The sequence below is a fragment of the Aquitalea sp. LB_tupeE genome (assembly GCF_013391415.1).
In the GTDB taxonomy this organism is placed as follows: Bacteria; Pseudomonadota; Gammaproteobacteria; order Burkholderiales; family Chromobacteriaceae; genus Aquitalea.
This window is the reverse complement of sequence record NZ_JACAXB010000016.1, coordinates 55,626-168,088: the sequence shown is the minus strand read 5'-3', so window position 1 is coordinate 168,088 and position 112,463 is coordinate 55,626. Positions and strand designations below refer to the sequence as shown.

The window sequence follows — 112,463 nt, the reverse complement described above, 5'->3', positions numbered from 1 at the left end:
TGTAACTCTAGCCTTACACCCCGCGCTTAACATTCGCTGACACAATCCTCCGGCATGGCATGCGGCATGCCTCAGGCAAACAGCCGCGCCAGCCAGCCGGGCTGAGCAAGCGGCTGCAAGCAGGCAGCGGCTTCCTGCACCAGTTCGGCCACCAGTTCGTGATCCACCGCGGGCCGCTGTACCTGCAAGGCATCACGCTGGCCGGTAGGGGCGAGCCCCAGTCCCGACCCTTGCCGACCAAGACGGTAAGCACCGCCGCAGGAAGGACAATGTACGGTGTCACCATCCTGCATGCGCCGCGGGATGGCGATGATGGGACCGCAGGCCTGGCATTGCTGTAATGGAATACCTGCTTCACTGTGGCCGACGATGTGTTCCAGCTTGCCGGCTTCGCCCAGCGCGATGAAATGCTCGCCACAAGCATGGTCGAACTGGCTGCCCAGATTTTCGCGAATGATGTCCAGCGCCCGCGCAATGGGCATGCCTGCCCGGTAAGGACGGTGGCTGGTCATGGCGTCAAAGGCATCGGCAATGCCGACAATGCGCGCCACCATGGGAATGGCCTCGCCCTTGAGACCTGCCGGATAGCCACGGCCATCCGGGGTTTCGTGATGCATCAGCACTGCGTCCATGGCCAGAGCGGCCAGGGGATGCTCACGCAGCAAATCCGCCCCTTGCTGCGGATGGGTCTTGATCACCGCATACTCGTCATCAGTCAGACGGTCGCGCTTGTTGAGAATCGCATCGGGTACGCCAATCTTGCCAAGATCATGCAGAAAGCCGCCCAGCATGATACGCAGCACCTCGCCGCGCGCCAGCCCCATTTCCTGCGCCAGCAGGCCGGAGAAACGTGACACCCGCCACAAATGGCCTCCGGTGTAGGCATCACGGGTTTCCACCATCATGGCCATGGTGTAGAGGGTTTTGAGTAATTCCTGCGCTGCCTGCATGTTTTGCTCCGCAAAATGGCCACCTGCTGGCCGTAATCTGGCTGTCTGTCATGGGTCGAGCCAGCCAATGAATTCTTACAGCTTAGTGCTAATTTTGAGGCATGCCGCTCAAGGGCTTACAATTGCCCTCATTCCAGAAAGAAAGCCCCTCATGTCCCACACCCTGAGCACCCTGCTGCAAGCCGCCGCCGACCGCCGCAGCGAGCTTGTCAGCCGCCTGCTGGCAGAAGATACCAATAGCTACCGCCTGTTTCATGGCAGTGTGGAAGGGGTATCCGGCCTGACCATAGACCGCTATGGCGATTTGCTGCTGGTGCAAAGCTTCCACCAGTCGCTGAGCGATGAAGAGCTGGCAGAAATCCGCCAGTTCTACGCCGCCAGCCTGCCGGCGCTGCAACTGGTCTACAACGACCGCAGCAATGCCAACTCGCGCATCAGCAATACCCTGAGCCTGGCGGAACAGGCCGTGGCGGAAGAAAACCGCGTAGCACACGAGCTGGGCATCCGCTACCACATCCGCGCCCGCCACAGCGGCCAGGACCCGTGGCTGTTCCTCGACCTGCGCGCCGGTCGCCGCCGTGTGATGCAACTGGCCGAGGGCAAAAGCGTGCTCAACCTGTTTGCCTATACCTGCGGCGTGGGCCTGGCCGCTGCCAAAGGCGGTGCCAGCTTCGTGATGAATGTGGACTTTGCCGAATCCAGCCTGGCGGTGGGCCGGGCCAATGCCAAGCTCAACAGCCTGACCACCCGTCCGCGCTGCGTGCAAAGCGATGCCTTTGCCGCCCTGCGCCAGCTGTCCGGCATCGGCCAGCCCAAGATGGTACGTGGCAAGAAAATGCCACCCTTCCCCACGCTGGAAGCGCGCCAGTTCGACGTGGTTTTCCTCGACCCGCCGCGCTACGCCAAGAGCCCCTTCGGCGTGGTGGACCTGATCAACGACTACCAGGCACTGTTCAAACCCGCCCTGCTGTGCACCGCGCCGGGCGGGGTGCTGATCTGCTGCAATAACGTGGCCCAGGTGGATGGCGCAGCTTGGCTCGACGCACTCAAGCGCAGTGCGGAAAAAGCCGGCCGGCCGATTCAGGCAGTGGAATGGCTCACCCCCGAAGCAGACTTCCCCAGCCTGGATGGCCAGCACCCGCTCAAGATCGTGCAGCTGCACGTCTGATCGCGCTGATAGCACGCTGCCCGGTCTGCTTGGCCGGGCAGTTTTGTTTTTGCCTGCGTCCTTTTCTGCCACCACCCAAAGCGGACAGTGGCACTACGCCAGGAACTGCCAGCAACAAAACTCCACTAAGCTGGCTGCCGTGCTGACAATCGGCCCGTGCCGAGCCATGCAAAAAAAGCATTGCTGACTGCTTCACTTCAAGCTATCGTCATAGCCCCATACAACCTCAACGGACCCCATGTCCGGACAAGGACGATCTTTATGTTTTCCTGGTTTGAAAAACGGGTGGAAGTCTACCCGGATACCCCTCCTGTCCAGCCTCCCAAGGGCTTCTTTCCTTTTGTTTGGTCCGCCACCAGCGGCATGCGCCCCTACATCCTGTGCATGACCCTGCTGACCGCGACCATTGGTGCTTTTGAAGCCTTGCTGTTTTCCATGCTGGGCTCGGTGGTGGACTGGCTCAGCCATGTGGCGCCCTCCCACCTGTGGACGCAGGAACGCGAACATTTGCTGCTGCTGGGCGGCATCTTGCTGGCCAGTCCGGTACTGATTGCGCTGCAGGCCATGTTCAAATACCAAAGCCTGTTCGGCAATTTCCCCATGCGGCTGCGCTGGCAGTTCCACCGCCATCTGCTGGGGCAAAGCATGAGCTTTTATCAGGACGAATTTGCCGGGCGGGTGGCGGCCAAGGTGATGCAGACCGCGCTGGCGGTACGCGACACCGTGCTGATCATCACCGACATCCTGGTATTCGTGGTGATCTACTTCATCACCATGGTGGCCGTGGTAGGCAGCTTCGATCGCGTCCTGCTACTGCCCTTTGTCGGCTGGCTGCTGCTGTATGTCGCCACCCTGGCCTTTTTTGTACCACGGCTGGGCAAGGCATCCACCCGGCAGGCCGATGCACGTTCGCTGATGACCGGCCGGGTGACCGATGCCTACACCAATATCGCCACGGTGAAGCTGTTTTCCCAGGGCCAGCGTGAAGCCGCCTTCACCAAAAGCGCCATGCAGGAATTCATGCAGACAGCCTATGGCCAGATGCGCCTGGTGAGCGGCTTTGAAATCGTCAACCACATCCTGAGCATGGGGCTGATTGCCAGCACCGCTGGTGCCACCCTGTGGCTGTGGACCCAGGGCGAGGTGGGCATTGGTGCGGTGGCAGCCGCCACTGCCATGGCCCTGCGTCTAAACGGGGTGTCGCACTGGATCATGTGGGAAATGTCCAGCCTGTTCGAAAACATCGGCACGGTACATGACGGCATCAGCACCCTGTCGCGCCCGGTGGCCATTGTGGACAAGCCTGATGCCAGCGCCTTGCAGGTAACACGCGGTGAAGTCCGTTTCGAGCAGGTACGCTTTTCCTATGGCGGCGAACGTACCATCGTGGACGGGCTGAACCTTACCATCCGCCCAGGCGAAAAAATCGGCCTGGTGGGGCGCAGCGGCGCGGGCAAATCCACCATCGTCAATCTGATGTTGCGGTTTTACGATGTGGAGCAAGGCCGTATCCTGATTGACGGCCAGGACATTGCCGCAGTCACGCAGGACAGCCTGCGCGCGCAAATCGGCATGGTGACGCAAGACACCTCGCTGTTGCACCGCTCGGTACGCGACAACCTGCTGTATGGCCGGCCGGATGCCAGCGACGCAGACATGATCCATGCTGCGCGCCAGGCCGAAGCGCATGACTTCATCCTGTTGCTGACCGACCCCAAGGGTAGGCGTGGCTACGATGCCCATGTCGGTGAGCGCGGCGTAAAACTGTCCGGTGGCCAGCGCCAGCGCGTCGCCATTGCGCGGGTGATGCTGAAGGACGCGCCCATCCTGCTGCTGGACGAAGCCACCAGCGCGCTGGATTCGGAAGTGGAAGCCGCCATCCAGGGCAGCCTGTACCGGCTGATGGAAGGCAAGACGGTGATTGCCATTGCCCACCGCCTGTCCACCATTGCCGCCATGGACCGCCTGATCGTGCTGGATCAGGGCCGGGTAGTGGAAGAAGGCGACCACGCCAGCCTGCTGGCCAAGGGCGGACTGTATGCCCGGTTGTGGGCGCACCAGAGTGGCGGTTTTCTGGGAGAAGAAACCGACGAGGAGATTCGCCCTGGAGAACTGGACCCAGCCTGATGTCCCACATCATTTACTTTGCTGCAATAAAAAACCCGCCAACTGGCGGGTTTTTGGCTTCTTGCCTATGTGGTGATCAGGCGATCAGGCATCGGCCTTTTTCAGAATCACATACAGCTCGTCCTTGAGCTTGAGCTTTTCCTTCTTCAGCACTTCCACATCGAACTGGCTGCCTTTTTCTATGCCGGCTTCAATGTTCTTGATGGTCTGGTCCAATTCATTGTGCTTGTTGAACAGGCGGCTGAAGTGGTCGTCTTCGGTTTTCAGTTTGCTGATCAGTTCACGGAATTCTGGAAACATCGGCTTCTCCTGGTGGGTGTCCTGAGTGGCGTCATGCCACCTGATTACGATTTCATGCTAGACCCGGTGCCAGCCGGCTTTCTTGATCTAGAGCATATGCGCGGCAGACATCTGTATTGTGCCCGCCCATGCCGGCAACGCAAGTCGGCGCGGTGTGACTTCCTGCACTTATGTCCAGTCGACCACCTCTGTGCAAGCCGCCACGATGCTGCGATGCCCTCATAACAACAATTTATGCAGTTCAACATCGCAAGGAGACAGCATGAGGCGCCTTCTGGCTCGGGATGCCGACTTCCAGCATCAATCCTTCCTTGAATTACGGCCAATTGCCGTATATCTGCAGATATTAGGCATATTGGCCTGGCTGGCTTCACTGCTATTCAGTCATCGTTACCGTCAGATAGACAACCTGAATGCCGTACTGGTTTGTCTGATCATGCTCATTGGCGTGCTGTTGTCCCACCACGCCAGCCATCACCGCACCTTGTTATTGGGCATGTTGCTGTATCTGGGAGGGCTGGCGCTGGGTTTTCGGCTGAACATGCTGATTGTCACCGATCCCTCCCCCTGGGCCATTTCCATTGCGGTATGCATCTCACTGACCATGGCCCCGGTCTTTCATCACACACCGGCCTTCCTGTTGGCCAGCACCGGTATCTGGGCGGTGCTGTTGCAGGGCACACAGGGCGACCCGCGCCTGTGGGCGCAGGACTCATGGGTGATCTTGCTGATCGTGACCAGTACCACGTCAGGCCTGATGCTGAATATCCTGTTTCGCCGCTTGCGACTACGCGACTTTACCGTGCGCTGCGAACTGGAAGCCCTGGCCTTCCAGGATGTCCTCACCGGCATCGACAACCGGCGCAGCCTGCTGGAAAAAATGCAGGCCTGGTACCCGGCCCAGCTTGGTTACTTTCTGATGGTGGATATCGACGATTTCAAAAGCGTGAACGACGATTTCGGCCACGATGCCGGCGATAAGGTATTGCAAGACATCGCCGCCCTGCTGAGCCGCCATCCGGAGGTGTCACTGTGCGGACGGCTGGGCGGGGAGGAGTTCGGCCTGTTCACCCGTCTGAGCGACCATGGTCAGGTACAGCGACTTGCCTGCCAGCTGATTCAGCAGGTCAATCAGTGTCGTATCCAGCATCGTCAGCTCTCCATCAGCATCGGTATTGTCAGCATGGACGGACGCATCGGGCTGAGTGCGGCACTGCGTGAAGCAGACCGTGCCTTGTATCAGGCCAAACGCAATGGCAAGAACCGCCATGTCTTTGCAACAAGCAGCGACGATGCCGTAACACCACTCACGCTACAGCCCAAAGCGGACGTGGCAATGAAAAAGCCGCCCGAAGGCGGCTTGTCGGTGACTCATTCGAAAACTCAGGCATCGTAGCCCAGGTTGGGTGCCAGATCGCGCTCGGCCTGTTCCAGCGTCACACCACGGCGCTGGGCGTAGCTTTGCACCTGGTCCTTTTCCACCTTGCCCACACCGAAGTAACGCGACTCCGGGTGACTGAAGTAGAAGCCGGACACGGCGGCGGTGGGCAGCATGGCGTAGCCCTCGGTCAGCGTCATGCCGATGCCCGGTGCGTCGAGCAGGGCAAACAGTTCCTTCTTCACCGTATGGTCCGGGCAGGCCGGGTAGCCGGGTGCCGGGCGGATGCCGCGGTATTTCTCGTCGATCAAGGCTTCGTTGTCCAGCGCCTCGTCGGCGGCATAGCCCCAGAACTCGCGCCGCACGCGCTGGTGCATCAGCTCGGCAAAGGCTTCGGCCAGCCGGTCGGCCAGGGCTTTGAGCAGGATGGCCGAGTAATCGTCGTTGGCCTCTTCAAAACGCTTCACATGCGGCTCAATGCCGATGCCGGCGGTGACGGCAAAGGCGCCGATATAGTCTTCTACGCCGCTGCCAGCCGGGGCGATGTAGTCGGCCAACGCCCAGTTGGCTTTGCCATCCGTCTTGGGCAGCTGCTGACGCAGGCCCACCCAGGTCATCTGGCTGGCGCTGCCGTCCACGCTGCGGATGTCGATATCGTCATCGTTCACCGTGGCGGCCGGGAACAGGCCGATCACCGCATTGGCGGCGAGCCAGTTTTCGCTGATGATTTGCGCGAGCATGGTTTGCGCGTCGGCATACAGGCTGCGGGCGGATTCGCCGACGATCTCGTCATCCAGAATGCGCGGAAAACGCCCAGCCAGCTCCCAGCTCTGGAAGAAGGGCGTCCAGTCGATGAAGGCGGCAATCTCGGCCAGCGGATAATTTTCGAAGCGGCGCACACCCAGCCACTGCGGCTTGGGCGGGGTGTAGCTGGCCCAGTCGGTGGCCTGCTTGTTGGCGCGGGCGGCCTCCAGGCTGACCACCTTGCGCTGGGCCTTATTGGCATGGCCTTCGCGCGCGCGCTGGTACTCGGCCGCCACTTCGGCCACAAAGCCATCACGCAGGGTGTCGGACAGCAGGTTGGAGCACACCCCCACCGCACGGCTGGCATCCGGCACATAAATAACCGGGTGCTGGTAGTGCGGGGCAATCTTCACCGCCGTGTGCACCTTGGAAGTGGTGGCACCGCCAATCAGCAGCGGAATATCAAAGCCCTGACGCTGCATTTCCTTGGCCACATGGCTCATCTCTTCCAGGCTTGGGGTAATCAGGCCGGACAGGCCGATGATGTCGGCCTTGTGTTCGCGTGCGGCATCCAGAATGGTCTGGCACGGCACCATCACGCCTAGGTCTATCACCTTGTAGTTGTTACAGCGCAGCACCACGCCGACGATGTTCTTGCCGATGTCGTGCACATCGCCCTTGACCGTGGCCATGATGATGACGCCCTTGGCCGGGGCGTCGGCCAGGCCCATGCGGATTTTTTCTTCTTCGATGAAGGGCTCCAGATGCGCCACGGCGGCCTTCATCACGCGGGCGGATTTCACCACCTGCGGCAGGAACATCTTGCCGGCACCAAACAGGTCGCCCACCACGTTCATGCCGTCCATCAACGGGCCTTCGATCACGTGGATCGGACGTTCGCTCTTGAGGCGGACTTCCTCGGTGTCTTCGACGATATAAGTGGTGATGCCCTTGACCAGCGCGTGCTCCAGCCGCTTTTCCACCGGCCACTCACGCCAGGCCAGGTCTTCGGCCTTCTTCTCGCCTGCCGCCTCGCCCTTGAAGCGTTCGGCCAGCGCGATCAGGTGCTCGGTGGCATCGCCGCCATCCCTGGGCGTGCGCATCAGCACCACGTCTTCGATGCGCTCGCGCAGTTCCTTGTCCACCTCGTCATACACTTCCAGCGCCCCGGCATTGACGATGCCCATGGTCATGCCGCGCTGGATGGCGTGGTAGAGGAAGACGGCGTGAATGGCCTCGCGCACCTTGTTGTTGCCACGGAAGGAGAAGGACACATTGGACACGCCGCCGGATACCTTGGCGTGCGGCAGATTCTGGTGAATCCAGCCGGTGGCTTCGATAAAGTCCAGGCCGTAACGGGCGTGTTCTTCAATACCGGTGGCGACGGCAAAGATATTGGGGTCGAAGATGATGTCTTCCGGCGGGAAGCCGACTTCATCCACCAGAATGCGGTAGCTCTTTTCGCAGATTTCCACCTTGCGGGCGTAGGTGTCGGCCTGGCCTTTTTCGTCGAAGGCCATCACGATCACCGCCGCGCCATAGCGGCGCAGCAGGCGGGCTTGTTGCTTGAACTTGTCCACCCCCTCCTTCATGGAGATGGAGTTGACGATGCCCTTGCCCTGAATGCACTTGAGGCCGGCCTCGATCACCTCCCACTTGGAGGAGTCGATCATGATGGGCACGCGGGCGATGTCCGGCTCGGCGGCAATCAGCTTGAGGAAGCGATCCATCGCCGCCAGCGCATCCAGCATGCCCTCGTCCATATTGATGTCGATGATCTGCGCGCCGTTTTCCACCTGCTGCCGCGCCACATCCAGCGCGGTGGCGTAGTCGCCGTTCAGAATCAGCTTGGCAAAGGCGCGGCTGCCGGTGACGTTGGTGCGCTCGCCCACATTGACGAACAGATCGTTGTCGCCAATATTGAACGGCTCCAGCCCGGACAGGCGGCACTTGGCTTCAATCTGCGGCAGCGCGCGCGGCGCCATGCCGTCCACTGCATTGGCGATGGCGGCGATATGCTCCGGCGTGGTGCCGCAACAGCCACCGACGATATTGATCAGGCCGGACTCGGCCCATTCGCGCACATACTCGCCCATGGCCGCCGGTTCCAGGTCGTAACCACCAAAGGCATTGGGCAGACCGGCATTGGCATGTACCGACACATAGGTGGCCGACACGCGCGACAGTTCTTCCACATAGGGACGCAGCAGGTCCGGCCCCAGCGCGCAGTTGAGTCCGAAGGACATGGCATCGGCGTGCGACAGGCTGTTGTAGAAGGCCTCGGTGGTCTGGCCGGTCAGCGTGCGGCCGGACTGGTCGGTAATGGTTCCCGACACCATGATGGGCAGACGGGCCAGCTCCGGGTGATCATCAAAATACTGGTGGATGGCGAACACCGCCGCCTTGGCGTTCAGTGTGTCGAAAATGGTCTCCACCAGCAGGAAATCCGCTCCGCCCGTCACCAGGCCGTCGATGGCCTCGGTATAGCTGGTGACCAGTTCGTCAAAGCTGACATTGCGATAACCGGGGTCGTTCACGTCCGGGCTGATGCTGGCGGTACGGTTGGTCGGCCCCAGCACCCCGGCACAGAAACGCGGCTTGGCCGGATTTTTTGCGGTTTGCGCAACACACAGTTCCTTCACCAGCCGGGCTGCTGCGTGGTTGATCTCCCACACCAGGCTTTCCATCCGGTAGTCGGCCATGGCAATCGAGGTGGCATTGAAGGTATTGGTTTCAATGATGTCGGCCCCGGCATCCAGATAAGCCTGATGAATGCCGCCAATGACATCCGGCCGGGTCAGCACCAGCAGGTCGTTATTGCCTTTGACGTCACAGGACCAGTCGGCAAACCGCTCGCCACGGTAATCCGCTTCTTGCAGCGCATGGCGCTGGATCATGGTGCCCATGCCGCCATCCAGGATCAGGATGCGCTGGGACAGCTGGGAAAATACCGGATGCGTGGGTTTTTTGGTCATGGCAAACAGGCTGTATGGTGAAGAACGAATAGGTGGCACACTCATGGTGCGGCCGAACAGTTTACCATTGCACTTGGAACTGTCAGACAACTAACTAAGAAGAAGAGAGTACAAGCTTATGGTTGCTTTGAATAAGACTTGGCCGTTACTGCTTGCGGGAGCAGTACTCAGCCTGCCAATCCATGCATCGGGCATATTAAGGATTGGGGTTTCCGATTCTGACGCACCGCCCATTGTGGTGCTGACACCAGACAACCAGAACCTGGCCAGTGGGCTGATCAAGGAACTGGGGGATGCCCTGGCCGGCGAGCTGGGCTTGAAAGCCCGTTATGTGGTGATTGCCCGCAAACGGGTGGAAAGCACCATCGAAACCGGCAAGGTCAATATCGTGTGCAATGCCAACCCGGAATGGTATGGCAATGCCACCCGGCTGGGCTGGACACGCGAATTCTACCCGCAGATCGAGCGGGTGCTGTCGCTCAAGGGCCTGCCTGACATCCATCAGGCCGACGAAATGGTAGGCAAGCGCATTGGCACCATCCGTGGTTACAGTTATCCCACGCTGGAGCACCTGTGGGCAGTGGGGCGCACCACACGTGTGGATGAACCGCGGCTGGACCTGCTGGTGAAGTCCTTGCAGAAAAAGCTGACCGACCTTGCCATTTCCTCGGAACTGGAAATTGCCTGGTGGGCCAAAACCAATCCGGATGAAGCCCGTCAGTTCAAGCAACATCCGCTGACCGTCACCTACATGCCCACCATGTGCGCTGTCGCGCCGCAATCGGCCATCAGCACCGACCGACTGAACCAGGGCATTGAAGCCATGCGACGCAGTGGCAAACTGAAAGCCATTCTGAAATCTTATTCCTGGCAGGCTGAATAGCCCGATACCCCCGGCAAGCTTGTGTTGCATCAAATTTGTTTCACGTGAAACAGACAATGCTTGCCAAGCCAGACAAAAACGGCAAACCTCTGGGCTTGCCGTTTTTTGATGATGATTTCAGCACATGAATATCGTTTACCTGCACGGATTCAATTCCGGCCCCCAATCGCTCAAAGCCGAGGAAACCCGGCGCTTCTTGCAGCAATACGCGCCGCAGGTGCAACTGCACTGCCCGCGCCTGTCTTCCCATCCGGCCAGCGCCATTGCCGAGGCCGAAACACTGCTGCTGTCGCTGCCCGCCGATACCTGCCTGATCGGCAGTTCGCTGGGCGGCTTCTATGCGACGGTACTGGCTGAAAAACACGGCAGGAAAGCCGCCCTGATCAACCCGGCCATTACCCCGCATCTGGATTTGCAACGCTATCTGGGCCCGCAAACCAACCCGTACACCGGTGAACAATACGTACTGGGGGATGCCGACATGCATGCCCTGCGCAACATGCAGCCGCAAGGTATTACCAAGGGGTGCTACTGGTTGTGGCTGGGTAGCGCCGACGCCGTACTGCCGTGGCAGCAGGCTGCGCGCTGCTATAGCGGTCAGCGGCAAACCGTGTTCAACGGCGATGATCACCGGCTGGCGCGCTGGCCAGAGTGTCTTCCGGCTACGCTTGCGTGGATGCAGCAGGCAGATTGAGTCGCCCCAGTCCACGCTGCATGGCGGCAGACAAACGCTCCAGGCTGACCGGTTTGGACAGGAAGTCATCCATGCCGGCCTGCTGGCAGCGCTCACGGTCTTCATCAAAGGCATTCGCCGTCAGGGCAATGATGTGAGGTTGCTGCGCCAGTGCGGTCTGGCGAATGGCGCGGGTGGCATCCAGGCCATCCATCTCCGGCATTTGCATGTCCATCAACACCAGCTCTATCCCGCCCTGACAGACTTGCTCCAGCGCCTGACGACCATTGGCAGCCAGTTGCACATCGCGGTAGCCCAGCTTGTCCAGCAGCTTCAGGATCAGTTTCTGGTTGACCGTATTGTCCTCGGCCACCAGCACTGATACCGGCTGGTTTGCTACCGCCACAGGCGCAACTGCCGGCTGTGGCTCGCTATTGTCCTGCACCGGGGCAGCCACCGCCGTGGCCACCCAGTAGACACTGAAACAACTCCCTTCGCCCGGCCCACTGCTGACATCAATGCGCCCACCCATGGCTTCGGCCAGACGGCGGCAAATGGCCAGGCCTAAACCGGTACCGCCATAGCGGCGGGTGGTGGTGGAGTCGGCCTGTTCAAATGCGGTGAATACCTTGCTCATCTGCTCCGGGGTCATACCGATGCCGGTATCGCGTACATCCAGCTGCAAACGCAGCATGTCAAAAGTGTCTTCCAGCGGTGCCATCGACACCGTGACAGTAATACCGCCCTGATGGGTAAACTTGATGGCATTGCTCAAGAGATTACTGGTGATCTGGCGCAGGCGCGTGGCGTCCCCCAGCAGCCAGGCATTGCCTGACGGACGCTGCCAGGCAACAGTCAGCCCCGCTTCGGTTGCCTTGGGCTCAAACAGGTTCACCACACTGTCCACCAAACTGAACAGATTGTACGGACGCTGTTCCAGCGTGAGTTTGCCGGCATCAATCTTGGAGAGGTCAAGAATGTCATTGATCAGGGCCAGCAGCGAACTGCCGCATTCTTTCAGGGTAGCCACCTGATCACCCTGCTCGGCCGTCAACTGGCTATGGGATAACAACTCGGCCATGCCCAGCACGCCATTGAGCGGGGTGCGGATTTCGTGGCTCATCACCGCCAGGAACTCGGACTTGGCCTTGGCCGCCATTTCGGCCTTGAGCAAGGCCTCGGACAGCTGAGCCATCCGCCATTCCACAATCTTTTCCAGCTGCGCCGCCACGGTGGACAGCTCGAAATTGGCGTCATACAAGGCGCGGCTACGCTGTTCCAGCAGGCTTTCCGCCTCTTTACGGGCTGTTTTCTCACGCAGATAGCGCTTTTGATAACGTTGCAACTGGTCCTGCAAGTGCGCCAGCTCACTGTCAGTCATAGCAACTCCACGACAAAACGCACTTCACTACCCTCTGCATTCAATGGCTCGGTAGTGATACGGCCTTGTTCGGAAAAATGATCCAGCGCCCCCTGGATCAGTCCGGAGGCAAGCGGGGCCAGACAACGTGGCGAGCGGTACAGCAGGGTCATCTGCTTTTCGTCAGACTGCACAACCTGAATGTCAGGAAGCTGGGCGTCGGGATACAGTTTTTGCACCTCCAGGTGGATATGTTTTTCGATACTTTCCAGCACCATGAAACTACTGGTGCAGGCCTGGATGCTGTATGGATAAAGCGTGGCAAAGCGTCCAAACAGATAATGCCCGAAGTGAAAAACCAGCTCTGGCACACGCATGCCACTGCGCTGCGACAAGGCAGAAACCATGGCCACCAGCTCGGCAAACGGATAGTTGCCCACCGCGGTATAGGCACCGCCAGATTTGATCTGCGCATCCTCGATGATGTCGTCCACCATATCAGCGGAAAAACGCGCCTCCACCATTTCCATGAATTCGGTAAACACCACGCCTTTCATGCGCTACCCTTTCCTGTTTCCCGCCCGTCGCCCCTTGCCCCTGTATCGCACAGCACAATGTCAGGGATTGATTCAATGTAGAAACAAATACAGGTAAATACCAAGCAGTAATCCTTGAAAAACATACTGTTCAGCACAAGGCGCTTGCCGGTGCAAAGCAGCCAGGTGCAGACTCGACACTTCTTCAATCGGCCAGGCAAGGGAGGCAAGATGAGCCAGGCAATCCGTTTTCATCAGCATGGCGGCCCGGAAGTACTGCAACTGGAGCACATGGATGTGGGCCAGCCCGGGCCGGGTGAAGTCCTGCTGCGCCACAACGCCATCGGCATCAACTTCATTGATACCTACCAGCGTGGCGGTTTGTATCCGGTCAGCCTGCCCAGTGGCCTGGGTAGTGAAGCTGCCGGAACCGTGCTGGCGGTTGGCGAAGGGGTCAGTCATGTGGCGGTGGGCGACCGGGTGGCTTACGCAGGCGGCCCGCTGGGTGCCTACAGCAGCGAACGGCTGATTCCGGCCGCCGTACTGGTGAAGCTGCCGGACAACATCAGCGACGAGGTGGCCGCCTGCATCATGCTGCAAGGCATGACGGTGGAGTACCTGATTCGCCGTACCTTTGCCGTACAGCCCGGCATGACTGTGCTGTGGCATGCCGCAGCCGGTGGCGTGGGCCAGATTGCCGTGCAATGGCTGCATGCGCTGGGCGTCAACGTAATCGGTACCGTCGGCTCCACTGCCAAAGGGGAGCTGGCGCGACAACTGGGTTGCCAGCATGTCATCAATTACAACCAGGAAGATGTGGCGGCACGCGTGCGCGAGATTACCGGCGGACAAGGCGTGCCGGTGGTCTATGACTCGGTGGGGAAAAGCACCTTCGAGATGTCGCTGAACAGCCTGGCACCGCGCGGCACCTTTGTCAGCTTTGGCAATGCCTCTGGTGCCGTACCGGCGTTCGAGCCACTGCTGCTGTCGCAAAAGGGTTCATTGTTTTTCACCCGTCCCAAACTGGGTGACTACGTGGCCAGCCGCAGCGAACTGGAAGCCTCGGCCCAGGCCCTGTTTGCCCGCATTGGCGACGGCAGCATCAAAGTGACGCCTTCGGCGCGCTATGCCCTGGCGGACGCAGCACAGGCGCACCGCGACCTGGAAAGCCGCCGCACCACCGGCTCGCTGATCCTGTTGCCCTGAAACCGCGCCATCCAGGCTGCTGACAAAGTAATCGGTTCGATTACACAGGACCCGGCAAAGCCGGGCCTTACGACCAAGCACCTGATTCCGCAGCCTTCCCGTCTAATCCCAATCCCCCCGCCCTTTCCCTGAAAGGGAGCCTCGCTTTCTTTTCAGAAAGCGAGAGGGGGTTTGTCAACAAGTTGAAAAGACCCGGCGCTGCCGGGTCTTTTCGGATAAATAACACCAAAGTTAGCGGCGCGGCGCCGGAGGGCTGGCCGCAGCCGGAGCAGGAATCAGTGCCTTGCGCACACATTCACGGCCCTGCTGGCCAGCGGTTTCGGCACATTGCCATTCGGCAGTGGCACGTTGTTCGCAACGCGCCTTGTTACTGGCATGGCTGCAATCCGCCTCCGGCATGCGTTCCCGTATGCAAGCGCGACGTGCCGGCCCTTCACTGCCATCACACGCTTGTTGCGCCGCCTGCAAGGCCTCGCATTGCCGCGCGTTGCGACTGCGCTTGCAACTGAGCGCCGGCGTATATTGTTCGATACAAGCACGTGCAGGCCCGTCTTTCATATCGTTACAGCTCAGCCAGGCCTGCCGGTGACTGGCACAACGCTGTGGTGCCATGGCCTTGTCACAATCGGGCGCAGCTGCCAGCACCAGCGCCGACGGCAAAAGCAGCAGGCCGATCATGCAGCACACGCTGCGCATATGAATCCATTTTCCCCAAGCTGTGTTCAAAGCCGCGTCCTTGCCAATGGCAATCCCCGGCGCACCATGCAACCGGGTCAATCGTTCTGGTATTGCTCCTGCGCCTTTTGCCGTTTGTCGCGCCAGAAATTACGCTGCACCGGCGAAGGTGGGGGCGGACGAGAGAAGCCATCCGGGCCATATCGCTCCACGCCGTTTCCGGGAACCGGTGACATTGGCGGTCCAGGATGCTTGCGCTGCAAACGGCGCGCATCTTCCGGTGACAAATCACCGGCTTGCACCGCTTCTTTCAGGCGCAAATTACGCAAACGGCGCTCTTCACCGGACGGTGGCCGGCCCTGATGCGGGAACTCCGTCGCGCCGTCCTGCATGCCATCCGGGCCCTGTGCAGCCACCGGCAAGGCAAATGCCGTCACCGAAGCAAACAGCAAGACATATATGGCATGGTACTTCATGGCGGTATTTTAACCTGACATCAGGCCTCCTGCCACGACGATGCTTGGGAATCGAGGCAGAAGGCGGGTGGGACACACGGCGGCTGCCGCGGGATTCATTTCTCGTCTGTCGGACGGCGCATGCTGTAAGGCGGGTTGGCTGCCGGCTCGCCCATGGCGGTGGCTGGTGGCATCGCCAGGCTGGCCTGGGCTTGGGCTTGCTGGCGGGCTTCGCGGATATCCGCACCATTGCCACCGCGTTCATCGGCACGGGCCAGCGCAGGCAGCAGCAGCGCAGACGCGATCACTGTGATGCAAATCAGGGATTTGTTACTCATGATGTACTCCGGCGTGCAGGACACAATGGCAGTGTAGAAGCCGCTCTTTGCCCAACCGTGTGCCCTATGTTACCAAATGTTAACTAATGTGAATGGCCATCAGGGTTTAACAGAAATTCATGAACGCCCATCGCCGCCAGGCCCGCAGCACGTTAAGCTTTGCCATTAGCATGACGGCTGTCACACTCCGCCGCGCCATCAAGGAAAATATCATGGAACACAACAAGATTCTGATCGTCGATGACGACGCCAAGCTGCGCGAACTGCTTACCCGCTATCTGGGCCAGCAAGGCTATGTCGTGGACACCCTGCCGGACGCGCGCGAACTGGACCGCAAACTGGCACGCAACCGCCCGGACCTGATGGTGCTGGACGTGATGATGCCCGGTGACGACGGCCTGGCCGTGGTACGCCGCCTGCGCGCCCAGGGCGAAACCGTGCCGGTGATCATGCTGACCGCGCGCGGGGAAGATGTGGACCGCATCCTCGGCCTGGAAATGGGTGCGGACGACTACCTGCCCAAACCGTTCAACCCGCGCGAACTGACCGCCCGCATCCAGTCGGTTTTGCGTCGCCATCATGCCACTCCGGCGCTGGCGGCCCGTCACGAATCCGACGAAATCATCGAGTTTGGCGACTTCCAGCTCAATCTGGGCCGCCGCGAACTGCAAAAAAACCAGCAGGTGCTGCCGCTGACTACGGCGGAATTTGCCGTACTGACCGTGCTGGCCACCCATCCGCGCCGCCCGCTCACCCGCGAGCAATTGATGGAAATGGCACTGGGCAAGGGCAATGGCGAATCGCTGGACCGCAGCATCGACGTGCACATCTCCCGCCTGCGCAAGGCACTGGAAGCGGGGGACAGCCCGCTGCGCTTCATCCAGACGGTGTGGGGTTATGGCTATGTCTTTGTGCCTGACGGCAGCGAGCGGGAGTAAGCCGTGCTGCGACGCCTTGCCGGTTCCCTGCTGTTTCGCCTGATCGTACTGGTGGTGGTGGTGGTGGTCACCACCCAGGTGGTGACGGTCTACATTGCCGCTGGCGAGCGCCACAAGCTGATGGACAAGCAGCTCTATGCCCAGGTGGTGGATACCTTGGCGTTTCTGGAGGGTTCGATGGACAACATGAACCCGGCCCAGCGCAGCGCTTTTCTGGCCAGCTACAACCGCCCCGGCCTGCCGCGTCTGCTGCCGCAGGAATCGGCCCCCCGCCAACAGTTTGACAAGGAACTGCCCCGCGTGGCCGACAGCCTGGTCAGCCGCCTGAGCAAGGGTCTGGGGGACACCGTGCACGGTTACATGGTGCACCGCGAAGACCGCAACGAGCTGTGGGTGAACGTGCATGTGCTGGACACCCCGTACTGGCTGGTGATTCCGTTTGGCCGCTATAGCGACCGCCCTATTTATTCGCTGATCCAGGCTGCACTGCTGGCTACCGTGCTGGCCATCCTGCTGGCGTCGCTGGTGGCATGGCGCATCACCCGCCCCATCAGCAAGGTAGTGGTGGCCTCGCGTGAGCTGGCAGGTGGCAAGCTGCCCTCACCACTGGCCGAAGACGGCCCGCGCGAGCTGATTGCCCTGGCACGCGGCTTCAACCACATGGCCAGCGCGCTGGACAATGCCGCACGGGAGCGCCGCCTGATGCTGGCCGGCCTGTCACACGACCTGCGCACGCCGCTGACCCGGCTGAAACTGATGCTGGAGCTGCAAGACAGCGGCCCGGACACACCGGACATGCTGGCGGATATCGACGAGCTGTCGCGCATAGTACGCCAGTTCATCGACTTTGCCCGCGCCGAGGAATCCGCCCGGCTGGAGCCGGTAGCCCTGGCGGAACTGGCCGACAGCGTGGTGGCCCGCTTTGGCCGCAGCGGGCTGGATGTCCACCTTGATCGCCTGGCAGAACCGGAGCTGCAGGCTGATGCGCTGGCGCTGGAAAGGCTGTTGTCCAACCTGCTGGAAAATGCCCGGCGTTACGGCAAACCGCCACTGCGGGTGGAGGTGGCATGCCAGGACAATATGGCCATGCTCAGCGTGATCGACCATGGTGCCGGCATTCCGGCGGCACTGCGTGAGTCGGCCCTGGCACCGTTCGAGCGTCTGGCCGAACACCGCGGTACCGATGGCGGCAGCGGCCTGGGGCTGGCCATCGTCTCGCGGGTGGTCAAGCAGCACCACGGCCAACTACGCTTTGTTGACGAGGCCGACGGTGGCTTCCGGGTATGCATCCTGCTGCCGCTCAACGCAGCAGCTGCCGCCTGAAACTGGCTGGCGACTCAGGAACGGGGTCGCCAGCCCAGCAACAACACCCCGCCCAGAATCAGCACCCCGCCCAGCAGCATCGGCCAACTGACCGCCTCTTGCAGAAACAAGGCCCCCCACAGCACACCAAACACCGGCACCAGATAAGTCACCGTGCTGGCACGCGTGGCCCCCAGCCGGTCTATCAGCCGGTAGTAGATGAGGTAGGCCAGCGAGGTGCAACCCACAGCCAGGGCCAGCACGGCGCCCCACACCATGGACGTGGGCGCATGTGGCGGCAGCGAGAACAAGGCCAGTGGCGCCACCAGCACCGCTCCGCTGAACAGGCTGCCGGTGGCAGTCACCAGCGGCGGCAGGCCGGGTAACCAGCGCCGGGCCATATGGCCGGACCAACCATAACAAGCAGTTGCCCCCAGCATGGCCAGTACCGGCAGCAGCGACTGCACGTCGAATGCCGCGCCACGCCCCAGCATCAACACCAGCACCCCGGCCAGTCCCAGCAGCAGCCCTGCAGCACGCGCCAGGCGCATGCGTTCACCCGCCAGCGGAATGGCCCACAAGGCGGTCATCAAGGGCGTGGTGGCATTCAATACCGAGGCCACGCCAGCCGGCAGGCTATGACTGGCCCAGGCAATCAGACAAAACGGCAGGGCCGACAGAAACACGCCCACCACGGCAATGCGGAACCAGTGCTGCCGCCACAGGGGCAGACCACCACGCAGCAACAAGACCGGTAACAGCACCATGGAGGCCAGCGCCAGACGCAAGGCAATCAGGGGTACTGCACCCAGCTCGGGCACGGCCACCCGCATGAACAGAAACGAGCCACCCCATAAGGCCGCCAGCACCACCAGTCCCATCATGTCGCGATTCATCGTCGCGTCTCCCTTGTTGTCATGCCTGCCAGCATAAAGGGGCAGACCAGACGCTGCACCCGCTTTATTGCGGTCTAATTCCACTGCGCTGCCAGACTAGTTCCTGCGGAGAATAGCCAGCAGCCACACCAGCAGCCACACTGCCTGAGCCCCCTTGTCGAGTGCCTGACCATGGATATCCACGATTTCAACACCCTGCTGGCTGCCGCCCGTCAGCAGCCAGCCCCGCAACAGTTGCTGCTGGTATTTGCCAAGGCCGTGCTGCATGACGACCACCAGCCGCAAGAAGCAGAACGCTTTGCTCGCGGCGAAGGCGGCATCCTGCTGCCCAGCATGTGCCTGGACCGCGCAGCCGGAGAGCTGGTGGATTTTGCCAGCCTGCAAGCCGAATCCGCCCGCATGGGCGAGCCGTGGCACATCATGTTTGTCGCCTGTCTGGATGGCAGCGCCGGTGGCCCGCCACCGGCAGCCGACATCGACGCCGTGCTCAAGCGCATGATCCAGACCATCCAGACCGGTGGCGACATCTCCCGCTATCTGGCTTTCGATCGCAACGGCGACATCGTGCGTTTTCATTAACACCATCACTGCGCTGCCATCAGCCATGGCACAGCCCCGGCCTGGGCGCTAAGCTGAACCCGATCAGGCAGGACAAGTCTCAAGCCTTGTCCTGTTCCACATCGCATTCAGCCCGCGCCTGCCGGAGCCCGCATGAACCTGTCCCTGCTCAGCCGCTATGCCTTTTTTATTGCCTGCATCCTGCTCAGCCTGATCGGCCTGGCACTACACCAGATCGAATGGCTGTGGCCCTTCACCCTCACCGCCATCGCGCTCAGCCTGCTGGGCGTGCTGGACCTCACCCAAACCCGCCACGCGGTGCGGCGCAATTACCCGGTGCTGGGCAATATCCGCTATCTGGTGGAGGCCATCCGCCCGGAAATCCGCCAATACCTGCTGGAAGCCGATGGCGAACAGCTGCCCTTCTCGCGTGACCAGCGCTCGCTGGTTTACGCCCGCGCCAAAAATACCCAGGCCGACAAGCCCTTTGGCACCCTGCTGGATGTCTACGGCAGCGGCTTCGAATTCATCAGCCATTCCATCCGCCCGGCCCCGCGCAGCGACCCGGCCGGTTTTCGCATTGACATCGGCGGCCCGCAATGCCAGCAGCCCTACTCCGCCTCGGTTTTCAATATCTCGGCCATGAGTTTTGGTGCGCTCAGCGCCAATGCCATCCGCGCACTCAATCAGGGAGCCAGCCGGGGCGGTTTCTACCACGATACCGGCGAGGGCAGCATCAGCCCCTATCATCTGGAACACGGCGGCGACTTGGTGTGGGAACTGGGTAGCGGTTACTTTGGCTGCCGCGACGATGAGGGCCGTTTCGACCCGGAACGCTTTGCCCGGCAGGCGCACAACCCGCAGGTGAAGATGATTGAGATCAAGCTCAGCCAGGGTGCCAAGCCGGGTCACGGCGGCATTCTGCCCAAGCACAAGGTGACGCCGGAAATCGCCGCCACCCGTGGCGTGCCGCTGGGGCAGGATTGCGTGTCACCCTCCGGCCACAGCGCGTTTTCCACGCCGCTGGAAATGATGGCCTTCATTGTCCGGCTGCGTGAGCTGTCCGGCGGCAAGCCGGTGGGTTTCAAGTTTTGCCTGGGCCACCCGTGGGAATTCATGGCCATTGCCAAGGCCATGCTGGAGAGCGGCATCCTGCCGGACTTCATTGTGGTGGACGGCAAGGAAGGCGGCACCGGCGCGGCACCGCTGGAGTTTACCGACCACATTGGCGTGCCGCTGCGCGAGGGCCTGCTGTTCGTGCACAACACCCTGGTGGGCCTGAACCTGCGCGACAAGATCAAGCTGGGTGCCAGCGGCAAGATCATCAGCGCTTTCGACATTGCCAGCGTGCTGGCCATCGGGGCGGACTGGGCCAACTCCGCACGCGGCTTCATGTTTGCCGTCGGCTGCATCCAGAGCCAAAGCTGCCACACCAACCGCTGCCCCACCGGCGTGGCCACCCAGGACCCGTTACGCCAGCGCGCACTGGTGGTGCCGGACAAGGCTGAGCGGGTGTATCACTTCCACCGCAACACCCTGCATGCACTGTCCGAGATGCTGGCCGCCGCCGGCCTCACCCACCCGTCGCAGCTGGAGGCGCACCACCTGGTACGGCGGGTGAGCGATACCGAAATCCGCCTGTTCTCCCAGCTGCATGTGTTTTTGCAGCCGGGCGAGCTGCTGGGCGGCGACATCAAGGCCGAGTTCTATGGCCGCATGTGGCGCATGGCGCAGGCGGGCAGCTTTGCGCCGGCCCATGCCTGAAGCCAGTGATGGGGAGGCCACCCGGCCTCCCCGCCATCCTCAGCCTGCCACGCTTTCAAAGCCGGACAACACGTTCACCGCATTCACCCCGATGTCTTCCACCGCATAGCCGCCTTCCATCACGAACAAGGTGGGCAGGCCCAGCCCGGCAATGGCTTCGCCCATGCGCAGGTAGTCGGCATTTTTCAGCTTGAATCGGGAGATCGGGTCCTGCTCGAAGGTATCCACCCCCAGCGACACCACCAGCGCATCCGGTGCGTAGGCGGCTATCTTGCTGCAGGCATCGGCCAGCGCCGGGCCGTAGTGCGACCAGTCGGTGCCATGGGGCAGTGGGTAGTTGTGATTGAAGCCCAGCCCAGCCCCTTCGCCCGGCTCGTCGGCATGGCCCAGAAAATAGGGATATTCCACCATGGGGTCGCCATGCAGTGACAGGAACTGCACATCACTACGCTGGTAGAAGATGCTCTGTGTGCCGTTACCGTGGTGGTAATCCACATCCAGGATGGCCACCCGCTTGGCTCCCTTGTCCAGCATGGCCTGGGCGGCAATGGCAGCGTTGTTCAGATAGCAATAGCCGCCCATGTAATCCGCCGCGGCATGGTGGCCGGGCGGGCGGCACAGCGCAAAGGTGCTGCGCCCGGTGGCCAGCATGGTATCCAGCCCGGTCAGCGCCACATTGGCCGAGGAACGGATGGCCTGCCAGGTACCGGCGGTGATGGGCACCCCGGCATCGAACGAGTAGTAGCCCATCAGGCCGTCGATATCCTGCGGAATGCGGTCGGTACGCAGGCCGCGCACCGGCCACACCAGCGGCAGGGCATCATGGCTGCGGCCCTCGGCCTGCCACAGGCTCCAGGCCTGCTCCAGAAAATGCAGATAACCGGCGTCATGCACGCGCAACAGCGGCTCCAGCCCGTGTTCGGTGGGAGAGATGATGTCGCCCAACCCGGTCTGGCGCACGCGCTGCAACACCATGTCAGCGCGGCTGGGCATTTCAAAGCAAGGCTTGAGGGTGCCGTCGATCAGCTCGGCATTGCCGTGGTGCAAGTGGTGGTCGTCACTGTAAGTCGTCAGCATGCAGGTCTCCTTGCCGCTGGCGGTGAGCCAGCGGCATTGTGTTGTGTTTGCAAGGGAAAGCCGGCCTCAGCCAGCAAGTGTCATTTCTTCAGCTTGGTCCACACCCGGTCGCGCAGCGCATTGGCCTTGGCCGAACAGTTCTTGTTGGGCACAAACAGCGCACGCATGGCGGCAGTGGGGTTGATGGCCGGGTCGGCCTTGAGGTCGGCGACAAAATAGGCCGCACTGCCCTTGATGGCATTGTTGTAGCCGGTGAAGTTGGAGGCCTCGGCGATATTCTTCGGCTCCATCATCCAGTTGATGAACTTGAGCGCGTTATCGCGATTCTTGGCCCCTTTGGGGATCACCAGATTGTCATTCCAGAACGGGATGCCTTCTTTCGGATAGACAAACACGGCGGATTTGAGCTTCTGCCGGGTACGGTAGGCGGCACCGTTCCATTGCTGGTGCATGATGACTTCCTGCGCCTGCATGCGCTCGATGGTGCCGTCGGAGTTATACATGGCCAGCATGGGCTTTTGCGCTTCCAGCAGGTCCTGGATGCGCTTGGCCTGTTTCGGGTCCTCGGTACACTGGTCCACTTTCAGGTAGATGGCAGCGGCCTTGTACAACTCGGCCACGTCATTGAGCGCCACCACCTTGCCCTTGAGCGCGGCCGGCGGGGTGAAGAAGCTCTTCCAGCTATTGTCCAGCTTGCCGCCCGGCACCCGGCTGGCGTCATAGGTAAAGCCGGTCACCCCCCACATGTATGGCGCGGAATATTCGCGCTGCGGGTCGAAATCCGGCTTGTTGAGCGGCGCTTCCACCAGCTTGAAATTGGGCATTTTGCTGGCATCGATTTTTTCCAGCAGGCCTTCGTCGCGCATGATTTTCACCATGTAGTCGGACGGCACCACCACGTCATAGCCCTTGGCCCCGGCCTTGAGCTTGGCCAGCAGCGATTCATTGGAATCAAACACATCCAGGTTCACCTTGATGCCGGTTTCCTTCTCGAAGCGCTTGAGCAAATCCTGCGGGATGTAGTCAGACCAGTTGTACAGGTTCAGCTCCCCTGCGGCCATGGCCGAGGCGGATACCAGCAGGCCAGCCGCCAGGGCCAGCGAATGCAGTTTGCAGACTTTCATGGCATTTCTCCTTCGTATGTTGTGCAACAAGCGAAACATGAGGGGCAGCACAGCCGCCGACCCGGTTCAGGATTTGCGCTGGCCCATCCAGTAGGACAGCGCGACAAAAGCAATCGACACCAACAGCATCAGCGCCGACACCGCATTTACTTCCGGGGTAATGCCCATGCGGATCAGGCCGAAGATGTACACCGGCAGTGTGGTAGCACCGGCACCGGCCACAAAAAAGGTGATGACAAAATCGTCCAGCGACACGATGAAGGCCAGCATGGCCCCGGACAGCACGCCAGGCAGGATCAGGGGCAGGGTCACGCGACGGAAGGTGGCAAACGGCCCGGCGTACAGATCCGCCGCCGCTTCGGCCAGCCGTGGGTCCAGCCCTTCCAGCCGGGCGCGGATGGGCAGGTAAGCAAAGGGAATACAGAACACGGTGTGGGCAATCAGCACCGTCATCAGCCCCAGGTCCAGCCCCAGCGCAAGAAAGAACAGCAAGGACGCCACGGCAGTGACGATTTCCGGCACCAACAGCGGCAGGCCCAGCATGGCATTGATGAAGGCCTGACCACGAAAACGCTTGCCCGCCATGGCCAGCGCCGCCATGGTGGCAAAGCTGGTGGCCAGCACCGTGGCCCCGCAGGCGATGATCAGCGAGTTCTTGGTGGCGCGCAGGATGTTGTCGTTGTCCATCACCTTCAGATACCAGTCGAAGGAAAAACCGGTCCACAGTGTGGCAATGCGGTTGGCGTTGAAGGACAACACCACCAGCACCACGATGGGCAGGTAAAGGTAGACAAAGGCCAGCATGGCGGTGGGGGTGACGCCACGGAAGCGCCACAGGGTATTGGAGGCTTGCATGTCATTCTCCCGGAGGGCGCTGGAAGCGCTTGGTGTAAACCCACATCGCCAGCAGCACCAGCGCCAGCAACATGAAGGACAAGGCAGCCCCAAAAGGCCAGTTACGGGCAGTGCCAAACTGGTTCTGGATCAGGTTGCCTATCATCAGGCTCTTGCCACCGCCCAATAGCTCGGGGATGTAGTAAGAGCCGATAGCCGGAATGAACACCAACAGGCAGCCCGCCACGATGCCGGGCATGGCCAGTGGCAGAATCACCCGCCGCAGCGCCTGCCAGCGGTTGGCCCCCAGGTCGAAGGCGGCTTCCACCAGCCGCCAGTCCATTTTTTCCAGACTGGTGTAGATGGGCAGCACCATAAAGGGCAGGAAGGAATAGACAAAGCCGATGGCCACCGCCGTGGGGGTGTACAGCACATCCAGCGCCCCCTGGCTCAAGCCCAGCGCGGACAGGCTGCTATCGATCAGCCCGCCATTGCGCAGCAGCAGCATCCAGGCGTAGGTCCGCACCAGGAGGTTGGTCCAGAAGGGAATGGAAATCAGCAGAATCAGCCGCTGGCGGGTTTTTTCTTCTTTCAGCGCGATATACAGCGCGGTGGGAAAGCCGATCAGCAGCGTCACCACCGTGGCGAAACCCGCCAGCAAAAACGAGCGGCCAAAGATTTGCAGGTAATCGCTGTTGAGTGTGAGGCTGTCGTCCAGATCGCGCTCGTACAGGAACTGCACATAGGCGTCCAGGCTCCATTCCTTCCAGCGCACGCCGCCGTAGGTGTCCGGGGCCAGCACCGACATCCAGGCCATCAGCAACATGGGCAGCACCATGAACAGCAGCAGGGTGAGCGTAGTGGGCGCCAGCAGCAGGCGGCGGCGCAAGCGCCGTTGTGGGTCAAGCGACATGGTCGGCCTCCTGCAAACGGTGGAAGGCACCCGGCTGCGCCGACAGCTGCACGCGCTCGCCCACCCGGGCTAGCCGCACCGCTCCGCTGTCATTGGTATTGCGCACCCGGCAAGGCTGACCGTCGGCCAGTTGCACGGTGTAAACGGTATCCACGCCGCGATACACCACCTCGGACACCACGCCGTGCAAGCCGCTACCGCTGGTGGACAGTTGCAGGCGCTCCGGTCGCACCGCCAAGGCGGCATGGCCGTCGTGGCTTTGGTCCAGCACGGTGCCGGGCAGGCTGCCTGCTTCGCCAAAGTGCAGCAGGCCATCGGCCACCCGCCCTTGCAGAAAGGAGGTTTCGCCAATGAAATCGGCGACAAAGCGGTTGGCCGGGCGGTCGTAAATGTCCTCCGGGCTGCCCACCTGCTGCAGCTTGCCCGCCGACATCACCGCGATGCGGTCGGACATGGTGAGCGCTTCTTCCTGATCGTGGGTGACAAACACAAAAGTGATGCCGGTTTCACGTTGCAGGCGCTTGAGTTCCACCTGCATTTCCTTGCGCAGTTTCAGGTCCAGTGCGGACAAGGATTCGTCCAGCAGCAATACCTTGGGCGACGGGGCCAGCGCACGGGCCAGCGCCACCCGCTGCTGCTGGCCGCCGGACAGCTGGTGCGGACGACGACGGGCAAAACCGCCCAGCTTCACCAGTTCCAGCTTCTCCGCCACGATGGGCTTGATGTCTGCCGCTTTAACACCGCGCATTTCCAGGCCGAAGGCGATGTTTTCCTCCACCGTGAGGTGCGGAAACAAGGCATAGCTCTGGAAGACGGTATTCACCGGGCGCTGGAAGGGCAGCTTGCCGGACAGCGATTCGCCATACAGGCGGATATCGCCGCTACTGACGTCCTCGAAACCGGCAATCATGCGCAGCAAGGTGGTCTTGCCACAGCCGGACGGGCCTAACAGGGTGAAAAATTCGTTCTCGCGGATGCTCAGCGCAATATGGTCCAGCGCCAATACCGCATGTTCATCATGGCCAAAACGCTTGCAGACATGGTCGACGTCAATTGCCACACGATTGCCGGTCATGGCAGTCCTCCGGTGCAAATGCAGTGAAAACACGCCCCCGCACCACGCCGCACGGCGATGGTGTTGGGTTGCTGTCAGGATGGGAAAAAGCCTGGCGCTACACGCCGGGCGGGCGGGCATGACCGCACGGGCTCAGCCGTGCAGCCGGGTCATCGCACAAGAAGGAAGTGCCGTGGCAGATTGGGGAAAAGTCACCCTCCGGCCGTGTGCCGCTTGGTCGCAGGTACTGGCGCATGGCCGGGTGTCGCACCGCCAGAATGGCGGCATCGCTTGGCTTGCTCATGGTTTCTCCTCCGTTTTGTGTGATCGGACGTGACATTGCCTACAGGCCGGGGAGCCGCGTGGCACGCTCCTGGCGAGGGAGAAATGGCCTGGGCAATGACATTGAGTGGTCCGTCTTTTTTTTATTCATTCTGCCAACAAGCGCGGTCGCGAAAAGATACATAGCGGTCAACTATGGGATAAATCCGGCCAAAAATACGGTGCAAACCGCGTACCGGACAGCGCCTGCCGGTTCAGCCAGGTCGTTCCGGACAGGCAGACTTACGCTCAGACAGCCGCATTGGCAGGGACAGAAACGAAGGGAAACGCAGCAGCGTCAGCGACGCAAATCGGAGGGTCGCTTGCCGGTCCAGCGGGCAAAGGCGTGGCGGAAACTGGCGGATTCGGCAAAGCCCAGCCGCTCGGCAATCATGCCGATAGACAGGCTGCTTTCCTGCAGCAGATGCAGCGCTTGCTGGTGCCGTGCCTGATCCAGCAAGGCCTGGAAGGAGGTTCCCAGTGCGGACAGCTTGCGCCGCAGCGTGCGTTCGGACATGTGCAAGGTGGCGGTCAGCTCGTCCAGTCGGGCAAACCGCACCGGGTCGGACTGCATCAGGCGCAGCACCCGCGCCACCAAGGCCGAGCCATGACTGCTGGCCCATTGCTGCTGCTGACGCTGGCATTGCTCCAGCGCCATGTGGAAGCTGACCGCATCGGCCAGCGGTTGTGGCCGATCCAGCCATTTGGCCGGAAACAGCAATGCGTTTTCCGCCATGTCAAAACTGCCCGCCTGACCAAAAATGGCCGGATAAAGCCCGGCATGCGCGGGTGGAGCAAAACTCATGTGCACGGCCTTGGGCGACCAGCGCACACCCATGCAGTCGCGGGCGATGGTCCACATCGAAGACAGGCACATTTCGGCATTGAAGCAGAGCAAATCCTCGCGGTAGCGATAGTGCTCGGCCAGCAGGCAGGCATCCTTGCCCCGCTCTTCCAGCCGCAGGGTGAAATAGCTGGCCAGCAACAAGGGAAAGCGGATGGCGGTTTCCAGCGCCACGCGCAAGGTGGGACTCACCAGCATGGTGTAACCCAGAATGCCGTAGTTGGAGGTGTGCATGGCATGGCCCAGCCGCAGGCCAAGGGCATCGTCCTGCGACAGGCGACGCGCGGTGTCGAAGACGGTGAGTTCCTGATGGTGGTTGATCAGCCGGGCCGGCTCCAGCAGGCGTTCCGGTGGAAGGCCGCTGCCCGCCAGCACCTCGGCGGCGGCAATGCCCTGCTCTGCCAGTACGTTCACCGTAGTGACAATCGCATGCAGCGACACCGGCCGACTGGAAGGGTTGTCGTGGCCGGGAGGGTCAACAGCATCAGAACTGGCAGGCCGTGCAATGTGCATTCTGGTCTTCAGCCATGGCTAACAGGCCATGCGCTGTCTCCGACAGGGGACAATCGGCTGATCTTGCCGTCTTGCCAACGGCCTGGCAAGCCAGCCAGGCTCGGGCCCTGCAGGCTGACTGACACATCAAAATTTGTAAAATTGCTTGTCGGTGGCAGGCCACGCCCGGAACAATACGGCTGCGCACGCAGACCAACTGTAGGCCATAAACAGATGGCTGGCGCAGCCTGATCTTGCCACTGCCCCACACCGGCTGGTGGCCTACCCGCACAGGGCCAATGCGGCAGTGCGCTTTCTCTTCGCAAGACTCCGTTCCGGATGGACATAGCCAATATCATGATCACACTGCACAAAACCCTAGCTTCTTCCTGCTGCCTGATGCTGGGCTTGCTATGCACCCAGGCCAACGCTGCCGTCTCCATGCTGTCGGTGTCCGACAGTGTCAGCGCCACGGTGGGCAGCATTTCCACCTCCTTGCAGAACTCCTCCAAGGCTGTCGGCAATATCGCCGAGGGCGACTACAAGGTGGTGGCCGTGGCCCAGGCCGACCAACCGGGCAAAACCCAGCTCACCCTGGTGCCGGTGGCTGCCGCCAACAATACCGAGCCCTTCAATCTGTTCGTGGCCCAGGCTGACGTGAAGCACAGCGGCGTGGAAACCGGCCAGATCGTGCATGCACAAAAACAAGCCTATGGCCTGGTGTTTGCCCGCGCCGACAACCAACAGCCGTTTGCCCTGCTGCTGGATCAGGCCTGGAAGTCTGAAGTGCAGCCCAAGGTGGTGTCCTGATTCTGTTGCACCGTCCCACCGGCCGACGCCTTCAAGCCCTGCTGATGGCAGGGCTGTTTGCCTTGTCAGCCACACTGGCCAAACAGGCGGCTGCAGGTTCGCTGCTGTTTTGCGAACAGTCGTCGCAGCAGAGCGTGGCACGCAAAAGCGACCTGCTGCTATTCAGCCAGCAGGTACGCCAGCTGCTGGATGCATCCGGTCATCAGGCGGCCATCATCTCCCGCTCCGGGCTGGACCTGGAGCGTTTCCATATCCGCCTGTCCCATGCAGGCATCAGCCTGCGCAACAATCCCAACTCGCCATGGTCGGTACGCCAGCTGTACTACGCCTGTGAAGAACAGCGTCCGCATTTGTACGACCAGGGCCTGCCGGGTTTCCTGATCGACCAGCCGCAAGGCAGCAATGTGTACTTGTCCATCCTGCTGTTGCCGGCAAAACAGGAAGAACAACTGGTAGCCGCCGCGCTGGACAACAAGCTGTCGCTGCAACTGCTGGGGGCGGACTACAGCGCCAACGCCTACCCCTTTTCCACCCGCTACCAGAACTGTAACCAGTGGCTGGTGGAGCTGCTGGCGCACGCCTGGGGACAGTTACCGCATGAAGGCGATGGCCGCAGGCAGGCGCAGGACTGGCTGCAACAGCAGGGCTATCGCCCGGATACCGTCGATGTGAAACACCGCTACATGGTGTGGGCGGCCAATGTGGTGCCACTGGTGCACAATGGCGACCACCCGGACAGCGAACTGGCGGCAAACCGCTATCAGGTGAGCCTGCCCGCGGCAATCGAAGGTTTTGTGCGTCAGCAGGCCGCAGGGGCCGAACGGATTCAGGTTTGCCTGCGCGGCAAGACGCTGGTCACTCACCAGGGCTGGGATGACATGGCGGATGATTGCCAACCGGCAGCGGGTGACACGGTACAGCAGCTGGGTTGAGTACCAAGCGCTGCGCTTAACCTTTCTTTACCCGATCTTTACATCCAGCGGCCTCATGCCTGCGCGCTGACATACCGATAATGAAGCATCCGATCATCATTTGTATGCAGCGAGACCATGATGGATATCAGCAAAACCAGCGCGGCAAACAACAGCACCAGCACACTGAGCAGCAGTGGCAAGACTGCGGCCAGAACGGGCAAGGACAGCAACACACTGGACAGTGACGGCAAGGCGGCAAGCGCCTCGCCCTCCACCATCGTGAAACTGCAAAGCAAGGGCAAGGCAGATGAGGCCAGCAGTGACAGCAATGCCGCCAGCACGGATGACAACGCGCCATCCGCCGTCAAATCCTTTACCTATGGCGTGCTGAACCTGCCCGATCCGGCAGCCGACCCCGCCCCGACACCCAGCCAGACGGAAAACAGCTATTTCACTGCCGGACGCTGGGCCGCAGCGGCAGTCACCGTCGGCACGCTGATTTCGCTGGTGGTTTGACACACCGCCACACAGCGCAAAGGCCGCTCATCAGCGGCCTCAGGCTGCTGACAAAGTCATTTGATGCGATTGCACCGGACCCGGCAAAGCCGGGCCTTACGACCAAGCACCTGATTCCGCAGCCTTCCCATCTAATCCCAATCCCCCCGCCCTTTCCCTGAAAGGGAGCCTCGCTTTCATTGCAGAAAGCGAGCGGGGTTTGGCGATAGTCTGGGGCCGCTTTGCAGCGGCGTTCAGCGCCGGGCGATCAGCACAATCCCCACCCCCACCAGCAGCATGCCGGCCAACTCGCGCGCCAGCGGCCACTCCCCCAGCTGCAGTGCCGCCATAGCCACCGCCAGCAGCGGAATCACCAGCGCATTAAAGCTGAGCGTGCTGGCCGGCAAACGCTTGAGCAGCCACAGCCAGGCCAGCCAGCCCACCGCGCTGGACAATACTCCGGCGTACAAGAGGCCCAGCACAAAAGCGCCGGACCAATGGATATGGGCAAAATCCGCCCACGGCCACAAGGCAAGAATTGGCAACAGGCCAATCAAGGCCTGCCAGGCCGAAAAATTCAGGCTGTCGAGCTGGCCACAGCGTGTCGCCCGCTTGCTCAACACCGAACCGAGCGCCCAAAAGAAACCAGCCAGCACCGCCAGCAGCATGGGCAATACCCCGCCATGCAGCTGCCAGGGCGCCACAATCAGCATCAGCCCGACAAAACCGGCGGCCAAGGCCTGGCCGGTACGGCGGCCAAACGGCTCGGCCAGCAACCAGCGTGACAGCAGCGCCACCCAGAACGGCATGGTAAATACCAGTACCGAAGTGCGCCCCGCCGCCCCCGCTACCAGCGCCAGGGTAATGGACAGGCTGTACAGACAGGTGGTACTCAGCCCCACCTGCGCCGCCTGCGACAGGCGCTGCGGCCGGATGGCACGGCCACGCGCCAGCAGCACGCCAAACAGGGTCAGGCTGCCCAGCGTGGTACGCAAAATCAGATGGGTAATGGGTGTGGTGGCCTGCAAGGTCTGCTTCATCACCACATAGTTGTAGGCCCACAGCGTCACCAGCGCAGCAAACAGCAGCATGGGCAGCCAGCGTGCGGATGCCGCGGTGCGGGACAGGAAGGGATTGAGGATGGTACTGGAAGCCGACATGGTGCATCTCCGATGGATGCTGCCAGTGTAAGCAGCGCGCCAGCTTGCACCGCTGCGTTTTACTGCAGCAAAATGCAGCCAAACTGATGTTTGTGAATAAGCAATGCAGGAAAACTGATATGCCGGATGAAAAACAGCTGGATAGCTACGACCGCAAGCTGCTGGCCCTGCTACAGGAAGACGCGCGCCGCACCCACGATGAACTGGCCGAAGCCGTCAGCCTGTCGCCCACTGCCGTTACCCGGCGGCTCAAACGGCTGCGCAGCGAGGGCATCATCCGCCGCGAAGTGGCCTTGGTAGACCCGGCCGTACTGGGACGCCCGCTGCGGCTGGTGGTGAATGTGATTCTGGAGCGCGAGCGCATTGCGCTGGTGGATGCCTTCAAACAGGCCATCCGCGCCGCGCCGGAAGTGGTGGAGTGCTACCACGTGACCGGGCGGCCGGACTTTGTGCTGGTGGTGCTGGTACGCGACATGGGCGATTACGAACGCTTTTGCCGCCAGCACATCATGAGCAATGACAATGTGCGGGAATTTGAATCGCTGGTGGTGATGGAAACCACCAAGTACAGCACCGCCGTGCCACAAGACACGGCGGACGAAGCTTGCTGAAAGCCCGGCCCGCCCAAACGGGCTCAGCCCTCATGCAACAGTGCGTGCTGGATTTCCGACAAGGCCTGCGGCACGCGCATGAAATTGAGCGGCATGCCCAAGCGCCGTGCCATGTGGGAAGACGAGAACATGCCACACAGCTGGTAGTGACCGGTGTTCAGGTCCAGCTCGGCCACCAGCGCATGCTGCCGGCCCTGCTGCTTCAGCGTGGATACCATGTGACCGACGGTGGCGTGCTGCACATCAGCCAAGGACAGCATTTCCAGCTCGCTGCGCGGCGTCATCACGTCGCGCACCAGCACTTCATCGTGACGCTTGCCATGCTCCAGCATGCACTGCACCGGGCGTTCGCCCAGAATGTCCGAAGCGGTGATCAGGCCCACCAGGCGGCTTTCGTCATCCTGTACAAACAACAGGCGGATGCCGCGGCTGATCATCAGATTGTGCGCATGACGCAGGATTTCGTCCTCACCAATACTCACCGGGTCGATGATGCGCAGGTCTGTCATCACCTCCAGCGCCGGGCTTTTGAGATTGATGGGGCGTTGCGGGCGCTGGTCCAGATGAACCAGATCGGTATGTTTAGGCATGGCCATGGATGGCAGCGCTTGGAATGTGGTTTCCATGTGACTCTCCAGCTGATGGATGTTGTTGTCTGGCTAGGCTGTTGCCTGGTCACAGTGGCGCGGCAGGCAGTCTGTCACGTCGCTGACGGGTGGAGCCGGTACTGTCTCCCCTACTCCGGCCCAGATTTCATTCTAGGCAGGATTTTCCAGATGCAAGGCCAACGTTGAACCCAAGCTGCAAATAAGTGTTGCTCGCAAGCGCTCAGATTCAGCAATGGCTCACACAGCCACAAGCCATGCTGAAAAATCAACGCGACCCGCCCAGCCCGCCAGACCTGCTTCTTGTACTGCATCCCTGCCCGACCGACCAGTGATCGCGGTCATGCCCATGCTCCTCGTGCCACGCCAGACATGAAAAAACCGCCGTGAAGGCGGTTTCAGGCTGCTGACAAAGTCATTTGATGCGATTGTACCGGACCCGGCAAAGCCGGGCCTGACGACCGAGCATTTAATTCCGCAGCCTTCCCATCGATCCCCTTTCCCCCCGCCCTTTCCCTGAAAGGGAGCCTCGCTTTCTTTTCAGAAAGGGAGAAGGATTTGCCAATAATCTGAAACCGCCGTGAAGGCGGTTTCTTTGCTGGTGCGATAGCAAAACAGCTCACATCTGCATGATGGCTTCCAGCTCTTCCACGGTTTTGGGAATGGGCTCGCCCAGCACCCGACTGCCGGTTTGCGTCACCAGCACATTGTCTTCAATGCGGATGCCGCCAAAACCGCTCATCTCGGCAAAGCGCGCGTAGTTGATGTACGGGCTGTGACGGCCCTCGGCCTGCCAGGCGGCAATCAGCGCCGGAATGAAGTAAATGCCCGGTTCCACGGTCAGCACCATGCCCGCCTTCAATGCCTTGCCCAGCCGCAGATAGCCCAAGCCGAACAAGGGACTGCGCTGGACGGTGTCGTCATAGCCCACCAAGTCCTCGCCCAGGCCTTCCATATCGTGCACGTCCATGCCGATCTGATGCCCCAGGCCATGCGGGAAGGCAATGGCATAGGCACCGGACTCGACAATCTCCTCCACCGGGCCGTGGAAGAAGCCCAGCTCGCTCATGCCCTGCACCATCACCTGCGCTGCCAGCTTGTGCACGTCCAGATAGCGCACGCCGGGCTTGATGGCGGCGATGGCCTGCAGCTGCATGTCCAGCACGATGTTGTACAGCTCGCGCTGCTGCTGGTTGAAACGCCCGCCCACCGGGAAGGTACGGGTGATGTCGCTGGCGTAGCCGCCACCAGAGGTACAGCCGGTGTCGTTCAGTACCAGGTCGCCCTTTTGCAGCACATTGTCGTGCGCGTGGTTGTGCAGCACCTCGCCACGCCGCGAGAAGATGGACGGATAAGCCAGCTGCCAGTCATGGCGACGCATGATGCCTTCCATGATGCCCACCACCTGATGCTCCACCACGCCGGGGCGCGAAGCCTGCATGGCGGCCACATGCATGGCACCGGTGACGGCCAGCGCAGCTTCCATTTCGGCCACTTCTTCCGCGCTCTTGATTTCACGCAGCGCCACCACCGCGCGGGTGAGTGCAGGTGAAAAACCTGCCGCCACCACGGACGGATGCACCCCCAGCAGGCGGCCCAGTTCCAGCCGGGTCTCGCCACGGTACGGTGCCAGATAATGCACAGCCCGCCCGGCTGCTCGGGCGGTGGCTACCGCCTGCTCCAGCACGGCATACGGCTGGCTGAGGCTGATGCCGGCAGTGGCGGCGCGCTCGGCCAGGCAAGGCTGCGGGCCGGTCCACACGATGTCCGCCACGTCAGGGTCGTTGCCAAACAGCGTGGTGGTGCCAGCGGCAGTGTCCATCAGCGCCGCCATGCCCGGCTGGTTCTGGCCAAAGAAGTAGCGGAAGCTGGAATCCTGCACAAAGGGGAAGATGTTGTCGTGGTAGTTCATCGGCGAATCCACATTGCCAACAAACAACAACAGGCTGTCCGGCATGGACTGCTGCAGCGCGCTGCGGCGCTGCTGATAGACAGCAGCAGAAAAAGTCACGCTCACTTCACTTCCCCCTTTTTTTCCATGTTCACTGCAATACAACTGGCATTTTATGGCAGAAAACCATGGCAACACGCAGATTGTATCCAAACAAAACACTCTACACGGCTCACAGGAACATGGCTACCACAACAAGGGCTGCCGCACAGCACCACAGAAACGCGACCATGCGCATCTGCCGGATGTGGCAGCACACAACGCCATGCGTCTTCCGCAGCGCTTGATGAAGATGGAGTGTCCTAAAACAAATAAGAAACTCTGCCATAAGTTGCAAATATATTCCTACGGCGGTAACAAGGACTCCTCTATATCAGCACCCAGAATTTAAGAAAATTCCATAGGAGCAAAGGAAATTTCCTAGTATTTTTATCCCAGCTGACTGTCTACTATTCCTTAGTCCTATTGCTAACGCCACAGAAATATTATGCCACGGCATGAGGGCTCCACAACCACACTTGATTAATTCATCCATTAGATTATTTATAAAATAATTGCATTATAAAAATACAATCAGACTTTCAATATCGGTGAGATTAAGAAATTTCAAGCAGGAAGCAGGAAATTTTTTATCTTCCTTCATTTGTGCACAATAACCCCGGCATACCTTTACTGCCTACTTAACGGCCAGATATTTCTGATCTGTTTGACCAATCGCCGGCCTGATGAACCCTAACTGCAATTGCATAATAAACACGATGAAGTCAATCAAAAATTCAACCTATCGAGTATTCAAGCTATGAAATCATACAAGCAGGCTTCTCATACATATCTCCATTTTAAAAAAATATTCAAGCTTATTATTTCAATTCTATGCCATCGCAAACTAATTTCTCTTGCCTATGTACTTGCAATATGGGCAGCTTTATCAGCCACCATGGCAATGGCTGAGTGCACCACGAAGAATGCTAATATTACTCTGCCAGACTTAGCGCTCAATCGAGACAATGTACCTATTGACTCTCCTATTGGTAGTGAATTCACATCTCCTGTCACAACAATCTTAACTTGCACAAGCAATCCCAATGGGCGTATCGTAACAGTAATGGGATCATACAACGCGCTAAAAGAAATTAATGGGAGAAACATTTTAAAAACAAGTAATCCCGGCATTGGGTTCGCCTATGGATTTGAACCAACAGCCGACGACTGCCTAAGCGCCGGCCTTAAATGGTCCTCGAAGACTAATGATTCTTCATTCTGTTCCAGCCAATTCTCGGCAGTACCGAAGATGACGCTGACTGGAAAATTTCATTTTCAACTCTACAAAATAGCTAATATCAGTGGCTCCAAAAATACAACGCTTGGTACAGAGACACCGGGGGTAATCGCATCGGAAACTAACAACTACACCTACACTGCAAATATGAATGTAAATACATTCAATGTCACCACAAGTAGCTGTAGCTTGCTTAGCGCAAGTAGCACCAACGTGTCACTACCTACAATTTCCAAGAATGGCTTGTCTATTCAGAGCACCACTGCTGGAAGTACGCCATTCTCCATTACGATAAACTGCCCTTCCCCCACCAATTTGAATATCACATTTACTGATAACAATAATATTGGCCAAACAACAACCATTCTGAAAAACACCTCAACGGCAACAGGGGTTGGCGTTCAGCTATCTTACAAAGGCAATATCATCAGTTTTGGCCCGGATTCTGCAGAACCTGGCACCATCAACCAGATTGTACTGGACAACAACATGACAGGGACGCAAACCTTTCAATTCAATGCAGCGTATATCCGCACAGGAACCATCACACCAGGGGCAGTGGCGGCAAAGGCCACCTTCACCCTGTCCTACCAATAAAAAAAGGCCGCATGCACACGCAAGCGGCCATTTTCATGGCGATTACGATGAATTTAGTTTCATTAGTTATCTGCTGAATGAACAACGCGTTCGCAAATATTCGTGGCCTGCAACACTAGAGAATTTTCCTGGTAATAAATAAGAATTATCTTATGCAAAAACATCTTAAACTTGTTAAACTAACTTATATTTATTTTGCAATAGCAGGCCAAAATGAAACATTCCCTCTCTTCACTGCAGGACATTATATACAGAAAACTTAGAACAACATCTTCCACCACCGCCTTCTCTATTCGTAAATTTTATTTATTGCTAGCGCTATTCGCTTTTTATTCACCTTCGGGGTTTGCTGCATGCACCGCAGGAGACGAAGTTGTGGTTAAGATTCCGGACCTTAATTTCAATTTAAACAATATTCCACTACAAGGGAAAATTGGTAGTGAAATCATTACACCAGAGCAAGCACTAGGCTCGTGCACGGCCACCGGTAATGAACGCCCTAGCCTTTCATATCGAACAATAGCTGATCCCGGGATCGGCTCAAGCGTGATCATGGGGAAGAATATTTATACAACAAGCGTTCCTGGCATTGGCTACGCTGTTGGATTGGAACCTACTAACTTTTGCTTGGGAAATGGAGTTTATTGGGTTCCCTTTACCACCTGCAAAGTACCTGTCAGCGGCACAACCACCGCAACATTCAATGCCAAGCTCCATTTTCAGCTGTATCGAATTGGCACCATCAGCAATGCCAACAGCATAACCATTTTCAGAAATAATTTTGGTATCTATGAATATAATCTCTGGGATGGCAATGTGACAAAAGTCCTTACCTACCAGTCATCATTGCCATTCAATATGACTGTCAACACCTGCAGCTTACAGTCAAACAGCATCAGTAATATCACCCTCCCTCAAATAACCAGCAATGCCTTGCCCAGCATAAATAGTCGTGCCGGTATGACTCAATTCCGTCTAATGGTAAATTGTCCTAATAATACCAATCTGAACATCACCTTTACTGACAACAACAATATTGGTCAAACCACGAATATTCTGACCCCTGCTACAACATCGACCGCCAAAGGCGTAGGCGTTCAATTGCAATACAACGGTACGATCATCAGCTTTGGCCCGGACTCTGCCGAGCCTGGCACCACCAACCAGATTGTGCTGAACTCCAACCTCACTGGCGTGCAAAGCTTCCCTTTCACCGCCTCATATATTCGTACCGGCACGGTGACTCCTGGAACCTTATCCTCCACGGCCACCTTCACCCTGTCCTACCAATAAAAAATGGCCGCTTGCACATGCAGGCGGCCATTGTCTTGTGTGACTCAACCCTCAGTTTTTGCCCTGTATCACCGGCTTGATGGCCGGCGTGCTTTTGGGACGCGCCTTCAGCAGCCAGCTGATGCTGCCACCAGCCAATACCGCCCATAGCGGCGAGCCCAATCCGGCGATAGTGACGCCGGATGCCGCCACCACAAATGTAAGCAAGGCGGCTTCGCGGTGGCCTTCATCCATCAGCGCAGCGGTGAGTGATGAGGCCAGCGTGCCAAACAAGGCCAGCCCGGCGGCGGTTACCACCAGTGCCTTGGGCAATAGCAGCACCAGTCCGGCCAGCGCGCCACCGGCAATCCCCAGCACGATGTACAGCACACCGCATACCAGCCCGGCCATGTAGCGGCGTTGCGGGTCCGGGTGGGCTTCTGGTCCGGTACAAATAGCTGCGATGATGGCGGCCAGCGTCACGCCATGCCCGCCCAGCGGCGCGGTAATGATGGATACCAGACCCAGTACGGTAACGGGCGAGCGAGCCGGTATGTGGTAACCAGACGCCGACAGCACGGCCATGCCGGGCAAGAACTGGCTGGTGAGCGCCAGCAAGGCCAGCGGCAAGGCCAGATTGACAAAGGCCGTCCACGACCACTGCGGCATGGTGAACAAAGGGCCGCTGCTGCCCTGCCAACTGCCTGCCGTGCCATACATGCCTTGCCAGCTGGCGATAACCAGGCCCAGACCAATGGCGGCCAGCAGCGCAAAGCGCGGAAACAGCTTGCGGCCAATGAAGAATAGCACCGTCATTGGCACCACCAGCAAGGCCTGCTGGCTGGCCGCCCCGGCCACGTCGGCAACAAAATGGAACAGGATGCCGCCCAGCATGGCGGCCGCCAGCGAAGCCGGGAAAACTTTCATCAGCTTGTCGAAGGCACCACTCACCCCCACCAGGGTGACAATGACGGCGGCAGCCAGAAACGCCCCCACCGCCTCGCCGTATGGCACACCGGGCAGCGCCGCCAGCAACAGGGCGGCACCGGGGGTGCTCCAGGCGGTAATGACCGGAACACGCCAGCGCAGCGTCAGCCAGATGCCTGCCAAGCCGGAGGCAATGGACACCGCCCATACCCAGGAACCAAGCTGGGCTGCACTGAGTCCGGCTGACTGGGCGGCGTGCACAATAATAAGAAAGGGGCCGGAATAACCCACCAGCAGTGCCAGCACTGCGGCAAGCCCGGCCGAAGGCGAGAAATGGGACCAGCTGAACGGCACACGATCAGCATGCGTCGGGCTGGCAGGAGACTCTCGCGGGGAAAGCGTGGACATGGATGAACTCCGTGATGCGTCAATGCACACAGGGTAAACAATGCCGGCTAGTCTGCCTTCCCACACGCCGGACAAACAGCGTAGACTGGGCTGAATCTGTTATATAGAACAGCGATGACCGACACTCCGCTCTATCTGCATATCGCCCACCAGTTGCAAGCACGGCTGGACAGTGGCGAATGGCCACCGGGCAGCCGCCTGCCTGCCGTCCGTCAGCTGGCAGCCGAACACGGCGTCAATACCCTGACCGCGCTGGCGGCCTACCGCCATCTGGAAGAACAGCAGCGGGTGGTGGCACGACCGCGCAGCGGTTTCTTTGCTGCGCTGCCGCGCCATGTGGCGGATAGCCATGCCACGCTACCCGGCCCTACCGCTGCGGCACTGGTGGATGTGGATAGCCGTATGAGCAATCTGATCCGCCTGTCGGCATCGTCCATCCGCCAGCAGCTGCACATGGCCGAGGCGCACCACGGCCTGTATCCGGCGCAGGAATTGTCACGCCGCATGCAAATGCGGCTGGCCCGCCAGCCCGAGCTGATTGGCGCCTACCTGCCCACCGCCGACCAGCAACAGCTGTACCAGCAAATACGCCGACTGGCGGCCAGCTGGCAGCTGGATATTCCGGCCGACCACATTCTGTTCACCCAGGGCATTACCGAAGCCATCAGCCTGTCGCTGCGCCACCTCACCCGCCCGGGCGATGTAGTGGCGGTGGAAACCCCGGTGTACTTCGGCCTGCTGCAAACCCTGCAATCACTGGGTTTGAAGGCGCTGGAGATTCCGTGCACGCCGGATGCCGGGCTGTCGCTGGAGGCGCTGGATTTTGCCCTGCGCCACGGTGCACCGGTGAAATGCCTGGTGACGGTGACCAACTTCCAGAACCCCACCGGCGCGCTGATGCCGGACGACAACAAAAAGCGCCTGCTACAACTGGCGCGCCGCTACGGCCTCACCATCATCGAGGACGATGTGTTCGGCGAGCTGTATTTCGGCAACCAGCACCCCAGCCCGCTCAAGGCCTGGGACCGTGACGGCGACGTGATTTACTGTTCGTCCTTCACCAAGAGCTTTGCCCCGGCCTTCCGCCTGGGCTGGCTGTCCGGCGGGCGACACCATGCCGCACTGGAGCGGCTGCGCGAAAGCAGCAGCCTGGTCAGCCCGGCCATCCTGCTTGGCGTGTTGTCCGAGATGCTGGCCAGCGGCGACTACGCCCGTATCAGCCAGCGCATCCGCCAGCAACTGAAACAGCAAATGGAACAACTGAGCGATGCCGTGCTGGACGCTTTCCCGCGCGGCACCCGCGTCCGGCGGCCACAAGGCGGCATGCTGCTGTGGGTGGAAGGCCCGGAAGGGCTGGACAGCCAGGCCCTGCTGGAAGCCGCGCTCTCCCGCTCCATCAGCTTTGCCCCCGGTCTGGTATTTTCTGCCGAGCCACGCTTTGGTCATTGCCTGCGTATCAACTGCGGCCAGCCGTGGTCCACCCAGCTGGCCGAAGACATACACCTGCTGGGCTGGCTGGCCGCAGAGCAACTGGCAGGACGGCTGTGATGGAACACGTGGATTGCGTGGTGATAGGCGCGGGCGTGGTGGGCTTGGCCATTGCCCGCCAGCTGGCCATGGCCGGGCGCGAGGTGCTGATTTGCGAGGCCGAAGGCCAGATTGGCCAGCACTGCAGCAGCCGCAACAGTGAGGTGATTCACGCCGGGCTGTACTACCCTGTGGGCAGTCTGAAGGCACGGCTGTGCGTGCAGGGCCGCGCCATGCTGTACCGCTATTGCGCCGAGCGGCGCATCCCGCACCAGCGTATCGGCAAGCTGCTGCTGGCGAACACTGCCGACGATCTGCCACGCTTGCAGGACATTGCCCGCCGCGCCGCTGCCAATGGCGTGGACGACCTGCAATGGCTGGATGCCGCCGAGGTACGTGCGCTGGAGCCGCAACTGCAAGTACATGCCGCCTTGCTGTCCCCCTCCACCGGCATCGTGGACAGCCATGCTTTGCTGCAAGCCCTGCTGGCCGATGCCGAAGCCCACGGCGCCCAACTGGTCTGCCATTCCCCATTCAACAGTGGCCGGGTAGTGGCGGATGGCATGGAACTGGACATTGCCGGCATCACCATCAAGGCCAGATTGGTCATCAACGCAGCCGGGGCGTGGGCACCCGCTGTCGCAGCCAGCATGGTTGGTGTTCCACGTGAAACCATCCCGACCGCCCACTATGCGCGTGGCGTGTATTTCAGCCTGAGCGGGCGTTCGCCGTTCTCGCGGCTGATTTACCCGCTGCCGGAAGCGGGCGGGCTGGGCTGCCACCTGACGCTGGATCTGGCCGGGCAGGCGCGCTTCGGCCCTGATGTGGAATGGATAGACGGCGTGGAGTACCGGCTGGACCCGGCACGCGCCGCTGCGTTTTACCACAGCATCCGTCGCTGGTGGCCGCAGTTGCCGGACAATGCCTTGCAGCCGGGCTATGCCGGGGTGCGCCCCAAATTGGCAGGGCCGGACGAGCCGGATGCCGACTTTGTCATCCAGGGCCCGGCTGCGCATGGCGTGGCGGGGCTGATCAATCTGTACGGCATCGAATCTCCCGGCCTGACCAGTTGCCTGGCGCTGGCAGCGATGGTCGGGGCCATGGCCAATCAACACGCATGAGGCAGACATGACAGACAGCCCCACCCTGCATTCCATCAATCTGGCGGCAGTCAGCCCCATGCTGATCGAAGGCCGCCGCATCATGAGTGGCATCAACAAGCTGCCGGTCAGCACCCTGCAACGGCCCGGGGCCATTGTGGTGGGCAAGCTGGGACTGGCGGGCGACGAGCAGGCCGACCCCACCGTGCACGGCGGGCTGGCCAAGGCCATCTATGCCTATCCGCTAGAGCACTACCCGTTCTGGCAGCAAGCCTGCCAGCAACATGGTTCGCGCCATGCCGGCAGCCCATTGCACCACGGCATGCTGGGGGAAAACCTCACCATCAGCGGCCTGCTGGAACAGCATGCCTACGTGGGCGATGTGCTGGAATTTGCCGATTGTCGGCTGCAGATTACCGAGCCGCGCCAACCCTGCTTCAAGTTTCAGGCCCACATGGACATGCGCCTTGCAGTGAAGCTGATGGCACAAAGCGGCCATTGCGGCTTTTATCTGGCGGTGCTGCAAACCGGCACGCTGCGTGCCGGTGAAAACTTCCGCATCCTGCCCGGCCCGCGCCAACTGAGCATGGCCGACGCCTTCCGCCGCCGCTTGCGCCGACTGGATTGAAGCCACCGCACAAGCCGACAGCATTTGGCGAAATGCGCCGCTCATGTAGAATCAGACAGCCTCCAACACCGCAGCATACTGACAAACGACCCGCCACCATGATCATTCTCAATCAGCGCCAGCAAGAACTGCTGGGCATCGTCCATCGCGAAAGCTATGTCACCGTGGAAAAGCTGGCCGCCCATTTTGGCGTCACCCACCAGACCATACGCCGCGACATTGCGCTGATGGCGGAACACCAGCTGTTGCAGCGCTATCACGGCGGTGCCAGTGTGCTGTCCAGCGTGGAAAACGTGGCCTACAACGCCCGGCAGGTGCTGTGCATCGAGGAAAAGCGCCGTCTGGCCGCGCTGCTGGCCAGGCAGATTCCCGACAATGCGTCCCTGTTCATCAATATCGGCACCACCACCGAGGAAGTGGCCAAGGCGTTGCACCGCCACCGCGGCCTGCGGGTGATCACCAACAACCTGCACGTGGCCGACATGATGGCCGATTACCCGGATTGCGAGGTCATCGTGCTGGGTGGCGTGCTGCGCAAGCGCGACCGTGGTATCACCGGCGAAGCCACGGTGCAGCTGATCCGCCAGTTCAAGGTGGATTACGGCATCATCGGCATTTCCAGCATCGAAAACGATGGCGTGCTGCGCGATTACGACTATCGTGAAGTACGCACTTCGGAAGCCATCATCCAGCAATCGCGCCAGGTGCTGCTGGCGGCAGACCATTCCAAGTTCGGCCGCCCGGCGCTGGTGGAACTGGGCCATCTGTCGCAGGTGCATGCGCTGTTTACCGACAAGCCGGTGCCGCCGGAAATGCAGGCGGTGATTGCCGAAGCGGGCACCCAGCTGTTTGTCGCCGACTGAGACCCGCTAAAAAGCCGCCTTGCCGTACTCGCTGTACTGCCTGACCCGGATTCTCTACGAGATTTTGTTAGCTGCGCTGAGCGAACCTCTGGCGCAGCCGCCTGACAAAACCTGTTACCGCCCGAATGTTGAGGAGCCACCCATGTCTGCATTCACCCGCCACACTCTGTCCATCGGCCTGTCCGCCCTGCTGCTGGCCACAACGGCCCAGGCCGAACTGAGCAAAGGTGCCCCGGCCAGCGACTTCAGCACCGAAGCCTCGCTGGGCGGCAAACGCTTTCAGTACTCGCTGAACGAGGCCCTGAGCCATGGCCCGGTGGTGCTGTACTTCTACCCGGCGGCATTTACCAGCGGCTGCACGGTGGAGGCCCACCTGTTTGCCGAAGCTACCGACAAGTTCAAGGCGCTGGGCGCCACGGTGATTGGCGTGTCCGGCGACGACATCGAAAAGCTGCAACGCTTTTCCGTGTCCGAATGTCGCAGCAAATTCCCGGTGGCGGCGGACAAGGATCGCAAGATCATGAAAGCCTACGACGCGGTGATGATTCCCGGCACCAGCTACGCCAGCCGCGTTTCCTACGTCATCACACCGGACCATAAAGTCTGGTACAGCTATAACGCCATGGACCCCAACCAGCACGTCAGCAATACGCTCAAAGCACTGGAAGCCTGGAAAGCGGCGGGTCACTGAGGGCGAATCTGGTAACGGAGCAGCGATGAGCCACTACCTGTTGTTTTTCCTGGCATTTGCCAGTTCAGCTGCGGTTCCCGGCCCGGAAATTGCCGCGCTGCTGTCGCGTTCGCTCAGCCACGGCATGCGTTCCAGTCTGCCGCTGGCCGCCGGCATCATCAGCGGTAAACTGCTGATGCTGACCACGGCGGTGTTAGGCCTGGCCATGCTGCTGCATGTACTGGGGCCGGCTTTTGTATTGCTGAAATGGGCCGGTGTCGGCTATTTGCTGTGGCTGGGCATCAACAAATGGCGCAAGGCAGGCAAGGTACTGGCCGCCGCAGAAGCCAGCTTGGGCAAACCATCGCTGGAATTCGGCCTAGGCATAGCCATGACCCTGTCCAATCCGCTGGCGCTGGCCTTTTACATGGCCTTGCTGCCGAATGTGATACCGCTGGCCAGTATTGGCCTTGGCAGTTACTTGCTGCTATGCGGCATCATCATTGCCACCATGCTGCTGATCACTCTAGTTTATGGCCTGCTGGCAGAAGCCAGCCGGGCGCTGTTCCGCTCCCCGCGTGCCAAGGCCAATATCGACCGTGGCTCGGGCAGCATCATGCTGGGGGTAGCCGTGCTGCTGGCCTGCCGCTAAGACAAACACTTAGCCAGCCCGTGCAGCCAAGCCCGCCCCGCCGATGATGGCCAGGCAAGCCAGCAACAGGCTCCAGCTGGGCGTGGCCAGGCCTGCGCCCAGCAGCAATAACGTGGAAATCAGCGGTGCAGCGTAGGACAGCCCCCCCAGCAGCGGCAGATTGCCCTGCTTCATGCCGATATCCCAAGTGAAGAAGGCAATGCCCACCGGCCCCAGCCCCAGCGCCAGCACGCCCAGCCAGGCCGTCCACGGAGCAGTCCATACCGTGATCTCCCCGTACAGATGACACAGGCCTGCCAATAAAGCAGTTGAGGCACAGAACCAGCCCACCGCATCGGTCGGCACTTGTGCCACCAGCCGACTGGCCACCGAGTACAGCGACCAGATCAGCGCACACAGCAAGGCCATCAGATAGCCTGGTAAATACTGGCTGGAAAAACCACCCTGCCGGCCGCCCAGCAACAACCAGCAGCCGCCCAGTGCCAGCAAGCCGCCCAACAGATGCCAGCGTGACAGGCGATGACCGGGCAGCAAGGCGGAAAACAGCATAATCAGCAGCGGCCACAAATAGGCCAGCAGGCTGACCTGTACCGCCGGGGCCAGCCGCATGGCCAGAAAATAGCAAAAGTGATATCCGAACAGACCCCCCACTCCCAAGGCCCAGGCCAAGGGCGGCTGGCGTAGAAAGACAAGCGGCGACTGGCCGGCGCGCAGCCATTTTCCCAGCATCAGGCCGAAGGCCAGCGCAAAGGTCATGGCCAATAGCTGAAAGGGCGGAAACACCCCGGCAGTCAGCCGGGTGAGCAGCGCAAGGCTGCCCCATAGCAGGATGGACAGGCTGCCGATCAAGGTAGCCTGGTGACGGGTAAGCATGGGCAATACTTTCAGACAAGCAAAACCGCAGTGTAGGCAAGCTGGCATGCAGCGGCTTTGCCGGGCTGGCGGGCTTATTTGGCCGGATGGCGGAAATGGCTGGGTGCGATGCCGAAATGTCGGCGGAAGCGGTCGCTGAAGGCGGACAGGCTGGCATAGCCGCATTGCTCGGCCACCTGCTGCACCGGCAAGCTGCCCTGCTCCAGCAACAGCCAGCCATGCTGCATGCGCTGCTCCAGCTGGTACTGGCCGGGACTCATGCCCAGTTGACGGCGGAACAGCTCCGACAGCTGGCGCACGCTCAGGTGGGCGGCACTCGCCAGCTGCGCCAGGCTGATGTCTTCGTCAAAGCGCGCATCCAGCACGGCGCGGGCAGCGGCCACGCGTCGGTCAAGCTGTGCGGTTACACCAGCCCGCTCGGCCAGCAACTGGGTGAGCAACAGCAGCATTTGCCGTCGGCTGTGTGCTGCCGCTGCCGGACGGGACAACTCGGCGCGCAGGAATTCCACATAAGCCAGCATGCTGGCATCCAGCGGCAAAAAGGCTGGCAGGCTGGCCAGATGCGGTGCCAGCGTGGCCGGAACATTGGCCACCACGAAGGCATTGTCACCCGGTGCGGCAAAGCCATGGCTGTTACCTGCGGCAATCACCGCCAGTTGCCCGGCCTGCACCAGCCCGCCACGGCCCTCGACATCCAGCTCCAGGCAGCCATGCGCGGGCAACACCAGCTGATGGTAATCATGCTGATGCTGATGGCTTTCCTGCTGGTAACTGCGCAGCTCCAGCAGCAGGTCGTCATGGCGGGACATCCGGCTATGGTAGCGGCACGCAGTGGGGCTGCGTAAAGGGTCACGCAAAAAAATGCCCCACCGGGGTGGGTGGGGCCTACGGGAGGAGATGGGCGCAAGCCCTGATACAACAAGATACGACCACAACAAATCGTGAGGCTTAGCCCGGCTGGGCGCTGTGCACTGCTGTGCTGTCCGGCTGCACGGCACGCTGACCGTAACGGGCCAGCCAGTCAGTCAGCACGGCACTGGCATTGGCCGGCAGATGCAGACGCAGCTTGCTGCGTCGCCACAGGATGTCCTCGGCACTGGTGGCCCATTCCTGATCCACCAGATAACTCAATTCGGCTTCATACACGCCGGGCAGTACTTCCGCGCCCAGGTCGGCCAGGCTGCGGGCACTGCCGATCAGCGTATGCAGCCGCGTGCCGTAGCTTTTAACATAACGCTGCACCAGGGCAGCAGGTAGCCATGGATAGCGCTGCTGGCTGTCCGCCAGGAAAGCCGCCGCATCGGCATTCGGCATGTCGCCACCGGGCAGTGGCACACCGGCTGTCCAGGTAGGTCGGTGATTGCCCAGCAGTGGTGCCAGGCGGTCGACGGCTTCTTCTGCCAGCTTGCGGTAGGTGGTGATCTTGCCACCAAACACCGACAGCATCGGCGCGCCATTGCTGTCCAGCTCCAGCGAATAATCGCGGGTCACGCTGGAGGCATTGCTGGCTTCGTCGTCCAGCAACGGGCGCACGCCAGAGTAAGTGCTCAGCACGTCGTCCGGGCCAATCTGGCTATTGAAGTAGCGATTGCTCATGCGGCACAGGTAGTCCACTTCGTCGGCATCAATCTGCACGCGGCCCGGGTCGCCGTGGTATTCCACATCGGTGGTGCCGATCAGGGTGAAGTCGTTTTCGTAGGGAATGGCAAAGATGATGCGTTTGTCCGGGTTCTGGAAAATATAGGCATAGGGGTGATCAAACAGCTTTTTCACCACAATATGGCTGCCTTTCACCAGACGGATGGACTTGGGCGACGGCAGCTGCAAGGTGTCTTTCAGCAGGCTTTCCACCCAGGGCCCGGCGGCATTCACCACGGCGCGCGCCCTCACCTGCTCCTGACGGCCATCTTCGTGTTGCAAGGTGCACAGCCAGTTTTCGCCTTCGCGCCGCGCCGCCACACAGGCGGTACGGGTGACAATGCGCGCGCCATGTTCGGCTGCCGCCATGGCATTGAGTACCACCAGCCTGGCATCCTGCACCCAGCCATCGGAATAGACAAAACCGCGCTTGAAGGCCGCTTTGAGCGGCGCGCCGGACGGGTGCTTGGCAAAGCTGATGGTTTCCGAGCCGGGCAGTACTTCGCGCCGGGCCAGGTGGTCGTACAGGAACAGCCCGCAGCGAATCATCCATTCCGGACGCTGGGCCTGGTCGTGCGGCATGACAAAACGCAGCGGCCAGATGATATGCGGTGCGGCCTTGAGCAATACTTCGCGCTCTTGCAGCGCCTTGCGCACCAGGCCGAACTCGTAATATTCCAGATAGCGCAGGCCGCCATGAATCAGCTTGGTGCTGGCCGACGAGGTATGCGCGGCCAGATCGTCCTTCTCGCATAGCAGTACCGACAGGCCACGGCCTGCTGCATCACGTGCGATACCGGCACCATTGATACCGCCGCCAATCACCATCAGGTCATAGAGTTTCACAGTGCAATCCTCGGTCTTGTCTGTATCCGGCCTGCGCCTGTTGCTACAGGGCAAGAAGGCGGATTCTGCTTGTTGATGCTGTCTAGCATAGAAGCATACGAAGTTTAATTCAACACAGAATGTTCGTTTATGTTCGTTTTGTGCGCCGCAATGTGCGTATTGGCCACAACAATCTTTGTTTCTCATTCCATTCAGCCTGCTATTGGCAGATGTCTCCCGCAGCCATTCGTAAGGGTCCACCATGCGGCAGACGTAAAAAAAGCCACCCGCAGGTGGCTTGCCGGCCCCACCAGCGGCGGAGCACCAGGAGCAACAGGTTTACAGATGGGTATAGGTCACGGCCGCCAGGGTAGCGCCCAGCAGGGAACCCACTACCGGCACCCAGGCATAGCCCCAGTCACTGGAGCCCTTGCCAGGAATAGGCAGCAGCGCATGCATGATGCGCGGTGCCAGATCGCGCGCCGGGCTCATGGCATAGCCGGTCGTCCCGCCCAGCGATACACCGATCCCCAGCACCAGCAAGGCCACCGGCAGCGCATCCATCGCACCCAACGACATCTTGGGGGCTACCATGCTGAGAATGGCAAATACCAGTACAAAGGTGGCCAGCACCTCAGACAACAGATTGCCCGGCAGGCTGCGAATGGCCGGGCCGGTGCAGAAGGTGGCCAGCTTCAAATCGGCACACTCGGTGGTTTCGTAATGCTTGCGATACATCACCCACACCAGCAGCGCCCCCATCATGCCGCCCAGCATTTGCGACAGCACATAGCCCGGTACGCGGGCCCATTCAAACTTGCCAGCCACCGCCAGCGCCACGGTGACCGCCGGGTTCAGGTGGGCACCGCTGATGGCTGCCACGCTGAACACGCCGACAAACACCGCCATCGCCCAGCCGAAGGCAATGACGATCAGGCCGCTGTTATGGCCCTTGGTGTTGTTGAGCAATACATTGGCCACCACGCCATTGCCCAGCAATACCAACAGGGCTGTTCCGATAAATTCACCAAACAAAGGGTTCATGCAGAGTCTCCGCGTCATGACTCCCGCTACCACCGGCTACTCTGGCTGATGGCTGCTCTTTCATGACATCAGTTACTGGCAGCAGGCCCGGGCGGAACGATCTTGCTGTCGTCCGGCTCCGGCTGCTGCCATTCATCACACAGGGAATTCACACGGCCAGGCTGGCAGCACCAGGCCAGCTGCGCACACCCCGGGCATGGGCGCGGACAGCACGGTCAGCCGCCGTGCGAGGGAAGGTCATCAGGCGTCGGCCCAGGCCTTGGCGGCATTCACAGCGCGTACCCAGCCACGGACATTGGCGTCTACCTGTTCCGCCGCCATGCCTTGCTGGAAGCGGCGGTCCAGCTGCCACTGGCCCTGGATGTCCTCCACCCCGGCCCAATAGCCAACAGCCAGACCGGCCAGATAGGCCGCGCCCAGCGCGGTGGTTTCGGTAATCTTCGGCCGTACCACGTCCACGCCGAGAATGTCGGACTGGAACTGCATCAGCAGTTCGTTGACGGTGGCACCGCCATCCACGCGCAATTCGGCAATAGCCATGCCGGCATCGGCTTCCATGGCCTTGAGCACGTCCATGGTCTGGTAGGCAATGCTGTCCAGCGCTGCACGGGCAATGTGCGCGGCCTTGGTACCCAGCGTGGCTCCGACGATGGTGCCGCGCGCGTCCTGATTCCAGTGCGGCGCACCCAGCCCGGCAAAGGCCGGTACCAGGTACACGCCGTCACTGTCGGCCACTTCCTGTGCCAAGGGGCCGACATCCGCCGAGTGGCGGATGATGCCCAGGCCGTCACGCAGCCATTTCACCACCGCACCACCAATGAAAATGGAACCTTCCAGCGCGTAATGCACCTTGCCGTCCACTTGCCAGGCTATGGTGGTCAGCAGCTTGTTGGTGGATTCAATCGGCTGTTCGCCGGTATTCATCATCATGAAGCAGCCAGTGCCGTAGGTGTTCTTCACCATGCCCGGACGGGTGCACTGCTGGCCGAACAAGGCCGCCTGCTGGTCGCCGGCCACGCCGGCAATCGGGATTTCCACACCCAGATGGGCGGCATGGGTGTGACCGTATACTTCGCTGGAGCTTTTTACTGCCGGCAGCATGCTGGCCGGAATGCCCATGATGTCCAGCAGTTCAGCATCCCACTCCAGCGTGTGGATGTTGTACAGCATGGTGCGCGAGGCATTGGACACATCGGTAACGTGTACCTTGCCGTGGGTGAAGTTCCAGATCAGCCAGCTGTCCACAGTACCAAAAGCCAGCTTGCCAGCCTCGGCACGGGCACGTGCACCCGGCACATTGTCCAGAATCCACTTGATCTTGCTGCCGGAGAAGTAGGCATCCACCAGCAGGCCGGTCTTGTTACGGATGGTGTCGGCCAGGCCGCGCTCTTTCAGCTGATCGCAAAAGGCAGCGGTACGGCGGTCTTGCCAGACGATGGCGTTATACACCGGCAAGCCGGTTTCGCGGTCCCACACAATGGTGGTTTCACGCTGGTTGGTAATGCCGATGGCGGCAATGCTGCGGCCATCGATACCGGCCTTGGCCACGGCTTCGGCAGCCACACCGGCCTGCCCGCCCCAGATTTCCTGCGGGTCGTGTTCCACCCAGCCCGGCTGGGGGTAAATCTGGCGGAATTCCTTTTGCGCCAGCGATACGATGTCGCCGGCCTGGTTGAACAGAATGGCACGCGAACTGGTCGTGCCTTGATCCAGCGCCAGAATGAACTGGTTCTTCATGTGAGGTGTCTCCTTGGCAATCCAAAGGCCGTTGCTGGCCGAGCGTTTTTGCTGACTGGTTTTGACGGCAACGCCACAAGCCCGTTGTGCTGCCGGGGTGGCGGGCAATCTTTGTTATGTTGTTTTTTGTATTTATATTGTTCGTTTTATTTTCGGCTCATTCTAGTTAACACGCTTCAGCTGTCAATCAACACGCATGAAACTTTCGCCACTCGCCAAATTCCGACCAGCGCCTCATGCGGCAATCCCATTTTTGCAGCGCAAGATAGCCGAAATGCAAATGGTCTGTAAGCCTTTTACTACAAGGATTTGGCAATTTCTTGCTTTGCAGCAAACATCGTCATTCGCCTGGAGAGGCAAAATAACAACACCAACGCCAGACAACGCAAGCAAAACGCACATATCACGCGTCCGGAATATTTCGCGACTGACAAGGTGGCAACACCCCGTCCAAGTGCCTGCAAGGTAGCAAAGCCACTACATGCCAGTTGTGGCAGCATGGCAAAAACCAAGAAACCGGCTGCTGGCAACCCGCCAGCAGATCAGGCCCCCGGACAACACCGCGCACGGCCACGCAGGCCGGCATCGACAAGGACAAGTACATGCTCCGCAATACCAAGATTCTCGCCACGCTGGGCCCGGCATCCAGCACCCCGCAGCAAATCCTGGCGCTGGCGCGCGCCGGGGTGAACGTATTCCGCTTGAACATGAGCCATGGCAGCCATGACGACCACCGCGCCCGGCTGGCCGCCATCCGCGCCGCCGAAACCGAAATGGGCCGCCCCATTGGCGTGCTGGTAGACCTGCAAGGCCCCAAGCTGCGCATCGGCACCTTCCCGCAAGGCCCGGTCACCGTGCGCGTGGGCCAGCCCTACCGCTTTGTACTGGACCAGGTGGACGGCGATGCCAGCCAGGTCACCCTGCCCCACCCGGAAGCCTTTGTCGCGCTGGAACACGGCCATCACATCCTGGTGAATGACGGCAAACTGTCGTTCCACGTGGAACGTGTGCAGGACCGGGTGATTGAAACCACCGTGGTGGTGGGGGGTGAGCTGTCCGACCGCAAGGGCTTCAACTTGCCGCAAACCATCCTGCCGCTGTCGGCCATTACCCCGAAAGACCGCAAGGACGCCGAATTTGCCCTGCAGGAAGGGGCCGACTGGATCGCCCTGTCCTTTGTGCAAACGGCTGAAGACGTACGCGAACTGCGCCAGATGATAGGCAGCAGCGTGGGCATAGTAGTGAAGATTGAAAAACCGTCGGCCGTGGACCAGCTGGATGAAATTGCCGAGCTGGCCGACGCGGTGATGGTGGCGCGTGGCGATCTGGGCGTGGAATTACCGCCGGAAGACGTGCCGGTGGTACAGCGCCGTATCGTGCATCAGTGCCGTCACCTGGGCCGTCCGGTCATTGTGGCTACCCAGATGCTGGAATCCATGATTACCGCCCCCACCCCCACCCGTGCCGAAGCCAACGACGTGGCCACCGCCGTGTATGAAGGTGCCGACGCGGTGATGCTGTCGGCGGAAACCGCCGCCGGCTCCTTCCCGGTAGAGGCCGTGCAAATCATGGACCGGGTGATCCGCCGCGTGGAAAGCGCACCGGACTACCGCCGCGTGATGGCACTGGACTACAGCGCCGCCGATGCCCCGGAACAGGCCGATGCCATTGCCGCCTGCGTGCGCAAGGTGGCTGCCATCCTGCCGGTCACCGTCTCCGCCGCCTTCACCACCTCCGGCTCCACCTGCCTGCGCCTGGCGCGCGAACGGCCACACACCCCCATCATGGGCATCTCACCCCGGCTGAGTACCGCGCGCCGCCTGACCCTGGTGTGGGGCGTGGTGGCCTATAACGGGCCGGATGCAGAAAACCTGGAGGACATGGTGGTAAAAACCACCTTCTGCGCCACCAAGCTGGGGCTGGCGGAACAAGGCAAGCCCATGGTGATCATTGCCGGTGTGCCGTTTGGCACACCTGGTGCCACCAACCTGCTGCGCATCGTCTATCCCTGAGCATTGATCGGTAGCATGAAATCCCTAGCATGAAAAAAGCCGCCAGCGATTCATTCACTGGCGGCTTTTTATTGTTTACAGCCAAGCGTGACTGACACCAGACATCAAGGTGAGGTGGCAGGCTCATGCAAGCGCCCGGCCAGCACCGGCAGGCTTTGCAAAAAGTCATCCAGCGTTGCCGCCCACAGTGCGGCGGGGTGGCGGCTCAGGCCGTGGCCATCACCATCTGCCACTGCTGCTGCATGGACAAAGCGGGTCGGGCTGCCGCCGGCGGCGAAAGCCTGATGCCAGGCCACCGGTTCATCCGGCCCCCAGTACTGGTCGTTTTCGGCATACAGCCACAGATTGGGCAATACGGTGTGACGGCCAAAATCGGCATACAGCGCGGTCAATGCCTGAGGCTCGCAGCTTTGCCCGGGCGACTTTTCCGGATTGCCACCGGCACCACCGGCAAAATTGATATAGGCCACCACACCGGGCGGCGAGCTGGCACCCACCGCGACCGTCAGCAAACCTCCTACCGACTGGCCTTCCAGCACAATCGGCTGGCCCGCGCCCCAGGGCTGCTGGCCAATCCAGCGGATAGCCGCTTGCAGCGCCGCGCTACCTGCCTCGGCGGTATGGCGATAATCCGGATGACTGCTGCACTGGCCCGGTGCCAGCATGTGGGCGCTGTGATATTCCGGGTCGCCACCGCCGGTATTGCCATAGCCGGGCCGGATGGGTGCCACGATGATGAACCCCTTGGCCAGCCAGTAGGCAATCTGACTACGACCCAGCGGATATCTCAGCTGGTGCCGCTCCTGGGTACTGCCAGCCCGGCCATGGGAAAACAACAGCACCGGAAACGGGCCATCCCCTGCCGGGCGGTACAGCAAGGCCGGCATGTCCAGCGTGCGGCCAAACAGGCCTGCGCCGGGTAGTGGAATGGTGACCTCCTGCGGGGCAGGCAAACTGGCGGCCCGCACCGGCAACACCAGACTGAGGGCCAGCAACATGGCCCGGCAGTAACAACGACATTCACGCCACATGGTCTTGCTCCAGTATTTCCGCCAGCAAGGCAGCCAGGCCGGCAGGGTTGTCTTCACTCATGGCATGGCCAGCGTCAGCCAGCACATGCACGTTCACGCCGTCTTGTGTCAGGCGGGTCAGTGCGGGTTGCGGCAAGGAACGCTCCCCCACCACCACGCTGCGCGGCATGGACAGCGCCAATAACTGGCTGCGCCAACTGGGTTCCGCACCCGCGACCAGCGATACCGCCGCACGGTGCACGGCAGGCGCATGGCTGGCAGAGAGCGACCCGGCCCACAGCGGGCTGCCTTCGCGGCTGGCCAGCCGGGCCATGCGGCGTTGGCCACGGCTGACGAATTCCTGCTCGCTCATGGCGGCCAGGGCGCGGCTGAACACCCCGCCTTCGGCATCCAGATTCGGCTCCAGTAACACCAGCCGTGCCACCTTGTCCGGGCACAGGCTGCTGGCGGTAATGGCTACCGCCCCACCCATGCTGTGGCCGACGATGTCCAGCTGCGGCAGAGCAAGATGATCGATCAGCCCGGCCACCGTTTGCGCATGCGCGGCAATGGTGTAGGCAAAGTCATCCGGCCGGTCGGAAAAACCGGCACCCAGCAAATCCAGCAGCAGACGCCGGCGTCCGGCCAGCGCCGGATCCGCCCCCACGCGGGGAAAGTCGCTGGAAGCGGCACAACCCAGCCCATGCACAAACAGTAAGGGCACGCCGTCGCCAGGCAGGTCGTGATAACGCAAAGCGCCATGGGGTGTGTGAAATACTTGCATGAGGGTGGGAGAAACAGAGGAATTGAGCGTGGCTCAGTCTACCGCAGCCATGTGACAAGCGGCAGATGCAGACAGAATGGAAATGGAATGCAAAACAGGCCGCATGGTGTGGCCTGTCGTGGTTCATCCTTGCTGGAGAAAATCAGTTCTTGCTGTAGATCTGGTCAAACACACCGCCATCGGCAAAGTGTTTTTTCTGGGCACTGCGCCAGTCGCCAAACACATCCTTGAGGGTGAACAGCTTCACCTTGGGGAACTGGCTGGCGTATTTGGCAGCAATCTTGGGGTCACGCGGGCGGTAGTAGTTTTCTGCGGCAATGGTCTGGCCTTCCGGGGTGTACAGGAATTTCAGATAGGCCTCGGCCTGCTTGCGCGTGCCTTTCTTGTCCACCACCTTGTCCACCACGGCCACCGGCGGCTCGGCCAGAATGGAGATGGACGGGGTGACGATGTCAAACTTGTCCGGGCCCATTTCCTTCACCGCCAGCACGGCTTCGTTTTCCCAGGCCAGCAATACATCGCCCAGACCGCGCTGGGTGAAGGTAAGCGTGGCACCACGTGCGCCGGAGTCCAGTACCGGTACATGCTTGTACAGGTCGGCCACATAGGCACGGGCCTTGGCTTCGTTGCCGCCGTTTTTCTTCAGTGCATAACCCCAGGCAGCCAGATAATTCCAGCGTGCGCCACCGGAAGTTTTCGGGTTCGGAGTGATCACCTGCACGTCGTTGCGTACCAGGTCATTCCAGTCCTTGATGTGCTTCGGGTTGCCCTTCTTCACCAGGAACACGATGGTGGAAGTGTAGGGCGAGCTGTTGTCCGGCAGACGGGTTTGCCAGTTTTTCGGCAGCAGGCCTTCATCGGCCAGCACGTCAATATCGTAAGCCAGGGCCAGCGTGGCCACGTCGGCAGCCAGACCATGCTGGATGGACAGCGACTGCTTGCCCGAACCGCCATGCGATTGCTTGATGGTCAGTTCTTCGCCGGTTTTTTTCTTCCATTGCTCGGCAAAGGCCTTGTTCACATCCTGGTACAGTTCGCGGGTGGGGTCGTAGGACACGTTCAGCAGTTCGGCTGCCTTCAGCGGGGTCACGGCCAGCAGCAGCACGGCTGCCAGCGCTTTCAGATTGGTGCGGATAGTCGTCATGTTTGCGGCTCCTGAGGCGATAGGCGTCGGTTGATGGAGCACACTGTAAACAGGATTTTGTTAGCACCATAAATGATTGTTTTTCATTCTGATATTCTAAATAAATCTAACATCTCCCGCCTTGACATCTCCCGCAAAATTCTATTCAGGAATATAAAAACAATTATTGATTACTTTTTGGACTAAAAATTCTGGCTTATAGTGCAGCCATCTGTTCCGGGAAAACCACCATGACGCACATTGCCGACGATTTCGATTTCATCATCCAGCCAGGCTGGAAAGGCAGTGCTGCCAATCACTGGCAAAGCCACTGGGAGCAAGCCCTCAACGCCATCCGCGTGCAAAACGACAACTGGGAACAGCCCGATCTGGACAGCTGGCTGGCCGGGCTGGATCACGCACTGTCGCAGGCACGCCGTCCGACCATCGTGATTGCCCACAGCCTGGGTTGCATTACGGTGGCGCACTATGCCCGCTTGCAACCGGGGCGCATTGCCGGTGCATTGCTGGTGGCCCCGGCCGATGTGGAAAGACCCTTTGTGCCGCGCGAACTGATGCCGTTTGCCCCGCTGCCGCGCCAGCCGCTGCCTTTTGTCAGCCGCGTGGTGGCCAGTGACAACGACCCTTTCTGCAAAACCGCCCGCGCCGCCCGCATGGCGGGTTACTGGCAAAGCCCGCTCACCTGGCTGCGGCAAGCCGGGCATATCAATGTGGCCTCCGGCCATCACCAATGGGAAGAAGGACTGGCCCTGCTGCCGCCCTTGCTGGAGCGCGCTCGCGCCCAGGGCAGCCTGGCGGCCTGAAGCCGGACAGGGAACTGTCTTTGACCAAACATCCTCCAAGCAGCTTTGACCTCACTCTCTGGCGGTGTCACACTGCCAGCCTTGTGTCCCAGATGCCATTGCTAAAAAGGATGTCCCATGTTTGCTGCTAGCCCGATCAAGACCGCCATTGCCGCCCTTGCACTGACCCTGCCGATGCTGGCTCATGCCGATGCCGCACAGGATGCCGCCGCCAAGGAACTGGCCCAGGTGATCGGCCTGAACAATATGCCGAATGATCTGGCCAACCGCACCACGTCATCCGCAGGCCCCTTGTTGCAGGAATATCTGGTAAAGAACAAGGTCACCCTCAGCCCGGAACAGCAAAAGAAAGCCCAGGACGGCTTCAAGACCTATGCTGATGGCGTACACAAGACCGCTGCTGACTATTTCAACTCTGCCGCGGTGAAAAAGCAGTTCGAACAGGAAGTGGTAAAGAATTACAGCGCCCAGTTCTCTGCCGCGGAAATGCAGCAGATTGTGGCCTTCTACAAGACCCCGGCCGGCCAGAAGCTGATGAAACAGCAGCCGGTGGTGATCGACGGCATCATGAAGAACATGTTGGCTGCCGCCGAAAAGACCCTGCTGCCGAAAATGCGTACTGCCGCCGAAGCCTACGGCAAGTCCATCAGCAAGTAAGACGCGTCAGCCACCTGACAGCACCATGAAGAAACGGCCCTGCGGGGCCGTTTTTTTATTGCTCCGGGTTCTGCCCGACATGCGGGTAGATCAGGATGTTCTTGGTAAAGGCACAGGCCACAGCACCACGGTTGTGATAGCTGTACACCTGGTCTGAGGCAAAGGTCAGTGACTGACCGGCTTGCAGCGTGTGGCTTTGCTGCACCAGTTGTACTTGCAGGCTGCCTTGCAGCACATACAGCACTTCGTGGCAGCCAGGTGCATCGGCTTCGGCGTGATAGCTGTCACCGGCTGCCAGCTGCCAGCGCCACAGCTCCAGTGTCACGCCGGGTTTGAGCACCGACTCCAGCAAACTGGCATGGCTGTCGGCCTGCTCACCCTGCCAGATGCGCAGCGGCAAAGCCTGGGCCTTGTCAGCCAGCGACGGCGGGCGCACCACCTCAACAAAACTCAGACCCAGTGCCGAGGCCAGCTTGTCCACGGTGGCAATGCTGGCATTGCTTTCCCCAGCCTCGATATTCACCAGCATGCGGCGGCTGATGCCTGCCCGGCTGGCCAGCAGCTCCTGGCTATAACCCTGTTCCAGCCGTGCCCGTCGCAGGTTGTCTGCCACGTTTTGCATGACTTCCAGCGAACCGTTTGCGTCCTTGCTCATGGCGATGTGCAATATATTGCCCAATAGGTAATTTGTGCATTATATTTCACAGCACACCCACCCGCAATGAGAGCACGTCCATGACTTCGCTGACCGCCACTGCCGGCCTGCCACCCAGCCCATCCCGCCTGCCCGATCTGGTACTGATCGGCGTCACCATGATCTGGGGCTTCACCTTTCTGGTGGTGCAGCATGCGCTGCAATGGGCAGGCCCTTTCAGCTTTGTCAGCCTGCGTTTTGGCATCGCCGGGCTGATTGCCCTGCTGCTGAGCTGGCGCGAGCTGCACGGCCTGACACGGCGCGAGCTGCTGACCGGCGCACTGGTAGGCAGCGTGCTGTTTGGCAGCTACAGTCTGCAGACGCTGGGTTTGCAGCTGATTCCCAGCAGCAAGTCGGCCTTTCTCACCGGCCTGTATGTACCACTGGTGCCCTTGTTCCAGCTGCTGCTGTTTCGCCACCGGCCGCGGCTGGCAGCCTGGCTGGGCATCATCGTGGCCTTTGGCGGGCTGGTACTGTTGTCCGACCCGCGCGGCATGCAATTCAATTTCGGTGCAGGTGAATGGCTGACCGTGGCCGGAGCCGCCATGATTGCGCTGGAAATCAGCCTGGTGGGCCGCTTTGCCGGCCAGTGCCACCCGCGCCGGGTGGCGGTGGTGCAATTGCTGACCGTGTCCTTGCTGGCGGCACTGGGCTGGCAAGTCAGTGGCGAAGCCGCGCCACAGCCGCATCCGGTATTGCTGGTCAGCCTGCTGGGCATGGGGCTGGCCACCGCCGTCATCCAGATCGCCATGAACTGGGCGCAGAAAACCGTCCCCGCCACGCGGGCCACTGTCATCTATGCAATGGAACCGGTTTGGGCGGGCCTGCTTGGCGCACTGGCAGGCGAGCAGCTGGGGCTGATGGCCATCAGCGGTGCGGCGCTGATTGTAGCCAGCGTGCTGATCAGCCAGTTGGGCGGACGGCAGGGCCACTAGACGGCTACAGGCACACAAATAGTTGTTTTTACTGGGCTATCTGGTTTTAATGACCGCTTGTTGCCCAACAAGGTGCCAGACATGACGCACACGTTTTTGCTGTATACCCTCACTTGCCTCGCTTTGGTGGCCGCACCGGGCCCGGACAATCTGCTGGCTATCGCCCGTGGCCTGTCGCAGGGCAAGCGGGCGGCGGCCATGTCGGCGCTGGCATCCGGCTGTGCCATCTTCGTGCATGTCACGGCGGCGTCGCTCGGGCTGACTGCGCTGTTGCAGGCCTCGGCCACCGCCTTCCTGCTGGTCAAACTGGCTGGCGGCTGTTATCTGATCTATCTGGGCTGGCAGGCTATCCGCCACCGCACCCTGGTACGCTTTTCCCGTATCGACCCCTTGCCACTGTGGCAGGTGTTCCGCAGCAGTTTTTTATCCGGCAGCCTCAACCCCAAGGTAGGCATCTTCATCATGGCCTTTGTGCCGCAATTCATCAGCACCGGTCAGGGCAGTGTGGCCGGGCAGATGTTGTTGCTGGGCGGCTGGTTTGCCTTGCTGACAACATTGGGTTTTGGCCTGATGGGCATCAGTGCCAGCCATCTGGCACGCTGGATAGCCGCCCGGCCGCGCCTGATTGCCGGGCTGAATATCAGTGCCGGTCTGGCTTTTATTGCAGCAGGTTTGTCCGTGGGGTTTGCCAAGGCGGCAAAGGCGTGATTACCCTAGCCGCTTACCTGATCACCCCTGTTTGTCTGTCATGAAAATCGTCGATCTGCTCAAAGGCCTGTTCATCATCGTGCTGGCGCTGGCTGTGCTGTTGTGGCTGTATGGCACCTTCAACAATCAACCGCTATTCGTCACCACCGCCATGTGGATGGGCGACGCGCTGGTGATGATTCCGGCTTATCTGATTCCCAGCATCACCGGCTGGCTGGTGAAAAGCCCGCGTCTGCAAAAAGTCATTCTCATCAATGTGCTGGGCGGCTGGCTGATCCTGCCCTGGATCATCGCCATGGGCATGGCCATCAAGCGTGACGATTTGCGTACGCAGGACTGACGCCGCCGTGCACGCAGCTTGATAGCGGCGGCGGCCTTCCCGTAAGCTGCCGCCATGTATGCACACACCTCCCCCTCCCGTCTGGCTGCCTTGCTCGCCCCGTTCTTGCACGACAGGCTGCTGCATGTGCTGCTATTGCTGATGCTGCTGCTGTGGCTGCCACAGCCCGCGGCGGCCAGCCAGTTTTTCCACTGGATAGACTGGCCTACCATCATCACCCTGTCCGGCCTGCTGCTGCTCATCAAGGGCGTGGAAGACAGCGGCTATCTGAGCCATCTGGGCCGCCTCATCATCAACCGGCTGGCGCGGGAACGGTCGCTGGCGCTGTTTCTGGTGAGCATGTCCGCCCTGCTGTCCACCGTGCTTACCAATGACGTGGCCTTGTTCATCGTGGTACCGATCACCCTCAGCCTGCGTGGCATGGCCGGGCTGCCCATTGGCCGGCTGGTGATTTTTGAAGCACTGGCGGTGAATGCCGGCTCGCTGCTTACCCCGATCGGCAACCCGCAAAACATCTTGCTGTGGCAGTTGTCCGGCCAGTCCTTTGCTGCGTTTACCTGGCAAATGGCCCCGCTGGCACTGGGCAGTATGGCGCTGCTGTTACTGGCCACCGCACTGGCCTTTCCCGGCCAGCGCATTCATGCCGAACTGCACGACGACGCCAGCGGCTATCAGCCGCGACTGTTGTGGAGCTGCGCCTTGTCGTACATCGGCTTTATCGTGGCGCTGGAATCCGGCCATGCCTTGTGGGGGCTGGCTGCGGTGCTGGCCGGCATTGCCCTGTTGCGCCCGGCCTTGCTGCTGGCGGTGGACTGGAGCCTGATTGCCGTGTTCATGCTGATGTTTGTCGACATCCGCCTGCTGACCCAGCTGCCGCTGCTGCACCACTCGACTGACGCCGTGGCAGGGCTGAGTCGCGGCGGGCTGTATCTGACCGCCCTGCTGGGTTCGCAGCTGATCAGCAATGTGCCCGCCACCATCCTGCTGGTGAAATACAGCAGTGCTTACAAAGTGCTGGCCTATGCGGTGAATGCCGGTGGCTTTGGCTGCGTGCTGGGTTCGCTGGCCAACCTGATCGCCCTGCGCATGGCGGGCGAGCGCGGCATCTGGCTGCGCTTTCATCTGTATTCCCTGCCCGCGCTGCTGCTGGCAGGCGTGCTGGGCTACTGCCTGCTCTGACCTGCCTTCACCCCATCACACGTAAAAAAGCCCGGTCACCGTGACGGTGCCGGGCCACATCCCTGACTGAGGGCCTGCTTACAAAGAGGGCAGCAAGCCAGCCGCGACAAAGCGGTTGTAACTGCCGCTGGCCACCAGTGCAGCGGCCTTCTCGATATCCGGTGCGAAGTAGCGGTCCTTGTCGTAGAAGCTCACTTGTTCGCGCAGTTCGGCCTTGGCTTCTTCCAGCTTGGCGCTGGCCTTGTGCGGGGCGCGGAAGTCCACACCCTGGCAGGCCGCCAGCAGTTCCACGGCCAGAATGCCGGCGGTGTTACCGGCCATGTCGCGCAGACGACGACCGGCAAAAGTGGCCATCGACACATGGTCTTCCTGGTTGGCCGAGGTCGGCAGGCTGTCTACCGATGCCGGGTGTGCCAGCGACTTGTTTTCCGAGGCCAGTGCCGCACCAGTCACCTGGGCAATCATGAAGCCGGAGTTCACCCCGCCGTTATTCACCAGGAAAGGCGGCAGCTTGGACAGATTGCTGTCGATCAGCAGCGCCATGCGGCGCTCGGACAGCGAGCCGATTTCGGCCAGCGCCAGCGCCAGGTTGTCGGCAGCAAAGGCCACCGGCTCGGCGTGGAAGTTGCCGCCAGACAAGATGTCGTTGTCGTCGGCAAACACCAGCGGGTTATCCGATACCGAGTTGGCTTCCACTTGCAGCACGCTGGCGGAGTGGCGGATCTGCGTCAGGCAGGCACCCATCACCTGCGGCTGGCAGCGCAGGCTGTACGGGTCTTGCACCTTGCCGCAGTTTTCATGCGAGTGTTCGATTTCGCTGTGTTCCAGCAGGGCGCGGTAGGCGCTGGCAGCGTCAATCTGCCCGGCATGGCCGCGCACGGCATGGATGCGGGCATCGAACGGGGTGCGGCTGCCCTGCGCGGCTTCCACCGACATGGAGCCCGCCACTACGGCAGAGGCAAACAGGTCTTCGGCGGCAAACAGGCCTTCCAGCGCAAAGGCGGTGGACGCTTGTGTGCCATTGAGCAGGGCGAGGCCCTCTTTCGGGGCCAGGGTGATGGGTTCCAGACCGGCCGCCAGCATGGCTTCACGGCCATGTACGCGCTGGCCGTTGACGAAGGCTTCGCCCTCGCCGATCAGCACTGCGCTCATGTGCGACAGCGGGGCCAGGTCGCCGGACGCGCCCACCGAACCCTTTTGCGGAATCACCGGGTAGATGCCGTGGTTGAACAGCGTGACCAGCGCTTCGATCACCTGACGGCGGATGCCGGAGAAACCACGCGCCAGCGAGTTGATTTTCAGTGCCATCACCAGACGCACGGTGGAATCGTCCATCGGCGCGCCAATACCGGCAGCGTGCGACAGCACGATGGAACGCTGCAGCAGTTCCAGCTCGTCCGGTGCAATGCGGGTATTGGCCAGCAAGCCAAAGCCGGTGTTGATGCCATAGGCAGTACGGCCTTCGGACAATACGCGTGCCACGGTGGCGGCAGAAGCGTCGATACCGGCGTGGCAGGACGGGTCCAGTTGCAGCTTGAGACCGGTTTCACGTGAAACGCGGCGCAGGTCGGCCAGTGTCAGTTGGCCCGGTACGATATTGAGAATGCTCATGGTTTCAGTCTCTATTGATTGTCAGCTGGCCTCATGCCCGCAGGCTGGACCAGATATGTTCTTGTTGTCGCGCCAGCCCTGCCTGAACCGGCAGGGCCATGACGCTGATGACGTGACTTCTGCACAAAGAATGCCCGCGGCAAGGTAAGGCCGGATCGGGCATGCTCTACCCGACTTATTTCAGCATCGGCAGGTCCAGGCTCTGCTCACGCGCGCAATTTTTGGCGATGTCGTAACCGGCATCGGCATGACGCATCACGCCGGTGCCCGGGTCGTTACGCAGTACACGGCTAACGCGCTTGGCGGCTTCGTCAGTGCCATCGCACACAATCACCACGCCGGAGTGCTGCGAGAAGCCCATGCCCACGCCACCACCGTGGTGCAAGGACACCCAGGTCGCGCCGCCAGCGGTATTCAGCAGCGCGTTGAGCAGCGGCCAGTCGGACACAGCGTCCGAACCATCCAGCATGGCTTCGGTTTCGCGGTTGGGCGAGGCCACCGAGCCGGAGTCCAGATGGTCGCGGCCAATCACGATAGGCGCTTTGAGTTCGCCATTCTTCACCATTTCGTTGAAAGCTGCACCCAGACGGGCGCGATCTTTCAGGCCCACCCAACAAATACGCGCCGGCAAGCCCTGGAAGCTGATGCGCTCGCGTGCCATGTCCAGCCAGTTGTGCAGGTGCGGGTCATCCGGAATCAGCTCCTTCACCTTGGCGTCGGTCTTGTAGATGTCTTCCGGGTCGCCGGACAGCGCCACCCAGCGGAAGGGGCCGATGCCTTCGCAGAATAGCGGGCGGACATAAGCCGGGACAAAGCCGGGGAAGTCGAAGGCGTTCTGTACGCCCTCTTCCAGCGCCATCTGGCGGATGTTGTTGCCGTAGTCCAGCGTGGCGGCGCCGCGCTGTTGCAGGGTCAGCATGGCGCGCACTTGCACGGCCATGGACTTTTTGGCGGCAGCGGTGATTTCAGCCGCGTCGGTCTTTTGCTTGGCGCGCCACCCGTCCACGGTCCAGCCTTGCGGCAGGTAGCCGTGTACCGGGTCGTGCGCGGAGGTCTGGTCGGTCACCACGTCCGGGGTGATGCCACGGTTTACCAGCTCGGTGAATACATCGGCGGCATTGCCCAGCAGACCGACCGACACCGCCTTGCCGCTTTGCTTGGCGTCTTCGATGATGGCCAGCGCCTCGTCCAGGGTAGTGGCCTTGCGGTCCACGTAACGGGTTTTCAGGCGGAAATCGATACGGGTTTCATCACACTCGACCGCGATCATGCTGAAACCGGCCATGGTGGCGGCCAGCGGCTGCGCGCCACCCATGCCACCCAGACCACCGGTCAGGATCCAGCGGCCTTGCGGCTTGCCGTCGAAGTGCTGGTTGGCCACGGCAAAGAAGGTTTCGTAAGTCCCTTGCACGATGCCTTGCGAGCCGATGTAAATCCAGGAACCGGCGGTCATCTGGCCGTACATCATCAGGCCTTTTTTATCCAGCTCGTTGAAGTGTTCCCAGTTGGCCCAGTGCGGCACCAGGTTGGAGTTGGCAATCAGCACGCGCGGTGCGTCGGCATGGGTATTGAACACGCCCACCGGCTTGCCGGACTGGATCAGCAGGGTCTGGTCGTCTTCCAGGCGCTTGAGCACGTCCAGGATGGTGTCGAAACATTCCCAGTTGCGGGCGGCGCGGCCAATACCGCCGTATACCACCAGGCTTTGCGGATGCTCGGCCACTTCCGGGTCCAGATTGTTCTGGATCATGCGGTAGACGGCTTCGGTCAGCCAGCTTTTGCAGGAAAGTTCGGTGCCACGCGGGGCGCGGATCACACGGGTCGGGTCGAAGCGGCTGTCTTGTTGTGCTGCGCTCATTGCTGTCTCCTTGGTACTGCCATGTTGTCGGGCAACTGCCCTGAATTCCTTACTGCGAACCGATAACAAAACCCCCGCTCCAGCGTTGCGCCACCTTGCCGTACGCCATGTACTGTCTGCGGCGGCGCGCCTTGGCCCGGGTTCGCTGCGCGGTTTTGTCAGCGGTTCTTGACCAGATGACGGGTGATACTCCACGCCAGCCGGGCCGCCGTCTTCGCGCCGTGGCTGTCGATATCGAATTGCGGGTTCAGCTCCACCAGGTCTGCCCCGGCCAGCTTGCCGCTGGCGGCAATGGCAGTAAGCAGCGCCTCCACCACCGGCAGCTCCACGCCCATGGCAGCGGGGGCGGAGACGGCGGGCATCACGCTGGCGGGTAGCACATCCAGATCGATGGTGAGATAGACCACGTCCACCTGGTCGATGAAGTCCTGCACCGCATGCTGGGCACTGGCCAGGCCAGCCTGGTTCAGCGCGCTGTCCAGCAGCCACTGCACGCCCAGCTGACCGGCGCGGGCAAACAGCGCCTGGGTATTGGATGGCTCGGCCACGCCCAGACACAGGTAATGGAAGGGACGGCCAGTCGCGGCACAGTCGGCGGCAATCTGGGCAAACGGCGTGCCGGAAGTGGCCTCGGCAGCTTCGCGGATGTCGAAGTGGGCATCGAAATTGATGATGCCGATCACCTTGTCCGGATGCGCTGCGGCCAGGCCGCGCCAGGTGCCGTAGGCGGTTTCATGGCCACCGCCCAGCACCAGCGGAAAATGTCCGGCACGCGCCAGTTGTTCGACAGCAGCAGCCAGCCGCAGGTGGGCGGCGTTCAGATCGCCATCATCACAGGCCACATCGCCCATATCACACAGTGGATAAGCCTGATGCCAGGCCAGATTGGCCAATGCCTTGCGGATGACGGCCGGTGCAACCGCCGCACCGACGCGGCCCTGATTGCGGCGCACGCCTTCGTCGCAGGCAAAACCGGCGATGCCGATGCCTGCTGGCAGGCCGGGGGCAAACGGGGTGGCCAGTTGATGCCAGCGGCGTGCCAGTTCGCCTTCACCGGCGTCTACACGGCCGGTCCACAGCTTCATGTCTGGAGTCATTGTGTTGTTTCCTTGCCCGGACGCTGACCGCGGAATACCCGTTCGGCCAGCGGGTTGACGCCGAGTCCGTAGACGATTTCGGCAGGATGTTCGATATCCCATAGCAGCAGGTCGGCAACATGATCCAGCGCCAGCCTGCCGTGACTGTGACCACGGCCCAGCGCCTGCGCGGCATGGCGGGTGGTGCCGGCCAGTGCTTCTTCCGGCGACAGGCCGAACAGCACACAAGCCTGATTCATGGCCAACCGGATGGAGGCAAACGGGCTGGTGCCTGGGTTGAGGTCGGTAGACACCGCCATCGGCACACCAGCAGCGCGCAGCCGTTCGACTGGCGGCTTTTGCGTTTCGCGCAAAAAGTAGAAGGCGCCGGGCAGCAATACCGCCACCGTGCCGGCGGCGCGCATGGCTGCCACACCAGCGTCGTCCAGGTATTCGATATGGTCGGCCGACAGGCCACCGAACTCGGCCACCAGCGCGGCGCCATGCAGATTGGACAGCTGTTCGACATGGCCCTTCACCCGCAAGCCATGCTGTTGCGCGGCTTCGAATACACGCCGGGTTTGCGCCGGGGAAAAACCCACGCTTTCGCAGAACACATCCACCGCTTCGGCCAGGCCTTGTTCTGCCACGCTGGGCAGAATGTCGCGAATCACATGCTGGATATAGCCATCGGCATTGCCGGCAAATTCCGGCGGCAAGGCATGGGCGGACAGCAAGGTGGGGGCAATCTCCACCGGCTGACTGTCTGCCAGCTGACGGGCCACACGCAGCTGCTTGATTTCGTCTTCCAGGTTCAGGCCATAGCCGGACTTGCACTCCAGCGTGGTGACACCCTCCGCCATCAGCGCCTGCAAGCGCGGCAGGCTGGCAGCGGCGAGCTGTGCTTCATCCAGTGCACGGGTGGCGCGCACGGTGGAGACAATGCCACCGCCCTGGGCGGCTATCTGCTGATACGGCACGCCCAGCAAGCGCTGCTCCCATTCCGCCGCCCGGTTGCCGCCATACACCAGATGGGTGTGGCAGTCGATGAAACCGGGGGTAATCCAGCGGCCTGCCACGTCCACCACCTCGCCGTCAAAGCTGGCCGGGTTCAACTGGCCTTGCGGCAGGATGGCGGCAATACGGCCTTGCTCCACCACCAGCGCGTGGTCGTGCAGCGCGCCGTAGGGCGTGGCGTGCTGTGTATCCATGGTGGCCAGCCGGGCATTGAGCCACAGGCTGCGGGTGCGGTTGGTAGGCTTGCTCATGTCTGCTCCTGATTTGTATATACAAATAAACCCTGCATTGATGCTTGTCAACCACGATTCAACATTGCATACAATATGTATTTCCACCAAAGTCTTTATTTATCAACAATTTGTGCAAATAAAAAAGGGAGCCAACGGCTCCCTTTGTGCATCAAAAATCCAACAGTATTTGTATAGTCAATTATCTGCTGGCGACTTTCAGCTATCCACCCAGTTCACCCAGCCGTACTGCCAGGTCAGCAAGACGATGATGCCGAACACGATGCGGTACCAGGCAAACACCATGAAGCTGTGGCTGGAAATGAAGCGCAGCAGCCAGCGCACGCAGAAGAAGGCCGAAACAAAGGAAAACAGCAGGCCTACTGCCCAGATGCCCAGGTCGTCCGCTGCCAGCAGTGCGCGGTCTTTATACAGCGAATACAGCGAGGCGATGATCAGCGTGGGAATGGCCAGAAAGAAGGAAAACTCGGTGGCCGCCTTGCGCGACAGGCCAAACAGCATGCCGCCGATGATGGTGGCACCGGAACGTGAAGTGCCCGGCACCAGCGCAAAGGCCTGGGCGCAGCCCACCTTGAGCGCATCCAGCGGGCTCATTTCCTCTACCGTCTGTACCCGTATGCTGTGCTGACGGCGCTCGGCCCACATGATGACCAGCGCACCGATGATGAACATGCTGGCCACCACCGGAGCGTTGAACAGATGGGCCTTGATGGCCTTGCTGAACAGAAAGCCCAGCGCCGCTGCCGGACAGAAGGCAATCGCCAGGTTGAGAATGAAGCGTCTTGCCGCCGCATCATGGCGGGCACCACCGAGCACGGCGGCAATGCGGGCACGGTATTCCCAGATCACCGCCAGAATGGCACCGGACTGGATGACGATTTCAAACAGCTTGCCACGCTCGTCATTGAACTTGAGTAATTCCCCGGCCAGGATCAAGTGGCCAGTGGAGGAAATGGGCAAAAATTCGGTCAGCCCCTCGACAATGCCGAGAATGGCCGCCTTGAGCAAAAGCAGTGTGTCCATGATGTGCTTTGATGTGTTGGCAGGTTAAAAGGACAAGCAGACCAATCATTCGACGGCATGACAAGGCTGGTGACCAGATCGCAACTACGCACTTTGCCTGCTACCCCCCCCCAAACATGGACGGTGAATGCCGTGGCATCCCAGGTTCGCGCATCTGCTTATTTTTTGACCCGACTTTGCGAACGCAGCTTGTAACGCCCCCCCGGATGCACCAGCCGGGCAAAGGTCACCAGATTCTTGTACGACCAGGTACGACGCAGTACCAGCAAACAAGGTTCCCCAGCGGCGATATCCAGCATGGCCAGCTCGCGCGCATCCGGCAACACCGCCTCCACGCTGTGCTCGATATCGGTCAGCGGGCAGGTTTCCATCAGGTATTCGTTGGGCGTGTGGCGGGTGAAGTCCTGCAGAATGTAGTCCGGTGCCCATGCCGGATTCACATAACGGTCTTCCAGCTGAATGGGCAGGCCATCCTCACGGTGTACCAGGATGGAGTGATAAACTGGCGTGCCCACCTTCACCCCCAGCTGCAGGGCAATGTCCTCGCCTGCCGCAATGGTTTCCAGCTGATGCACATCGGCGCTGTGAGTATGGCCGCGTGCCGCCACTTCGGCAGCGATATTGTTGATGTCCAGCAGCGGCGATTCAGCCTTGCGCTCGGCCACATAAGTACCGTCACCGGCAAAACGCAGCAGGATGCCGGCCTCGGCCAGGTCGCGCACCGCCTTGTTGACCGTCATGCGCGACACGGAAAACTGGCTGGCCAGTTCCAGCTCGGGCGGAATCTTGCAGCCTGGCAGGAACTCCTTCTTGCGGATACCTTCCAGAATGTATTCCTTGATACGCAGATAGCGCGGTTGAGCTGTGGCAGACACCTTGTATTCCATGCAAACGTTTAAGATGAGGCATTCTAGACCGGACTGCAGCGACTGTGGCTGATCCAGCGCAGAGTAAAGCCAATGTACAACAGCCAGGCCATGTCTGCCCAACACGCGCCAGGCAGTTGTCGCGGCCGCCTTGGGTTATGATTTATCCATTTTCCGCCAGCGAGACATCTGCATGTCCATTTCCCTGCCCCCCGCCGCCCAGCTGATTCCGCTTGGCAATGCACTCACCCTGTTGCAACTGGATGGCGGCAGCTTCTCCGCCACCCTGTCCTTGCTGGGTGGGCAATTGCTCTCCTTCCAGCCCTATGGACAACAGCCCTGGCTGTACATGTCGCCACAGGCCAGCCTGCAACAAGGCAAGGCCATTCGCGGTGGCGTACCGGTTTGCTGGCCATGGTTCGGCCCGCACCCGGCAGACACTGCCGCCCCGGCCCATGGCGTGGCGCGGCAACAGAACTGGCAACTATTGTCGGTGGAGCAGGATGGCGATGCGTTTCACGTGAAACTGCAAGGCCCGCACTGGCAAGGGCTGGATGTTGAGCTGGAATACACCCTGTCCGACCACATTGCCATGCAGCTGCACACCCATAACCACGGCCAGCAGCCGTGCACGGTGAGCGCGGCGCTACACAGTTATCTGGCGGTCAGCGACAGCCGCAGCATTCAGCTGTCCGGCGTGGAAGATGCCGTTTTCGAAGACAAGGTAGCCGCTCGCTACAGCCGCTTGCCATCAAGCGCACTACAGCTCAATGGCGAGTTCGATGCCATTGTCTACAGCGAGGCCGATGTCATCCTGCACGACCGGCAATGGCAGCGCCGCTTGCGCATCAGCCGCAGCGGCTCCGGCAGCGTGGTGTTGTGGAACCCCTGGCAGGACAAGGCTGCGCGGCTGGCCGACCTGCCGGACGACGGCTGGCACGACTTTGTCTGTATCGAAGCGGCCAATGCCGGTGAAGACAGCTACACGCTGCAGCCAGGCGCCAGCCATACCCTGGGCTGCCAGATACAGGCGGACTGAAGCTGGCTTCCCGATGCACCCATTCCGATGGACAGGGTATACTGCACAGCATCCCGCCATGCTTGGCGTTGTAGTGGACAGGTAGTCAATGGCAAGACAGAACACGATTTCCAGTTATCTCCCCGTCACCTTTTCCAATGGCAACCGGGTGCGCCGCTTTGGCAAGCACTGCCCGCATTGCCATGCCATGGTAGGGTGCGAACACATGTCCGGGCTGGCCAGCCTGCAGCAGGACAAGCTGTTTCTGGCCGCCAAAGGCACTTGCCCGGCGTGTCATCATCGCTTTCCCATTGCCTGTGTCATCACCGACGACAAACGGGTACACCGCGTCATGCTGCCCTTGTGGGCTTACCGCCTGTGGCTGCAACTGGCCACCCGCAACAGCCCGCAGCTGCCTGCGCGGGAAAACTGGGAGGTGGCAGAGGAAACGCCGCTGCCGGTGGGCATTGTGTTGGCGGATATCAATGCGGTAACCCGCTCCGATGAAGTCCTTGGGCGCTTTCATGACCAGACCATCAGCGCCTGGGTGGAATACGACGGCCGCCGCTTCCTGTTCGAGCGCGCCGCACCGCCCGGTCAGTTTTCCCTGAGCGAGCACGAGTTGTTACTGGCTGGTGCGCTGATCTACCGGCAGCAGGAAATCGCCACCACGGCTTGAGATGGCCGGTATGTGGATACCTGACACCAGCCCGGCCTAGCCGGGCTTTTTGTTGGCTGCACTTGCCTGCCAGGCTAGGCAGAAGTAGCAATACGCAAGTTGTAACCACCATTTGTTCGCTGCGCGGGATGATTTTCATGGCGGGGCTGTGGCAAAACCGGAAGCCATCACGCTGACGACGCAGCACATCTCCCCGTGGTGCGCGCCGACTGGGGCGGGTTGGGCAAGGTTTTAAGCCGCCGCCATGTCTGAGCCCTTCGACGCTAGCGAATGGCGAGTTCGGCGGCGCCTTGCCCGGCCCGAAGCAGACGGGGGTTCGCGCAACCCGGGGTCGCCTAGGGGTGCAGGGGAGCTGGCGAGGCAGCTCCCCTGCCTGCTCGGCGGGCAGCCCCGCCATCTAAACATCACCGCGTAGCGGCTCCACACTTTGCCCTACCAGCAACTCAAGACATATCCACACACCCGTCAGATACAGTAATCCCCCCACACCGCCTGCACCGCCGCGACAGCCGCCAGTGCAGCGGTTTCGGTACGCAGGATGCGCGGCCCCAGTTTCAGCGGCGTCCAGCCAGCGTCCAGCGCTGCACTTTCCTCGCGGGCGGAATAGCCACCTTCCGGCCCGGCCATCAGCCAGGCCCGCTTGGGGGCGCTGGCAATGTCCGCCAGCTTTTGTGTCCCCAAGGGCGACAGAATCAGCCGCGCATCCGCCTGCTGTTGCTGTTGCAGCCATTCATTCAGGCTGAGAATGGGCAGCACCTGCGGCAAGGTATTGCGGCCACATTGCTCACAGGCCGATTGCACGATCTCCTGCCAACGCTGCACCCGTTTGTCGGCCCGGTCGCCCGACAGCTTCACCACCGAGCGCTCGGCCGCAATCGGCTGAAACAGCGACACGCCCATTTCCACCCCTTTTTGCAGGGTGAATTCCATGCGGTCGCCACTGGAAATAGCCTGGGCCAGACCCAGCCAGATGGGCGATTCGCGGCTGATGTCGTCAAAGCGGGTGATTTCACAGCTGGCCTCGCGCTTTTGCAGCGACAGCAAGCTGGCCTGATACTCCCCGCCCTGGCCGTTAAACAGAGTCAGGCTGTCGCCTTCCTTCAGGCGCAGCACCTGGATGTGACGGACAACGGCATCGGGCAGCGACAGGGTTTGACCTGCCGCCAGGGCTGTTTCGATAAAAAACCTTGGCATGGCGTATTGAAAGTCCGTGGTGATAACGGTATTTTGCTTTGTTTGCTGCAGTTGCAACAACTCGTCTTTGGCAAGTGGCTATTCTGACAGCTTTTCCCGCCCAGCCCTGCCCTGACGACGCATGATGCGTCCGCGTTCCTGATGGCCCCCAGCGTTGCATGGGGGGCCTCACATGCCGGATTTGCAACTATTCTTCCAGAGTGAGCCAAGCTTACCCTACCTTGCCCGCACCGGCTGACCAACAGGCGCGGGGCCCAGGAGAACATAATGCAGGTGGTTGAACAGGTGATGCAGGTTGTCCGGGACGTGGCACGCCAGGAGGTGATGCCGCGCTTTTTGCGCGTGGGTAAAACGCGCAAGGACGACGGCTCCTTGTTCACCGAAGCCGACATGGCCTGCCAGCAGGCGCTGGGCGAACTACTGCCCGCGGTGTTGCCGCACCCGGTGCTGGGCGAAGAAATGACGCGCGAAGAGCAGGATGCGCTGTGGCAGGACAACCCCGACGGCCTGTGGGTGGTGGACCCGATCGACGGCACTACCAACTTCGTCAACGGCCTGCCCTACTTTGCCATTTCCGTTGCGCTGGTGGTGCGCGGCGTCAGCGAACTGGGGGTGATCTACAACCCGGTGTCGGACGAAATGTTCTACGCCCGCCGCGGCCACGGGGCCTGGCTCAACGGCCGCCGCCTGCCCTTGAAAACCACCCGCAACAGCATGGGCGATGCCATTGCCGCCGTCGAGGTGAAATACCTGCGCTCGGGCAAGCTGGCAGCGCGCATGAGCAGCGTGGCGCCGTTCGGCAGCCAGCGCAGCATGGGTTCCAGCACGCTGGACTGGTGCTTTCTGGCGGCGGGCCGCTACGACCTCTACCTGCATGGCGGCCAACGCCTGTGGGACTACGCCGCCGGGGCGGTCATCGTGGAAGAAGCAGGCGGCTGCCTGGCCAGCCTGAATACCGACGATTACTGGAGCGACACGGTGTGGAAGCGTTCGGTGATTGCCGCCATCGACCCCGAGCTGTACTGCCAGTGGCACCGCTGGGTGCGGGCCAATCAGTAACAGGCGACTTCAATACAAAACGGCCCGTCAGGGCCGTTTTCATTTTTGCTGCATCAAACCGGGATCAGTAGTTTTCCGGGCAGAAATGCCGTTCCACCAGCTCGATCAGGATGTGCAGCACCTTGATGTGCAGCTCTTGCACGCGGTCGGCGTACTGGCCGCCCGGGGTGTTGACGTAAACGTCGGCCAGCGGTTCCAGCCGGGTGGCGGCACGCCCGGTGAGGATGATCACCTTCATGCCCAGATCACGCGCCACCGTGGCGGCGTTGACGATGGTCTGGCTGTTGCCGCTGGTGCTGATACCGATCAGCACATCGCCAGCCCGGCCATGGCTTTCCAGATAGCGGGAAAACACGTGTTCGTAGCCAAAGTCATTGGCCACGCAGCTCATGTGGCTGGGGTCGGAAATGGCAATGGCCGCCATGCCGCGCCGGTTGCCGCGGTAGCGGCCAGTCAGCTCTTCGGCAAAGTGCATGGCATCGCACATGGAGCCGCCATTGCCGCAGGAAAAGATACGGCCACCGGCGGCCAGGCTGGTAATCAGTTGCTGGGCGGCGGCTTCGATGCTGGCCAGCGCCTGCGGATTGGCCAACAGATTGTTCAGTGCGCTTTGCGCTTCAGTCAGGCTGGACTGGATATGGGAGAGCATCAGCGATCCATCATGCTTGCGGGCGCGGACATGTCGTCAGCACCACCGGTAAACGGGAGCGGCCAGAAAACCGCCGCTGCCATGATACCCCGCCGTAGCCCCAGTCAGGAATCCACCAACAGGTAAATTTCAGCGCAATACCAGCAATGCGGTACCGGCACAGCTGAGCAAGGCACCCAGCCAGGCCACCAGCGCCGGTGGCTGTTTGTTCACCCACCACAGCATGGGCAGGATCAACACCGGGCTGAGCGCGGAGAGCATGCCCACCGTGGCCACATTGGCATGTTGCAGTGCCAGCATGATCAAGGTCATGCCCAGGCCCAGCGCCACCAGGCCATTCAGGGCCGTCTGCCCCAGCATGCGCAGGGTGTACGCGTTACGACTTTTGGCCAAGGGCAAGCCACCCAGCCACAGCACATTGTGCGCAAGGCAAGCCACACCCATGCGGATAGCCGAAGCGGTAACCGGCTCCAGCCCGCCGGCGATGGCCGGTTTGGCAAAAAAAGTGCCCAGCGCCTGACACAAAGCCGCCGCCATACCCAGTGCCACGCCCATCTTGAACTGCGCCGGGTGCTCCCAGGCCTTGCTTTGCTGCTTGCCACGGCCAAACGCCACCGCCAGCATCACCCCGCCAAACACCATCACACTGCCGATGAAACCGACCAGACTGAGTTTTTCTTGCAGAAACAACATGCCCAGCACCACGGAAAACACCGAGTGCGTGGCAAACAGCAGGCCGGAACGTCGTGGCCCCAGCCGGTTCATCGCAGAAAAATACAGGGTGTCACCCAGGAAAATACCGGTCAGGCCGGATAACAAGGCGGGCAACACATTGGCCCACTGCATGCTGTGCCAGCCACCAATGGCCAGGCTGATGCCGCCCAGCAGCAGCGTCATCAGGCTCAGTCGCAGGCGGGTAAAGGTGAAGGGGCCAAAATGCATGGCCGGGCCGGCACCCAGAATGGCGCCCCAGGCCCAGCAGGTTGCCGCGCCTACGGCGGCAAGGTCATACCACATGACAGTCCAGTCAGTCCCCGGCCCAGGGCCGGATAGGTGTTGGGAAAAGCGCCAGCTTACCTGTCCGGCGGCCACTCCGGCCAGTGCGGCGCAGTGTCGGCTTGCAGCCAGGGCCGGTCATGGCTGGTCCAGATATGCTGGCTGGCCTGCTGTGCGGGTGCCTCGTCCAGCGTGGCCACGCGCAGAATCACATAGGGGCTGCCTGCGCGCTCGGCCAGCAGATGGCTGCCGCACTGGCGGCAGAAATGGCGCAGCTTGCCAGGCGAGGACGCAAAACTGCCCAGCTGTTCCACCCCGCGCAGCCAGCGAAAGTGCTGGCGCAATACCCCGGCCGTTGGCACTTGGGGAGCGGCATGGACTTTCTGGCAAGTCAGGCAGTGACAATGGCTGATGGGCAGATCCAGCTGCTCCACCTCATAGGCCACAGCCCCGCACAGGCAGCTGCCTAGCATGGCGCATCCTCCAGCAGGGTGATTTCCACCCGCTCCTTGCCCTTGCCGATGTTCTTGCGCTTGAGCGCAATGCGGCCCACCTCGCCGGTGCGGCGCAGGTGCGTGCCACCGCAGGGCACCTGGCAATAGCCCGGCACCTCCCAGTAACGCCGTTCAGCTTCCGTGTCGGAGAAGGCGCTGACAATCTCGCGGTCGGCATCAATCAGGCCCTGCACCTTGGCCGCAATGGCTGGCAAATGCGGGGTGATGGGTTCGGGCAGGGCAAAGTCGATACGCGCCTTGTCGGCGGCAATGTGCGCGCCGATTTTCTCCACCCCGGCAAAGTCGCGGTAAATGGTTTCCAACGTCAGCTCGGCGGCAAAGTGCAAGCGCATCAGCCGGTAGCGGCGCGACCAGTCTATTTCTACCGTCACCTCTGCCCCAACCGTCAGGTCATGCTCCGGCGGCAGGGTGTAGACAATATCGCGCCCCTGTTTTTCCGCCTGCTCGACCGACCAGCCGGCAATGGTGCCGGCATCACTTTCCTGCCCGCCACTGAAGGCATAGAAAATGGTGTCTTGCAGCCATACCTGCGGGCCATCCACCTGCTGCACGGTGGTGCTCAGCGTGGTCTGATAGGGGTCGGTCCAGAACAGTTTGCGTGTCACAGCATGCGCGCCAGGTAATCCACCAGACTCATCGGATAGCTGAAGGGCTGGCCCAGCAATTGCTGGTACACATCGCGGTACTCGGCATGCTTGGGTTGCAGCACCAGTGCCTGGGTCAGCGACTGGATCGCGGCGCGAGAATCGCCCAGCTGCAACTGCGAAATGGCCAGGATGAACCAGGCCTCATGAATGCGGAAATTCAGCGACAAGGCCTGGCGCGCCAGCAGCGCAGCCTGCTGATAGTGTTCCCCCTGAAAGGCAGCGGCCAGCTGGCCGATGCTGTGTTCCAGCGGCGGCAGCGTGGTTTGTTTGCTGAGCACCAGGGTGTGGCCATTGCCGACATTGCTGTCGCTTTCCTCCTGTGCTTCCAGCAGCCAGTAGCCACCCAGGCCTTGCTGGTTGAACCAGTTCAGCGCCTCAAACAGGCCTTGCAGAGTGAATACGTGGTAATGCGTGCGCCAAGGCAGCCCCGGCAGCAGCGATTGTGGCGTCACCCCTTGCGCAAAGGCGTCGACATGCGCTTGCAGGCCGGTTATCGGCCTGACACTGTCTTCAATCAGGGCGTCACGCTTGGGGACGATCATGAAATTGATGCCCTCCGGGCGCAGCACCCGCAACCACTCCAGCCAGGCGGTGAAAATGGCTGGCAGATGCTCCAGCACATGCGAACTGGCCACGTAGTCCAGCTCGCCATTGGCAAACGGCAGGTCGGTGGCTTCGGCTACTACATCCACCTGATCCACCCCGCGGCCATGGCGTTGTTGCTCTGCGGCATACACCCGGTAGTCGGCCAGGTCGCGCTCATCCACATAGCGCACGCCATCACACGGGGCCACGCTGATGCAGTCGGCCGGCGCCAGCGGATTGTGCGCGCCGCGTCCCAGCTCGATACCCTTGCCCTGCAAGTACTGTGTTGCCAGTTCCATGTTTTTATCCTTGTTGCGCGCGCGAGTCTGTTGCGGCCGCCAGCCGCTGATACACCTGCTGATCCAGCTTTTCCATCATGCGCTCCGGGCTGGACAGTGCACCAAAGCCATATTGGGCATACAGGCCATGCGCATCCGCCGTGGCCAGCATCATGCGCCGCAGGTTTTGCAGGCCGGGATACGCCATGATGAAAGCCATCAAGGCCTTGCTGACGCCCTGCCCGCGCCACAGCGGCAGCACAAACACATCGGCCAGATAGGCAAAGGTAGCCTGGTCGGTAATCATGCGGGCAAAGGCCACCTGCTGGCCGTCGACATACGCACCAAAGCACAGCGAGCCGGCCAGCGAACGCTCGAAAATGTCTCGCGGCAGCCCGGCGGCCCAGTAGGACTGCTGGCTCAGGTAATGGTAAATCATGTCACGGTCCAGCCGGGCCGGGTCACAATCAAATTCCAGTGGCAGCGACTGAGGCATGCGCACGCTCCGTAATGGTCGGTGCCGGATGAGGCCGGCACGGTGTCTGCATTCAATGCCATGGCAATGGTTGCCGGATCAAGGCATTGCTGCCCGACAAGGCGGTATGGACGCGCCGCTCAGGCCAGCTGGCAGTGTCGACCGGAAGCCGTTTCCGGTCAACGGCTATTCACGGTGCATGCGCTGTTTACAGCTGTGCCAGCAGCGTTGCAGCCAGTTTTCCGCAGCGGCATGTACCGTCACAGCTGAGGGCACTTCGCCTGAGGTCTGGCTCAGGCGGGCATATTCATGCGCCAACAGCGCTTCGGGCAAGGAGGAGGACCGGGCTTGCAGCCTGTGCTTCACCCGGGAAAAGATACGTACCATGCTGACATTTCCTGTGCAAAAACCTGGCCTGACTGGGAATAAAAGATGTCAGGCCATGATTTGCACATTTAATGCCAAAGTCATTAACGTGCCAAGTCGTGGTGATGTCCTATTGCTGCTCAGCTGGCACTCAGGGGGCCATCAGGCCGCAGCGGTCCGCTTGTCGGCGCGCATTTGCAGCAGGCCGGCGGCCGAATACAGCAGCAAGGCCAGCCAGATCAGGCTGAAACCGAACAGCTTGCCGCTATCGAAGGGTTCACCAAACAACAGCACCCCCAAGGCCAGCTGAATGGTGGGGCCGATGTACTGGATGAGCCCCACCGTGGCCAGCTTCAGCCGCCTTGCACCGGCGGCAAACAACAGCAGCGGAATGGCCGTCACCACCCCGGCACCCACCAGCAGCATATCCAGCGACAGGGCCTGATGCAGGAAAGCGCCCTGCCCCTGCCATTGAAACCAGCCCAACGCCAGCAAGGCCAGCGGTGCCATCAGGAAGGTTTCCAGCGCCAGTCCCTCCAGCGAGGCCAGCGGCGCTTTCTTGCGCAGCAGGCCGTACAGGCCGAAGGTGGCCGCCAGCGACAGGGCAATCAGTGGCAGCGTACCGGTACACCAGGTAATCCAGGCCACACCGGCTGCTGCCAGTGCCACCGCCGTGCGCTGGATGGGCGTGAGCTTTTCGGCCAGGAACAAGCGCCCCAGCAGCACATTGAACAGCGGGTTGATGAAGTAACCCAGGCTGGCCTCCACCACGTGACCGGCATTCACCGCCCAGATGTAAATCAGCCAGTTCAGCGACAGCATCAGCGAAGACAGGCCGAAAATGGCCAGCTTTTGCGGCTGCCGCACGGCCTCGCCCAGCCAGGCCCAGTTATGGCGCACGGTAAGGATGCCCGCCACAAACACGGCAGACCAGACAATGCGGTGACAGAGAATCTGCAAGGCCGGCACCTGGTGCAGCGGTTTCCAGTAGAGCGGAAACAGGCCCCAGATGACGAAGGCAATAAACGCAAACAGGACGCCACGGGTGGCATCCTGACGGAAAGGGATAGCGGACATGACACGCTCGATAGCTGTTTTTTTGATGTTGCAGCTTAACGGCTTCTGCCGCGCAGAAAAACCATGGCAGCCATAACATGCTGTTCTATCTGGCAAACAATCCACCGGCAGCGGGTGGCCAGACCATGCTGCACTGGCACAATCGCCGCAGTTGCTCTACCTGTCCGTCAATACCTTTGACGTTGACGTAAACGTAAGCTACAGTCCGCCACATGAAGCCCTTGCCACTGCGCCTGCCAAAAGGCTGCGCTCTGGCAGCAAAACGGCCTACAACATAATGAAAGGCGGGTGCTTTCTTGCCGGAAAACCCGCCCCCGCCACAAGCGAAAACAAGCCGCAGGCCGTACCGGCCACCTTACCGGACAGGACCTGAGCGGCAGGAGGAGAAACCATGTCTATCCGTCATGTTGATCTGGAAGAAAAATACACTGCCCCCACCGGCCAGGTGCTGATGACAGGTATCCAGGCGCTGGTTCGCCTGCCCATGCTACAACAGGAGCTGGACCGTGCCGCCGGGCTGAATACCGCCGGTTATGTCACCGGCTATCGTGGCTCGCCCCTGGGCAATGTCGACCAGACCATGCAGAAGGCCGAACCCTACCTCAAGCAACATAATGTGGTGTTTCATCCCGGCCTGAACGAAGACCTGGCCGCCACCGCGGTGTGGGGTACGCAACAGGTCAACATGTTCGAAGGGGCCAAGTACGATGGTGTGTACGCCATGTGGTACGGCAAAGGCCCAGGTGTGGACCGCTCCGGCGACGTGATCAAACACGGCAATGTAGCCGGCACCAGTGCCAAGGGCGGTGTGCTGCTGGTGGCCGGAGACGACCACGCGGCCAAGTCCTCCACCTTTCCGCACCAGTCCGACCACATCCTGGCCGCCAGCATGATTCCGGTGCTGTCCCCTTCCGGCGTGCAGGAAGTGATCGACTTCGGCCTGCACGGCTGGGCGATGAGCCGCTACTCCGGCTGCTGGGTTTCCATTAAGGCGATTTCCGACACCATCGAAAGCTCGGCGGTGGTGGACATCTCGCCGGAACGCTTCAACTTTGTCATTCCGGAGGACTTCCCCATTCCGGAAGGCGGCCTGTCCATTCGTTGGCCGGACCCACCGCTGGTGCAGGAAAAACGCGTGTTGCATCACCGCCTGTATGCCGCGCTGGCTTATGCCCGCGCCAACAAGCTCAACCACATCACGCTGGATTCGCCCAAGCCGCGTTTGGGCATCATCACCTGTGGCAAGAGCTATCTGGACGTGATGCAGGCACTGGACGATCTGGGCATCGACGAAGCCCTGGCCGCCGACATCGGCCTGCGTATCTTCAAGGTGGGCATGGTGTGGCCGCTGGAGCCGGAAGGCGTGCGCCACTTTGCCGAAGGGCTGGATGAAATCCTGGTGGTGGAAGAAAAACGCCAGATCATCGAATACCAGCTGAAAGAACAGCTGTACAACTGGCGCGACGACGTACGCCCGCGCGTGGTGGGCAAGTTTGCCGAAAAAGGCGAGTGGGCCTTGCCGCACGGCGACTGGCTGCTGCCCGCGGCCGGCGAGCTGACCCCGGCCATGATTGCCCGCGCCATTGCCAGCCGCCTGGCGCTGATTTTCGACAGCCCGGTAATTCACGACCGGCTGAAGTTCTACGATGAAAAAGAAGCCCAGTTGGTCAAGCCGCGCGAAGCCATTGCCCGCGTGCCGCATTACTGCTCCGGCTGCCCGCACAACACCAGCACCCGTGTGCCGGAAGGCAGCCGTGCCGTGGCCGGTATCGGCTGTCACTACATGGCGCACTGGATTGAAGGCGACAGCACCAAAACCTTCACCCAGATGGGTGGCGAGGGCATTACCTGGGTGGGCCAGGCACCGTTTACCAATACCAAACACATCTTCACCAATCTGGGCGACGGCACTTACTTCCACTCCGGCCTGCTGGCCATCCGTGCTGCGGTGGCCGCCAAGGTCAACATCACTTACAAGCTGCTGTACAACGACGCAGTGGCCATGACCGGTGGCCAGCATGTGGATGGTTATCTTGACGTGCCGATGATTACCCGCCAGCTGGCTGCCGAAGGCGTCAAGCGCATCGTCATCACCAGTGACGACCCGGACAAATACCAGAGCGTGCAAGGCCTGGCTCCCGGCGTGGACGTGTTCCACCGCCGCGAACTGGACCGCCTGCAAAAAGAGCTGCGAGAAACCGCAGGCACCACTGTGCTGATTCACGACCAGACCTGTGCCGCCGAAAAACGCCGCCGCCGCAAACGTAATGAATTCCCCGACCCGGCCAAGCGTGCCTTCATCAACGAAAAAGTGTGCGAAGGCTGTGGCGATTGCAGCAAGAAATCCGGTTGCCTGTCGGTGCTGCCGGTGGAAACCGCACTGGGCCGCAAACGCAAGATCGACCAGTCCAGCTGCAACAAGGACTACTCCTGCGTGGAAGGTTTCTGCCCCAGCTTTGTCACCGTGGAAGGTGGAAAACTGAAAAAACAAAGTGGTGCCGCCGCCACGCTGGACAGCATGCCCACTCTGCCAGCTCCGCAGATTCCGGCGCTGCACGACCCGTTCAGCATCATGATTACCGGCGTGGGCGGCACCGGTGTGGTGACCATCGGCCAGGTACTGGGCATGGCCGCTTATCTGGATAACAAGGGCGTCACCGTGCTGGACATGGCGGGCCTCGCGCAAAAAGGCGGCTCGGTGTGGTCGCACGTGCGCATTGCCAACAGCCAGCAGCAACTGCATGCAGTACGCATTGCCGCCGGTGATGCCAACCTGGTGCTGGGTTGCGACCTGGTGGTGACTGCTGCCGAAGAAGCCTTGGCCAAAATGCGCGAAGGTTTCAGCCACGCCATCGTCAACAGCTACGAATCCCCCACCAGCGCCTTCCTGAAAAACCCGGACGTACGCTTCCCCAGCCGTGCCATGAAAGATGCGGTAATCGAATCAGTCGGTGCCGGACGCTTCTGGGAAGTCAACGCCACCCGTCTGGCCACCGCGCTGATGGGCGATGCCATTGCCAGCAATATGTTCATGCTGGGTTACGCCTGGCAGAAGGGTTTGGTGCCGGTCAGCGAAGACGCATTGATGGAAGCCATCCGCCTGAACGGCGCAGCGGTGAAATTCAACCAGCAGGCCTTTATCTGGGGCCGTCATGCTGCGCACGATCCGGGCCGGGTGGAAGCACTGACCAACCCTTCATCCGTGGTGCAGTTTGTTCCACGTGAAACGCTGGACGGCGTGCTGCATCACCGCGCCAAAGAGCTGCTGAACTACCAGAACCAGGCCTTGGCCGAGCGTTACAAGGCCCTGATCGGCAAGGTACAGGCAGCCGAACAGGCACTGAACCCGGCCAGCAGCAGCCTTGCGCTGGCGGTGGCCCGTGCCTACTTCCACGTGCTGGCCTACAAGGACGAGTACGAAGTGGCGCGCCTGTATACCGACGGCGACTTCCTGCGCGAGCTCTCCAGTCAGTTCGATGGTGATTACCAGCTGCGTTTCCACATTGGTGCCAGTTGGGTCACCGGCGGCGTGGCCAAGAAAATCGCCTTTGGTCCGTGGCTGCTCTCGGGTATGAAGTTGCTGGCCCGTTTGCGCTTTTTGCGCGGCACTGCACTGGACCCGTTTGGCTGGCAGGCGGATCGCAAACTGGAACGCCGCCTGATTACTGAGTTCGAGCAGCTGATTGACGGCCTGCTATCCGGCTTGAGTCTGGACAATCTGGCAACGGCTACCGAGCTGGTGAAGCTATACGAAGGCGTACGTGGCTTTGGTCATGTCAAGGAAGCGGCCTATCGTCAGGCCAGTGACAAACAGAAAACCTTGCTGGAGCAGTTTCGCCAGCAGGCAGGCAAACGCAAGGTAGCCTGATGGATTGGTGAGTGTTGTAGCAGTAAAGAGAGGGTGGTTCAGGCGCGGATGATGATATCCGCGCCCTTTTTTTGATCAAAAAATCCCGGTTCTGGTGAATCACTGCACTGTTTCAAGGCAGTGCCGCTACGCTGAAACCCACGCTGCGCCATCAGGACAGCATCAGGCTCAGGCGGCGCGCTTCATCCAGCGCCTGGTCCACACCATTGTATTCATCCTGCCAGACCCAGATGCCGTGAACCGCATCCAGCGCCTCCACCAGCCATAAGCGGCCATTGCTGCCCAATGCCACCTGACGGGCACGCACCGGACGACGGTAGTTGAACATCACGATATCACTGGTTTTTTGCACAGCCGGGGTATGCTTGCGCGGGCTTGAAAAGAAGGGCATGGCGAAACCTCCTGTTGGGCGATATGCCACTGTGGATACAGCAAATGCCGTGCCAGCTTTGTGCAAAGCAACATGAACCCGGTGCAGCCGTCTGATCACAAGCCGCACAGTTTTTGACGTCCGCTTGCCTGCGGCTTAGCATGACCCATTGCCCCACGGGAACCGCCTGCATGGAAAACCGTAAACTCGCTGTACTGATTGATGCTGACAATGCCCAGGCCAGCCTCACCGCCGAACTGTTGGCCGAAGTGGCCAAATACGGCACGGCCATCGTCAAGCGCGCCTATGGCGACTGGACCACCACCCAGCTCAAGAGCTGGAAAGAGGTGCTGCACAAACACGCCATTCACCCCATTCAGCAGTTTGCCTACACCAGCGGCAAGAACTCGACCGATTCCGCCCTCATCATCGACGCCATGGATTTGCTATACACCGGCAATTTCGATGGCTTCTGTCTGGTGTCATCGGACAGCGACTTCACCCGCCTGGCCACCCGCCTGCGTGAAGGCGGGCTGACTGTTATCGGCATCGGCGAAAAATCCAAAACGCCGCGCCCCTTTATTGCCGCCTGCGACAAGTTTGTGTTTACCGAAATCCTGCGTCCGGAAAAACCGCCGGAGGTGGCAGTCAGCAGCGACAAGCCCAAGGCACGCAGTACGCGCCAAAGCAAGAGCAAACCCGCCACGCCCAAGGACATCCACCCGCTGCAGGCCATGTTCACCTCCGCCATCGACGCGGTGGCACGGGAAAGCGGCTGGGCCGAACTCTCCGCCGTGGGGTCGTACATCGCCAAGAACGACCCCTCATTCGACCCGCGCAATTACGGTCATTCCCGCCTGTCGCAAATGGTGAAGAAACTGGACTTTCTCACTGTGCAGGAGCAGCGCAACGGCTCCAAATTGCACAGCGAAATCCGGCTCAAGGAAAGCGACAGCAGCGAGACGACCAACAACACACCGGCAAAACCGGACGGCGCGGAGACAAGCAGTGCCGGCAAGCCGGCCAGCGTGCGCAAAAAGCGCAGCCCGCGCAAGAAAACCGATACCCCGGCCGAACAAGGCTGAAACAGACGATCGGTCGTGGCACTACCCTGCCCGGCCACCAAGCAAGCAAGAGGAGAAACCATGCAAATTCGTGATGCCAAGCTGGAAGATCTGGCCGTCATCCTGGATATCTACAACGAGGTAATTGCCACCTCCACCGCCATCTACAATGACGACCCGCTCAATCCCGGCGAATTTGCCGTCTGGTTCCAGGACCGTCTGGCCGCTGGCTATCCGGTGCTGGTGGCGGAAGAAAACGGCACAATCCTGGGCTTTTCCAGCTTTGGTGATTTCCGCCCGCGTCCTGGCTTCCGCTTTACCGTGGAGCACAGCGTGCACCTGGCCCCGGCTGCCCGTGGCAAGGGCATTGGCAGCGCACTGGTCAGCGCCTTGTTCCCGCGGGCGCAAGCGCTGGGCAAGCACACCATGCTGGGAGCAGTGGATGCCGCCAATGAAGGCTCGATCCGCTTTCACGAAAAGCTGGGCTTCATCAAGGTAGGCGTATTGCCGCAGGTTGGCTTCAAGTTTGGCCGCTGGCTGGACCTGGTCTATATGCAGAAATTCATCGACGGCCAGAGCGAAGGCCCGGCCTGATCAGCAAGCTGGCTGCCTGGCAGGCAGCCTTACCGTCTACTCCCTTTCCCTCCGCCCTTACCCTGTAAGGGTGCCTCGCCTTCCTTGCCAAGGGCGAGAATGGCGAGAATAAAGAAAAACGCCGCAGTTTCCTGCGGCGTTTTCTGTTCTGCTACTGCGCTGTTGAAACAGCGTCCGTTCTTGAAGTTCTCTATTCTCTGCCTCTGCACGACTTAGCGCACGACTGCAACAATATCCTTACTGAACACCTTTTCGCAATACTTGCACTTCATTTTGATGTCCTTGGCCTGGGCGCGCACGGAGAAAAAGCTCTTCACCGGTTCGGCATGCGAGATGCAATTGGAATTGGGGCAGGCAAAAATGCCTTCGATGCTTTCCGGCAATTCCAGCTTGTGCTTCTTCACCACTTCGAAGTTGTCGATCACATTCACCGTGGCCTTGGGGGCAAACAGCGCCAGTTCGTTGGCCTGTTCTTCGGTCAGGGCAACATTTTCCACCTTGATGATGTCCTTGGCGCCCATGTGGCGCGAAGACAGGTTCAGGCCAACAGTAATGCGCTCGCCGGTTTCAGCCAGCTTGAACAGCCGCAGGATGTTGACGCCCTGCCCGGCCGGGATGTGGTCGATAACAGTGCCTTGTTTCAGGGCTTCGACGGTACGGGTGTATTGCATGATGTTTCCTTCCCTGATTTAGACGGTTTCGTTCAGTACCAGCGACAGCAGCGCCTGACGGGCATACACACCGTTCTTGGCCTGCTCGAAGTAATAGGCATGCGGGGTGGCATCCACGTCCACGGTGATTTCATCCACGCGCGGCAGCGGGTGCATCACCTTCATATTGGTACGCGCGCTCTTGAGCATGTCGGCACGCAGCACAAACTGGCCCTGGATTTTCTTGAACTCGGCTTCATCAAAACGCTCGCGCTGTACGCGGGTCATGTACATGATGTCCACCAGCGGAATCACATCGTCCAGGCTGTCCACCAGGGTGTATTCAATGCCCTTTTCGTCCAGTTCTTCGCAAATGTAGTCCGGCATCGCCAGCTGTTCCGGCGCGACAAAGTAAAAACGCGCGCCAAACAGCGACAGGGCCTGGGTCAGCGAATGCACGGTGCGGCCGTATTTGAGGTCGCCCACAAAGGCGATGGTGAGGTTTTCCAGCGTGCCCTGGGTTTCACGGATGGTGAACAGGTCCAGCAGGGTTTGCGTGGGGTGCTGGTTGGAGCCGTCACCGCCATTGATCACCGGTACGCTGGAAAACTCGCTGGCCAGCCGTGCCGCGCCCTCCTTGGGGTGACGCATCACCACGGCATCGGCATAGGAGCTGATGATCTTGATGGAGTCGGCCAGGGTTTCGCCCTTCTTGGCACTGGTATTGCCACCGTCGGCAAAACCGATGATGTCGCCACCCAGGCGCTGTACCGCGGTTTCGAACGACAGGCGGGTACGGGTGGACGGTTCAAAAAAACAGCTGCCCACCAGCTTGCCTTGCAGCAGGTCGTTACGCGGATTACGTTTGAGCTTGCCCGCCGTTTCAACCACGAGTTCAAGTTCCTCGCGTGAAAAATCTGGGATGGAAATGATATGTTTCCGATAGAGCGGGTTTGCCATGATAGGGGTCCTTGGTTCTGCGAATTCTGCGAATGTTGTTTTGCCCATAAAAAAAAAGCCCCTGAGCAATCAGGAGCTTTTTTTCTGGAATAGCCGGGGTTCGGGAACAGTCAGGCCTTGCAGCAACGCTTTTGCGCCACCGTCGCGGGTGGTGGTGAGGCGGGTGACAACAACTGCAAATGGCGACAAGACGGCTCCTCCGAACAAACCCCGCGATTCTAATCCCAAACCTGGCGCTTGATAAGAGCAGTGTCGCATTTTGCCAATTCCATGACCCCAAGCGCGTTTATCGGCCCGCCTCAGGCAGGCTGACGCTGCCACAACAAGCGCATACCGAGTAGCACGAACATCAGCCCGCAAGCCTTCTGCCCCCAGCTTGCCAGCACCTGCTTGGCAAAACGGGCATACATTCGGCTACCCAGACATAGCATGCCGCTCAGATAGAGCAGATTACACAAGCAGAACACAGCGCCCAATTGCAGGAAACCTGCCAGTACCGGCTGCTGTGGAGACAAAAATTGCGGAAAAAACGCCATGAAGAACACCAAGGCCTTGGGGTTTCCCACGGTTACCAGCCAACTACTCCAACAAGCATGAGGGCCAGACAGCGGCACATCCCCGGTCTGTCTCGCTGCGGCAGCCCAGCAACGACAACCCAAATAGATCAGATAGGCAGCACCACCATAACGCAACAGATCAAACCAGGCAGGATGGGCAGCCAACAATGCCGCCATCCCCAGTGCGGACAAGGCTATCAAAAACATATCGCCCAGCATCAGTCCAAGTAAGGCCCAAGCGGCATGCCGCCAACCACCTCCACTGTATGCGCGCCATACGCTGAGCGTTCCTGCGCCCGGTGTCACCACCAGCAACAATGCTGCGGGCAAAAAATGAGACCAGTCCATCACATGTTCTCCAACGCGGGATCGTCTCTCCATCTTGCCGTATCAGCCAAACAAAACGCCACCCCGCAGGGTGGCGTTGGGTTGAGTGCCTCAGGCTGGCTTATAGCTTGAAGTGACTGACCAGGCTTTCCAGATTGGCGGACAGCTCGCGCAACTGGGTCACCGAATCGGACACCTGCTGCACCACCTCGGCGTTGCTTTGCGCCATGGCGCTGATGCGTTCCACGTTCTGGGCAATTTCCTGGCTGGCCGAGGATTGCTCGCGGGTGGAAGCGGCAATATCCACAATACTGGCCACCAGGCCCTGGCTACGCCCCAGCACGGTATTCATTGCCGCATTGGCTTCGGCGGCAATCTCCACGCTCTGGCTGACCTGATCGCGGCTGTTCCTTACATCCGCCACCGCATCACGTGTTTCGCTGCTGATGGCATTGACGATGCGGGTGATCTGCACCGTGGCTTCGGCGGTTCGTCCTGCCAGGTTACGCACCTCGTCGGCCACCACGGCAAAGCCGCGGCCCATTTCGCCAGCCCGGGCAGCCTCGATCGCTGCGTTCAGCGCCAACAGATTGGTCTGGTCGGCAATGTCCTTGATTACCCGCACGATGGTGCTGACTTCTTCTGAGCGTTCGCCAAGGCCGTTCATGCGTTCGGCCAGCGCCTGCATACTCCCCGTCATGCGTTCGATCTCCCCCGTAATACGGGTAACCGTGGCCACGCTTTGCGTGGTCAGCTCGCCGGTTTCGCGCGCAGTATGCTCGGCTTCTTCGGCGGTATCGGCAATGTGGTGCACACTGACCGTCACCTGCTCTACCCCGGCCGCCGTGGCACTGGCGGCATCGGTCTGGCTGGCGGATGCCTGCTGCACCTGGCTGGCGGATTCGGCCAGGCTGGCGGCTGCCACACTCACTTCGTGGCTTTGCTGGCGCACTTCGATGAACATCTCGCGCAGGCTGTCGATAAAGCGGTTGAAAGCGTCGGCAGTGCGGCCGATTTCATCACGGTTGGCAATCTGCATGCGTACGGTCAGGTCGCCACGGCCGGAGGCCAGCTGGTCCATGGTGTCGGCCAGCTTGTTGAGCGGTCGGGTCAGGGTGCGTACAACGGCGGTCAGTACCAACAGAATCAGCACCAGCGCCACCACACCGATCAGGATGGCAATCAGCGATTGCTTTTTCGCATCGGCAGTAATGGCGGCCGTGGGGATGGAAACCCCCAGCGTCCAGAACTGGCCGGTGTCACCTACTTTGACCGGATGGAAGAAATGGGTGAAGCCGCCATCCTCATAAATGAAGGATTCGCCCTTCTTGATCTGATCCAGATGGCTGGCCAGCGCATCTTCCTTGGGTACCGGCTTGCCCAGGAGATCGGGCTTGTCGGACACCACGTACAGCCCGCCTTCGGACACCATGCGCACATAGCCGGTTTCAAACAGGTGGATGGCGCCAAAACGCTTTTGCAACTGGTCCAGCGCCACGTCGGTGGCCGACACACCAAGAATCTTGCCGGCGGCATCCTTCATCACCACGGCCAGCGAGCTTTCAAGGATTTTCTTGTTCTGCACTTCGTACGGATAAGGCTCGGTAATGGTGTCGCGGCCGCGCTGCTTGGGCACGTAGTAGAAATCACCCCAACCCGGTTTTTCGTAGTCCGGCTGATAGGTTTCCGGGTGGTCCTTGAACTTGGGGAAATCCTTGACGCGGTCCGGCGACATCATGGTGTCCATCTGCGCCTTGCCCTGGGCATTCTTGGTGATGTAAGGCTGATAGCGCCCGGTAGGGTCATGGCGCGGCCAGTCAAGGCGGAAGGCATTATCGTTGCCATCAAAGGCATTCGGTTCCCACAACATCCACAGGCCGACCGACTGCGGAGCGCCATCCAGCAATTGCTGGATCATGTTGTCAGCCAGCTTGCGGTCTGGTGCGGCCACCCGCTTGATACCCAGAATGCTGTCGGCCAGGTGGTGTGGCAGGGTGAAACCCTGATTGAAATCGCCTTCGGCATCCTTGGCGTAACTGCTGGCCTGCTCGGAAGCCAGCTTGTAGCCCACATCCACGGCTGCGCTATAGCTTTGCCAGGCAATCAGGCCAATCATCACCGCAAAGCCCACGGCAATGGCTGCCGCTGCCACCACGATGATGCGTGTACTCAGATGACCCCACTTTTCCGTCGCCATACTCGTTTCCCCGAATCCAGTTGTGATGGTTGCGCTGGCTGTTTAGCTGCATGTTTTTAGTCGCATACCCTCTGGCATGATGGGGGAAATTCAGCGGTGCCGCCGTAGTTTGTGATCAAAAACTGATAAATTACATCGGCATGCAATGGGCTTGTCTTAACAATGACAAATTGATTTACATATTGATAACAAAGAATTAGGGCGCGGTTCTCGCTTCCAGTTCGGTCAGCCAGTGCATGGCCTGGCTGTTGCTTTCTCCACACATTTCAACAGAGGGCTGGAGGCCGGCACAAACGGCGGGCCGCTCCGGATGACCGAACAGCAGGCACAGATTGTCCGCGCTCAACTGGATGCAACGCACACCAGCCGGCTTGCCTTGCGGCATGCCTGGAATGGGAGAGGAAATGGACGGCGCGATGCAGCAGGCACCGCAATGAAGACGGCATTGCATGGAAAGAGGAGGCACAGGGGCAAAAGAGCCGGCAACCATACCACAAAGCGGATGCACGCCAACTGTCAATCGGACAGAGATAACTTACAATAACGGAAATCCATTTTCTGTATTTTACGAAACACCAAGCAACAGCCTCCTGCTGCCAACAAGTTTAGAGCACACGAAATGATCAAGTGCATCGACGTGTCCGACCTCAAGGTGGGCATGTACATTCACGACCTCAACTGCGACTGGATGTCTCATCCGTTTCTACTGAAACGTTTTCTGGTCAAGGATGAAGCTGCCATCCGCAAGATTGCCGATGCAGGTATCCACGAAGTCTACATCGATACCGGCAAGGGTCTGGACTTGCCTCATGCTCCTACCATTTCCGAAGTCAAACACAAGCTGGAGCAGGAAATCATCGACCTGGCCAGCCGCGAAGTGCCTACCGAACGCCGGGTGGATGCCGCAGCCGAATATGGCCGGGCGCAGCTGATACACAACGAAGCCAACCTGATCGTACGCAGCATCCTGCAGGATGTGCGCCTGGGCAAACAGGTGCAGCTGGAAATGGTGGAGCCGTCCATCGAAAAAATGACCTCCTCCATCCTGCGTAACGGCGGTGCCCTGTTGTCGCTGTGCCGTATCAAGGACAAGGACAATTACACCTTCCAGCATTCGGTCAGCGTTGGCGCGCTGATGGTGAGCTTCTGCAATGCGATGAACATGAGCCGCGAGGTGATTCACCATGCCGGCATTGGCGGCATGCTGCACGATATCGGCAAGATGAAAGTGCCGGACAGCATCCTCAACAAACCGGGCAAGCTGACCGAGCAGGAATTTGCCGTGATGAAATGCCATGTGGTGGAGAGCAAGCAGATCCTGCTCTCTACCCAGGGCATCTCCGACACCGCGGTGAAAGTGGCCGCCCAGCACCACGAACGGCATGATGGCAGCGGCTACCCCGAAGGGCTGAAAGGCGAGGAAATCTCCCAGCTGGGCCAGATGGCCGCCATTGTCGATGTGTACGATGCGCTGACCTCGGACCGCTGCTACCACAAGGGCATGTCGCCGACCGATGCCCTGCGCAAGATTTTCGAGTGGTCCAAGTTCCACTTCAACCCGGTGCTGGTGCAGGCCTTCATGCGCTGTATCGGCATTTATCCCATCGGCACCCTGGTGCGCCTGGAAAGCGGCAAACTGGGCGTGGTGATCGAACAGAATGACAATAATCTGGTATCGCCCAAGGTGAAGGTGTTTTTCAGTACCAAGAGCAATACCTATATCCCGCCGGAAGTGGTGGACCTGTCGCGCAGCATGGGGGCCGGTGGTGCCGACAAGATTGTCAGCCACGAATCGCCCGCCAAGTGGCGTATCGACCCGATGCGTTTTCTGTAAGTCCCCCCGCCTTCTGCCATCCAGCAAAAAGCCCGCCATCGGCGGGCTTTGTCATTGACATGATCACACTCAGCCCTGGCGCACCACCATCGCATGTTCGGGGCTGGGGAAACCGGCCTCGGCCAGCGCTTCGCGAATCACCCGGTTGCTGTCGAAATACACCTGCCAGTAATCGGCTGGATTGCAGAAAGGACGTACGGCCAGTACCGGGCCCAGGTTGGTGAATTCAAGCAGGGCAACCGTGGGCGCAGGCTCGGCCAGCACATTGGGAATGGCGGCAATCTTTTCCCGCAACAGCGCGATGGCCTGGCCATGATCGGCGCTGCCGGCCAGCTGGGCTTTCAAGTCCACCCGGCGATAGTTGTTGGCGCTGAAATTCTGGATGTTGTCGGAGAAGATCTTGTTGTTGCCGATCAGGGTCATCACATTGTCCGGGGTGTCGATGATGGTGGAAAAAAGCCCGACCTCACGCACCGTACCGCTGATACCGGCCACACTCACCACATCGCCCACCTTGAACGGCCGCAATACCACCAGGAAGATGCCGGCGGCAAAATTGGCCAGCAAACCACTCCAGGCCAAGCCAATCGCCACACCAGCCGCGCCGATGATGGCGGCAAAACTGGCCGTTTGCACGCCAAAGAAGCCCAGCATGGCAATCACCAAGACCACGGTCAGGCTGACGGACAGGAAGGAATGCGCGTAACGGCGCAAGGTGGGGTCCAGTTTGCGCGCCACCAGCTGTTCATCCATCAGCCGGCCTGCCAGGCCGATGAACCAGCGGCCCACCACCCACAGCACGATGGCCGAAACGATATTGATGCCGGCTTGTACCGCCAGATCACCCCAGTGGGTCCAGTTGATGTCTGTCATGGCTATCCTATTTAAGCTGTTAGTGAAAAACACTTAAAAATAGAATGCGCGCCGGCAAAAAGCCAGCCAGCACGGTCTGGCCACGGGGATGGCTTATGGCAACAGGCTGCGCAGTTGCTGGCAGGTATCGCCGATACCGGCCTGTATGCTGAGGTCGAACACCCGGTCCATACGGGTGGGGGTGTAGTTGATCAGCGCCGTCATCACCCCGGCATGAGCCGCTTCCAGCGGGATATGGTTGACCGGGGAAACCTCCAGCGAGGAGCCCAATACCAAGAGCAGATCTGCCGACACGGCTACGTTGAACGCATGTTCGATCAGCGGTACCGGCTCGCCATATAGCACCACGTCCGGTTTCAGCACATCCATGCAGTAGGTACACAGCGGCAGCACATGGTGATTGATGTATTCCAGCCCCTGTTGCCGTCCACAGGACGGGCAACTGGCCGTGCGCAAGGTGCCGTGCAACTCGGAAACATGACGGCTGCCCGCCACGCCGTGCAGGCCGTCGATATTCTGCGTCAGTATCGACACCTGCTTGCCGATTTCTTCCAGCCAGGCCAGAAACTGATGCCCGGCATTGGGCTGGTAATTACCCAGCAATTTGGTGTGAAACAACTGCTTGAAGCTGTGCCAGAAGGCTTCGGAGTCGGCACGGAAATAGTCGATGGACACCAGCTCTTCCAACTGCATGCCTTGTTGCCACAAGCCTTTGGCCGAGCGAAAGTCCGGAATGCCCGATTCGGTGCTCATGCCGGCACCACTCAATACCACGATATGCTCAGCCTGCCGGATGGCGGTGGCCAATTGCATGATTTCCTGCTGCATTAACGGTCTCCTGCACCTGCTTTTTATTGCTGCCAAGCTTAGGCCAGCCTGTGCTTGCCGCGCAAAAATCCACTGCAGCAAACTTGCCCGACATCAAGCTCTTGGCGCATCGGCCGCCGGTGCCGGGTACTTGACGGCATTCTTTTGCAATTTGTCGCGCACGGCGGCATTGATATCCAGCTTCAGCACGCTGGCCAGTCGCACCAGATACAGCAGCACATCGGCCACTTCTTCCTGCAAATGGGTGAAGCGGGCCGGGTCGTCTGCCAGTTGGGCCACTTCCGCGTCGGTCTGCCACTGGAAGATTTCCGCCAGCTCACCGACTTCCCCGGTCAGGGCCAGCATCAGGTTGCGTGGCGTGTGATAGCGCTGCCAGTCGCGGTCGTCGGCAAAACGCTGTAAGGCAGCTTCGAGCGCGGCGGTTTCAATCAGTGGCGTTTCGGCCATGGTGTGACTCCTGCAACAGCGGTTTCACGTGAAACCGGCTGACTGAATAAAAATTGACTACCCCCTCTCGCTTTCTGGAAGGAAAGCGAGGCTCCTTTCTTCATATTGGCAGGGCAAGGGCGGGGGAAAAGGGGAATAGATGGGAAGGCTGCCGAAGCAATATCTTAGTCGAAAGACCCGGCTTTGCCGGGTCCGGTGAAACCGTACCAAAACACTTTGTCAGCAGCCTGACGCCCGCAAGTGATGGCGGGCGCGGTTGATCATGCTGCGGCGGATTCAGCGCAGCAGGCCTTCGTCCTTCAGCGCAGCCTGAACGGCCGGCAAGGCCTGCACCCGCTGCATGAAGGCGCTGATGGCCGGGAAGTCTTCCAGCGAACGATGCACCATGTGCGCCCAGTTCAGGCAGGTAAACAGGTAGGCATCCGCCACGCTGAAGTCTTCGCCCAGCAAATAAGGCGTTTGCGCCAGCTGGGCTTCAATCACGCCAAAGCGGCTACGCAGCTTGTCCCAGGCAGCATTCTTTACCTCATCGCTGCCCGGATAGAACAGCGGAGAGAAACTCTTGTGAATCTCGGTGGCGGTATAGTTCAGCCATTCTTGCAGGCGGTAACGCGCCAGTGTGCCATTGGCCGGCGCCAGCTTGCTCTGAGGCACTTGGTCGGCCAGGTACTGCACAATGGCCACACCTTCACTCAGCACCGTGCCGTCTTCCAGCTGCAAGGCCGGTACATAGCCCTTGGGATTGATACTGGAAAATTCGACGCCGCTGGCGGTCAGGTGCGGATTAACGCGCAGATTCACCTTTTCCACCGAAAACGGCAGGCCGCTGGCGTGCAGCACGATATGTGGCGACAGGGAGCAGGCTCCCGGCGAGTAGTAGAGTTTCATCCCATCTCCTGGTCAACAGAACGCGCAACAAGGTGCCATTACGGTAGCGGCACCACCATCTACTGCAATTGGGGCAGCTTCGCCTCATTTTCAAGCTGCAATACCTGCATCACTTCTGCCGCGCCGAAAACAGCCTGGGCCGCATGTCCTTGCCAGCCGTGCTGGCCGGTCGGGTTTTCATTTCGACAAACAAGGCTTCCACCTGACTGCGTGCCCACGGTGTGCGGCGCAAAAATACCAGGCTGGACTTGATGCTGGGCTCGTGATTGAAGCAGCGGATGGCAATACGCCGTCCAAGCTCGGCCCAGCCAAAATGCTCCACCAGCGCCTGCAGTATTTTTTCCAGCGTCATGCCGTGCATCGGGTCGACGGACTGTTGTTCACTCATGCCTATCATCCTGTTGTGGACAGCCAACACACTGCTGCCAAAGAAACCGACGCAGTGTAGCCCTGCCCGCGACAAACAGCCAGCAGACTGCCGTCTTGACATGATTTTGCATGTTTCATCATTGCTAACAATTGGCTGATGGCAAGCAATATTTGACTGACATCTGTGTCTGATACTGCAAACGTCAAATATGACCTGCACGAGGAAAAGCATCATGAAACTGATCAAATCGCTATTGATTGTCGGCCTGCTGGGCGGCGCTGCTGCCACCACTGTTCATGCCATGGGCAATGATTGTCCGATGGGCGGCAAGGAGATGTCCGCACACATGTGGCAGATGGACCCGGCCAAGCGCCAGGCCATGATGGAACAACACCTGCACATGCTGCACGACAAGCTGAAGATTCAACCCGCGCAGGAAAGCGCCTGGAATAGCTATGTGGATGCCCTGAAACCGGCCGCCATGCCTGCCATGCCAGCGGTAAAACCCGATGCCAAGCTGCCCGAACAGCTGGATGGCCGCATCAAGATGATGCAGCAGCATCTGGACATGATGCAGCAACATGCGGCAGCCACCAAAGCGCTGTACCAGAAGCTGAGCCCGGAACAGCAAAAGCTGTTCGACCAGGAAGCACAGCACATGCATGAAGGCATGCAGCGCCACATGCCGCACCACCACCCGGCATCGGCCCCCATGCCGAACAACTGACCAGAACAGGATGGAACAGACCGGCCTGGCCCGTGCAGACGGCGGCAGGCCTGCCCTCCTGACTGGTGCATGAGGAAAGCAATATGACGACTCTTGCCCGCATGGCAAGCCTGGCGCTGCTACTGGGCACGGCCTTGAGCGGCATCTCTGCCGCGCAAGCACACCCGCGTTTTTATGAAGGCCCGCCCCTTATTGATCATTGGCATGATGGCTACTGGCATCACGGCTATTACCACGGTCAACTGGGCTGGTGGTGGATAGCCGGTGGCGTGTGGTACTGGTATGACGCACCGGTTTATCCCTATCCGGCTCCGTCTGCACCTGCCGTGGTGGTGGCCTCCCCGGCGGTACCGCCAGCCCCTGCTGCACCCGCCCCGGTACAGGAAACGCCCAGCCCGCCGCCAGCCCAGGTCTGGTACTACTGCAAGGCGGCCAAGCAGTACTACCCCTATGTCAGTGAATGTCCCGGTGGCTGGAAGACTGTCCCGGCACAGCCACCCAAATAATCCAGGAAGCAAGATCATGAACAAATTGCTGTGGTTGCCATTGACGGCCATCGGGCTGACGGCATGCAGCACTGTCCCGCTAGGCCCGACGGTCGCGGTGATGCCTGCGGCCGGCAAACCCTTTGACGTGTTTGCCCAGGAAGAACAGCAATGCCGCCAGTATGCGGAGGCAAGCAGCGGCGGCAGCAGCGCCGATGCCTCCACCGCTGCCATGGCCGGCAATATGGCGCTGGGCACGGTGGTTGGGGCTGCCGCAGGTGCGCTGATGGGTGGCCATCAGGGTGCTGGCGTCGGCGCAGGCGCGGGCCTGATCGCCGGCACGGCAGCCGGTAGCGGTGAAGCACGCTACAGCGGCCACGATGCCCAGTACCGCTACAACCTGGCTTACAGCCAGTGCATGTATGCCAAGGGCAATCAGGTTCCGGGTCAGCAGCGCTATGCGGCGCCCTACTATCCGCCGCCACGCTTGCCTTGATAGACAGGCATTAGCTAAAACAAAGGGGCTGGTCTGAAAGACCAGCCCCTGTCGCATATCACACCGGCTCAGCGCATCAGCGGCTGAACCACTTGTCGCCAAAATTCACCAGCAACACACCAGCCACCACCAGTGCGGCTCCCGCCAGTCGCGGCAGGCTGATTTCACGCAAAGGCATGGATAACCAGCCAAAGCGGTCGAACAGCAAAGATGTGCAGACCTGCCCGGCAATAATCAACGACAGCATGGCTGCCACGCCCAGCCTGGGGGCCAGCAAGGTGGTTCCAAACACGAAGAAGGCACCCAGCAGCCCGCCGACAAACATCCACCACTCGCCACGCGCCAGCTGGCTCAGCCCGCTGAATTTCTGGCCGCTGAACACGGCCAGCAAAGCCAGACTGATGGTGCCCACGGCAAAGGAAATCATGGCAGCCAGCACGGTACTGCCATTCAACAGCAATTTGAGCTGATTGTTGACTGCGGCCTGCAAGGGCACCACCACGCCAATGGCAAATGCCATCAGGGCAAAAACCGGATTCATGTTTGTCCTTTGCTTGGAAACGAGCGCGGTTTCACGTGAAACCGCCGCCATATCAGCCAGATAGCTTCACCGCCTGTACCGGACGGGCGGCTTTGGGATTACGGGTATAGGCGCAAAAGCCCGGCTTGGGGCCAACTTTGGGATGGTTGCGGCAGGTATTGGGACGCCGCTCGTAGATGGTACACAAGCGGGTTTGCTGGTCCAGATACTGGCAGTCGCCATTGGCGCGCCGTGCCAGGGTGAAAATGCCGTGCTTGAAGTTGAAATGCTGGATTACCCGCTGCTTTTCCAGCCGCTTGGCGATGTTCTTGATCGGCTCTTCCAGCTCGAATTCGTCCACCACCCCCATACGCACCAGATCTGGCAGGCGCACTTCCACCGGCATCGAGCAGCAACTGCCCATGCAGTCGCTGCACAGGCCGTTCTTGTACTTGACCCAGGTTTCCAGTCTTTCGATATCCGCCATCTTGCCTGCCTTATTGCGGACGTTGCTTGAAGAAGGTCAGTGGCGCGGTATACGGCACTTCGCTGGGGGCCGGGGCCTTCAGGATGTGCTTTTTCATCTTGCCCATCACATGCATTTCACAGGGGCGGCACTCAAACTTCAGCGTGTAGGTTTCATTGCCGGATTTCAGCGTCATCGGCTCGGCACGCACCTGTCCCATCACCCCCTTCACACCCTTGGCCTGCTTGGGACACAGGTTGTAGGAGAAGCGCAGGCAATGCTTGGTAATCATCAGGCTGACTTCGCCCTCTTCCTGATGCGCCTCGTAAGCCGCGTCAATCACCTCCACACCGTGCTTGCGGTAGAACTGCCAGGCCAGCTGGTTGTAGACATTGGCCAGATAGCTCAGCGTCTTTTCCGGATATTCCACCGGTGGCTCCACCGCCAGCTTGCGCGGCGGGCGTACCCAGGCGGTCAGCCGGGCCTGTTCCAGCAGTTCGATGGCCTCGCGGCGCAAGCCATTGATGGCGGACGCGGGTACAAACCACGGCTGGCTCAGGTGCAGTGCCACATCATTGGCCACGAACATGGTATTGCCCAGCTTGGCCAGATTGTCACGCAGGCCGCTTTCCGCCTTGGCGGCATCCTTGGCCGGTTCCAGTGCCAGCTCGGCACTGGCGCTGGCACTACAGCCATCCTCATCGGTCACGGTCAGGCGCAGGCCATCGGCCTGTTCGTCCAGGGTCAGCCACACACCCACCTTGCGCTCGGCAGACTTCTTCAACAACGCCAGCTCCCAGGCGTGGTCGCGGTTGCGGCACAGGTCGGTTCCCGGCTTGAGCCCTTGCAGCAAGGCCGGATCATTCGGCTGGCAACGCCACAGCAAGTCGCCGCCCGGCACATGGCCGATCTGCTTCACGGTATTGAGCTGCATGCCCACCACTTCGCGCTTTTTCATGAAGTTGATGCCGTCGCCATTGCTCATGGTTTCCGGGGTGGCAATCTCCAGCCAGTCCGGCCCCACCTTGTGCACCACGCCCAGTGCCACGCCAACGAATTTGGGCGAATCAAAGGCACCGATGTCGATTTTGCGGCCGGTGGCAAAGTAGTCGGTGCTGCCACGGTGGAAGGTCTTGTCCGGGTCCGGCGCAAAGAAGATTTCGCTGCTGCCGCTGGAGGCAGGCGCCAGTTCCGGGCGGCGTTCGATAATTTCATCCAGCAGCAAACGATAGTGGGCCGTGATGTTTTTCACATAACTCACGTCCTTGTAGCGGCCTTCAATCTTGAGCGAACGCACGCCGGCATCCAGCAGCGCTTCCAGGTTCTTGCTCTGGTTATTGTCCTTCATGGACAGCAAGTGCTTGTCGAAGGCCACCACGCCGCCGTCCTTGTCGGTCAGGGTGTAAGGCAGGCGACAGGCTTGCGAGCAGTCGCCACGGTTGGCGCTGCGGCCGGTATCGGCATGGCTGATGTAGCACTGGCCGGAGAAGGCCACGCACAACGCACCATGGATGAAGTATTCGATGGTGGCGGCTTCACCCACGCGGGCGGCAATGCGCTTGATGTCGGGAATGCTCAGTTCGCGTGCCAGCACCAGCTGGGACAGTCCGGCATCGGCCAGAAAGCGCGCCTTGTCAGCATCGCGGATATCACACTGGGTGGAGGCATGCAGCTGGATGGGCGGCAGGTCCATTTGCAGAATGCCCATGTCCTGAATGATCAGCGCATCCACCCCGGCGTCGTACAACTGCCAGATCAGCTTGCGCGCCGCTTCCAGCTCGGCGTCATGCAGGATGGTGTTGAGCGTGGCAAAAATGCGCGCATGGTAGCGGTGGGCAAACTGCGTCAGGCTGGCAATGTCTTCCAGGCTGTTGCTGGCATTGTGCCGGGCACCGAAACCGGGGCCGCCGATATACACCGCGTCCGCGCCATGCAGGATGGCTTCACGGCCGATTTCGGCAGTTTTGGCGGGGGACAGCAGCTCGATCTGGTGCGACAACAGACTCATGACGATTCCTGACTTGAAAAAAGGGCTTTCCCGCAAGCAATACCAGTCGCAGGAAGGGGCGGAATTATAACGTAATCAGTGGCTTATAGATAGCAGCAACATATTGCAAGACGGGTGCCATGTTGAGGAAACATGCAAGGGAAATGACAGCATGATGACATGCTGCGCAGGCTTACTAAGTACGCTTACTTAAAGCAAAAACAGCGCTTGGCATGACATTAGAATGGACGCTAAAACTAAATACCAAAATAACACCAGTCACCGCGCCACGGTGCTTTCAGGGGGTTTCATCATGCTGGACCGGCTTACCATCGGGCAAAAACTGTTTGCCCTCATCCTGTTGCTGCAACTGGTTACCCTGGGGGTGGGCAGCTTTGGCTGGCTGACCCAGCAAAACATCCTCTCCGATTTTGCCACCACCTACAACGACAGGGTGGTATGCCTGAAGCAGCTGAAACAGGCCGGCGACAGCTATGCGGTCAATATTGTCGATGCCGCCCACAAGCTGCGTGCCGGCAGCATGAGCGACAGTGACTTCCTGCACGGACTGGACACTGCACAAGCAACCCTGAAACAGCAATGGGGCAGCTATCGCGCCACCTACCTGACCGAGGAGGAAAAAGGCCTGGCCGACGCAGCAGAAACCGCCATGCGTAATGCCGACGGACAGATTCAACAGTTGCGGCAAATCGTGCAAAGCCACGACCAGCAAGCATTGCAGCAATTCATCGACAAGAGCCTCTACCCTGCCATCGACCCCATTTCCAGCCGCATTGATGCGCTGATCGACCTGCAACTGCGCGTGGCGGCAGAAAACTTTGCCAACTCCCAGCAGCATGCCCGCCAGTTTTCCATCCTGTCCTTGCTGCTGATGTGCGTCGGCATTGCCGCAGGCGCAGTAGTCGCCATCATCATCATCCGCCGTCTCTTGGCCGAACTGGGTGGGGAACCGCGTGATGTGGTGGCGCTGGCCAGCCGCATTGCCCAGGGCAACCTGGCGGAAAAGCTGCAAACTGACCATGCCAGCCAGGGCAGCATCGTGACGTCCATGGCGCACATGCAGGCAGAGCTGATTCGCCTGGTGCGCCATATCGACGGTATCACCGGCAAACTCACCGTGCATGCCAGCGAGCTGGCCAGCGCGTCAGAACAGGTGGCCGTCAGTGCCGAAGAACAAACCCGGGCCGCCTCGTCCATGTCCGCCTCGGTGGAACAGTTGTCGGTCAGCATTTGCTCGGTCAGCGACAACTCTCAGGATGTAGCCAAGGATGCCAGCATGTCCGGCGAATTGGCCCAGGCCGGTGAGCAGGTGATTGTACAAACGCTGGGCACCATCCAGTCGGTGGCGGAACTGGCGCAGCAATCCCAGCAACAGGCCGACCTGATGGGCGACCGCTCGCAGAAGATTTCCAATGTGGTGGCGATGATCCGTGATGTGGCAGACCAGACCAACCTCTTGGCGCTCAATGCCGCCATCGAGGCCGCCCGTGCTGGCGAGCAAGGCCGCGGCTTTGCCGTGGTGGCCGACGAAGTACGCAAGCTCTCGGAACGTACCGGCCAGTCCACCACCGAAATCAGCAGCATGATCCGCGAAATGCTGGAAAGCAGCGAACTGGTGATCAACAATGTCCACGCCACGGTGGAACGCATGCAAACCGGCCTGCAGCAGGCTGGCCAGGCACGGGAAACGGTCAGCCGCATCAACGACAATGTGAACAGCATCAAGCAATCGGTGAGTGCCATTTCGGTGGCACTGGCCGAACAGCAGGCCGCCGGTAGCGGCATAGCCAGCAATGTGGAGCAAGTGGCGCAGATGTCGGAAGAAACCAGTACCGCAGCCAGTCAGACCGCCAGCTCGGCCAGTGCCATGGAGCAAATGGCGCACGAACTGCAAGCCGCCATCAGCTATTTCACCCTGCCGCAAGCCGGCCAGCCACAGCGCCAGCAGCAGCCACCTGCCGGTGCGGTACAACTTGCCCTGTCCAGATGAAGCGGACATGGCTGGCAGCATGCAAAAGCGGGCAGTCACCGTCTGGCCACTGCCCGCTGTCACTGGCTTGCCAAGGCTTATTTCTGGCTCAGCAACGCCGCCAGCTCATCCACCGCCTCGGCCCATTCGGCGTCGCTGGCCAGCGCCTGACGCAAAAAGTCGGCCTGTGCCGGGTTCCAGAACGCCGCCTCGGCCAATGCCTGGCCAGGTTCCAGCCAGTGGCGGGCCAGAAACACCTTGATGGCGGTGACGTCGTTATCCAGCCCAAGCTGGGCGAATAGTTGTTCCAGCTGATGCTTGCCGGTATCCATGATGTTATTTTCCTCTTGCTCCAGTGCAGAGGTGCAGGATGGCCTTATTTCACACCGGCATGCAATGCACAAATGCAGACTGTGCACCTGCAAGACCGGGGTTGTTGTCTGGCACCGACACATGACAAAGCATCAGAAATACAACCTCCCGCTGTCTAACAGGCTTGATATAGTCTGTTCACCCACTACTTGTGCCGCCCCTCATGACCCTGCATCTTTCACTCTCCCAGGCACGACTTCTGCACCTGGCCGCCCAGGGACTGTTACAGCCGCCTCGGCGCAAGGCCACGCCTGCCGATGTGCTGGCCGCCATCCGCCGCATGGCCTTGCTGCAGATAGATACCATCAGCGTGGTGGCGCGTAGCCCTTATCTGGTGCTGTTCAGCCGCTTGGGGTCTTACGATTCCCGCTGGCTGGATGACTGTCTGGCAGAAGGCAAGCTGTTTGAATACTGGGCGCATGAAGCCTGCTTTGTGCCGCGCGAGGATTACCGCCTGCTGCGCCACCGCATGCTGGACCCGGCACACATGGGCTGGAAATACCCGCAGCGCTGGCTGGAGCAACACCAGCCCGCCGTTGACCAGCTGCTGCAACAAATTCGTTCCCACGGCCCGGTGCGCTCGGCCGACTTCAGCCGCAGCGAGGGCAAGGGCAATGGCTGGTGGGACTGGAAGCCGGAAAAACGCCATCTGGAAGTACTGTTCACACTGGGGCAGTTGATGGTGAAGGAGCGACGCAGCTTTCAGCGCGTCTACGATGTGGCAGAGCGGGTGCTGCCGGATTGGGACGATGCACGCGATCTGCCCAGCCCGGAAACAGCCCAGCGCGACATGGTGCGCAACAGCTGCCGCGCGCTGGGCGTGGTCAAGGCGGGCTGGGTGGCTGATTACTACCGGCTGCGTCGGGGCAAGTACGACGCCTTGCTACACCAGTTGGCAGATGCAGGCGAACTGATTCCGGCCCGTATCGACGGCTGGCAACATGATGTTTTCGTCCATCACAGTCTGCAAGACGAACTGCAACAGGCTGTTGAAGGGAGGCTCAAATCCACCCATAGCACCGCGCTGTCGCCGTTTGACCCGGTGGTGTGGGACCGCAAGCGCGCCAGCGAATTGTTCGGCTTTGATTACCGCATTGAGTGCTATACCCCGGCCGCCAAACGGCGTTTTGGCTATTTCGTATTACCGCTGCTCAACCGTGGCCGGCTGGTGGGACGCATGGATGCCAAGGCCCACCGTCAGCAAGGCGTGTTTGAAATCAAGAATCTGTATCTGGAACCCGGCATCAGGCCCACCTCCCAGCTATGCCGCGATCTGGCAGCCATGCTGCACAAACTGGCCGCCTGGCACGCCACGCCACGGCTGGTATTGCAGCAGGGGCCGGGCGAACTGGCCGCATATCTTGAAACAAACTAGCCCAGCAGGATTTCGCTGTACTGGATCTGCGGTGTGATATCGGTGTAATTGGCGATATCACCCTGCAATTGCGCTGCAATCGGCATGAAAGCGGCCAAAAATGACTCCACCGATTCAAACTGCAGCTGGCACAGCGCCGTAAAGTTGGGCGTACTGCCTGGCTCGCTGCCGCTGATGCCCTTCTCCACCCGCATGTCCAGCAAGGCTGGAGCCAGCAGCTTGCTGGCCAGCGGCATGTGCTGTTGCAAGTAGTAGTCGAAATCGAAACGGGCAGTAGCGCTATACGGATAGAGAATGCTGACGTTGATCATGACCATGTCCTTGGTGGTGAGGCCATCAGCATAATCGCATCCCGGCCCGTACTCCAGCCTCAGCCCACTTGCTTGCGGTACTGGATGTAACCCAGATTTTCCGCCAGCCGGTCGTACAGCTGGCGTGCCGTGGCATTGCTTTCATGGGTAAGCCAGTACACCCGGCTGCAGCCGGCATCCGCCGCATAGGCATACACCTGCTCGATCAAGGCCCGTCCGGCGCCCGTGCCGCGCACCTCCGGCTGCACATACAAATCCTGCAGATAACAGTAATTACCCGGCGTCCAGCTACTGCGATGCAATACCGTATGCACCAGGCCCACCGCCCGCTCGCCCTGCCAGGCCAGCCAGGCCTGCATGGGCTCGGTCGCATCGAGAAAACGCTGCCAGGTAATGGCGGTATCGGCCTCGTTCTGGCTGCTGTGATAAAAATCCAGATAGCCCTGCCACAAGGGCAGCCAGGCAGCAAAATCGTCAGCGGCAAGCGGGCGTATGGAAACGGCTTGGGTCATGGCTCTCTCCTGTGGATAAGCCTTTATGCTGCACGGCTTATGGCGCCATGGGCAGAGCCAGTGCGTATCAGAGGCATGGAACCACTTGGGGAGTGGGGAGTGGGGAGTGAACAGCAGTGTGTGGCCTGATTGATTTTATCCACAACAGGCCTCGTGGTTCTCGTTTTATCCACATGCAACAGGAACAGCCCAAGATGTTGAAATCAAAAGAATATTGATTTTCCCATCACAACGCTGTACTAGCGTGACGTACTCGTTCAGTCAAGATGGCATGAAGCGCTTGAACCTGCTCTTGGCCTGAGGACTGTGGATAAGTTATTACCATGCAAAACGGCAGCCGCAGCTGCCGTTTTTTCCAGACCTGTGGATAAGTCAGGTAGTCAACAAGATCAGATCTTGTCGTACAGCTTGGCCCCGCCCTTCACAAACTCCACCGACTTCACTTCCATGCCCTTCTGCAGCGCGGCTTCATCGCTGATGCCCTGCTGGGCGGCGAATTCGCGCACGTCCTGGGTAATCTTCATGCTGCAGAAATGCGGGCCGCACATGGAACAGAAGTGCGCCACCTTGGCGCTGTCCTTGGGCAGGGTTTCGTCGTGGAAGCTGCGCGCCTTGTCCGGGTCCAGGCCCAGATTGAACTGGTCTTCCCAGCGGAATTCAAACCGCGCCTTGGACAAGGCGTTATCGCGAATCTGCGCGCCGGGGTGGCCCTTGGCCAGGTCGGCGGCATGGGCGGCCAGCTTGTAGGTGATGATGCCTTCCTTGACGTCGTCCTTGTTGGGCAGGCCCAGGTGTTCCTTCTGGGTGACGTAGCACAGCATAGCGGTGCCATACCAGCCGATCTGCGCCGCGCCAATGGCGGAAGTGATGTGGTCGTAACCCGGTGCAATGTCGGTGGTGAGCGGGCCCAGGGTGTAGAACGGCGCTTCGTGGCACCACTCCAGTTCCTTGTCCATGTTTTCCTTGATCAGCTGCATCGGCACATGGCCGGGGCCTTCAATCATTACCTGCACATCGTGTTTCCAGGCAATCTGCGTCAGCTCGCCCAGGGTTTTCAGTTCACCCAGCTGGGCGGCATCGTTGGCATCCCACACGCTGCCCGGACGCAGACCGTCACCCAGACTGAATGCCACGTCGTAGGCCTTCATGATTTCGCAAATCTCTTCGAAATGCGTGTACAGGAAGTTTTCCTGGTGATGCGCCAGACACCACTTGGCCATGATGGAACCACCGCGCGACACGATGCCGGTCATGCGGTTGGCAGTCAGCGGTACATAGCGCAGCAGCACACCGGCATGGATGGTGAAGTAATCCACCCCCTGCTCAGCCTGCTCAATCAGCGTGTCCTTGAAGATTTCCCAGGTCAGGTCTTCCGCCTTGCCATTCACCTTTTCCAGTGCCTGGTAAATAGGTACGGTGCCGATGGGTACCGGCGAATTGCGAAGAATCCACTCGCGGGTTTCATGGATATTCTTGCCGGTGGACAGGTCCATGATGGTGTCGGCACCCCAGCGGATGCCCCAGGTCATCTTGTCCACTTCTTCGGAAATCGACGACGTTACTGCACTATTGCCGATATTGCCGTTGATCTTCACCAGGAAGTTGCGGCCGATGATCATCGGCTCGGATTCCGGATGGTTGATGTTACACGGAATGATGGCGCGGCCAGAGGCTACTTCCTGACGCACGAATTCCGGGGTGATTTCCTCCGGCAGCGCAGCGCCATAGCTGTGACCGGCGTGCTGACGGGTCATCAGTTCCAGCAGCTTGGCGTTCTTGCCGCCGGCTGCTTGCAGGCTCTCGATATAGGCCTTGCGGTTCAGGCTTTCGCGGATGGCAACGTATTCCATCTCCGGGGTGATGATGCCCTGGCGCGCATAATGCATCTGGCTGACATTCTTGCCCGGCAACGCACGACGCGGCTTGCGTGTCAGGTTGAAACGCAGGTCGTCCAGCTTGCTGTCGGCCTCGCGGGCACGACCATATTCACTGGACAGGCCGGCCAGTTGCTCGGTGTCGGCACGTTCGGCAATCCAGGCCGCGCGCAAGGCTGGCAGGCCGCTCTGGATGTCGATGTTGGCGGCCGGGTCGGAATAAATGCCGCTGGTGTCATACACATAGATGGGCGGGTTTTGCTCGCCGCCAAACTGGGTGGGTGTGTCGCTCTGGCTGATTTCACGCATCGGCACGCGGATATCGGCACGGCTGCCTGCAACATAAATCTTGCGGGAGTTGGGCAAGGGCTGAATGGCGGCCGAATCGACCGTCATGGCTGCATTGAGTTTGGTGGGCGCGTTCATCGGGTTTCCTCCATGCGATGAAACGGCGCAAGGAGCGAAATCCGGCAAGACCGGCTGCAAGGAGAAGGTGAGAACCATGCAGATGACGCTTCCCTACGCCGGGATTAACCGGGTCAGGTTCCAAGGGTATTTCTCACCCGTACAACATGAAGCGGCAACATTCCACAATCAGACTGGATATGGACACCACAACACAGCGCACAGGACCCCTAGCGATGCTGTGAAGGTAAGGTAAATGTGGGATAATCGCAAGTTATCGTCATGACACGCTGTCCGCGCGGCCGGTTTTTCGGAATACCGATTGACTGCTGCTGGCAGCCAGCCCTTCGGAGTAAGCTGATGGATTTTGAAAATGCCCGTTTCAACATGGTCGAGCAGCAGATTCGTCCGTGGGACGTACTTGACCCCAAGATTCTGGACCTGCTGTTTCACGTGAAACGCGAAGATTTCGTCGCTGCCGACAAGCGCCAGCTGGCCTTTGTCGACACCGAACTGCCGTTGCCCAATGGCGGCAAGATGCTGCAACCGAAGCTGGAAGCGCGTCTGGCACAGGATGCCGCCGTACAGCCGCAAGACAAGATTCTGGAAGTCGGCACCGGTGCCGGCTACCTGACCGCCCTGCTGGCCAAGCTGGGTCGCCACGTATATAGCGTGGAAATCAATGCCGCCACCCGCGAAGCGGCTGCCGCCAACCTGAAAAAGGCCGGCATCGGCAATGTTACCCTGGTGGAAGGGAATGGCCTGGATGGCCTGAAGGAACAAGCCCCGTTCGACGTGATCGTGGTGGGTGGTTCGCTGCCGGTGGTGCCGGAAACCCTGAAAGCCCAGCTGGCCGTCGGTGGCCGCATGATTGTGGTGGTGGGTGATCTGCCGGCCATGAGCTGCAAGCTGATCAAGCGTGTCAGCGAATCCGCCTTCAGCGAAACCAATCTGTTCGAAACCTGTATTTCCCGTCTGGCCAAGGCTGAAGCCATCGAGCCGGAACGTTTCGTATTCTGATGATTCGCGAAATCACCGCCCGCGACCTGGCCGCCTGGCGCGCCGACAGCAACGCAGCGCAGCCGCTGTTGCTGGACGTGCGCGAGGACTGGGAAGTGCAGCTGGCCAGCATTGCCGGTTCGCTGCACATCCCGATGAACCTGATTCCGCTGCGCATGAGCGAACTACCGGATGACCAGACTATCGTCACCGTCTGCCATCATGGCGTACGCAGCTTCCAGGTTGGCCTGTATCTGGCCAATGCCGGTTTCGAGCAAGTGCTGAGCCTGCAAGGTGGTGTGGAAGCCTGGGCCAATGATGTTGACCCTGGCATGGCACATTACTGAGCCGGACAGCCCAGATTGCAGCCAAGCAAGCCATTCCTGCCAGCAGGAATGGCTTTTGTTTTGGAACCGTCCGCCCGTTTGCCACATCCAAACCGGCAAACAATCGACAAAATGGAATTCGTTTTGAGTCAGCAATCCCTCCCTTACCTTGCCCCGGCCCTCTCCCCGGTACACCCCGCCTGGGAAGCTGTTTTGCATGCACCGGACATCTTCGCCCGCTTGCGCCAGATCGACCAGCAACTGCAACAGCAAGCCAGTCAGGGCAAAACGCTGTTTCCCCCGCAGCCACTCATTTTCAACAGCCTGCGCACCATGGCTCCGGCTGACATCAAGGTGGTGATTCTGGGTCAGGACCCTTACCACGGCGCAGGAGAAGCAATGGGCTTGTCCTTCTCGGTGCCGCCCGGTGTGCGTATTCCGCCCAGCCTGCGCAATATTTACAAGGAACTGGTGGCAGACCTGGGTGGCGGCATGCCGGCCAGTGGCGACCTGACACACTGGGCTGAACAGGGTGTACTGTTGCTCAACAGCGTACTGACCGTGGAAATGGACAAGGCAGGCAGTCACGGCAAGCTGGGCTGGCAAACCATCACGGATGCGCTGATCGATGCAGTCAATCAGCAAAACCCCGGCTGTGTATTCTTGCTATGGGGCAACTGGGCGCAAACCAAGGCCGAGCGGATAGATACCAGCCGCCATCTGGTGCTGACCGCGGCACATCCTTCCCCGCTGTCAGCCAGCCGTGGCTTTCACGGCTGCCGTCATTTCTCGCAAGTCAATGCCTGGCTGGCTGCCCATGGCCGCGACACCATCCGCTGGATGCCCGCCAGCAATCAGAACAGCCTGTTCTGATTGCGCCTTGCTGCAGGGCTGCAAAGCGCAGCCCTGTACTGAAAAACCCGGCTTTTCAGCCAGTCAGCATTGCCCTAAGCTAGCAAGGGTCATCTTCTTCCCCGCCGCCCATCGTGGATATTTTCTTTCTGTTTGTTCTGATCGTGCTGAATGGCGCCTTTGCCATGTCGGAAATCGCCATTGTTTCTTCGCGCAAGATCCGCCTGCAACAATGGGCAGAAGAAGGCCGGCGCGGGGCACGCTCGGCGCTGCGTCTGGCAGAAGAGCCCACCCGTTTTCTGTCTACGGTACAGATAGGCATCACCAGCATCAGCATTTTTTCCGGCGTGTATGGTGAAGCAGCCTTGTCCGAACATTTTCAGGACTGGCTGGAGTTGAACCTGCCGCAGCTGCATGCCTACAACAAGCCGCTGTCCGTGGCCCTGATGGTGGCCGCCATCACCGCCTTGTCGCTGGTGTTTGGCGAACTGGTACCCAAACGGCTGGCCATGCTGAACCCCGAAGGCATCGCCAGCACCCTGGCCCCGCCCATGCTGCTGCTCTCGCGCCTGGCCGCACCGCTGGTACGCCTGCTGTCGCGGCTGACCGATACCCTGTTGCGATTGATAGGCGCGCGCAAGAGCAATGAACCGTCCATTACCGAAGAAGAAATCCGGGTACTGATGGAACAGGGGGCAGACGAAGGCATTTTCGATCGCGCCGAGCAGGAACTGGTGGAAAACATCTTCCGGCTAGACGATCGCAAGGTAGCCGCGGTGATGACACCACGCAAGGACATCGTTTCCATTGATATCGAAGACCAGCAGCACGATAACCGCCAGTTGCTGATTGCGCACGCTTACAGCCATTTCCCGGTGTGCAAGGGCGGCATGGAGCACGTGCTGGGCATTCTGGACACCAAACGCATGCTGGACCGGGTACTGGCCGGACAGAGCGTGGATTTCATTGCCGACCTGCAAATTCCACTCTATGTCCCGGCTACGGTATCGCTGATGCAGCTGATGGAACAGTTCCGCCAGGCCCACACCCATCTGGCACTGGTGGTGGACGAATACGGTGAACTGGAAGGCCTGGTAACCATGAATGATGTACTGGAAACCGTGGTGGGCGATTTACCCTCCGTCCATGCCGATGGCGAAGACGACGAGATCGTTCAGCGCGAGGATGGCAGTTATCTGGTGGACGGCATGGTGACACTGGACAGCTTCCGCCAGTATTTTGAGGTCGAGCAGTCCTTGCCGGGCGAAGACACCGGCAATATCCACACACTGGGTGGCGTGATGATGTTCCAGCTGGGCCGGGTTCCGGCAGTGACAGACCGTTTCGACTGGCAAGGCTTCAGTTTTGAAGTGGTGGACATGGACAAGACCCGGGTGGACAAAATCCTCGTCAGCCGACTGCCATCGAGCCGTCTGGAGCAGAACGACAATTAAACGACAATTGAGTGATTCATCCAGCACCATGAAAAAAACCGCCCAAGGGCGGTTTTTCATTGACTGAGCGCAGGTGTCAGACGCTTGCGGTAACGCTCGGTCCACAAGAACAACAGCGGATTGATCAGAATGGACAAAATGGCTCCGGCCAGAATCAGCGAATGGCTGTGTTCGTTCATCAGGCCCAGGGTAATGCCCAGTCCGGCCAGAATGAAAGAGAACTCGCCAATTTGCGCCAGGCTGGCGGCAATGGTCAGCGCGGTAGCCGGGCTACGGCCAAACAGCCGCACAATGCCATAAGCGCCCAGCGATTTTCCCACCACAATAATCAGCAAGGTGCCCAGCACTTCCCAGAAGTTATGCAGCAAGACCGACGGGTTGAGCAGCATGCCCACCGAGACAAAAAACAGCACGGAAAAGGCGTCGCGCAGGGGGAGTGATTCTTCGGCAGCGCGATGGCTCAGTGGCGATTCGGCCAACACCATGCCGGCAAAGAATGCACCCAAGGCAAACGACACATCAAACAGCAAGGACGCGCCGTATGCCACGCCCAGCGCAGTGGACAACACGGCCAGACGGAATAGCTCGCGGCTGCCGGTATACACAATGCGTTCCAGCATCCACGGCAAAAAACGTCGGCCAAACACCAGCATCAGCGCGACAAAGGCCGCTACCTTGCCCAGCGTCAGCAGGATGGTCCACAGCACCGCGCTGCCGCTGATTACCACATCCGCTCCCTTGCCACCCAGCACACCAGAAAATATGGGCAGCAACACCAGTGTCAGCACCATCACCAGGTCCTCCACCACCAGCCAGCCAATGGCGATCTTGCCGTCATCAGTCTGTTCCAGATTTTTTTCCTGCAAGGCCTTGAGCAGCACCACCGTGCTGGCGGTGGACAGCGCCAGGCCAAATACCACCCCCTCGCCCACAGGCCAGCCCAACAGTTGGGACATGCCCAGTCCCAACACGGTAGCCAGCAGAATCTGCCCGATGGCACCGGGCAAGGCGATGGTTTTCACCGCCAGCAAGTCTCTGACCGAAAAATGCAAACCCACACCGAACATCAGCAAAATCACACCCATCTCCGCCAATTGTGGTGCGATCTGGCTATCTGCAGTAAAACCCGGGGTAAACGGACCGGCCACGATGCCGGCACACAGATAGCCGATGAGCGGTGGCAAACGCAGGCGGAAGGCCAGCGTGCCAAGCATGAAGGCAAATACCAGACTGCCGACAATAGTGGCAATCAGGGGTGAATGATGAAGCATGGCTCAGCCCTCCATTCCAGTTTCAATGCATGACAGATTGCCGGAATATCAATGTAGTTCCACTTAATATCAAAATTTCAACAAAATATTAAAATTAACTTATTTTGCATAAAAATTGACCAGGATAAAATGCAGGTATATTTGGTTTTATCGTCGTGAATTCATCCACTTGTGCAAGACATTCAACGGGTGCCACGCCATCGGAAAACCATCGGCTGCATGCAGTCATGCTGCCATGTCATTCGGCATTGTCCAGCAGTGTATTCCTTTGCCATGACATGTCCTGCGGTTTGCAGCACACGGTCTGGGGCGTATGCTCTGAGCACTTTTCATCGTGTTTTTTCCACCCCGGAGTCTGCATGCGTTGCCCTGCCGTGTTGATGTTGTTGCCCGCCCTGCTTTGCTGCCAGTCGGCATTTGCCGACGAACCCGTACACAGCATGACGCTGAGCCTGGACGGCAATCTGTACCAGACGGATTCCGGCACTGGCAGCAAGCTGCAACCCTCGCTGTCGCTCCGCCACGATACCGCCTACGGCAGCCTGTTCGTGCAACAAGGTGAAGCCGGGCTGGGCCTGCCCGCGCCGGGCGGATTCATGACGCTGGCCGCCGCCAATGAAAGCCAGTGGGAACTGGGGGCCAATTCCAGCCACTGGATGGGTGTGCTGCGTTATGGCGTGGATCTGCCGCAGGATGGCTCGGTTTCCATCGGCTATGCCGACCGGCTGGGTAGCGCCAGTCCGGGCAAGATGCTGCTGATGAATCTGGATCTCACCCTGGGCAACTGGCGCAACCAGCGCATCAGCCTGCTGGGCTGGGCCAGCCTGGCCAATAGCCAGCGCGCCCTAAGCCTGGGACATCAGGCAAAAGGCGGCGGTTGGCATCTGGAACAAAGCAATCTGCTACTGATGCTGAACCACCCGTTCAACCGGCGCTGGTCGATGGATGTGGGGGCAGGTTCACGCTGGATGGCAGATCAGCAAGCCAGCCATAGCGCAGGCTGGCAAGCGGTACTCGGCATCAACTGCAAGTTGTACTGAGCAGGGCTCACCACATGGCGCAGGCAGCTTACAAACACCTGCCGCACACCGTGCTCATGCGCGAGCCGCTCCAGCGCCGTTCCGGGTCGGCAAAACTCTCTAGCTCCTGTAAATCCGCCTTCTGCATCATGCCGGCCGAGCCGGCATTTTGCTGATGCCTGTCCGCACACAGCCAGCGACAACCTTGCTGTTTCAATATCTCACACACCTTCAGCAGCAAACGGCTGCCCAGGCCTTGTCCTGCCGCATCACGGCTTACCACTGCTTCAATCAGAAAAGCAGCCTCACCGGCAGCGATGTCCGCCGGACGATGCGCCGGGTAGGCATCAGAACGGTCAAACAGCATCACCGCCAGCAGCTGCCCTTGTTCTTCTGCCAGCAAGCCTTGCACAGTGCCGCTGGCCAGGCCGGACAGTGTCTGCTCCACCCCGTCTGGCGGCAGGTAGTTCCAGTCATTCGGCCCGTGAGTCATGATCAATTGGCGTAATGCAGCCACATCTGCCGGCTGTGCCGTACGAATTTCCATGTTCATTTCCCCTCATCGCTGTCCCGCCTCATGCAAAACCCTGCTTTAAGCGGCCAGAAACGGCGTTTACCGGCTTGCAGTGCTTTTCAGCAGTCAGCGTTGGTCAGAACGCTCAGAACGGCTTAAAACCGTGTTGTTGTCCAATCACGGCCCATGTGAAGCTGGTTTCACACTGGTTGCAACACGTTTGCTACTGCGACAGCCAGGAATTAGCCACGATTCAGTCTTTTTTTCCCAGCCGGTGCAGTTCGTTGAGCTTGGCGTATTTGATATAGCTGTTGAAGCAACCAATGCTGATGTGGACAAGTCCGGGCAAACCATCCAGAAAACCACGGCGTACCAGGTAAAACTTGGTAAAGCGCAACAGCGGGCTGAACACCAGCTTGCTCCATCCCGCCTTTTTCCCGCGCTTATACAGCATTTCGGCTTGCAAACTGGTGTAGCGGTTCTGCTTGGTCAGGTAGAGCGCAATGTCTTCGCCCGATTCATGCATCAGGTCGCCAGACAGTTTTTCCACAGCGCCGGCGCACTGTACGTACTCATGCACCACATCATCCGACCAGCGTGCCTGGCGTCGGTCAAACAGCCGCAAGCTCCAGTCCGGGTAGCCTTCACCATGCTTCAGAAAACGACCCATAAAGCGGTTGCTACGTGCAAAGCGATAGGCAGCT

111 protein-coding genes and 1 riboswitch (1 of these 112 only partly in view) are annotated in these 112,463 nt (G+C 60.2%); of the genes, 46 read left to right on the top strand and 65 right to left on the bottom strand.

Going from position 1 to position 112,463, the window contains the following annotated elements; genetic code table 11:
• Positions 1-71: 71 nt before the first annotated feature.
• Positions 72-950, bottom strand: a complete 879-nt coding sequence (locus HWX34_RS08020) for an HD domain-containing phosphohydrolase (protein ID WP_178971757.1) — start codon at positions 948-950, stop codon at positions 72-74.
• A gap of 151 nt (positions 951-1,101) precedes the next feature.
• On the opposite strand from HWX34_RS08020, the gene HWX34_RS08015 reads away from it, so the two are divergent.
• On the top strand, positions 1,102-2,118 hold the full coding sequence (locus HWX34_RS08015; RefSeq protein WP_178971756.1) for a class I SAM-dependent rRNA methyltransferase: 1,017 nt from the start codon (positions 1,102-1,104) through the stop codon (positions 2,116-2,118).
• A 261-nt stretch (positions 2,119-2,379) separates the two neighbouring features.
• Positions 2,380-4,245, top strand: coding sequence for an ABC transporter ATP-binding protein (locus tag HWX34_RS08010; RefSeq protein ID WP_178971755.1), 1,866 nt, complete (start codon positions 2,380-2,382; stop codon positions 4,243-4,245).
• An 84-nt stretch (positions 4,246-4,329) separates the two neighbouring features.
• Here HWX34_RS08010 and HWX34_RS08005 read toward each other — a convergent pair whose 3' ends face one another.
• Entirely contained in the window at positions 4,330-4,545 is a 216-nt protein-coding gene (locus HWX34_RS08005) for a YdcH family protein (protein ID WP_045846319.1), read from the bottom strand.
• A gap of 262 nt (positions 4,546-4,807) precedes the next feature.
• Between HWX34_RS08005 and HWX34_RS08000 the strand changes: the two genes are divergently transcribed.
• On the top strand, positions 4,808-5,941 hold the full coding sequence (locus HWX34_RS08000; RefSeq protein WP_178971754.1) for a diguanylate cyclase: 1,134 nt from the start codon (positions 4,808-4,810) through the stop codon (positions 5,939-5,941).
• Here the strand turns inward: HWX34_RS08000 and metH are convergent.
• Positions 5,929-9,642 (bottom strand): methionine synthase, encoded by a 3,714-nt coding sequence (metH, locus tag HWX34_RS07995; RefSeq protein WP_178971790.1) that lies wholly within the window; start codon positions 9,640-9,642, stop codon positions 5,929-5,931. The two genes, HWX34_RS08000 and metH, sit on opposite strands and share 13 nt — an antisense overlap.
• 118 nt (positions 9,643-9,760) lie before the next feature.
• Between metH and HWX34_RS07990 the strand changes: the two genes are divergently transcribed.
• Both HWX34_RS07990 and HWX34_RS07985 read left to right on the top strand, forming a co-directional pair.
• Entirely contained in the window at positions 9,761-10,525 is a 765-nt protein-coding gene (locus HWX34_RS07990; protein WP_178971753.1) for an ABC transporter substrate-binding protein, read from the top strand.
• A gap of 124 nt (positions 10,526-10,649) precedes the next feature.
• Positions 10,650-11,219 (top strand): YqiA/YcfP family alpha/beta fold hydrolase, encoded by a 570-nt coding sequence (locus HWX34_RS07985; RefSeq protein ID WP_178971752.1) that lies wholly within the window; start codon positions 10,650-10,652, stop codon positions 11,217-11,219.
• On the opposite strand, the gene HWX34_RS07980 is transcribed toward HWX34_RS07985, so the two are convergent.
• Together HWX34_RS07980 and HWX34_RS07975 are read right to left on the bottom strand one after the other, a co-directional pair.
• The gene (locus HWX34_RS07980; protein ID WP_178971751.1) at positions 11,188-12,579 is read right to left on the bottom strand and encodes an ATP-binding protein; all 1,392 of its coding nucleotides are present in this window, start codon (positions 12,577-12,579) and stop codon (positions 11,188-11,190) included. The genes HWX34_RS07985 and HWX34_RS07980 overlap by 32 nt on opposite strands.
• Entirely contained in the window at positions 12,576-13,115 is a 540-nt protein-coding gene (locus HWX34_RS07975; protein ID WP_178971750.1) for a heme NO-binding domain-containing protein, read from the bottom strand. The genes HWX34_RS07980 and HWX34_RS07975 overlap by 4 nt, the downstream gene beginning before the upstream one ends.
• A gap of 210 nt (positions 13,116-13,325) precedes the next feature.
• Here HWX34_RS07975 and HWX34_RS07970 point away from each other — a divergent pair, with 210 nt between their 5' ends.
• Positions 13,326-14,300, top strand: a complete 975-nt coding sequence (locus tag HWX34_RS07970; RefSeq protein ID WP_178971749.1) for a quinone oxidoreductase — start codon at positions 13,326-13,328, stop codon at positions 14,298-14,300.
• Positions 14,301-14,531: 231 nt separating this feature from the next.
• Here HWX34_RS07970 and HWX34_RS07965 read toward each other — a convergent pair whose 3' ends face one another.
• The 3 genes from HWX34_RS07965 to HWX34_RS07955 all read right to left on the bottom strand — a co-directional run bounded on the left by HWX34_RS07965 (position 14,532) and on the right by HWX34_RS07955 (position 15,768).
• Positions 14,532-14,996, bottom strand: a complete 465-nt coding sequence (locus HWX34_RS07965) for a hypothetical protein (protein ID WP_178971748.1) — start codon at positions 14,994-14,996, stop codon at positions 14,532-14,534.
• A 77-nt stretch (positions 14,997-15,073) separates the two neighbouring features.
• Positions 15,074-15,451 (bottom strand): hypothetical protein, encoded by a 378-nt coding sequence (locus HWX34_RS07960; protein WP_178971747.1) that lies wholly within the window; start codon positions 15,449-15,451, stop codon positions 15,074-15,076.
• Between the two features lie 95 nt (positions 15,452-15,546).
• Positions 15,547-15,768, bottom strand: a complete 222-nt coding sequence (locus HWX34_RS07955; protein ID WP_178971746.1) for a hypothetical protein — start codon at positions 15,766-15,768, stop codon at positions 15,547-15,549.
• A 212-nt stretch (positions 15,769-15,980) separates the two neighbouring features.
• On the opposite strand from HWX34_RS07955, the gene ompR reads away from it, so the two are divergent.
• Together ompR and HWX34_RS07945 are read left to right on the top strand one after the other, a co-directional pair.
• Positions 15,981-16,706, top strand: a complete 726-nt coding sequence (ompR, locus tag HWX34_RS07950; RefSeq protein ID WP_045846341.1) for a two-component system response regulator OmpR — start codon at positions 15,981-15,983, stop codon at positions 16,704-16,706.
• A gap of 3 nt (positions 16,707-16,709) precedes the next feature.
• On the top strand, positions 16,710-18,029 hold the full coding sequence (locus HWX34_RS07945; RefSeq protein ID WP_370459690.1) for an ATP-binding protein: 1,320 nt from the start codon (positions 16,710-16,712) through the stop codon (positions 18,027-18,029).
• Positions 18,030-18,043: 14 nt separating this feature from the next.
• Here the strand turns inward: HWX34_RS07945 and HWX34_RS07940 are convergent, their stop codons facing one another.
• Positions 18,044-18,904, bottom strand: coding sequence for a DMT family transporter (locus tag HWX34_RS07940; protein ID WP_178971745.1), 861 nt, complete (start codon positions 18,902-18,904; stop codon positions 18,044-18,046).
• 171 nt (positions 18,905-19,075) lie between these two features.
• Between HWX34_RS07940 and HWX34_RS07935 the strand changes: the two genes are divergently transcribed.
• Both HWX34_RS07935 and HWX34_RS07930 read left to right on the top strand, forming a co-directional pair.
• On the top strand, positions 19,076-19,483 hold the full coding sequence (locus HWX34_RS07935) for a ribonucleotide reductase subunit alpha (protein WP_178971744.1): 408 nt from the start codon (positions 19,076-19,078) through the stop codon (positions 19,481-19,483).
• Between the two features lie 132 nt (positions 19,484-19,615).
• Positions 19,616-21,226 (top strand): FMN-binding glutamate synthase family protein, encoded by a 1,611-nt coding sequence (locus HWX34_RS07930; RefSeq protein ID WP_178971743.1) that lies wholly within the window; start codon positions 19,616-19,618, stop codon positions 21,224-21,226.
• A gap of 39 nt (positions 21,227-21,265) precedes the next feature.
• On the opposite strand, the gene HWX34_RS07925 is transcribed toward HWX34_RS07930, so the two are convergent.
• From HWX34_RS07925 to HWX34_RS07895, 7 genes are all read right to left on the bottom strand, one after another.
• Positions 21,266-22,303: a histone deacetylase family protein gene (locus HWX34_RS07925; protein ID WP_178971742.1), complete on the bottom strand. Its 1,038-nt coding sequence runs from the start codon at positions 22,301-22,303 to the stop codon at positions 21,266-21,268.
• 80 nt (positions 22,304-22,383) lie between these two features.
• Positions 22,384-23,427 carry an extracellular solute-binding protein gene (locus tag HWX34_RS07920; protein WP_178971741.1) on the bottom strand — a complete coding sequence of 348 codons (1,044 nt, stop codon included), beginning with the start codon at positions 23,425-23,427 and terminating at the stop codon, positions 22,384-22,386.
• Between the two features lie 66 nt (positions 23,428-23,493).
• Positions 23,494-24,282, bottom strand: a complete 789-nt coding sequence (locus HWX34_RS07915) for an ABC transporter permease (RefSeq protein WP_178971740.1) — start codon at positions 24,280-24,282, stop codon at positions 23,494-23,496.
• Position 24,283: 1 nt separating this feature from the next.
• Positions 24,284-25,174 (bottom strand): ABC transporter permease, encoded by an 891-nt coding sequence (locus HWX34_RS07910; protein ID WP_178971739.1) that lies wholly within the window; start codon positions 25,172-25,174, stop codon positions 24,284-24,286.
• On the bottom strand, positions 25,164-26,249 hold the full coding sequence (locus HWX34_RS07905) for an ABC transporter ATP-binding protein (RefSeq protein WP_178971738.1): 1,086 nt from the start codon (positions 26,247-26,249) through the stop codon (positions 25,164-25,166). The genes HWX34_RS07910 and HWX34_RS07905 overlap by 11 nt, the downstream gene beginning before the upstream one ends.
• Positions 26,250-26,346: 97 nt before the next feature.
• Positions 26,347-26,532, bottom strand: a complete 186-nt coding sequence (locus tag HWX34_RS07900) for a hypothetical protein (protein WP_178971737.1) — start codon at positions 26,530-26,532, stop codon at positions 26,347-26,349.
• 315 nt (positions 26,533-26,847) lie between these two features.
• Positions 26,848-27,906: an AraC family transcriptional regulator gene (locus HWX34_RS07895; RefSeq protein ID WP_178971736.1), complete on the bottom strand. Its 1,059-nt coding sequence runs from the start codon at positions 27,904-27,906 to the stop codon at positions 26,848-26,850.
• 336 nt (positions 27,907-28,242) lie between these two features.
• On the opposite strand from HWX34_RS07895, the gene HWX34_RS07890 reads away from it, so the two are divergent.
• The 3 genes from HWX34_RS07890 to HWX34_RS07880 all read left to right on the top strand — a co-directional run bounded on the left by HWX34_RS07890 (position 28,243) and on the right by HWX34_RS07880 (position 30,125).
• Positions 28,243-28,695, top strand: coding sequence for a hypothetical protein (locus HWX34_RS07890; protein WP_178971735.1), 453 nt, complete (start codon positions 28,243-28,245; stop codon positions 28,693-28,695).
• A 5-nt stretch (positions 28,696-28,700) separates the two neighbouring features.
• Positions 28,701-29,627, top strand: coding sequence for a DUF2145 domain-containing protein (locus HWX34_RS07885; protein ID WP_178971734.1), 927 nt, complete (start codon positions 28,701-28,703; stop codon positions 29,625-29,627).
• A 117-nt stretch (positions 29,628-29,744) separates the two neighbouring features.
• A complete protein-coding gene (locus tag HWX34_RS07880) occupies positions 29,745-30,125 on the top strand; it encodes a hypothetical protein (RefSeq protein WP_178971733.1) in 381 nt (126 codons plus the stop codon).
• A gap of 233 nt (positions 30,126-30,358) precedes the next feature.
• Here HWX34_RS07880 and HWX34_RS07875 read toward each other — a convergent pair whose 3' ends face one another.
• The gene (locus HWX34_RS07875; RefSeq protein ID WP_178971732.1) at positions 30,359-31,264 is read right to left on the bottom strand and encodes a DMT family transporter; all 906 of its coding nucleotides are present in this window, start codon (positions 31,262-31,264) and stop codon (positions 30,359-30,361) included.
• A gap of 119 nt (positions 31,265-31,383) precedes the next feature.
• Between HWX34_RS07875 and HWX34_RS07870 the strand changes: the two genes are divergently transcribed.
• The gene (locus HWX34_RS07870) at positions 31,384-31,875 is read left to right on the top strand and encodes an Lrp/AsnC family transcriptional regulator (RefSeq protein WP_178971731.1); all 492 of its coding nucleotides are present in this window, start codon (positions 31,384-31,386) and stop codon (positions 31,873-31,875) included.
• Between the two features lie 23 nt (positions 31,876-31,898).
• Here HWX34_RS07870 and HWX34_RS07865 read toward each other — a convergent pair whose 3' ends face one another.
• Complete coding sequence (locus tag HWX34_RS07865) at positions 31,899-32,501, bottom strand: CBS domain-containing protein (protein WP_178971730.1); 603 nt, start codon at positions 32,499-32,501, stop codon at positions 31,899-31,901.
• 598 nt (positions 32,502-33,099) lie between these two features.
• Positions 33,100-34,497, bottom strand: a complete 1,398-nt coding sequence (locus tag HWX34_RS07860) for an aminopeptidase P family protein (protein WP_370459689.1) — start codon at positions 34,495-34,497, stop codon at positions 33,100-33,102.
• Positions 34,498-35,230: 733 nt separating this feature from the next.
• On the opposite strand from HWX34_RS07860, the gene HWX34_RS07855 reads away from it, so the two are divergent.
• On the top strand, positions 35,231-36,307 hold the full coding sequence (locus tag HWX34_RS07855; protein ID WP_178971729.1) for a fimbrial protein: 1,077 nt from the start codon (positions 35,231-35,233) through the stop codon (positions 36,305-36,307).
• A 213-nt stretch (positions 36,308-36,520) separates the two neighbouring features.
• Positions 36,521-37,600 (top strand): fimbrial protein, encoded by a 1,080-nt coding sequence (locus HWX34_RS07850; RefSeq protein WP_178971728.1) that lies wholly within the window; start codon positions 36,521-36,523, stop codon positions 37,598-37,600.
• 51 nt (positions 37,601-37,651) lie between these two features.
• On the opposite strand, the gene HWX34_RS07845 is transcribed toward HWX34_RS07850, so the two are convergent.
• The gene (locus tag HWX34_RS07845; protein ID WP_178971727.1) at positions 37,652-38,914 is read right to left on the bottom strand and encodes a benzoate/H(+) symporter BenE family transporter; all 1,263 of its coding nucleotides are present in this window, start codon (positions 38,912-38,914) and stop codon (positions 37,652-37,654) included.
• Positions 38,915-39,028: 114 nt separating this feature from the next.
• Here HWX34_RS07845 and HWX34_RS07840 point away from each other — a divergent pair, with 114 nt between their 5' ends.
• The 6 genes from HWX34_RS07840 (at position 39,029) to HWX34_RS07815 (ending at position 44,354) form a co-directional block, all read left to right on the top strand.
• The gene (locus HWX34_RS07840; protein ID WP_178971726.1) at positions 39,029-40,462 is read left to right on the top strand and encodes a PLP-dependent aminotransferase family protein; all 1,434 of its coding nucleotides are present in this window, start codon (positions 39,029-39,031) and stop codon (positions 40,460-40,462) included.
• A complete protein-coding gene (locus tag HWX34_RS07835; RefSeq protein WP_178971725.1) occupies positions 40,462-41,562 on the top strand; it encodes an NAD(P)/FAD-dependent oxidoreductase in 1,101 nt (366 codons plus the stop codon). Before HWX34_RS07840 ends, HWX34_RS07835 begins: the two co-directional genes overlap by 1 nt.
• A gap of 7 nt (positions 41,563-41,569) precedes the next feature.
• The gene (locus HWX34_RS07830) at positions 41,570-42,169 is read left to right on the top strand and encodes an MOSC domain-containing protein (RefSeq protein WP_178971724.1); all 600 of its coding nucleotides are present in this window, start codon (positions 41,570-41,572) and stop codon (positions 42,167-42,169) included.
• Between the two features lie 101 nt (positions 42,170-42,270).
• Positions 42,271-43,032: a DeoR/GlpR family DNA-binding transcription regulator gene (locus HWX34_RS07825; RefSeq protein WP_370459692.1), complete on the top strand. Its 762-nt coding sequence runs from the start codon at positions 42,271-42,273 to the stop codon at positions 43,030-43,032.
• Between the two features lie 142 nt (positions 43,033-43,174).
• Positions 43,175-43,723, top strand: coding sequence for a peroxiredoxin (locus HWX34_RS07820; RefSeq protein ID WP_178971722.1), 549 nt, complete (start codon positions 43,175-43,177; stop codon positions 43,721-43,723).
• 25 nt (positions 43,724-43,748) lie between these two features.
• A complete protein-coding gene (locus HWX34_RS07815) occupies positions 43,749-44,354 on the top strand; it encodes a LysE family translocator (protein WP_178971721.1) in 606 nt (201 codons plus the stop codon).
• 9 nt (positions 44,355-44,363) lie between these two features.
• Here HWX34_RS07815 and HWX34_RS07810 read toward each other — a convergent pair whose 3' ends face one another.
• From HWX34_RS07810 to glpK, 5 genes are all read right to left on the bottom strand, one after another.
• A complete protein-coding gene (locus HWX34_RS07810) occupies positions 44,364-45,227 on the bottom strand; it encodes a DMT family transporter (RefSeq protein WP_178971720.1) in 864 nt (287 codons plus the stop codon).
• A gap of 74 nt (positions 45,228-45,301) precedes the next feature.
• Complete coding sequence (locus HWX34_RS07805; protein ID WP_178971719.1) at positions 45,302-46,036, bottom strand: AraC family transcriptional regulator; 735 nt, start codon at positions 46,034-46,036, stop codon at positions 45,302-45,304.
• Between the two features lie 139 nt (positions 46,037-46,175).
• Complete coding sequence (glpD, locus tag HWX34_RS07800; RefSeq protein WP_370459688.1) at positions 46,176-47,711, bottom strand: glycerol-3-phosphate dehydrogenase; 1,536 nt, start codon at positions 47,709-47,711, stop codon at positions 46,176-46,178.
• Positions 47,712-48,029: 318 nt separating this feature from the next.
• On the bottom strand, positions 48,030-48,734 hold the full coding sequence (locus HWX34_RS07795; RefSeq protein ID WP_178971718.1) for an MIP/aquaporin family protein: 705 nt from the start codon (positions 48,732-48,734) through the stop codon (positions 48,030-48,032).
• Positions 48,735-48,974: 240 nt separating this feature from the next.
• Positions 48,975-50,471: a glycerol kinase GlpK gene (glpK, locus tag HWX34_RS07790; protein ID WP_178971717.1), complete on the bottom strand. Its 1,497-nt coding sequence runs from the start codon at positions 50,469-50,471 to the stop codon at positions 48,975-48,977.
• A 602-nt stretch (positions 50,472-51,073) separates the two neighbouring features.
• Here glpK and pyk point away from each other — a divergent pair.
• A complete protein-coding gene (gene pyk / locus HWX34_RS07785) occupies positions 51,074-52,483 on the top strand; it encodes a pyruvate kinase (protein WP_178971716.1) in 1,410 nt (469 codons plus the stop codon).
• A 104-nt stretch (positions 52,484-52,587) separates the two neighbouring features.
• Here pyk and HWX34_RS07780 read toward each other — a convergent pair whose 3' ends face one another.
• The 3 genes from HWX34_RS07780 to HWX34_RS07770 all read right to left on the bottom strand — a co-directional run bounded on the left by HWX34_RS07780 (position 52,588) and on the right by HWX34_RS07770 (position 55,421).
• Positions 52,588-53,514 carry a dienelactone hydrolase family protein gene (locus tag HWX34_RS07780; RefSeq protein WP_178971715.1) on the bottom strand — a complete coding sequence of 309 codons (927 nt, stop codon included), beginning with the start codon at positions 53,512-53,514 and terminating at the stop codon, positions 52,588-52,590.
• On the bottom strand, positions 53,504-54,277 hold the full coding sequence (locus HWX34_RS07775; protein ID WP_178971714.1) for an alpha/beta fold hydrolase: 774 nt from the start codon (positions 54,275-54,277) through the stop codon (positions 53,504-53,506). The genes HWX34_RS07780 and HWX34_RS07775 overlap by 11 nt, the downstream gene beginning before the upstream one ends.
• 142 nt (positions 54,278-54,419) lie before the next feature.
• Positions 54,420-55,421 carry a sulfate ABC transporter substrate-binding protein gene (locus HWX34_RS07770; protein ID WP_178971713.1) on the bottom strand — a complete coding sequence of 334 codons (1,002 nt, stop codon included), beginning with the start codon at positions 55,419-55,421 and terminating at the stop codon, positions 54,420-54,422.
• Between the two features lie 230 nt (positions 55,422-55,651).
• Here HWX34_RS07770 and HWX34_RS07765 point away from each other — a divergent pair, with 230 nt between their 5' ends.
• Positions 55,652-56,224, top strand: coding sequence for an alpha/beta hydrolase (locus HWX34_RS07765; protein WP_178971712.1), 573 nt, complete (start codon positions 55,652-55,654; stop codon positions 56,222-56,224).
• Positions 56,225-56,341: 117 nt separating this feature from the next.
• Positions 56,342-56,881: a DUF2059 domain-containing protein gene (locus tag HWX34_RS07760; protein ID WP_178971711.1), complete on the top strand. Its 540-nt coding sequence runs from the start codon at positions 56,342-56,344 to the stop codon at positions 56,879-56,881.
• 55 nt (positions 56,882-56,936) lie between these two features.
• On the opposite strand, the gene HWX34_RS07755 is transcribed toward HWX34_RS07760, so the two are convergent.
• Positions 56,937-57,536 carry a helix-turn-helix domain-containing protein gene (locus HWX34_RS07755; RefSeq protein WP_178971710.1) on the bottom strand — a complete coding sequence of 200 codons (600 nt, stop codon included), beginning with the start codon at positions 57,534-57,536 and terminating at the stop codon, positions 56,937-56,939.
• 80 nt (positions 57,537-57,616) lie between these two features.
• On the opposite strand from HWX34_RS07755, the gene HWX34_RS07750 reads away from it, so the two are divergent.
• The 4 genes from HWX34_RS07750 to HWX34_RS07735 all read left to right on the top strand — a co-directional run bounded on the left by HWX34_RS07750 (position 57,617) and on the right by HWX34_RS07735 (position 60,737).
• A complete protein-coding gene (locus HWX34_RS07750; RefSeq protein ID WP_178971709.1) occupies positions 57,617-58,510 on the top strand; it encodes a DMT family transporter in 894 nt (297 codons plus the stop codon).
• Positions 58,511-58,591: 81 nt separating this feature from the next.
• A complete protein-coding gene (locus tag HWX34_RS07745) occupies positions 58,592-59,218 on the top strand; it encodes a LysE family translocator (RefSeq protein WP_178971708.1) in 627 nt (208 codons plus the stop codon).
• A gap of 40 nt (positions 59,219-59,258) precedes the next feature.
• Positions 59,259-59,558 carry a superinfection immunity protein gene (locus tag HWX34_RS07740; RefSeq protein WP_178971707.1) on the top strand — a complete coding sequence of 100 codons (300 nt, stop codon included), beginning with the start codon at positions 59,259-59,261 and terminating at the stop codon, positions 59,556-59,558.
• Positions 59,559-59,612: 54 nt separating this feature from the next.
• Positions 59,613-60,737: an SLC13 family permease gene (locus HWX34_RS07735; protein WP_178971706.1), complete on the top strand. Its 1,125-nt coding sequence runs from the start codon at positions 59,613-59,615 to the stop codon at positions 60,735-60,737.
• 78 nt (positions 60,738-60,815) lie between these two features.
• Here HWX34_RS07735 and hutH read toward each other — a convergent pair whose 3' ends face one another.
• The 6 genes from hutH to hutC form a co-directional block, all read right to left on the bottom strand.
• Positions 60,816-62,348 carry a histidine ammonia-lyase gene (hutH, locus tag HWX34_RS07730; RefSeq protein WP_178971705.1) on the bottom strand — a complete coding sequence of 511 codons (1,533 nt, stop codon included), beginning with the start codon at positions 62,346-62,348 and terminating at the stop codon, positions 60,816-60,818.
• Between the two features lie 175 nt (positions 62,349-62,523).
• The gene (hutU, locus tag HWX34_RS07725; RefSeq protein WP_178971704.1) at positions 62,524-64,206 is read right to left on the bottom strand and encodes a urocanate hydratase; all 1,683 of its coding nucleotides are present in this window, start codon (positions 64,204-64,206) and stop codon (positions 62,524-62,526) included.
• 158 nt (positions 64,207-64,364) lie between these two features.
• Positions 64,365-65,303, bottom strand: coding sequence for a formimidoylglutamase (gene hutG / locus HWX34_RS07720; protein WP_178971703.1), 939 nt, complete (start codon positions 65,301-65,303; stop codon positions 64,365-64,367).
• The gene (gene hutI / locus HWX34_RS07715; RefSeq protein ID WP_178971702.1) at positions 65,300-66,550 is read right to left on the bottom strand and encodes an imidazolonepropionase; all 1,251 of its coding nucleotides are present in this window, start codon (positions 66,548-66,550) and stop codon (positions 65,300-65,302) included. Before hutI ends, hutG begins: the two co-directional genes overlap by 4 nt.
• A gap of 198 nt (positions 66,551-66,748) precedes the next feature.
• Positions 66,749-67,573: an undecaprenyl-diphosphate phosphatase gene (locus HWX34_RS07710; protein WP_178971701.1), complete on the bottom strand. Its 825-nt coding sequence runs from the start codon at positions 67,571-67,573 to the stop codon at positions 66,749-66,751.
• 158 nt (positions 67,574-67,731) lie between these two features.
• Positions 67,732-68,448, bottom strand: coding sequence for a histidine utilization repressor (gene hutC / locus HWX34_RS07705; protein WP_370459686.1), 717 nt, complete (start codon positions 68,446-68,448; stop codon positions 67,732-67,734).
• A gap of 184 nt (positions 68,449-68,632) precedes the next feature.
• On the opposite strand from hutC, the gene HWX34_RS07700 reads away from it, so the two are divergent.
• Both HWX34_RS07700 and HWX34_RS07695 read left to right on the top strand, forming a co-directional pair.
• Entirely contained in the window at positions 68,633-69,478 is an 846-nt protein-coding gene (locus HWX34_RS07700) for a D-hexose-6-phosphate mutarotase (protein ID WP_178971699.1), read from the top strand.
• A gap of 88 nt (positions 69,479-69,566) precedes the next feature.
• Positions 69,567-70,136 carry a hypothetical protein gene (locus tag HWX34_RS07695; RefSeq protein ID WP_178971698.1) on the top strand — a complete coding sequence of 190 codons (570 nt, stop codon included), beginning with the start codon at positions 69,567-69,569 and terminating at the stop codon, positions 70,134-70,136.
• 465 nt (positions 70,137-70,601) lie between these two features.
• Here HWX34_RS07695 and HWX34_RS07690 read toward each other — a convergent pair whose 3' ends face one another.
• The gene (locus tag HWX34_RS07690) at positions 70,602-71,330 is read right to left on the bottom strand and encodes a 16S rRNA (uracil(1498)-N(3))-methyltransferase (RefSeq protein WP_178971697.1); all 729 of its coding nucleotides are present in this window, start codon (positions 71,328-71,330) and stop codon (positions 70,602-70,604) included.
• 267 nt (positions 71,331-71,597) lie between these two features.
• Between HWX34_RS07690 and HWX34_RS07685 the strand changes: the two genes are divergently transcribed.
• Complete coding sequence (locus HWX34_RS07685) at positions 71,598-72,389, top strand: inositol monophosphatase family protein (RefSeq protein ID WP_178971696.1); 792 nt, start codon at positions 71,598-71,600, stop codon at positions 72,387-72,389.
• Between the two features lie 64 nt (positions 72,390-72,453).
• Here HWX34_RS07685 and gmhA read toward each other — a convergent pair whose 3' ends face one another.
• The 8 genes from gmhA to rarD form a co-directional block, all read right to left on the bottom strand.
• On the bottom strand, positions 72,454-73,038 hold the full coding sequence (gene gmhA / locus HWX34_RS07680) for a D-sedoheptulose 7-phosphate isomerase (protein WP_178971695.1): 585 nt from the start codon (positions 73,036-73,038) through the stop codon (positions 72,454-72,456).
• A gap of 129 nt (positions 73,039-73,167) precedes the next feature.
• The gene (locus tag HWX34_RS07675; protein ID WP_178971694.1) at positions 73,168-74,055 is read right to left on the bottom strand and encodes a DMT family transporter; all 888 of its coding nucleotides are present in this window, start codon (positions 74,053-74,055) and stop codon (positions 73,168-73,170) included.
• Between the two features lie 56 nt (positions 74,056-74,111).
• Positions 74,112-74,507 carry a GFA family protein gene (locus HWX34_RS07670; protein ID WP_178971693.1) on the bottom strand — a complete coding sequence of 132 codons (396 nt, stop codon included), beginning with the start codon at positions 74,505-74,507 and terminating at the stop codon, positions 74,112-74,114.
• Complete coding sequence (locus tag HWX34_RS07665; protein WP_178971692.1) at positions 74,501-75,154, bottom strand: alanyl-tRNA editing protein; 654 nt, start codon at positions 75,152-75,154, stop codon at positions 74,501-74,503. Before HWX34_RS07665 ends, HWX34_RS07670 begins: the two co-directional genes overlap by 7 nt.
• Entirely contained in the window at positions 75,151-76,080 is a 930-nt protein-coding gene (locus HWX34_RS07660) for a class I SAM-dependent methyltransferase (RefSeq protein WP_178971691.1), read from the bottom strand. Before HWX34_RS07660 ends, HWX34_RS07665 begins: the two co-directional genes overlap by 4 nt.
• Before the next feature lie 4 nt (positions 76,081-76,084).
• A complete protein-coding gene (locus tag HWX34_RS07655; protein WP_178971690.1) occupies positions 76,085-76,555 on the bottom strand; it encodes a GNAT family N-acetyltransferase in 471 nt (156 codons plus the stop codon).
• A gap of 165 nt (positions 76,556-76,720) precedes the next feature.
• Complete coding sequence (locus HWX34_RS07650) at positions 76,721-76,921, bottom strand: hypothetical protein (protein ID WP_178971689.1); 201 nt, start codon at positions 76,919-76,921, stop codon at positions 76,721-76,723.
• A 141-nt stretch (positions 76,922-77,062) separates the two neighbouring features.
• On the bottom strand, positions 77,063-77,977 hold the full coding sequence (rarD, locus tag HWX34_RS07645) for an EamA family transporter RarD (protein ID WP_178971688.1): 915 nt from the start codon (positions 77,975-77,977) through the stop codon (positions 77,063-77,065).
• Positions 77,978-78,368: 391 nt separating this feature from the next.
• Between rarD and HWX34_RS07640 the strand changes: the two genes are divergently transcribed.
• Positions 78,369-81,845 (top strand): indolepyruvate ferredoxin oxidoreductase family protein, encoded by a 3,477-nt coding sequence (locus HWX34_RS07640; RefSeq protein WP_178971687.1) that lies wholly within the window; start codon positions 78,369-78,371, stop codon positions 81,843-81,845.
• A gap of 151 nt (positions 81,846-81,996) precedes the next feature.
• Here the strand turns inward: HWX34_RS07640 and HWX34_RS07635 are convergent, their stop codons facing one another.
• A complete protein-coding gene (locus tag HWX34_RS07635; protein ID WP_045845953.1) occupies positions 81,997-82,236 on the bottom strand; it encodes a hypothetical protein in 240 nt (79 codons plus the stop codon).
• Positions 82,237-82,406: 170 nt separating this feature from the next.
• On the opposite strand from HWX34_RS07635, the gene HWX34_RS07630 reads away from it, so the two are divergent.
• Both HWX34_RS07630 and HWX34_RS07625 read left to right on the top strand, forming a co-directional pair.
• Positions 82,407-83,300, top strand: a complete 894-nt coding sequence (locus HWX34_RS07630) for an NYN domain-containing protein (RefSeq protein ID WP_178971686.1) — start codon at positions 82,407-82,409, stop codon at positions 83,298-83,300.
• A gap of 60 nt (positions 83,301-83,360) precedes the next feature.
• On the top strand, positions 83,361-83,873 hold the full coding sequence (locus HWX34_RS07625; protein ID WP_178971685.1) for a GNAT family N-acetyltransferase: 513 nt from the start codon (positions 83,361-83,363) through the stop codon (positions 83,871-83,873).
• Between the two features lie 212 nt (positions 83,874-84,085).
• Here HWX34_RS07625 and pyrI read toward each other — a convergent pair whose 3' ends face one another.
• From pyrI to HWX34_RS07600, 5 genes are all read right to left on the bottom strand, one after another.
• The gene (gene pyrI / locus HWX34_RS07620; RefSeq protein ID WP_178971684.1) at positions 84,086-84,544 is read right to left on the bottom strand and encodes an aspartate carbamoyltransferase regulatory subunit; all 459 of its coding nucleotides are present in this window, start codon (positions 84,542-84,544) and stop codon (positions 84,086-84,088) included.
• Positions 84,545-84,562: 18 nt separating this feature from the next.
• Positions 84,563-85,483: an aspartate carbamoyltransferase gene (gene pyrB, locus HWX34_RS07615; protein WP_178971683.1), complete on the bottom strand. Its 921-nt coding sequence runs from the start codon at positions 85,481-85,483 to the stop codon at positions 84,563-84,565.
• 299 nt (positions 85,484-85,782) lie between these two features.
• Positions 85,783-86,388, bottom strand: a complete 606-nt coding sequence (locus tag HWX34_RS07610; RefSeq protein ID WP_178971682.1) for a LysE family translocator — start codon at positions 86,386-86,388, stop codon at positions 85,783-85,785.
• A gap of 100 nt (positions 86,389-86,488) precedes the next feature.
• Positions 86,489-88,564, bottom strand: coding sequence for a methyl-accepting chemotaxis protein (locus HWX34_RS07605; protein WP_178971681.1), 2,076 nt, complete (start codon positions 88,562-88,564; stop codon positions 86,489-86,491).
• 196 nt (positions 88,565-88,760) lie between these two features.
• Complete coding sequence (locus tag HWX34_RS07600; RefSeq protein ID WP_178971680.1) at positions 88,761-89,015, bottom strand: YkgJ family cysteine cluster protein; 255 nt, start codon at positions 89,013-89,015, stop codon at positions 88,761-88,763.
• 168 nt (positions 89,016-89,183) lie between these two features.
• Between HWX34_RS07600 and HWX34_RS07595 the strand changes: the two genes are divergently transcribed.
• Positions 89,184-90,398 (top strand): HD-GYP domain-containing protein, encoded by a 1,215-nt coding sequence (locus HWX34_RS07595; protein WP_178971679.1) that lies wholly within the window; start codon positions 89,184-89,186, stop codon positions 90,396-90,398.
• 69 nt (positions 90,399-90,467) lie between these two features.
• Here the strand turns inward: HWX34_RS07595 and HWX34_RS07590 are convergent, their stop codons facing one another.
• The 5 genes from HWX34_RS07590 to HWX34_RS07570 form a co-directional block, all read right to left on the bottom strand.
• Positions 90,468-91,271 (bottom strand): mechanosensitive ion channel family protein, encoded by an 804-nt coding sequence (locus HWX34_RS07590; protein WP_178971678.1) that lies wholly within the window; start codon positions 91,269-91,271, stop codon positions 90,468-90,470.
• A 93-nt stretch (positions 91,272-91,364) separates the two neighbouring features.
• The gene (locus tag HWX34_RS07585) at positions 91,365-92,099 is read right to left on the bottom strand and encodes an NAD-dependent protein deacylase (RefSeq protein ID WP_178971677.1); all 735 of its coding nucleotides are present in this window, start codon (positions 92,097-92,099) and stop codon (positions 91,365-91,367) included.
• Between the two features lie 93 nt (positions 92,100-92,192).
• Positions 92,193-92,546, bottom strand: coding sequence for a nucleotide pyrophosphohydrolase (locus HWX34_RS07580; protein WP_178971676.1), 354 nt, complete (start codon positions 92,544-92,546; stop codon positions 92,193-92,195).
• A 276-nt stretch (positions 92,547-92,822) separates the two neighbouring features.
• Complete coding sequence (gstA, locus tag HWX34_RS07575) at positions 92,823-93,434, bottom strand: glutathione transferase GstA (protein ID WP_178971675.1); 612 nt, start codon at positions 93,432-93,434, stop codon at positions 92,823-92,825.
• A 109-nt stretch (positions 93,435-93,543) separates the two neighbouring features.
• A complete protein-coding gene (locus HWX34_RS07570; RefSeq protein WP_178971674.1) occupies positions 93,544-93,822 on the bottom strand; it encodes a VF530 family DNA-binding protein in 279 nt (92 codons plus the stop codon).
• 214 nt (positions 93,823-94,036) lie between these two features.
• Between HWX34_RS07570 and HWX34_RS07565 the strand changes: the two genes are divergently transcribed.
• From HWX34_RS07565 to HWX34_RS07555, 3 genes are all read left to right on the top strand, one after another.
• Positions 94,037-94,531 carry a Spy/CpxP family protein refolding chaperone gene (locus HWX34_RS07565; protein WP_178971673.1) on the top strand — a complete coding sequence of 165 codons (495 nt, stop codon included), beginning with the start codon at positions 94,037-94,039 and terminating at the stop codon, positions 94,529-94,531.
• An 83-nt stretch (positions 94,532-94,614) separates the two neighbouring features.
• Positions 94,615-95,037: a hypothetical protein gene (locus tag HWX34_RS07560; RefSeq protein ID WP_178971672.1), complete on the top strand. Its 423-nt coding sequence runs from the start codon at positions 94,615-94,617 to the stop codon at positions 95,035-95,037.
• A 16-nt stretch (positions 95,038-95,053) separates the two neighbouring features.
• Positions 95,054-95,512: a glycine zipper family protein gene (locus HWX34_RS07555; protein ID WP_178971671.1), complete on the top strand. Its 459-nt coding sequence runs from the start codon at positions 95,054-95,056 to the stop codon at positions 95,510-95,512.
• A gap of 76 nt (positions 95,513-95,588) precedes the next feature.
• Here the strand turns inward: HWX34_RS07555 and HWX34_RS07550 are convergent, their stop codons facing one another.
• Genes HWX34_RS07550 through HWX34_RS07540 form a run of 3 tightly spaced genes read right to left on the bottom strand, consistent with a single transcriptional unit; the run spans position 95,589 to position 98,506 of the window.
• Complete coding sequence (locus HWX34_RS07550; protein WP_255496613.1) at positions 95,589-96,053, bottom strand: DMT family transporter; 465 nt, start codon at positions 96,051-96,053, stop codon at positions 95,589-95,591.
• A 52-nt stretch (positions 96,054-96,105) separates the two neighbouring features.
• Complete coding sequence (locus HWX34_RS07545) at positions 96,106-96,519, bottom strand: YkgJ family cysteine cluster protein (protein ID WP_045845938.1); 414 nt, start codon at positions 96,517-96,519, stop codon at positions 96,106-96,108.
• A gap of 10 nt (positions 96,520-96,529) precedes the next feature.
• Entirely contained in the window at positions 96,530-98,506 is a 1,977-nt protein-coding gene (locus HWX34_RS07540) for a U32 family peptidase (RefSeq protein WP_178971669.1), read from the bottom strand.
• Positions 98,507-98,798: 292 nt separating this feature from the next.
• Here HWX34_RS07540 and HWX34_RS07535 point away from each other — a divergent pair, with 292 nt between their 5' ends.
• Complete coding sequence (locus HWX34_RS07535) at positions 98,799-100,496, top strand: methyl-accepting chemotaxis protein (RefSeq protein ID WP_178971668.1); 1,698 nt, start codon at positions 98,799-98,801, stop codon at positions 100,494-100,496.
• 77 nt (positions 100,497-100,573) lie between these two features.
• Here HWX34_RS07535 and HWX34_RS07530 read toward each other — a convergent pair whose 3' ends face one another.
• Entirely contained in the window at positions 100,574-100,807 is a 234-nt protein-coding gene (locus HWX34_RS07530; protein ID WP_178971667.1) for a DUF2789 domain-containing protein, read from the bottom strand.
• A gap of 203 nt (positions 100,808-101,010) precedes the next feature.
• Here HWX34_RS07530 and HWX34_RS07525 point away from each other — a divergent pair, with 203 nt between their 5' ends.
• Positions 101,011-102,222: a winged helix-turn-helix domain-containing protein gene (locus tag HWX34_RS07525; protein ID WP_178971666.1), complete on the top strand. Its 1,212-nt coding sequence runs from the start codon at positions 101,011-101,013 to the stop codon at positions 102,220-102,222.
• Here the strand turns inward: HWX34_RS07525 and HWX34_RS07520 are convergent.
• The 3 genes from HWX34_RS07520 to thiC form a co-directional block, all read right to left on the bottom strand.
• A complete protein-coding gene (locus tag HWX34_RS07520; protein ID WP_178971665.1) occupies positions 102,219-102,533 on the bottom strand; it encodes an EthD family reductase in 315 nt (104 codons plus the stop codon). The two genes, HWX34_RS07525 and HWX34_RS07520, sit on opposite strands and share 4 nt — an antisense overlap.
• Positions 102,534-102,592: 59 nt before the next feature.
• Positions 102,593-103,045: a GNAT family N-acetyltransferase gene (locus HWX34_RS07515; protein WP_178971664.1), complete on the bottom strand. Its 453-nt coding sequence runs from the start codon at positions 103,043-103,045 to the stop codon at positions 102,593-102,595.
• Between the two features lie 389 nt (positions 103,046-103,434).
• Positions 103,435-105,345, bottom strand: coding sequence for a phosphomethylpyrimidine synthase ThiC (gene thiC, locus HWX34_RS07510; RefSeq protein ID WP_178971663.1), 1,911 nt, complete (start codon positions 105,343-105,345; stop codon positions 103,435-103,437).
• A 73-nt stretch (positions 105,346-105,418) separates the two neighbouring features.
• Positions 105,419-105,566, bottom strand: a riboswitch (TPP riboswitch).
• A gap of 118 nt (positions 105,567-105,684) precedes the next feature.
• Here thiC and HWX34_RS07505 point away from each other — a divergent pair.
• The 4 genes from HWX34_RS07505 to HWX34_RS07490 all read left to right on the top strand — a co-directional run bounded on the left by HWX34_RS07505 (position 105,685) and on the right by HWX34_RS07490 (position 108,955).
• Positions 105,685-106,344 carry a protein-L-isoaspartate O-methyltransferase gene (locus HWX34_RS07505; protein ID WP_178971662.1) on the top strand — a complete coding sequence of 220 codons (660 nt, stop codon included), beginning with the start codon at positions 105,685-105,687 and terminating at the stop codon, positions 106,342-106,344.
• Positions 106,341-106,670 carry a rhodanese-like domain-containing protein gene (locus tag HWX34_RS07500; protein WP_370459691.1) on the top strand — a complete coding sequence of 110 codons (330 nt, stop codon included), beginning with the start codon at positions 106,341-106,343 and terminating at the stop codon, positions 106,668-106,670. Before HWX34_RS07505 ends, HWX34_RS07500 begins: the two co-directional genes overlap by 4 nt.
• A gap of 111 nt (positions 106,671-106,781) precedes the next feature.
• The gene (ung, locus tag HWX34_RS07495; RefSeq protein ID WP_178971660.1) at positions 106,782-107,522 is read left to right on the top strand and encodes a uracil-DNA glycosylase; all 741 of its coding nucleotides are present in this window, start codon (positions 106,782-106,784) and stop codon (positions 107,520-107,522) included.
• Positions 107,523-107,635: 113 nt separating this feature from the next.
• Positions 107,636-108,955, top strand: a complete 1,320-nt coding sequence (locus HWX34_RS07490; RefSeq protein WP_178971659.1) for a hemolysin family protein — start codon at positions 107,636-107,638, stop codon at positions 108,953-108,955.
• 56 nt (positions 108,956-109,011) lie between these two features.
• Here HWX34_RS07490 and HWX34_RS07485 read toward each other — a convergent pair whose 3' ends face one another.
• Positions 109,012-110,226 carry a cation:proton antiporter gene (locus HWX34_RS07485; RefSeq protein ID WP_178971658.1) on the bottom strand — a complete coding sequence of 405 codons (1,215 nt, stop codon included), beginning with the start codon at positions 110,224-110,226 and terminating at the stop codon, positions 109,012-109,014.
• A gap of 359 nt (positions 110,227-110,585) precedes the next feature.
• Here HWX34_RS07485 and HWX34_RS07480 point away from each other — a divergent pair, with 359 nt between their 5' ends.
• Positions 110,586-111,266, top strand: a complete 681-nt coding sequence (locus HWX34_RS07480) for a hypothetical protein (protein WP_178971657.1) — start codon at positions 110,586-110,588, stop codon at positions 111,264-111,266.
• Between the two features lie 28 nt (positions 111,267-111,294).
• Here the strand turns inward: HWX34_RS07480 and HWX34_RS07475 are convergent, their stop codons facing one another.
• Together HWX34_RS07475 and HWX34_RS07470 are read right to left on the bottom strand one after the other, a co-directional pair.
• Positions 111,295-111,792, bottom strand: a complete 498-nt coding sequence (locus HWX34_RS07475) for a GNAT family N-acetyltransferase (RefSeq protein WP_178971656.1) — start codon at positions 111,790-111,792, stop codon at positions 111,295-111,297.
• Positions 111,793-112,012: 220 nt separating this feature from the next.
• A protein-coding gene (locus tag HWX34_RS07470) for a glycosyltransferase family 2 protein (RefSeq protein WP_178971655.1) crosses the window boundary here: on the bottom strand, positions 112,013-112,463 show its 3' portion. 308 nt of this gene lie beyond the right edge of the window; only the last 451 of its 759 coding nucleotides appear in the window; its start codon lies beyond the right edge, outside the window; its stop codon occupies positions 112,013-112,015.

Bases quoted from the DNA above. Each gene is read 5' to 3' on its own strand.
- HWX34_RS08020 (WP_178971757.1), bottom strand. From the start codon at position 950: ATGCAGGCAGCGCAGGAATTACTCAAAACCCTCTACACCATGGCCATG.
- HWX34_RS08015 (WP_178971756.1), top strand. From the start codon at position 1,102: ATGTCCCACACCCTGAGCACCCTGCTGCAAGCCGCCGCCGACCGCCGC.
- HWX34_RS08010 (WP_178971755.1), top strand. From the start codon at position 2,380: ATGTTTTCCTGGTTTGAAAAACGGGTGGAAGTCTACCCGGATACCCCT.
- HWX34_RS08005 (WP_045846319.1), bottom strand. From the start codon at position 4,545: ATGTTTCCAGAATTCCGTGAACTGATCAGCAAACTGAAAACCGAAGAC.
- HWX34_RS08000 (WP_178971754.1), top strand. From the start codon at position 4,808: ATGAGGCGCCTTCTGGCTCGGGATGCCGACTTCCAGCATCAATCCTTC.
- metH (WP_178971790.1), bottom strand. From the start codon at position 9,642: ATGACCAAAAAACCCACGCATCCGGTATTTTCCCAGCTGTCCCAGCGC.
- HWX34_RS07990 (WP_178971753.1), top strand. From the start codon at position 9,761: ATGGTTGCTTTGAATAAGACTTGGCCGTTACTGCTTGCGGGAGCAGTA.
- HWX34_RS07985 (WP_178971752.1), top strand. From the start codon at position 10,650: ATGAATATCGTTTACCTGCACGGATTCAATTCCGGCCCCCAATCGCTC.
- HWX34_RS07980 (WP_178971751.1), bottom strand. From the start codon at position 12,579: ATGACTGACAGTGAGCTGGCGCACTTGCAGGACCAGTTGCAACGTTAT.
- HWX34_RS07975 (WP_178971750.1), bottom strand. From the start codon at position 13,115: ATGAAAGGCGTGGTGTTTACCGAATTCATGGAAATGGTGGAGGCGCGT.
- HWX34_RS07970 (WP_178971749.1), top strand. From the start codon at position 13,326: ATGAGCCAGGCAATCCGTTTTCATCAGCATGGCGGCCCGGAAGTACTG.
- HWX34_RS07965 (WP_178971748.1), bottom strand. From the start codon at position 14,996: ATGCGCAGCGTGTGCTGCATGATCGGCCTGCTGCTTTTGCCGTCGGCG.
- HWX34_RS07960 (WP_178971747.1), bottom strand. From the start codon at position 15,451: ATGAAGTACCATGCCATATATGTCTTGCTGTTTGCTTCGGTGACGGCA.
- HWX34_RS07955 (WP_178971746.1), bottom strand. From the start codon at position 15,768: ATGAGTAACAAATCCCTGATTTGCATCACAGTGATCGCGTCTGCGCTG.
- ompR (WP_045846341.1), top strand. From the start codon at position 15,981: ATGGAACACAACAAGATTCTGATCGTCGATGACGACGCCAAGCTGCGC.
- HWX34_RS07940 (WP_178971745.1), bottom strand. From the start codon at position 18,904: ATGAATCGCGACATGATGGGACTGGTGGTGCTGGCGGCCTTATGGGGT.
- HWX34_RS07935 (WP_178971744.1), top strand. From the start codon at position 19,076: ATGGATATCCACGATTTCAACACCCTGCTGGCTGCCGCCCGTCAGCAG.
- HWX34_RS07930 (WP_178971743.1), top strand. From the start codon at position 19,616: ATGAACCTGTCCCTGCTCAGCCGCTATGCCTTTTTTATTGCCTGCATC.
- HWX34_RS07925 (WP_178971742.1), bottom strand. From the start codon at position 22,303: ATGCTGACGACTTACAGTGACGACCACCACTTGCACCACGGCAATGCC.
- HWX34_RS07920 (WP_178971741.1), bottom strand. From the start codon at position 23,427: ATGAAAGTCTGCAAACTGCATTCGCTGGCCCTGGCGGCTGGCCTGCTG.
- HWX34_RS07915 (WP_178971740.1), bottom strand. From the start codon at position 24,282: ATGCAAGCCTCCAATACCCTGTGGCGCTTCCGTGGCGTCACCCCCACC.
- HWX34_RS07910 (WP_178971739.1), bottom strand. From the start codon at position 25,174: ATGTCGCTTGACCCACAACGGCGCTTGCGCCGCCGCCTGCTGCTGGCG.
- HWX34_RS07905 (WP_178971738.1), bottom strand. From the start codon at position 26,249: ATGACCGGCAATCGTGTGGCAATTGACGTCGACCATGTCTGCAAGCGT.
- HWX34_RS07900 (WP_178971737.1), bottom strand. From the start codon at position 26,532: ATGAGCAAGCCAAGCGATGCCGCCATTCTGGCGGTGCGACACCCGGCC.
- HWX34_RS07895 (WP_178971736.1), bottom strand. From the start codon at position 27,906: ATGCACATTGCACGGCCTGCCAGTTCTGATGCTGTTGACCCTCCCGGC.
- HWX34_RS07890 (WP_178971735.1), top strand. From the start codon at position 28,243: ATGATCACACTGCACAAAACCCTAGCTTCTTCCTGCTGCCTGATGCTG.
- HWX34_RS07880 (WP_178971733.1), top strand. From the start codon at position 29,745: ATGATGGATATCAGCAAAACCAGCGCGGCAAACAACAGCACCAGCACA.
- HWX34_RS07875 (WP_178971732.1), bottom strand. From the start codon at position 31,264: ATGTCGGCTTCCAGTACCATCCTCAATCCCTTCCTGTCCCGCACCGCG.
- HWX34_RS07870 (WP_178971731.1), top strand. From the start codon at position 31,384: ATGCCGGATGAAAAACAGCTGGATAGCTACGACCGCAAGCTGCTGGCC.
- HWX34_RS07865 (WP_178971730.1), bottom strand. From the start codon at position 32,501: ATGGAAACCACATTCCAAGCGCTGCCATCCATGGCCATGCCTAAACAT.
- HWX34_RS07855 (WP_178971729.1), top strand. From the start codon at position 35,231: ATGAAATCATACAAGCAGGCTTCTCATACATATCTCCATTTTAAAAAA.
- HWX34_RS07850 (WP_178971728.1), top strand. From the start codon at position 36,521: ATGAAACATTCCCTCTCTTCACTGCAGGACATTATATACAGAAAACTT.
- HWX34_RS07845 (WP_178971727.1), bottom strand. From the start codon at position 38,914: ATGTCCACGCTTTCCCCGCGAGAGTCTCCTGCCAGCCCGACGCATGCT.
- HWX34_RS07840 (WP_178971726.1), top strand. From the start codon at position 39,029: ATGACCGACACTCCGCTCTATCTGCATATCGCCCACCAGTTGCAAGCA.
- HWX34_RS07835 (WP_178971725.1), top strand. From the start codon at position 40,462: ATGGAACACGTGGATTGCGTGGTGATAGGCGCGGGCGTGGTGGGCTTG.
- HWX34_RS07830 (WP_178971724.1), top strand. From the start codon at position 41,570: ATGACAGACAGCCCCACCCTGCATTCCATCAATCTGGCGGCAGTCAGC.
- HWX34_RS07820 (WP_178971722.1), top strand. From the start codon at position 43,175: ATGTCTGCATTCACCCGCCACACTCTGTCCATCGGCCTGTCCGCCCTG.
- HWX34_RS07815 (WP_178971721.1), top strand. From the start codon at position 43,749: ATGAGCCACTACCTGTTGTTTTTCCTGGCATTTGCCAGTTCAGCTGCG.
- HWX34_RS07810 (WP_178971720.1), bottom strand. From the start codon at position 45,227: ATGCTTACCCGTCACCAGGCTACCTTGATCGGCAGCCTGTCCATCCTG.
- HWX34_RS07805 (WP_178971719.1), bottom strand. From the start codon at position 46,036: ATGTCCCGCCATGACGACCTGCTGCTGGAGCTGCGCAGTTACCAGCAG.
- HWX34_RS07795 (WP_178971718.1), bottom strand. From the start codon at position 48,734: ATGAACCCTTTGTTTGGTGAATTTATCGGAACAGCCCTGTTGGTATTG.
- glpK (WP_178971717.1), bottom strand. From the start codon at position 50,471: ATGAAGAACCAGTTCATTCTGGCGCTGGATCAAGGCACGACCAGTTCG.
- pyk (WP_178971716.1), top strand. From the start codon at position 51,074: ATGCTCCGCAATACCAAGATTCTCGCCACGCTGGGCCCGGCATCCAGC.
- HWX34_RS07780 (WP_178971715.1), bottom strand. From the start codon at position 53,514: ATGTGGCGTGAATGTCGTTGTTACTGCCGGGCCATGTTGCTGGCCCTC.
- HWX34_RS07775 (WP_178971714.1), bottom strand. From the start codon at position 54,277: ATGCAAGTATTTCACACACCCCATGGCGCTTTGCGTTATCACGACCTG.
- HWX34_RS07770 (WP_178971713.1), bottom strand. From the start codon at position 55,421: ATGACGACTATCCGCACCAATCTGAAAGCGCTGGCAGCCGTGCTGCTG.
- HWX34_RS07765 (WP_178971712.1), top strand. From the start codon at position 55,652: ATGACGCACATTGCCGACGATTTCGATTTCATCATCCAGCCAGGCTGG.
- HWX34_RS07760 (WP_178971711.1), top strand. From the start codon at position 56,342: ATGTTTGCTGCTAGCCCGATCAAGACCGCCATTGCCGCCCTTGCACTG.
- HWX34_RS07755 (WP_178971710.1), bottom strand. From the start codon at position 57,536: ATGAGCAAGGACGCAAACGGTTCGCTGGAAGTCATGCAAAACGTGGCA.
- HWX34_RS07750 (WP_178971709.1), top strand. From the start codon at position 57,617: ATGACTTCGCTGACCGCCACTGCCGGCCTGCCACCCAGCCCATCCCGC.
- HWX34_RS07745 (WP_178971708.1), top strand. From the start codon at position 58,592: ATGACGCACACGTTTTTGCTGTATACCCTCACTTGCCTCGCTTTGGTG.
- HWX34_RS07740 (WP_178971707.1), top strand. From the start codon at position 59,259: ATGAAAATCGTCGATCTGCTCAAAGGCCTGTTCATCATCGTGCTGGCG.
- HWX34_RS07735 (WP_178971706.1), top strand. From the start codon at position 59,613: ATGTATGCACACACCTCCCCCTCCCGTCTGGCTGCCTTGCTCGCCCCG.
- hutH (WP_178971705.1), bottom strand. From the start codon at position 62,348: ATGAGCATTCTCAATATCGTACCGGGCCAACTGACACTGGCCGACCTG.
- hutU (WP_178971704.1), bottom strand. From the start codon at position 64,206: ATGAGCGCAGCACAACAAGACAGCCGCTTCGACCCGACCCGTGTGATC.
- hutG (WP_178971703.1), bottom strand. From the start codon at position 65,303: ATGACTCCAGACATGAAGCTGTGGACCGGCCGTGTAGACGCCGGTGAA.
- hutI (WP_178971702.1), bottom strand. From the start codon at position 66,550: ATGAGCAAGCCTACCAACCGCACCCGCAGCCTGTGGCTCAATGCCCGG.
- HWX34_RS07710 (WP_178971701.1), bottom strand. From the start codon at position 67,573: ATGGACACACTGCTTTTGCTCAAGGCGGCCATTCTCGGCATTGTCGAG.
- HWX34_RS07700 (WP_178971699.1), top strand. From the start codon at position 68,633: ATGTCCATTTCCCTGCCCCCCGCCGCCCAGCTGATTCCGCTTGGCAAT.
- HWX34_RS07695 (WP_178971698.1), top strand. From the start codon at position 69,567: ATGGCAAGACAGAACACGATTTCCAGTTATCTCCCCGTCACCTTTTCC.
- HWX34_RS07690 (WP_178971697.1), bottom strand. From the start codon at position 71,330: ATGCCAAGGTTTTTTATCGAAACAGCCCTGGCGGCAGGTCAAACCCTG.
- HWX34_RS07685 (WP_178971696.1), top strand. From the start codon at position 71,598: ATGCAGGTGGTTGAACAGGTGATGCAGGTTGTCCGGGACGTGGCACGC.
- gmhA (WP_178971695.1), bottom strand. From the start codon at position 73,038: ATGCTCTCCCATATCCAGTCCAGCCTGACTGAAGCGCAAAGCGCACTG.
- HWX34_RS07675 (WP_178971694.1), bottom strand. From the start codon at position 74,055: ATGTGGTATGACCTTGCCGCCGTAGGCGCGGCAACCTGCTGGGCCTGG.
- HWX34_RS07670 (WP_178971693.1), bottom strand. From the start codon at position 74,507: ATGCTAGGCAGCTGCCTGTGCGGGGCTGTGGCCTATGAGGTGGAGCAG.
- HWX34_RS07660 (WP_178971691.1), bottom strand. From the start codon at position 76,080: ATGGAACTGGCAACACAGTACTTGCAGGGCAAGGGTATCGAGCTGGGA.
- HWX34_RS07655 (WP_178971690.1), bottom strand. From the start codon at position 76,555: ATGCCTCAGTCGCTGCCACTGGAATTTGATTGTGACCCGGCCCGGCTG.
- HWX34_RS07650 (WP_178971689.1), bottom strand. From the start codon at position 76,921: ATGGTACGTATCTTTTCCCGGGTGAAGCACAGGCTGCAAGCCCGGTCC.
- rarD (WP_178971688.1), bottom strand. From the start codon at position 77,977: ATGTCCGCTATCCCTTTCCGTCAGGATGCCACCCGTGGCGTCCTGTTT.
- HWX34_RS07640 (WP_178971687.1), top strand. From the start codon at position 78,369: ATGTCTATCCGTCATGTTGATCTGGAAGAAAAATACACTGCCCCCACC.
- HWX34_RS07635 (WP_045845953.1), bottom strand. From the start codon at position 82,236: ATGCCCTTCTTTTCAAGCCCGCGCAAGCATACCCCGGCTGTGCAAAAA.
- HWX34_RS07630 (WP_178971686.1), top strand. From the start codon at position 82,407: ATGGAAAACCGTAAACTCGCTGTACTGATTGATGCTGACAATGCCCAG.
- HWX34_RS07625 (WP_178971685.1), top strand. From the start codon at position 83,361: ATGCAAATTCGTGATGCCAAGCTGGAAGATCTGGCCGTCATCCTGGAT.
- pyrI (WP_178971684.1), bottom strand. From the start codon at position 84,544: ATGCAATACACCCGTACCGTCGAAGCCCTGAAACAAGGCACTGTTATC.
- pyrB (WP_178971683.1), bottom strand. From the start codon at position 85,483: ATGGCAAACCCGCTCTATCGGAAACATATCATTTCCATCCCAGATTTT.
- HWX34_RS07610 (WP_178971682.1), bottom strand. From the start codon at position 86,388: ATGGACTGGTCTCATTTTTTGCCCGCAGCATTGTTGCTGGTGGTGACA.
- HWX34_RS07605 (WP_178971681.1), bottom strand. From the start codon at position 88,564: ATGGCGACGGAAAAGTGGGGTCATCTGAGTACACGCATCATCGTGGTG.
- HWX34_RS07600 (WP_178971680.1), bottom strand. From the start codon at position 89,015: ATGCAATGCCGTCTTCATTGCGGTGCCTGCTGCATCGCGCCGTCCATT.
- HWX34_RS07595 (WP_178971679.1), top strand. From the start codon at position 89,184: ATGATCAAGTGCATCGACGTGTCCGACCTCAAGGTGGGCATGTACATT.
- HWX34_RS07590 (WP_178971678.1), bottom strand. From the start codon at position 91,271: ATGACAGACATCAACTGGACCCACTGGGGTGATCTGGCGGTACAAGCC.
- HWX34_RS07585 (WP_178971677.1), bottom strand. From the start codon at position 92,099: ATGCAGCAGGAAATCATGCAATTGGCCACCGCCATCCGGCAGGCTGAG.
- HWX34_RS07580 (WP_178971676.1), bottom strand. From the start codon at position 92,546: ATGGCCGAAACGCCACTGATTGAAACCGCCGCGCTCGAAGCTGCCTTA.
- gstA (WP_178971675.1), bottom strand. From the start codon at position 93,434: ATGAAACTCTACTACTCGCCGGGAGCCTGCTCCCTGTCGCCACATATC.
- HWX34_RS07570 (WP_178971674.1), bottom strand. From the start codon at position 93,822: ATGAGTGAACAACAGTCCGTCGACCCGATGCACGGCATGACGCTGGAA.
- HWX34_RS07565 (WP_178971673.1), top strand. From the start codon at position 94,037: ATGAAACTGATCAAATCGCTATTGATTGTCGGCCTGCTGGGCGGCGCT.
- HWX34_RS07560 (WP_178971672.1), top strand. From the start codon at position 94,615: ATGACGACTCTTGCCCGCATGGCAAGCCTGGCGCTGCTACTGGGCACG.
- HWX34_RS07555 (WP_178971671.1), top strand. From the start codon at position 95,054: ATGAACAAATTGCTGTGGTTGCCATTGACGGCCATCGGGCTGACGGCA.
- HWX34_RS07550 (WP_255496613.1), bottom strand. From the start codon at position 96,053: ATGAATCCGGTTTTTGCCCTGATGGCATTTGCCATTGGCGTGGTGGTG.
- HWX34_RS07545 (WP_045845938.1), bottom strand. From the start codon at position 96,519: ATGGCGGATATCGAAAGACTGGAAACCTGGGTCAAGTACAAGAACGGC.
- HWX34_RS07540 (WP_178971669.1), bottom strand. From the start codon at position 98,506: ATGAGTCTGTTGTCGCACCAGATCGAGCTGCTGTCCCCCGCCAAAACT.
- HWX34_RS07535 (WP_178971668.1), top strand. From the start codon at position 98,799: ATGCTGGACCGGCTTACCATCGGGCAAAAACTGTTTGCCCTCATCCTG.
- HWX34_RS07530 (WP_178971667.1), bottom strand. From the start codon at position 100,807: ATGGATACCGGCAAGCATCAGCTGGAACAACTATTCGCCCAGCTTGGG.
- HWX34_RS07525 (WP_178971666.1), top strand. From the start codon at position 101,011: ATGACCCTGCATCTTTCACTCTCCCAGGCACGACTTCTGCACCTGGCC.
- HWX34_RS07520 (WP_178971665.1), bottom strand. From the start codon at position 102,533: ATGATCAACGTCAGCATTCTCTATCCGTATAGCGCTACTGCCCGTTTC.
- HWX34_RS07515 (WP_178971664.1), bottom strand. From the start codon at position 103,045: ATGACCCAAGCCGTTTCCATACGCCCGCTTGCCGCTGACGATTTTGCT.
- thiC (WP_178971663.1), bottom strand. From the start codon at position 105,345: ATGAACGCGCCCACCAAACTCAATGCAGCCATGACGGTCGATTCGGCC.
- HWX34_RS07505 (WP_178971662.1), top strand. From the start codon at position 105,685: ATGGATTTTGAAAATGCCCGTTTCAACATGGTCGAGCAGCAGATTCGT.
- ung (WP_178971660.1), top strand. From the start codon at position 106,782: ATGGAATTCGTTTTGAGTCAGCAATCCCTCCCTTACCTTGCCCCGGCC.
- HWX34_RS07485 (WP_178971658.1), bottom strand. From the start codon at position 110,226: ATGCTTCATCATTCACCCCTGATTGCCACTATTGTCGGCAGTCTGGTA.
- HWX34_RS07480 (WP_178971657.1), top strand. From the start codon at position 110,586: ATGCGTTGCCCTGCCGTGTTGATGTTGTTGCCCGCCCTGCTTTGCTGC.
- HWX34_RS07475 (WP_178971656.1), bottom strand. From the start codon at position 111,792: ATGGAAATTCGTACGGCACAGCCGGCAGATGTGGCTGCATTACGCCAA.